This window comes from Hymenobacter ruricola, assembly GCF_015694525.1.
GTDB lineage: Bacteria > Bacteroidota > Bacteroidia > Cytophagales > Hymenobacteraceae > Hymenobacter > Hymenobacter ruricola.
Window position 1 is genome coordinate 344,629 of the sequence record NZ_JADQDM010000002.1, and the last position, 112,558, is coordinate 457,186.

Consider the following 112,558-nt stretch of genomic DNA (forward strand, 5'->3'; position numbering starts at 1 on the left):
TCGTAGCTCAGGCTGCCGGCCCGTTCGCGCAGCTCCTTCACCTCGTCAAAAAACGTGTCGCGGCGCGAGTCGGGCAGGTAGTCGGCCGGCTGCCAGCTGTCTTCCACGCTCTTGAGGAAGGTGCTCATGTTTTCTTTCAAGTAGCCCTCCATTTGCTGGAGGACTTCGCCGCGGGTTATCGAGATGGAAGTTTGCATGGGGTGGGGCGAAAAAACGTGAAGGGGTGGTGAAGAAACGCTTCTTGCGCAACAAAGGTCCGCCCGAACCGTAGGGGGCCGGGTATAAGATTATGGCATTGGGGCGGCTTGAAGCAGTAGAATGGGCGGTTTTCAGGCACTAAGGCCCTTTGACCGGCCGTACCTCGTACACTTGCAGCGTGCTATCGGAGCCAATGGCCCGCCTTGGGCGGAGTTCCGCCCGCACGTTTGCCAGCTGCCAGCGCTTGTGCAGCCAGCCGGCGGCTTCCGGACTGAGCACCCACAAGGGCCGGGACGGCGGCCCGGCACCCAGCGCCAAGCGGCGCAGGCACTCGGTCTGGTCGGAAGTGCCGCTTAGGGCTTGGCGCAGGGCCGCTTGCGAGGGGTCGTGGGAAGTCCACCCTGAGAGCTGAAGCACGGGTTTGTGCTCGTCGAGCACCGTCTGGCCGAAGGGCGAAAGGCTTTTCAGCAAGTCATTGGCCCCGGCCAGTATGAGTTGCCGGCCGCCGGCGGCTTGCTCAATGGCCCGCAGCGTTTGCAGATGGCCGGCCTGCTCCTGGCTCAAAACCTGGCGACGGTGCCAGGTTTTGGCCCCGTACAGCAGCACAGTGGCCACGGCCGCCACGGCCCCAGCGCGCAGCAGCCCGGGCGAGAAGGCCGGTCGGGTTTCCACCCCCCGCCCCTTCCCAGATTCGGTAGGCCGGAATACAAACGCCAGGTTGGCCAACAGCCAGAAATCCAGTAGCGGCAGCTCCAGCCGCGGTGGCAGTTTGAGGATGCCCGCCAGGAACACGAGCGCCCCGGCAAACCCCGCCTGCACCAGCCAAAAACTGAACTGAAACCGCGCCCGGCGCGTGGCCACCAGCCCCGTCGCAACCAGGGCCAGCAGCAACGGGAAATAGTCGCGCAGCAGCAGCCCGGCCCGCAGGCGCAGCTTGGCCGGCACCTCGTGCGTCACAAAGTCGCGGGCATTGAAGGCATAGGCGCGCTGGCAAAGTGCCTCGTTCACCAGCGCGGAGTCGCCCATCAGCCACAGGCCCACGGCGGCCGTGCCCAGGCTATCGGCCGGGGTGCGGGACTGCGGGCGGAGCTGGTCGAAATCGAGAATGCGGGCAAAATACCGGTCGCGGGCCTGGGCATGGGCCTGCTCGGGCGTTTGCCCGCCGGCGGCCAGCGCGGTGGCCAGGGCCAGCAGGACGGCCCCGCTCCCCAGCACCGGCGCGGCGCGGCGCCAGCTGCCCGCCAGCCACCCGGCGGCCGGCAGCGCCGCTGCCAGGCCCAGCACCGCCAGGCTGGGCCGCATGAGCCACGCCGCCAGCAGCGCCGCCAGCCCCACCGCCAGCGCCCCGCGCCGCCCCGGCCGCTGGGCCGCAAACAGCACGCCCGCGCCGGCCAGCAGCAGCGCCACCCGCACGTAGCTGAACCACTGCCAGTGCTCCAGCCAGGCCAGCCCAAAAAACCCCACCAGGACCAGCACCGCCAGGCCCGGGCGGCCCCGCGCCCGCAGCAGCTTGTCGAGAACGGCAAAGACCAGCACGGTGGCCGCGCTCAGCAGCGCCCCCAGCAGCAGCCCAAACCACGGCACCGCGGGCGCGGCCGCGTAGGCCGCCGCCAGCGCGTGCCCGTAGCCGTGAAAATACAGCGGCACCGAAGCCACCGGCCGCGCCGCGATTACCCCGGAAAAAAGCCAGGCCAGCGACAGGTCGTCGTTGGCTTCGCAGTAGCTGCCCAGGCCCGCCACCGTGGTCGCCACCAGCCCCAGGGGCAGCAGCACCACGCGCAGAAAAACGGCGAAACGGGAATGACTCGGCACGGCGGCAAATCGAAATGAAGCCGCTAAGAAACGCGCTGGGCCAGCATCAGGCCCGCCAAAAGCGCATTTCCAGCGACACGCGGGTGGCGTCGGGGTTGAGGTTGGCGGCGGCGCCGTGCAGCAGGTAAGGCGAAAACACCAGCACTTCGTCGGGCCCGGGGTTGGGCCGAATCAGGTGGAGCGGGCGGGCCGGGCGCAGCACGCCGGGCACCGTGTAGGGCACGCCGTGGAAGATGGCGCCGCCGGCCGTGCGCTCCACGGCGCTTTCGGGCCAGTGGTGGCTGCCCGGCACCAGCGCCAGCGCCGACTGCGCGGTGCTGCCCGCCACGGGCAAATAAATGTTGAGCGCGTGGCGGTAGCGCGGCAGCCAGGCGTCGCGGTGCAGCGGGTTCTGGTCGGCGCGGTGCGGCCGCACGATGCGCAGGTGAAACACCGCCTCGTTCACGTTGGGGTTGAACGCCCGCACCGGCTGGCCGCAGGCGGCACTCACCAGGGCTTCGAGCACGGCGGGCGGCACGGGCAGCCGCGCCAGGTCGTACACCTTGGTTTGGGCGATGACGGCCAGGTGGCGGCCGGCATCGTCGCCGATGGCGTGGTGGTACTGGCTGATGTCGAAATCCGGCGCCACCGCGCAGCCCGCGCCGCGCAAGGCCTCGCGCAGCAGCTCGGCCAGGCCGGCCTGCAGCTGCGCCTGGGCGCCGGCGGGCAGGCCCGGCACCACGGCAAAGCCCGCCGCGGCCCACGGCGCCCGGGCGCTCAGGTCCTCGTCCGACGCCAGCAGCACGGCGTCGGGGAGGCCCACCGCCGGGGCGCCTTCCACCTGGTAGGCCACCGGCTGGCCGGCCACGTGCAGCCGCCGAAGCGGAGAATCCTGGGGGGCGGGGTCGGGCTGGGTCATGACGAGTCAGGCGCAGGCCCTCGCAGTGGCAGTGAAAGTTGGAACAACAAAAGTAACAGCCCTTCTACGCAAACAGTCCGCTCCAGATGGCCAAAGCCCGCTCCGGCAGCGCCGGGCGCGTCACCTGGCGCAACAGGCTGTACAGTTCCCGCACTTCGGCGTGGCGCCGGCGCCGGGCGGCCTGGCGCAGCTCCCAGCGCACCCGCGTGGCCAGGGCGCGGCGCTCGGCGGGCGTGCGCACCAACGCCAAGGCCTTCTCGCACACCCGGATGGTGGAAGTCAGGTAGGGGTCGTGGGGCTGGTAGGCCCGGGCGCTCATGCTGCGCGGGTGCTTGCGCTTGCGGGTCGTCACGGCGTCCAGGTACAGAAACTGCCAGTCGCGGCTGGCCCGCACCCAGAAGTCGAAGTCCTCGTAGGCCAGGGTTTCGTCGTAGCCGCCCAGCGCGGCCAGGCAGGCGCGCCGCATGAGCATGGTGGGCGTGCTGATGAAGTAGCGGGCCAGCACGTCGGCCAGTACCCAGCCGCTGGCGGGGCGGGGCCGCAGCCCGCCGGCGCCGTCGGGCTGGTGGTGCCGGCCCAGCAAGTGGCCCGCCTCGTCAATCAGCTCGGCGTTGGAATACACCATGCCCACGGTGGCATCGGCAGACCGGAACGCGGCAACTTGTAGCGCCACCCGTTCGGGCAGCAGCACGTCGTCGGTGGCAAAGTCAATCACGAACTCGCCCCGGCTCTGGCGGAAAGCCTGGTTGAAGGCCCGGCAGTTGCCCACGTTTTCGGGCAGCAGCAGCAGGTGCCAGCCGGGGCAGCGAGCGGCGTACTCGCGCAGGATGGCGGGGCTGCCGTCGGTGCTGGCGTCGTCCACGAGCCACACTTCCAGCTGCGGGTAGGTTTGGGCCAGAATGGAATCCAGGGCCTCGCGCAGGAACGGGGCGTGGTTGTGGCACAGCGCCACCACCGTGACCACGGGCGCCGCCGGGTGGGCCGAAGCAGAAGAAGCAGTAGGCGCGGAAGCGGCCATGAAATGCAAATGAGAATAGGCGGCGCGGCGCAGTAATTCGTTTTTATCGGAACCGTTGCGGCAGTGGGCTCCGGCGCAGGCCGGCGGGCGGGCGTTGGCGGCTGGCCCAACCGCTTCCCCGCAAAGAAAAGCCCAAACAGCAGGATGCTGGCCCCCGGCCGCCCGGCGCCCGGCCGCGCCGGGCCGCCCCTCCGGCCGCTCATTGCCTGATTCTCGCTACATTAGCCCTCGAACCTTTTCCCAATCTATCCCAACGCATGAAACACCCCTACGCTGCCCTGGGCCGACTGGCCCTGCTGGCCCTCGCCCTCGGTGCCCGCACCGGCTTCGGGCAAGTCCCCCCCCCCCGCAACCCTAGCCATGCCGGCTAGCCTGCGCGCCCCCGCCGAACCGAACACCGCCCCCGCCCCCGTGCCATCGGTCGTTGTCGACCCTCCCCAGGACCCCAACCTCGTGCGGGTGGTGTACGACGGCGTCAACGCCGTGTGCGCCGGCGACCACCTCACCGTGACAGCCCTCGGCGGCAACGGCACCTACAGTTGGAGCACCACCGGAAACCTCAATCCGCGGCTTTCGGCCAATACAGGCGCCACGGTGGTGGTCGGGCCGCTGGTGACCACCACCTACACCGTGACGAGCACCAACCCCAGCACCGGGGCGCCCACCACGGCCACTTTCATCGTGAACGTGCTGCAAAACTGCTGCCCCAAAAACCGCAACCGCAGCTACATCAAAGAAGTCTCGGGCACGCTGTTCAACAGCAGCGCCACCAACCCTTTCATCGACCAAACCACTGGCAATCCCTTCCCGGCGGGCACCCGCTTCCGCTTCACCGACCTCAGCGCCAACCCGATTATTTTCAGTGGCCTGGCCTTCCAGCCGCCCATGGGCAGCGTGCTGATGGTGCCTGGCGGCAAAGACCTCTACCTGCAGGACGGCGCCAGCCTGAATCTGTCCGGCGTGAGCATCACCGCCGATTGCGACGACATGTGGGGCAAGCTGTGGGTGCGCAACTCGGCGGCCGGCATCAGCAGCACCTTCACGGATGGCGCCACCGCCGACCCAACCACCACCGTTCAGGCATCGGCGCCCGGCCTGACGTCGCTGCGCAACCAAGTGAGCCATAGCCTGGGCGGCATCGAATTTGAGCAGCCTTCGCCAACGGTTACCACGCCATCGGGGGCGGTGAACGTGCCCTACTGCCGGCTTACCAATACCGACTTCCTGCACAACGAGCGCAGCATTGCCCTGTACCGCAGCCAGTACGGCGAAAACATCCGACAGGGCGTCAACTATACCTATGTTACTTACTCGGCTTTTGATTCTAATCCGAGTCGGTTCAAGGCTCCCAAGCTGTTCCCGTCCGGCAACGTCAACTATCCGCATTATTCCCAATACAACGTGCTGTTTACCGGCTTCGGGGGTACCTGGGGACATAATTCGCACACCCGCACGCTTTTCGGCTTTCACTCCCCCGATGATGGTCAGATAGCCGCGTTGTTGGTCCAGGATAGTCAATTCGCGGACTGCTATCTGGCGGGCATCAACGTGAACACCTCTAATCAGGGTGGCGGCGGTGCTACCGGAGACCGGGTTATTTATTCGGAAGACAATTCGTTTTCCTTCCCAACTATACTGAGCCTGCCCACCACGCCGCAGTTTGCCAATGCCATTGCCGCCGATGTGGCCGACCAGGTAGCGGAAACGCGAGGCATATACAGCAAAAATGCCACCACCGGTATTTACCGGTCCACGTTCACCCAGGCTGTTGATTCGTACTCGGACTTCACTTTCTTCGAGCGCAGCAACAAGCAGATTGGTGTGAAGGGTGGGCACGTCGGGGTATTTTATGAAAGTCGTTGCACCCTGCTTTACACCGGGCTGGAGCTGACGGAGGTTACTTACCCAATGGTGCTGGACTACAACGTGTTCACGGCTTGCAGCCGGGGCGTCACGGCCCAAGGCCGGGGAGTCGGCCTCAAGTCAACGGGGCCGAACAGTCCATACGTCACGGTTTCGTTGAAGATGAATTGCAACACCTTTGACAGGGGAGACGGCAACAGGCCCGGCACGGCCTACGGGGTGTACCTGGGCCCGACGTCGCAGATTACATTCGACCCGCTGCCCTCAGGAAACCCGGGTCCCGCCCCGGTCCTCACCAATAAGTTCTTGGATTATAACACCGGTATTAGTGGCTTTTTTGCACTCTACAACCTTGGCGCTTCCTCCCCGCCTGTAACTTATACGACTTATGGAAACTATATCTTAAGACCCAATCCTACGCAACCCGGCATCTTATTAGGGCATAGCGACCTATCAGCGCTGTGCATTCCAGGTAATGTCACCCTACTTGCGAATGGTACTTATGACCCAAATATTGGGGCAGTATGTGGGTTCGGTAATCCAGGCTTGGAGCGTGGAGTCCGCGAACAAAGCGACCTAAAGTCAAGCAGCCCCAATCCCGCCTCTGACCACACGACATTGAACTATATCCTAGCGCCAAGTATCAGCATGGCGGAATTACAAATTCGGCGAAGCATCGATGGGAAGTTGGTATATCAAAGCACGCTTCTTCCAAACAGTAGCTCCCATGAGGTGCAGATACGCGGCTGGCAGGCTGGGTTGTATATCGCCACAATGCTCACAAATAAGATTCCAGTGAAGTCCGTTAAACTTTCCGTGCTATGAAGTTGCTACGTAAAATTCTTTATCTTTTGGCCTTTCTATGGGGGGGGCTGAGTTCTTCAATGGCTCAGCCGACCCGCGTCTGGCAACGCACTTACGTTTATCCTTATCGTGCTGGTGAAGAACTCATCCGTCTCTCACCCAAAAAGCTGTTGGGGGTGGGCTCTTCGCTAGGGGGAAGAAACGACACCATTGACCATGCGGCGTGCCTGTGGTTTTACAATAACCAAGGAGATACCGTTCGTACCGTTCGGAATCTACGCAGCCGGGAGGTTGTTTTCCAACGAATATTTCCGCCAACCTTTGCTTACGGGGCCGCTGTGCGTACCCGAAACGGAGAGTTTTTAGTTAATGGCCTACGGCGGCGGGGTACTGTAAACGGCGCGACCATTCCAGAAGCAGCCTTTATGTCCCGCGTCGATTCATTGGGCGCGATTAAGTGGACGCAGTATTATACCTTCAACGGACAGTCTGTGGGCGGGTATTTACTGGGTTTGCCCGACGATGGCGCTATTGCGGTGGGTGCCATCCTGCGGCAGGTTACGAGTTCTGTTTTCGCGTCCGTCGCGGTAACGTCGCGCTTCGATTCGCTTGGCAACGTGGGGCAGCAGCGCATCATTGGCCGAACATACTCCACTGTCAACCGCGTGGCTACGCTGCCCGACGGCACCTATGCCCTAGCCGGCTACGAAGAGCGTCAGGTACCTGGCTCTGGCACTGTGCGGGCCGACGGCTGGCTGCTGCGCCTCACCGCCAACGGCGACACGCTTGGCGGCCGTTATTTCGGTACTCCCTCCCAAACCGAATTCTGGCAGGACGTGCGCGCAGCTCCCCACAATGGTCTGCTCCTCACCGGCGGCGCCAGCCCAGGCAACAACCGCTCGCAGGGTTGGCTCATGGAACTTGACAGCCTGGGGCAGGTGCGTTGGCAACAGCGCATTCCTGCTTCTTTCGGCCCCACCACCCCAAATTATGCGCTGCAACACGGACGGCCGTTGCAAAACGGCGACGTTCTGGTTAGCGGCTACCGTCTGCTGCCTGGTTCCCTCACCCAAACGCAGGATACTTACCAAGCCGTGTACCGTCCCGATGGCGTCGGTGGGGCCACGGCCGTATGGGAGCGCATCATTCCCATTAGCGCCAACGAGCCTTACACCGGCAGCCTCGATTTGAGCGCGGCCGGTGAGGTAACCATCACGGGTCAAGTCTATCCGCCACCAAACACGGTACCGGCTAACCAGTTGTTGTCCCACCTGCGGCTGCAGCTCACCGAGCGGCCCTACGTGCCCGACCTGTGCCAGACCCCGCCGCAACTCGCGCTGGGCTTCGCCCCCACCGCCGGCGGCGACAGCCTGCGCTTCGTGGGCCTGCCCACGCCCGGCCCGCGCTACGCCCAGGTGGTGCGCTGGCGCTGGGACTTCGGCGACGGCACCTCCTTCGACGGCCCCGCGCCCCCGCCCCACCGCTACGCCCCCGGCCAGGGGGCCGGCACGGCCGTGCGCCTCACCATCACCAACAACCTGGGCTGCACCGCCTCGGCCGTGGCCTTTCCCTTCGCCCTGGCCACCGCCGCCCAGCGCGCCCTGCAGGCCGGCCTCGGCGTGTTTCCCAACCCGGCCCCCGCCGGCGGGGCGGCCGTTACGGTGCAGCTGCCGGGCCTGCACGCCCAGCCGCCCGTGGCCGCCGAGCTGTGCAACGCCCTGGGCCAGGTGGTGCGGCGCGACCATTGGGCCCCGGCTCAGCTGGCCCAGGGCGCGCCCCTGCCCCTCGGCGGCCTGGCCCCCGGCGTGTACGCCCTGCGCCTGCGCGCGGCTGAGGGCACGCTGGTCAAGCGACTGGTGGTGCAGTAAGGGCCGTGGTCATGGCGCGTGCGGTGCGGCCCCCGTCCCGTACTAATTGCGAGAAAGCCCCGGCACTACAGTGTACCGGGGCTTTTTAGTCAGAAGAAAGTTCTGGTTTTAATAGGACAGCGTGCTACGCCGCCCTGCCAAAATCAGCCCCTTCTTCCCTATCCCTTGTTCCCAATTTCCCCTTCAGCTGCACGGCCGCGCAGGCGGCCAGCACCAGCCCGTAGCGGGCAGCGTGGGCCCACACTGCCCCGGCCAGGCCCAGGCGGGGCAGCAGCAGGGCCAGCAGCCCGGCAAACACCGCCGCCGAAGCCGCCTGCACCGCGATGTAGGGCCCCGTGCGGGCCCGGGCCATGAGCTGAAAGAGGAACAGCCAGCTCAGAAACTTGGCCCAGTCGCCCAGCAGCTGCGGGGCCAGCAGCGCCTGCGCCGCCAGCAGGCGCGGGGCAAACAGCAGCGGCAGCAGCCAGCTGCGGCAGGCGAAAACCAGGCCCAGGCCGGCGGCCAGCACCGGCGCCAGCAGGGCCAGCACGCTCAGCAGGTAGCGGCGGGCCTCCCGCGGCTGCGCCGCCAGCGCCGACAGGCGCGGGTAAAACACGCTGCTCATCACCGCCCCAAATACCATGGTGTAGTTGTCCGAGAGCTTGGCCACGGCCTGCCACAGGTCGGTGCGGGCGGGGCCGTAGGTGGCCAGCAAGTGGTTGCGCAGCGCGTAGTCCACGGCCCGGCCAAACACCAGGGAGCTCACGGCCATCAGCAGGAACTGGCCCAGCCCGCGCAGCGCCGGCCGGCTGGGGGCGGCCCACCGCCAGTGGCCCAGCGCGCCCGCCCGCCGGGCCAGCCACAGCGCCGGCAGCACCGTGAGGCCCTGGGCCAGCAGGTAGCTCAGCAGCACCAGCGGCAGGGCGGCGCCCCGCAGCAGCGTGGCCGCCACGGCGGCCGTGCCCAGCGCCGCCAGCGCCACCGCCAGCCCGATGTAGGCCCGCAGGCGGCCGGCGGCCAGCAGCACGGCCCCCAGCAGGCCCTGGCCCGTGAGCAAGGCCATGCCCACCACAAACACGGGCACACCGGCCCGGCCCCCGCCCGGCAGGCCGGTGCCGGCCAGCACCGCGGCCCCGGCCAGCAGGGCCAGCGCGTTCAGGGCCAGGGCGGCGCCCAGCCAGGCGCGGTGGCGCGGGCTGCCGGGCCGCAGCGGCGCCAGGTATTTCACCAGCCCCACGTTCACCCCGTCGTTGGGCAGGGCGGTGAAGAGGGCCATCAGGTTCTGGAACTGGGCCAGCAGCGTGAGGCCGCCGGCCGGCGCGTAGGTGGCAAACAGCTTGTTGACCACCAGCGCGCCGGCGGCCCGCGCCGCCACGGCCACGCCCGTGCCCAGCGAGCCCCGCAGGAAGCTGCGAATGGGGGAAGCAGACACGGGAGCGGGTGGGGGGGCGGGCATGGGGCCACAAAGAACGCCAAACTCCTACCGTGGAAGACAATCCGGCGTTTTTCTCCCCTCCTCCCCGCTTACAGCGCCTTTTCCCAGCTCAGGCGCAGGCCGGCCACGCCGCCCAGGTGGCGCTTGAAGCGCAGCAGCGAGGCGTTGGGCCCGGTGGCGAGGGTGGAAGTGCCCAGGTCGACCAGGCCCAGGCCGCTGGCGCGGGCAAACGCGTGCAGGCCTTCGTTCAACAGCACCACCGGGCTGAGGGCGTTGCAGCGCAGCGGGCTGGCCGGGTAAAAGTTGTAGAGCACCTGCCCGCTCACCTGAATGGCCACCGTGAGGGCCGCCCATTCCCCATCGGGCTGGCGCACCGAGAACAGGAAATGCTCGCGCGGAAAGTGCCGAAACATCGCCTGCACCCGCTCCAGGGGCAAGGACAGCGCCTGTCCCCGCTCCTGCCGGCACGCCCGGATGAACTCGTAGGCCGTCGGCAGCAGGTAGGGCGGCTCCTGCTCCAGGTGCAGGCCGTGGCGGCGGCACTTGTGCAGGCGGCGGCGCTCGGAGGGGTGCAGGTGGGCTTCGTAGTCGCGGGCGGGGTCGAGGGCGTAGTTCTGCTCGGCCAGGGCCACGCGGTAGCCGCGCTGGCGCAGGGTTTCGGCCAGGGTGGCGGCGCCGGTGGGGTCGTAGGCAAAGGGGTAGCCGCGCAGGGCCAGGCGGCGCCGGCCGCGCCGGGCCAAGTCGGCTTCGGCCGCATCCAGCAGCAAGTGCAGGGCGGCGGTGCTCAGCCCGGGCGCCAGCTGCACGGCTCCAAACGGGGCCTGCGCCGGGCTGCGCGCCGTGTCGGTCTCAGCGTCGAGGCTCACGTGGAGCTGGGCCACGGTGCGGGCCGCGGCGGGGTCTTCGAGGTAGAAGCTGAGCACGGGCGCCGGGCTGGCTTGCAGGGCCTGGTGCCCGGGCCGCAGGTAGAGGAAGCTCTCAAACGCCAGCGGCAGCCGGGGCGGCGCCGGGCCGGCGGGGCCGCCGGCGGCCACCCACACGGCCAGCCCCGCCGCGCGGCCGGCGGCCGTATTTTCCCCAACCAATGAATCCGTTTGTTTCAACCGTGTGTTTCGAGTCTGCGCCGGCAAAGTACGGCACGGAATGCGTCTTGGCGGTTTTGCCGGGGGCCGGGCTCCGGCGGGGCGGCCTTTTTGCGCCGCGGGCGGCATCTTCGGGCCCGCGGCCTGCGTAGGGCCCAAGCTGCTCCGTTGATTCGTTTTTCTTTGCCGCATGACTCCTTCCAGCCCCTTCCCCAAGCCCCCGGCGGCCGCCGCGGTGCCCTCCTCGCCCGCCGACGGCATCGTGACGGACCGCGAGGCCACCCGGCAGGCCCGCGAGCAGCAGGTGGGCCAGCGCCCCGGCACCCTCACCGTGCACGAGGGCGCCTTGCCGCCGCGCCTCTTCCTGACGTCGTACGACGACAAAACCTGCCACGAACAGGAATACACCGGCCGCTACGACGAGCTCATGGACTTCCTGCGCGCCCACCCCGGCCTCAAGCACTGGGTGGACGTGCGCGGCTACAACGACCTGCCCCTGCTGGAGCGCATGATGCAGGACTTTGGCCTGCACCCCCTGCAAATGGAAGACGTGCTCAACGACTACCAGCGGGCCAAAATGGAGGTGTTCGACGAGCACCGCCTCTTCATGGTGTCGCGCATGACGGACTTCACCGCCAACCTGGAAGTCGACGACGACCAGCTCTCGCTCTTCACCGGCCCCAACTACGTCCTCTCGTTTCAGGACGACTACGACGACTGCCTCGACGCCCTGCGCCAGCGCATCCGCAGCAACTTCAGCACCCTGCGCCGCCAGCCCAGCCTCTACCTGGCCTACGCCCTCACCGACGTGGTGCTCGACCACTACTACCCCACCATGGCCGCCATCGGCGACTACATCGAGCGCCTGGAAGAAGCCATTTTTGCCGACAGCCGCCCCAAACGCCTGCTCAACCGCATCCTGCGCATCAAGAAGGACGTGGTGCGCTTCCGCCGGCTGGTGTACCCGGAGCGCGACAAGATTGCCGAAATCCTGCGCCTGCCGGAGGAAATCATGCCCGAAAGCCTGAAAATCTTCTACCGCGACGCCTACGACCACGCCATTCAGGCCCTGGACCTGGCCGAAAGCTACCGCGACAACATTTCCTCCCTCACCGACCTCTACATGTCGGACCAGGGCAACCGCATGAACGAGGTGATGAAAGTGCTGACCATGATAAGCACCATTTTCATCCCCCTGAGCTTCGTGGTGGGCCTCTACGGCATGAACTTCCAGCGCCACGACGACCACGGCCGCCTGCTGCCCCACAACATGCCCGAGCTCTACAGCCCCTGGGGCTACCCCGTGGTCATTGGCCTGATGCTGTTCGTGGTGGTGGGCCAGATTTATTATTTCTACCGCAAGGGGTGGTTGACGAATCGGTAGCTTTTCATTTGACAACTAGCAATTAACAGCCGTTCTGGCCGCGCCAGCGGTTCGTCAGAACGGCCATTAACTGCTAATTGTTAAATGACTTAGCACCTGCGCCACCCGCTCCGCCACCGTGCCCTCTACCAGCGTGTAGGGGATGCGGTAGAAGTCCAGCTGCATCAGGATGGCGCCGTGCTGGAAGCTGCGCAGCGCCTCCGGCCCGCGCCAGCCGTCCTGCTCAAACGGCACCGTGGGGGCGCACACGAAGGTGTGGGCGTAGCGCTGCCCGCACACCGCCGCCAGGGCTTGCAGGGCCGGGTCGCAGCGGTGGAAATAATAGTAGGAATACAGCGCCGTGGTGGCCGCGTTGGTGTCGCAAAACAGCACGCCGGTGGCCTGGGCCGCGGCTTCGTCCTCCAGCTCGGCATGGCGCCGGGCAATGTAGAGCAAGTCGTCGTAGTCGAGGTTGCCGTTCTTTTGCTCGTGCAGCGTGCGCCCGTATTCCGGCACCCACACCGTGCCGCAGGCTTCCGCCAGCGCCGCACACAGCGTCGACTTCCCGCTGCTTTCGGCCCCCAGAAACACCACCCGCGGCACCGGGCCGGGGGCCACCACGCCCAACTGCGCCGCCACCAGCGGGTGCAGAAACCGCGCCGCGGCGGCCGGGTTGGCCCGCACCCGCGTGCCCGACACTGGCACCTGCGCCCGCGCTTCGTCCACCGCCACGTGCGGCACGCCCAGGTGCTGCGCAAAGCCGGGCCCGTAGGCCTCGCTGCTGAACACTACATTGACCGTCAGGCCCTGCCGGGCCAGCCACTGCCGCACAAACTCCCGCTGCGTGGTGTCATCGGCGGCATCCGGCGGCACCCCGTCGCCCGCGGCTGAGAGGGCAAAAATGCGCAGCGGCGTGCGGCCAATGCAGGGCCCGTCCGCCACGTCATCGCCCCGGTAGAGGGCTCGCAGCCAGTCGGCCCGCACCGCGGCCGGGTGCGCGGCAGAGTCGGGGTTGGCGTACACCAGCACCAGCAGTTCCGCTACCTGGGCGGCGGCCGTTTCCAGCAGTAGCTGGTGGCCCCGGTGCGGCGGCCAGAACTTGCCGACCACGAGGCCGGTGCGGGTGGATGTGGGCATGGTCAGGAGTGGATTGGTGGGTTGGTGGGTTAGTGGATTAATAGAACGGTCATGCTGAGCTTGTCGAAGCATCTCGCGTGCTGTAAGTAACTTATTCGATTGGATTACTGCTGCACGCGAGATGCTTCGACAAGCTCAGCATGACCGTTCTTTCGTCAGTTCTATTCCTTACAGCTACGGCAGCGCCACCTTCAGCTCGGTGCGGCGCAGCTCGCGGCCCACGATGCGCACCAGTTGGTAGGTGGCGGTGGTGGCGTCGTAGCTTAGGGCCACGCCGGTGCCGGTGCTGGGCAGGGGCTCGCCGCCCAGCAGCGCGCCGCGCGCGTCGTAGAGGAACACCTGGCCGGGGCCGGGCTCGGTGATGGCCACGAGGCGGCGGCCGTTGCCGAAATCAAAGAACTGCACCCGCCGCTCGCCCGAGGTAACGAACCGCTGGGTGAGCAGCGGACTCGCCTGGGTGGGCAGGTACACGTCGATTTGGTTGCCGTCTTCGCGGGTCAGCACGTAGGTGCGGCCGCTGGGGTCGGGCACGAGGCGGAAGCGGGCGGTGCGGCTCCAGGTGGCCACGCGGCGCCGGCTCTGGATGTCGCCGCTCAGGTTGAAGGTCACCAGCTCGCCGTGCTGGTTCACCATGGTGAGGCGGGTGCGGGCCAGCGTGCTGCCGGGCTGCACCAGCACGTTGCCCGCCAGCCGGGCCCCCAGGCTCAGCGGGAAGCCCGGGAAGAGGCTGCCCTGCTCGTCGTAGGCGTACACGTAACCGTTTTGCAGCGGCGCCACCACCACCGTGCGCCCGCCCACGCTCAGCAGCGCCGCCCGCCCGGCCAGCGGAAAGTCGAGCCGCTTGGGCTGCCAGCCCCGGTACGCCCGGCCCCGGGCGTCGAGCAGGCGCAGTTCGTTGCCGGCCGTGTGGGCCAGCAGGCGGGCGGCCTCGCCCGCGCCGGCCGGGGCAGAGGTGAGGTCGGCCACGCGCACCGTGTCGGGCAGGTTCAGGGGGAAGGGCAGCGCGTCGGGGCCGTCGGGGGCCAGCAGGTGCAGGCGGTGCCCGGCACCCACGAGCAGCCCGCCCGGCGCCCCACCGCCGGCCGGCAGCACGGCCGCCCCCACCGCCGGCCCGGCCAGCGTGTCGGACCACACCACGGCGTTGTCGGCACTCACAAAGTGCAGCACCTGGGCCGAATCCTGCACGAGCACCGACGGAATGCGCGTGCCCAGCGCCGCCAGGGCCACGGGCTCGCCCACCAGCGCCCGCTTGAAGGCCAGCACCCGCCCGTTGGCCGCCGCGCCGCCGGGCTGCGCCGTGGCGGGCCCCAGGTTGGGCTGGTGCAGCACCAGCTGGGTGAAATACTGCGCTTCCGGGGCCGCCTCGTTGTCGGCCGGCATCAGCTGAAAAGCCATCTGGGGGAAGCGCTTGAACAGGGCCTCGTTGCGCAGCAGGCCCGCCCGGCGCTCTTCGGTGAGCACGCCCAGCAAGGCGTTCCAGCTGTTGCGCGTGTCCACGAAGATGCTCAGGCGGGCCCGGGGCAGCGTTTCCTGCAAAAACGACACCTGCGCCGGGCTTTGGGCCCAGGTGCGGCCGGCCACCACATCCGCCAGGTAGGCGTTCAGGGTCAGCTCATCAGACAGCACCAGGTAGTTGCCCATCAGCACGCCGGCCCCAGCGGTGGCTTCCACGGCATAAGGCTGGGCGGGGTCGAGCAGCGGCCCCAGCACGGCCGCCTCCGCAAAGCCCACCGGGTGCACCTGGTAGGGCCCCACGCGGGTGAAAGCGGGCGAATTGCCGTTGAGCCGGCGCAGGCGGGCCAGCCACGCGGCCGTGCGGGCCGGCGCCGGGCAGCGCACCAGCGCCAGCCGCCCTGGCCGGCTGCCCGGCGCCGTAGCGGCCAGGTAGGCCACCGCCATTTCGCCCCCAAACGTGGCCCGCAGGCTGTCGAGCGCCGAATTGATGCCCGCTGAATCGGGCGGCGCGGCGGCCGGGCGGGGCCAGGTGCGGGCCGGCTGGGCGCCCAGGTGCAGCACCAGGGCCGTGCGCGTGCTCAGAATGTCGGCCATGCCCAGGAGGGGCTGGGCCGGCTGCCCCCGCAGGCGCTGCTGCAGGGTTCCCAGGGCCGTTTCGGGGTTGGAAAAGCCTTGCAACTGCGCCCGGCTGCCCACCAGCTTCATGCCCAGAAACCCCTGCGACACCAGGCCGGCCAGCAGGTCGAACTGCCCGTGCGCCTCGCGCCGAAACAGCACGTCGAGAAACTGCGGCAGGCGCCGGTAGTTCACCAGCACGGTGGCGTCCACGCCGCGCAGCTTCAGCAGGTCCGTCGAGCCAAACGAGTCCAGCACGGTGGGCGCCTTCGGGTGGGCCAGGCGGCGTACCACGGCTTCCACCAGGCCCGCGTTGGCGCTGATGAGCAGGTGGTTGCGGTAGTTGAGCACGGTGATGCTCAGCTCGCTGCTTTGCTCGGTGAGCACGGTCATTTCCTGGTCTTCGTACGCGCGGGTGCTGAGGCGGTAGCGGGCGTCGCGGCCCAGGGTTTCGAGCAGGCTGCGCACCTGCCGGTACTCGCTCACGCGGGCCAGCGGAATCTGGTAGAGCACGTCGAACTCGCCGGGGCCCGTGACGTGCAGCGAGGTGATGACCAGCTTGCGGCCCAGCAGCGCCAGCAGGCCCGAGCGGCGCCGGGCGCTGCCGCCGTTCAGGCTGTCGGCCAGGGCCAGGTGGCCGGCCGCGTGCTGGAAGTAGCGCACGGCCGTGAGGTTGTCCCACAGGCCGGTTTCCTGCAGGTGGCGCACCAGCGTGGGGTGGTCGCGGGTGCTGAGGACGAGCACGGCGTCGTCGGGCACCAGGGCGTAGGGGTCGACGGGCACGGCGGCCAGCGTGCGCCGGTAGTACACGTAGGTGGCCAGCGCCAGCAGCAGCACCAGGGCCGTGAGCAACGCCAGAAGCTTTCGGGACATGCAGTAGGGAAGCGGATGACGGGCGACGAAAGTACGCCGGGCGCTGCGGCTGCGCACCAAAACCGGGCGTATCTTTCCCATCCGTTCCGTCCCCTGCTCTGGAAATGGCCCTGCCGCTCCGCCTTTCGTTTTTTCGTTATTCCCGGCGCCGGCGCGCAGCCGGGCTGCTCCCGCTGCTGGGCCTGCTGGCGCTGCCCGCCTGCTTTCAGCTGCGCGAGCCCGAGCCCGCGGGCACGGCCAGCGAGTGGATTCAGCCCACCCAGATTGACCTGCTGCTGTCCAATTTCACCACGGCCGTGCAAAACGTGAACGTGGCCAACTACGAGCGCACCTTCAGCGGGCCCGGCTACCGCTTCGTGCCCGACCCCAGCAGTGCGGGCTCCTCGCCGGCCCTGTTTGCCAACTGGAGCGTGCCCGACGAAACCACCTACTTCAGCAGCCTGCGCCGCCGCACGGCCTCCGGCGTGAAAAATACCCTCACCCTCACCGACCGGCGCGACCAGCTCTACACCGCCGACTCGGTGGAGGTTTCGGCCCTGTACCAGCTGCGCATCACCCAGCAGGACACGGCGTTCCACGCCGGCCTGCTGCAAGGCAACATCCGCCTCATCCTGCGCCGGCGCAACAACGAGTGGCGCATCGTGGCCTGGCGCGACCAGCGCACCTCCCCCGGCCTGTGCTGGACGGATTTGAAGAAATACTTCAGCTCGCACTGAAACGCCTCCGGCTGAATGAGGAATGAGGAAAGAAGAGTGAGGGAAGTAAGGCGGTCATGTCGAGCTTGCCGAGACATCTCGCGTGAGAGAGTATGCAATTACTGCCCCACGCGAGATGTCTCGACAAGCTCGACATGACGTACTGGCTTTCGCTTACTCTTTATTCAGCAAGCCGTATATTTCGCCTCATGAAGTCCCCGCGCCCGTCGTTTCCGGTTATTCTGCTTGCGGGCATCGGGCTGATGCTGACCGTGCCGGCCTGCAACCCGTTTGCGCCGGCCCTGGACGAGGTGCCGGCCGACCAGAACGCGCTGCTGGGCAACCCGGCCACGGTGCGCGGCTTCTTCGACCGGTTTCGGGCCGCCTACCAGCTGCGCGATTCCACGCTCTACGGCCAGCTGCTGTCGCCCGCGTTCAAGTTTACCTACCACGATTTCGTGGCCAACGTGGACCGCAGCTGGACCCGCGACGTGGACGCCAACACCACCTACCGCCTGTTCCGGGCCGCCCGCTCCACCAATTTGCAGTGGACGCAGTACTTGCCCAGCTCCGACACGCTGGCCTCCGACACGCTGGTGAACGTGGAGCGCTCCTTTTTGCTCACCATCGAGCAGCGCGACGACGAGCGGTTTTCCGGCTCTGGCACGGCCCGCCTGGTGCTGGTGCGCAACAACCGCAACGACCCCTGGCGCATGCGCAGCTGGTACGACCGCAGCGAGTTTTAAGCGTTTCTTTACGCGTCATTTTCAAGGCCTGCCTGCTACGGCGGGCCTTTTCGTTTTCTTTGACAAAATCTTCCCCAACTCGTATGACCGAACCGCAACCCGACCAGCCGCATTTTAAGCGGGCCATCAATCTTTTCGATGCCATCATGCTCGTCACGGGCAGCATGATTGGCTCGGGCATCTTCATCGTGTCGGCCGACATTGCCCGGCAGGTGGGCAGCGCCGGCTGGCTGCTGGTGGTGTGGCTGCTCACGGGCTTCATCACCATGGCCGGGGCCATCAGCTACGGCGAGCTGGCCAGCATGTTCCCGAAAGTGGGCGGGCAGTACGTGTACCTGCGCGAGGCGTTTGGGCGCCTCACGGCCTTTCTCTACGGCTGGACGCTGTTTCTCGTCATCCAAACCGGCGTGATTGCGGCCGTGGCCGTCGCCTTTGCCAAGTTCACGGGCGTGCTGGTGCCGTATTTTAGTGTGAAAAACGTGCTGTTTGAAACCACGCTCGCCGGCTGGAATTTCACGTTCTCGTCGGTGCAGCTGCTGGCCATTCTGCTCATTGTGGGCATCACGGCGCTGAATGCGCGGGGCGTGCGCACGGGCAAGCTCATCCAGAACGTGCTGGGCAGCACCAAGCTCATTGCCCTGGCCCTGCTCATTCTGTTTGGCGTGGCCCTGGGCATCAATCACGAAGCCATTGCGGCCAATTTCGCCGATTTGTGGTCGGCCACCCGCTCGGCGGCGCCGGGCGTGAGCGCGCCCACGCTTCCCATCAGCGGCAGCGCCCTGGTCATCGCCATCGGCATGGCCATGACGGGCTCGCTGTTTTCGTCGGATTCCTGGAACAACATCGGGTTTGCGGGCGAGGAAATCCAGAACCCCGAGCGGACGCTGGTGCGTAGCATGGCCATTGGCACGGCCATCGTCACGGCGCTCTACATCCTCATCAACGTGGTGTACCTGCTGGTGCTGCCGCTGCACGGCACGCCCGAAGCCGCCACGCTGGCCGGCCGCGGCATTCAGTACGCCACCGACGACCGGGTGGCCACGGCGGTGGCCGAGTCGGTACTGGGCCGGGCCGGCGCCTACGTGATGGCCGTGCTCATCATGCTCAGCACGTTCGGGGCCAACAACGGCATCATCCTGAGCGGCGCCCGTGCCTATTTTGCCATGGCCAAGGACGGCCTGTTCTTCCCCGGCCTGGCCCGGCTCAACGGGGCCGGCGTGCCCGGCCGCGCCTTGTGGGCGCAGTGCTTCTGGGCCTGCCTGCTGTGCCTGAGCGGCCGCTACGGCGACCTGCTCAACTACGTCATGTTCTCGGTGATTCTGTTTTACGTCGTCACCATCATCGGCATTTTCGTGCTGCGCCGCACCCGCCCCGAGGCGCCCCGCCCCTACCGCGCCTGGGGCTTCCCGCTGGTGCCGGGCCTCTACATTCTGCTGGCCAGCGCCTTCTGCATCATCCTGCTCATCGCACCCGACACGGCCGAGTTTTCGCGCCGCGGCCTAGGCCTGACGGCGCTGGGCCTGCCGGTGTACTTCTTATTCGGCCGCCGGTTTGGTAATTCGGCTGCCTAGCCTGGGGTAGAGACGCAACGTATTGCGTCTCGTCGTTGCACTGCGCGAGTTGAACGACGCCGTGCCAACGACACCCGAACGGCGCGAACGACGAGACGCAACGTATTGCGTCTCTACCCCGCTCCCAAACGCAAAAGGCCCGGGTTTCCAACTGGAAATCCGGGCCTTTTGCGTTTGGTGAACCTGCCATTTAGCGGCGCTTTCTGGTTTTGGCGCGGGGCGTAAGGGTCACGTTGACGGGCTGGCTGCCGCGGCTGCGCACCTCTTCGTCGTCGTAGCCGCCGTAGCCGAAAATCAGGGTGTTGTCGGTGCCGCTGGGTACTTCCAGGCTGTAGTTGCCGTTGGCGTCGGTGCTGGTGCCTTTGCTGCTGCCGCGCAACAGCACCGTGGCGCCCACCAGGGGCTTGCCCGTTTCGTCATCAATCTTGCCGGTGACCGTGAGCGTGCTCGGCGCGGCCGGGGCAGCGGGGGCAGCCTGCGCGGCGGCGGGCTCGGGGTCCGGGGCGGCCTCGGCGGCGGGCGCGGCGGCCACTGCGGCCGTCTGGGTCACGGGCGCCGACGCGGCGGCGGCCGTGGTCTTTGTGGTGCTTGCGGCCTTGGCGGTGGTTTTGGCAGTCGTCGGCTCGGCCGCGGCGGCGCTGTCGGGAGCGGCTTTGAGGCCCGCGGCGATGCTGTCGGCGGCCGTGGGGGCGGTGGCCGTCACGGCGGCATCGTCGAGCATGAACGTGGGCGTGACGGACGCCAAGCCGCTGCCGCCGCCTTTGGGCAGGGCCACGTAGCCCACCACCAGGGCCAGGATAACCGCCCCCAGAATGTAGAGCAGCTTGTTGTTGCCGCCCGAGGTCACTTCCTCGTCCTGGGCATCGAGGTTGGGGTCGTACGGTTCGTTTTCAGGCTTGGGTAAATTTTCCGGGTTCATCGCAGCTGCAGGTAAGTGGGAATGAAGAAAAGAAGAGAGGAGAATCCGCACAATGGTTAATTGCAATACCGTTGTATCAGATATATCGGGCAAGTTAAGCTTTTGCCGGGTTATCAAGCGCACAATGCACTTTTTTCTTCCCGCCCTCCCACCCCGCTTTCCCAAGGGCACAAAAAAGCCGCCTCGCCCCAACCCGCTACGGGTTGGGGCGAGGCGGCACGGCGCCTGGCAAAGGCCCGCTACTCGTCGCTGATGGTTTCGTTGTGGCCGGCCGGCGTGGGGGCGCCGGTGGCGCTTTTCTCGCCAAAGGGCTGGTCGCGGGTGCGCAGGTTGTGGTCGAGCTCGACGCTGCCCTCGGCCTCGAAGCCCGGCCCCTGGGCCTGCTCGCCGGCGTGCACGTGGTCGTTGCCGCCCTGCGGGCTGGTTTCCGAACCGCCGATGTGCAGGTTGTCGAGCTGGTCTTTCTGGTTGCTGCGCTGGGTGTAGCCGTTGGCCCCCACGTTGCGGGCGGCCGAGGGGTCGTTGCTGGCTTTGTTGTTGCTCTGGTCCTGCTGGTATTCCTTTTGACGTTCCAGCTCTTCGTTTTTCGCGAAGTTTTTACTTTCGGTGATGTCGGCGTGTTCGCCTTCGTTCGGGTCGGTGCCGTCGCCGGAGATGTTATCGGGAATCATGGGCTGAGAATTAAGTGGGAAGGTGCTGGTGGGCTTACGCAGGCCCCGGCTTTCCGTTACGCCGCGGGCCAAACCGCGGGCCCCGCCTCCCGCGTAGTTTGTCGGGCGCTTCCGGCGCGCGTATCGGAAGCCGCGGTTGGCTCCGGTGGTCGGGGCCGGGCGCCTACATTTGGCCATTCGCAGCTTTTTCTCCGTCTCATGCACCTGGTAATCGTTGGCAATGGCATCACCGGGGTTTCGTGCGCCCTCGCGGTGCGGCGCCTGCGCCCGGACGCCCGCATCACCCTGGTTTCGGCCGAAAGCGCGCACCACTATTCGCGCACCGCGCTGATGTACGTGTACATGGGCCACCTGCGTCTGTCCGACATCAAGCCCTACGAGGACTGGTTCTGGGACGAAAACCGGCTGGGCCTGGTGCACGCCACCGCCACCGCGCTCAACACCCGCGAAAACCGCCTCACGCTCGACAACGGCACCACCCTGGCCTACGACCAGTTGCTGCTGGCCACCGGCTCCCAAAGCACGCGCTACGGCTGGCCGGGCCAGCACCTGGCCGGCGTGCAAAGCCTCTACGGCCTGCCCGACCTGGCCGCCATGGCCCGCGACACCCACGCCATCACGCGGGGCGTGGTGGTGGGCGGCGGCCTCATTGGCGCCGAGCTGGCCGAGATGCTGCATTCGCGCGGCATCGAGGCGGTGGTGCTGGTGCGCGACGCCCGCTACTGGGCCTCGGTGCTGCCGCCGGAAGAAGCCAACCTGGTGGACGCGCAGTTTGAGGCCAACCAAATACAAGTACGCTACCGCACCGAGCTAGGCGAAATCCTGGGCGATGCGCAGGGCCGCGTGCGCGCCGTGCGCACCACGGCCGGCGAGGAAATACCCTGCCAGTGGGTGGGCCTGGCCACTGGCGTGGCCCCCAACCTGGCCCTGGCCAACACCGCGGACGTGGAAACCGACCGCGGCATTCTGGTGGACGAGTACCTGCGCACCAGCGTGCCCAACGTGTACGCGGCCGGCGACTGCGCCCAGCACCGCCGCCCGGCGGCGGGCGAAGTGGCCATCGAGCAACTCTGGTACACCGGCCGCATGCAGGGCGAAACCGTGGCGCACACCCTCTGCGGCCAGCCCACGCCCTACCGGCGCGGCGTCTGGTTCAACTCGGCCAAGTTCTTCAACCTCGAATACCAGACCTACGGCCAAGCGCCTGCCCAGCCGGGCGCCGAGCTCAGCAGCTTTTACTGGGAACACCCGGCCGGGCGCGCGGCGTTGCGCATCTACTTCCGGGCCGCCTCCCCGCAGGCGGTGGTGGGGTTCAATGCCCTGGGCCTGCGCCTGCGCCAAGCCGTGTGCGAAGCCTGGATACGCCAGCGCGCGCCCGTGGCCACGGTGCTGGCCCAGCTCGGGGCGGCTAATTTTGACCCGGAGTTTTTTCCGCAGCACGAACAAGCCATTGTGGCGGCGTTCAACCGGCAGTTTCCGGAGCAGCGGGTGGTGCTCCGGCAGCGCAAGGGCCTGCTGGCCCGGCTCACGTCTTAACCTAAAATTTTCCCGTGGATTTTTCCAAACTATACCGTCCTTCGGCCCTCAACAGCTTCCAGTTCATTGCCCTCACCGGCCTGCTGATGAGCGCCGGAGCGCATTTGATTCTGCATTTTTTTGTGGGGCGCACCCCGGCCGGCTTCACCTGGCTGTACGTGTGCTGGTCGGGGTTTTACGTCCTCGGCACCCTCATCAACCTCTTTGGCAAGTCTGACGGTCATCATCACCACCATCACTAGCGATAAATTGATGATGAGCAATAGCTGAATGTCATGTCGAGCTTGTCGAGACATCTCGCGTGCTATAGTAATTCTTTCAATTGAGTTACTTCAGCACGCGAGATGTCTCGACAAGCTCGACATGACGTTTTTACAAGTCTTACTCCTTATTCCATTGAAAATTAGATGACTCCAGCCTTTGCCGCCCCGCCGCTACCCGCCGCCCCTGCCGCCGAAAAACTCGCGCTGGCTGGGGTGGCGGCGGGCTTGCTGGCCCTGCTCCTGGCCCTGGCCGACGCCGACCCCACGCGCGGGCAGTGGTGGCTCTATGGAGCCCTGGCCTTGCTGACGGGCGGCACGCTGGCCTGGAGCGGGCTGCACTACGGCCGCCGGCCGGCCGGCGTGCAGCAGCACAATCTATGGCGGCGCGCCAGCACCAGCCGTGGTGCCGTGGCCTGGGTCACCAGCCTGGTGCTCACGGGGTTTTATGTGGTGCTGTACTGGTTTAGCGGCAACGACGGCCACGGCCATTTCGGGGTGCTGAACAACCTGGTGCACGCCCTCGATGCCTTCAGCCGGGCCCTGCGCGCCCGGCCCGCCGACCAGTGGTTTCTCTACGGCACCTTCTACACACTGGCCGTGCTGCTGATGGGCGGCCGGGCCCTGTGGAAATACCGCCACTCGCGCTACCAGGTCATCCGGACGGTTTCGGTGATGTTTTTTCAGCTGGGCTTTGCGTTTCTGCTGCCCGGCGTGCTGCAGTTTTTTCAGCAGCCTGAGTTCTACTTCAACTATTTCTGGCCGCTGAAGTATGACTATTTGTTTCCGGGCACGGTCACTTCCCTGCTCCAGAGTGGCGGCCTGGGCGTGTTCATGGTATTTTGGGGCGCGGTGATGTCGCTGCTGGCCACGCCGGTGCTCACCTATTTTTTTGGCAAGCGCTGGTACTGCTCGTGGGTGTGCGGCTGCGGCGGGCTGGCCGAAACCGCCGGCGACCCCTACCGCCAGCTTTCCGACAAGAGCCGCGCCGCCTGGCGCTGGGAAGTGCGCCTCATTTACCCCATCCTGGCCATCATTGTGGCCCTCACGGCGCTGCTGTGGGCACATTTTGCCACCGGCAACACCCTGCTGGGTGAGGCTGGCAACGTGGGCGCAAAGTGGTACGGCTTCGCCATCGGCTCGGTGTTTTCGGGCGTCATCGGGGTGGGGTTCTACCCCATCCTGGGCAACCGCGTGTGGTGCCGCTTCGGCTGCCCCATGGCGGCCTACCTCGGGCTGCTGCAAAAGCACTTTTCCCGCTTCCGCATCAGCACCAACGGCGGGCAGTGCATCTCGTGCGGCAACTGTTCCAACGTGTGCGAAATGGGCATCGACGTGAAGCAGTACGCCCAGCGCGGCGAGCCCATCATCCGGGCCTCGTGCGTGGGCTGCGGCCTGTGCAGCACCGCCTGCCCGCGCGGCGTGCTCAACCTGGAAAACGGGCCTCGCACGGGACGCTACCAGGCCTCGCCACTCATTCATGCGGACTCGCTGCGGATATTGGGCTAATTTTTATCGATTTGCCCTTGCTCATGCTTCGTCATTTTTGTAGCCCGCAACGCGGGCGCCGGTGGTTTCCAGGCTTTGTTGGTTGCTCAATGGTTGTGTGGCTGGTGGGCTGCTCTCGTTTTGGCTCCAGCTTTGGTCCTCCATCGGGCGCCTCCCCGGGGCTCTACAGCACTACTACCGGCCTGAAGAACCTCGACAGAGAATTTGGAGGGCCCCGTGAGCTGTTTCGCGACGACGCAGTCATCAACTACAGCAACCTCTGCGTACCCGACACTTCGTTTGTGGTGAAAAAGGAATGGCGCGAACTCAAATCGGTGCCCAAGGTGCTGCCGGTGGGCATGCCCGGCGGCATTCTGCTCACCAGAGATGGCTGGGCCATTGACGAGGCCGAGGTGCCTAACATTGAATGGAAACGCTACCAGCGGCAACTGGCCGCCGCGGGTGTGAGCGTGGCGGCTACCGAGCCGCTCGCTTCGGCCCTGCCCGTTCCCGATTATTTTACCAACGTTTTCTACGACTATTATCCGGTGGTCGGCGTGAGCTACGAGCAGGTGGTGGCCTTCTGCAAGTGGCGCGGCAAGGCCATCAGCTACATGATAAACCGCAGCAAGCCCTACTCGCCCGACAGCCTGGCCGCCGAGCACGTGGTGGTGGAAAGCCGCCTCCCCACCGAGGCCGAATGGGAGCAGGCTGCCCTCGCCAAGCGCGGCCTGCCCTTCGGCCGCAAGTGCACTGAAAGCCTGCTTGAAGTAAACCCCAAAGCCGCAACTTACTTCAAGCAACGCTCGGGCACTACCGCCTACATATCTCAAATTCAATCTGATATAAAAGCTTACAACCGCACGAAACCTTCCCGCTCGTTCATCAATTACAACCAGCCCGAGCCCTATTTTCTGCGCCTGCTTACCCCTGCTTACGTCTACGGCGGGCCCACCAACGACTACCGGCTCTACAACCTGCTGGGCAATGCCGCCGAGATGATTCAGGAGCGCGGCGTGGCCAAAGGCGGCAGCTACCGCGACCCGCTGGCGGGCTGCACCGTGACCTCGCGTAGTACTTATTCCGACCCTTCGCCCACGGTGGGCTTCCGCTGCATGATACGCGCCACCCAGCCCAACCGCAAGTAGCTCACCGCAAAAACGCCAGCAGCGCCTGGTAAAACTGCGCCGGCGCTTCTAGGTGCGGGATGTGGCCGATGCCGGGCAGCTCCACCAGCTTTGCGCCCTTGATGATGGCGGCGGTGCGGCGGCCCAGGGCGGGGTACTGGCCCATTTGCACCAGGGTTTTGGGGTCTTTGATGAGCGCCTTGCCCACCACCGTGCGGTCGGCCTGCCCGATGATGAGCAACGTGGGCACGGCCACGCGGCCAAACTCGTAGCTTACCGGCTGCTGGTATATCATGTCGAAAGTTAGGGCGTTGGCACGGGCCACCTTCGGGAAATCGGGGCTGCGCGTTTGAGCGGCCAGGGGCAGCAACCACTGGTCGTGCGCCGCGGGGTAGCCGTTGGGATAGTAGGTGGCGTGGTACTTCCGAATGCTGGCTTCGGTGCTTTTCAGCTCGCTGGCCTCGGCCTGGTCAATGGACTGAAACGGCACGCCCACGCGGTAGTCCTCCAGCCCGATGGGGTTTTCGAGCACCAGCTTTTCGGTGGTTTCGGGGTAGAGCAGGGCGAAGCGCGTGGCCAGCATGCCGCCCATGCTGTGGCCCACAATGACGGCCTTTTTCACGCCCAGCGTGTCGAGCAACCGCCTGGTATTGAGCGCCAGCTGGTGAAAAGAATAGTGAATGTCGGCCTTGTCCGACTTGCCAAAACCAAGCTGGTCGGGCACCACCACGCGGAACCCCGCCCCGGCCAGCGTCTTTATGGTTTCGCGCCAGTAGGCCCCGAAAAAGTTCTTGCCGTGCAAGAGCACCACGGTGCGGCCGTTGGGGTTGGCGGTGGCCGGCACATCCATGTAGGCCATGCGCAGGGCCTGGCCTTCCAGCCTCAGCGGCAGGTATTTCACGGGAAATGGGTAGTCGTACCCATCGAGCGTGGCGTTGAGCGGGGCGGTTTGGGCCGACGCGGAAACCGACAGCAACCAAGGCAGCAACAGTAGCAGGAAACGGGGCAACAGGCGAAAGCAGTTCATGCCCACTCTACGCAGAACCGGCCGCGGCTGCCCAATGCCCCGGCTTGAAATTTCGACTTACTCCTCCGGCCGGGGCCGGTACACGCCAAACAGCAGGTCGCTGGGGTGCGTGGCCAGAAAGTCGTCTTCCAGCCGAAACAACTCGGCCAGCAGCGCCTGGGTTTCGGCATCGTCGTCGCGCAGGAAGTGGTGGGCAATGTCCTTGAGCACCAGCGTGAGGAGGTTGCCGCCGAGGGCTGCTTCCTCCAGGGGCAGAAAGTGCCGGCGCAGGGCCGGTACTATGCGGTCGGACTCGGCCGCTTCGGACGGGTCGGCCAAGCGCATGCGCCACCGGCCGGGCCCGCTCACGCTGGTTTTGAGCTGGCGCGAGAGGTAGCGCACCCGGTAGCGCGGCGGCAGCACGGTGCGCAGCACGCGGTTGGCTTCGGCCAGTTGGGCGGCGGTCCACTGCAGGCGGGCGGGGCCCACGTAGTCGTTGAGCACCAGCAGGCCATCGGGGTGCAGGGCCCGGCGCACGCGCGCTACGATGTTTTCCACCTGCTCGAAATGGTGCAGGGCCGAATGAAACAACACCACGTCGACCGAGGCTGCCGGTAGGTCGAGGGCATTCACGTCAGCCACCTCGGTGCGAAAATTGGTCAGCCCCTCGGCCTGGGCCACGGCCGCCGCCTGGGCCAGCAGGCGCCCCGCAATGTCGACGCAGCGCACTTCGGCAAACTGCGGCAGCCGGGCAAAGGCCAGCTCGTGCGAGGCCGCCCCGCTGCCCAGCGACAGCAGGCGCAGGCCTCGCCGGCCGGCCAGGTACTTGTCGGCCACGTAGGGTTCGTAGGGCTGGTCGGGGCGGCCGGTCATGCGCTCGTTCCAGCGGCGGCGCACGGCGGGCACCTGCCACCAGTTGGCCGCCCGTAGCGCGGGGTCGTCGAAGGCCGAGCGGGTGCGGGCCAGGGCGCTCAGGCGCAACTTGGAAAGCAGAAACGGCAGCCCGCGCTGGCGCAGCTTGGCCAGGGTTTCGAGGAAGTCGTCGGAAGTGATGAGCGGCATGCAGGCGCGGGTTTCGGCCCCAAACTTACGCGGCAGCCCCGGCTTCCAGCCGAAATTCCAGCGCCTCATTGCGCGCTTGCAGGAACCGCGTCAGGTAGCTTTTCAAAAATAAGTGGTCGAACCAACGGCCGACGAAGCCCAGCGGACTGCTGAACTCAAACACATCGCGCACGCGGGTGCCGCCCGGCACGGCTTCAAAATAATGCTCGTGCCGCAGCGTGCGGAAAGCCCCGCGCACCAGCTCGTCCCGGAAATAATGGGGCGGCACGGCCGCCGTGATGCGCACCGTCAGGCGCTGCCGCACGCCGAGGCGGCGGGCCTCCCAAGTCACCACGTCGCCCAGTTGCAGTTGGCCGCTGGCGGGGCCGGCCAGCACCCGCTCGCCGGTGTGACGGGTGGAGTCGATGTGCGCCTGCGTGTTGAGGGCCAATGCGTAGCAGGCCGCGGGCGAAGCTTTCACCAGCATTTCCAGCTCAATGCGCGCCATTTGTTTTGCTAAGCCGGCAGGCCGGCCAGCACCTTTTTGGCGTTGCTCACGTGGTCCGTGGCGCCGCTGAGGGAGTTGAAGATGTACTGCACGATGCCGTTTTTGTCAATCACGAACGTGACGCGGCCGGGCAGCAGGCCCAGCAGCGCGCGGGGCACTTCGTAGAGCTTGCGCACTTTGCCATCGGTGTCGGCCAGCAATTGAAACGGCAGGCGGTGCTTCTGCGTGAATTTCTGGTGCGAGGCTTCGCTGTCGGAGCTAATGCCCACCACTTCGGCGCCTAGGTCTCTGAAATCCTCGTACTGGTCGCGGAACGAGCAGGCTTCGGCCGTGCAGCCGGGCGTGTCGTCCTTGGGGTAGAAATAAAGCACCACGTGGCGGCCGCGCTGCTCCGAGAGGCGGAAAGTCTCGCCGGAAGTGGTAGTGAGCGTGAAGTCGGGCGCGGGTTGGCCTATCTGAAGCATACGGTGGGGTTAACGGTTGGGCGCGGCGCGCGGGCCGTGCGGTGCCGCTTTGCGGCGGCGGGGGCATCTTTGTGGTGCATATAGCTCCAGCGGCCCGGTTTTGTTTGGCGGCGGCTGGTTTTCGCGTCTCTTTTTCATGGCCCCGCCCCGCATCAGCGTCATCATTCCCGCCCACAACGAAGCCGGGGCCATTGCCCTGGTGCTGGGCGAAATTCCCACGGGCCTGGCCCGGGAAGTCATCGTGGTCGACAACAACTCGACCGACGACACCGGCGCCATCGCGCGGGCCGCCGGGGCCACCGTGTTGCGCGAGCCCCGCCCCGGCTACGGCCACGCCTGCCTGGCCGGCATGGCCCACGCCTTCGGCGGGCCCCAATCCGAGTGGCCCGACATCGTCGTATTTCTCGACGGCGACCACTCCGATTACCCCGAACAAATGCCCGAACTTCTGGCCCCGCTCCTGCGCGGGGAGGCCGACCTCGTGATTGGCTCGCGGGCCCTGGGCGAACGCGAAAAAGGCGCCCTGCTGCCCCAGCAGCGGTTTGGCAACTGGCTGGCGGCGCGGCTGCTCAACCTGCGCTACCGCAGCCACGTCACCGATTTGGGCCCGTTCCGCGCCGTGCTGGCCCCCGCCCTGCTGGCCATCGGCATGGAAGACCAGACCTATGGCTGGACCGTGGAAATGCAGCTCAAGGCCCTGCGCCGGGGCCTGCGCGTGGTGGAAGTGCCCGTGCGCTACCGCCGCCGCATTGGCACCAGCAAGGTATCGGGCACGGTGCGCGGCACCCTCGGGGCGGGCTACAAGATTCTCTGGACCATTTTTCGGTATTGGTAATGGGTTTCGTAGTTTTTTGTCATCCTGAGCGCAGCGAAGAACCTTTTCACGCCCGAACAATTCGCAGTAATTTCAACGATGCGAACGTGAGAAGGTCCTTCGCTACGCTCAGGATGACAGACGTTAACATGCTGACCTCTTGCCCCACCCTTCGCTGCTGATGCCGGTTCTGCCCATTTTGCTGGTGGCGGTTTACGGCCTGTGCCTGCTGTTTATTCTGGGGTTTAGCGCAGGGCAGTGGCAGCTCACGCGGCTGGCGCTGCGGGCGTATGCCGCACCGCCGGCCCCGCTCCTGCCCGTGCCGGCGGTGTGGCCCCGCGTCACGGTGCAGCTGCCGCTCTACAACGAGCAAAACGTGGTGGAGCGCATCATCGACGCCACCGCCGCCTTGGATTACCCGCCCGAGCTGTTGCACATTCAGGTGCTGGACGACTCCACCGACGCCACCGTGGCCCTCGCGGCGGCCCGCGTGGCCCACCACGCCGGGCGGGGCCTGCGCATCAGCCACGTGCGGCGCCTTGGCCGCGACGGCTACAAAGCCGGCGCCCTCCGCCACGGCCTGGAAGAAACCGACGGTGAGTTCATCGCCATTTTCGACGCCGACTTTGTGCCGGAAGCGGATTTTCTGCGCCGCACGGTGCCATATTTTTTGCAGGATGACCGCATCGGCGTGGTGCAGACCCGCTGGGGCCACCTCAACGAGAACGAGTCCTTGCTCACCCGCCTGCAGGCTTTTGGGCTCGATGCGCACTTTCTCATCGAGCAAGTCGGCCGCACGTTCGCCGGCTTTTTCATCAACTTCAACGGCACCGGCGGGGTGTGGCGCCGCGCCTGCATCGACGACGCCGGCGGCTGGCACACCGACACCCTCACCGAAGACCTCGACCTGAGCTACCGCGCCCAGTTGCGCGGCTGGCGCTTCGTGTACCGCCCCGGCATCGTGGCGCCCGCCGAGCTGCCGGCCGTGATGGACGCCCTCAAGTCGCAGCAGTTCCGCTGGACCAAGGGCGCAGCCGAAACGGCCCACAAGCACCTCGGGCCCGTGTGGCGCTCCCGGCAGCCGCTGGCCGTGAAGCTGCAGGCCACCTTCCATTTGCTCAACAGCAGCGTCTACATCGTCATCATGCTCATGGCCTTGCTGAGCGTGCCGCTGGTGTTTGTGCGGGCGCAGTTCCACGAATACAAAGTGGTATTTCAGCTGGCATCGGTGTTTTTGGTGGGCTTCACGCCGCTCATTTACTACTACTATTCGGCCTGGCGGCTGGCCCACCCCGATAAGCCGCTGTGGCGCTACCCGGGCTTCTTTCTGTTGTTTCTGTCGGTTTCGATGGGCCTGGCGCTGCACAATGCGCGCGCCGTAATTCTGGGCTGGCTGGGCCGGCGCACGCCCTTTGTGCGCACGCCCAAGGCCGGCACGGCGCCCGTGGCCCGGCGCCGCCGCTACCGCACGGGCGGCATTGGGCCGCTGGTGGCGCTGGAAGGGTTGCTGGCAGTGTACTTTGCCTTCGGCCTCGGGGCGGGCATTTATTTCGACGATTTTGGCCTGTTGCCCTTCCATTCCTTGCTCACGGTAGGGTTTGCGGCCATTTTTTACTACTCGGTGCGCCATGCCCGCTAAGCTTCCTTCGCTTTCGCAATGCGCGGCGCTGCTGCTCTCGGGCGCGGCCTACGCGGCCCTGGCCTACGCCACGCCGCGGGTGCAGCTCGGGCAGCTGGTGGGCCTGTTTGCGGTGGCGCTGGCGGCCTATACGTGGCTGCTGCGCAGCCGGCTGCCGCTGCGCTGGGGCCTGGGTGCGGCGCTGGCGTTCCGGCTGCTGTGGCTGCCGGCCGCGCCGGCCTTGTCCGACGACGTGTACCGCTTCCGCTGGGACGGCCTGCTGGTGGCCAACGGCGTGAACCCGTTCCGCTTCCGGCCCGATGAGCTGATTGCCGACGGTGCCCGCACGGCCGTGCCCGGCGAAGCCCGCCGCGCCGCGCTGCTGCCCGAGCTGCAGCAGCTGTACCGGCAGCTCAATTCGCCGCACTACTACTCGGTGTACCCGCCGGTGTGCCAGTTTGCGTTTGGGGCCGGCGCGGGGCTGTTTCCGACTTCCAACGCGGGTTTTGCGGCCAGCTTACGCGCCGTCATCCTGCTGGCCGAAGTGGGCACGGCCTGGCTGCTGCTGGCGCTGCTGCCGGCCCTGGGCTGGCCGGCCCCCCGCGCGCTGCGCTACCTATTGCACCCGCTGGTCATCGTGGAGCTCACCGGCAACCTGCACTTTGAAGGCGTGCTGTTCGGCTTCATCCTGCTGGCCCTGTGGCTACTGAGCCGGCAAAAGTGGGCCGCTTCGGCGGTGGCGCTGGGGCTGGGCGTGGCCACCAAGCTGCTGCCGCTGCTGGTGCTGCCGCTGCTGGGGCGCCGGCTGGGCTGGCGGCGGTTTGCGGTGTATTCGCTGCTGTGTCTGGGCACGCTGCTGCTGTTGTTTGGCCCGTTTCTTTCCGTCGATTTGTTCGTCAACATCGCCCGCAGCCTCAAGCTGTATTTCCGCAGCTTCGAGTTCAACGCCAGCGTGTATTACCTGCTGCGGCCCATCGGTTACTGGCTCACTACTTACAACCAGATTGCCATCATCGGGCCGGCGCTGGCCTTGCTGAGCGGGCTGCTGGGCCTGGGCCTGGCCTGGCGGGAGCGTCGGCCCACGCTGGCTGGGCTGCCATCCACACTCCTGCTCATGCTCACGGCCTACTATGCCTTGGCCACCACCGTGCATCCCTGGTACCTCACGCTGCTGGTGGGCCTGAGCGTGCTTACCCGCTTTCGCTACGCGCTGGTGTGGGGCGGGCTGGCCATTCTTTCCTACGCGGCCTACCGCACCTCCATCTACGCCGAAAACCTCTGGCTGGTGGCTCTGGAATACGCCGGCATGTACGCCGTGCTGCTGTGGGAGCTGACCAGGAGGACGTCCGAAAGTCCTGAAATGGATTCGTTGGAATAAACGAAAGTCATTTCCCGCTGCCGGGTTTAGCCCCTTTGCGCTAATGCGCTTATTTGGGCCAATAGGCGAAGCGCCGCGTCGATTTCAGCTGCAGGTTGCGGCCGTCCCAGGTAGTTTGGCGCAGCAGCACGTTGGGGTAGGCTTTGGCAAAAACGTAGGTGTTTTGCTTGTCCGGTGCCAATTGGATGCTGACGCGCCAGGCGGCCTCCGTCAGCTCATCGGCCGGGGCGGCGGCCGTGCTCAGGTGGGCCTGGTAGTACACCGGCGGCGTCACCTTGTTGGTTTGCTGCAGGTCCATCACCGTCAAATCGAACGCCGGCAGCGACTCGAACTTCAGGCTGCGCAGGGTGTAGGGCAAGGCGTCTTCCAGAAACACGTCGCGGCGCAGGTCGCGGCTGCCCACGCCCTGCTTGTCCCAGTACGAGTCGAACGTTTCCTCGAAGTTGACGCCGTCGTCGACGATGGCTTTGAAGGTGTTGCCGCACCATTCCTGCGACGAAGTGGTCATTTTATACAGCGCCACCGGCTGGTCGCGCCGGAAAAACAGCGACGTGAGGTAGTGGTACGGGTACTCGTCGGCCCGAATCTGGCAGAACTGGTTGATTTTCATCACCGGGAATAAGTCCGGCCGCTCGTAGTCGTCGGTCTTGACGTTGAACTCCTGGTTGAACTCCTCCTTGACCGTAATCAGGGTGTATTCAAAGGCACGCTTCTTCTTGTAAATCACCCGCTCGGCGGCGTAGGTGGCCACTTCGGCCTGGCCGTCTTCCCAGAGCTTGTTCATGGCCCAGTTCTGGTCGAAAAACGGCAGCACCGCCTGCAGGGCCTGCGCCGAAGCCGGTACACGTCCTTTGGGCTGCTCCTTCACCGGCGCCTGGCAGCCGGCCAGCCCCGCCCCAAGCAGCAGCAGAAAAGCAAAACGCAGAGGCAGACGGCGTATAGAAAAGGCGGAGGTGGGCATCAAATTTTCCTGCTGACGGCTTTTTTGGAGACGGAATCGGTGCAATCAACAACAGCTTACGCGGAAAATGGGCCCCAAAGATTCAGGAAGCCCATTTTCCTGCTTAGTTGCTATTTATACACCTTATGACCACGTTTCAGCCAGGCGCCCCACAGCACCGAGTACGGATGCACGTTCGGCGTGGGGCCCTGGGCATTCACTACCGGGTAGCCTTCGTTCACCCACTCGAACAAGCCGCCGTAGAGGTTGCTTACGTGCCCGAAACCCAGGCTGCGCAGCCGCTCGCCGAGCCGCTCGCTGCGGGCGCCCACCGAGCAGTACACCACCACGGGCCGGGCGCGGTCCACGCCCGGAAACTCCTGCGTCGCCACCGAATCGTAGGGCACCAGCTGGGCGCCCTGCAGGTGGCTCACCGCGTATTCGTCGGGCGTGCGAACATCGAGCAGCAGCGGCGCGCCCGGCTGGCCCAGCTGCTGCGCCAGCGCGGCCGGCGCCACCGTGGGCACGGTGTGCTTGTAGAGCAGCTGGAGCATGCGGCGGTAAGCCGGCGAGGCGCTGGCCCCGCCGGCCTCATCGGCCGCGCAGCTGCTCAGGCCAAACAGGCCGAGGCACAGGCAGGAAGAGGCGACAAGGGCGAAGGTCATGGACGCGGAGAACGCGGCAAAACGCCGCCAGCTTACATGGACAGCTCTTTGGCCTTGTTCATCATCATGGTGGCGTGCACCAGCGTGGCCCCGCCCTTGATGGCCGCGCCCACGTGCACGGCTTCCATCATCTCGGCCTCGTCCACGCCTTTTTGCAGGGCGTCGGAGGTGTAGGCGTCGATGCAGTACGGACATTGCACCACGTGGGCCACGGCCAGCGCAATCAGGGATTTTTCGCGCTCCGTGAGGGCGCCTTCCTTGAAAACTTCGCCGTAATAATCAAAAAACTTGCGGCCCATTTCGGGCTGCCATTCGCTGATGTTGCCAAATTTGGCGAGGTCGGCGGGGTTGTAGTACGACATGTGCGAAGCGAAAAAGGGTTGGTAAAAATGAAAGATACGAAGTAAAGAAAACCGGCCCGGCGCCCGCAGGAAAAAGCCCCCGCCACCCGTCGCGAAACGGCTGTGCGGAGGCTTTTTTCAGCAAGCGACCGGCGCTTTTGCGCTAGGATTTGGAAGCAGCCGCAACCGCGCCCATGGCCTGAATGGGCATGGTGGGGCTGGCGCTGCCGCCGGCCGGCTCGATGGTGACGGCAAATGCCTGCGCGCTGGCTATTTCCTTCATTTCCTGCAGGTCGGCGCCCTCGGCGGTGGCCTGGGCTATCATGCCGGCGTCCACGGGCTTGCCGTCGGCCAGGGCCCAGAGCTGGTACTGCTTGCCGGCGGGCAGCGCGGGCATGCTTTTCACGTCCACGTACACCTTGTGGGTAGCGGGGTTGAAGAGCACCCGGGCCCGGGTCGAGGGCGCATCCTTGGTGCCCACCAGCGCCACGGCGCGGAATTCGTCGCTGCGCAGCACCTGGTTTTCCTGACGCAGCTCGCCGAGCTGGCGCTCCACCACCTGCGTGGTGGTGGCAAAGCGCGACTGCTCGTTTTGCAGCGCCACGAGGTCGGAGCTGGCGTCTTTCCAGCGCGAGTACAACAAAGCGTTGGCGCCCAGGCTCAGCAGCAGCGCCACCGACGCGGCCATGGCCCAGACGGAGCGCGAAGAGGCCGGGGCTTCCGCGGCCGGCGTGAGGGGCCGAATCACGGCCTCACCGGCAATGGGTTGGGCGGAAGCTGCAGCGGCACTTGGGTTCTGAGAAACGGCGGCGTCGAGGTCGGCCCGTAGGGCGGCGTTGGGGGTAGCAGCAGTGGCGGGGGCGGCAATCTGGGCCATTACGTTGGCCAGCACCCGCTCCCGCATGGCGGCGGGCGGCGTGACGGAATGGGCTTCGGCGTAAAAGCCCAGGGCGGCCTGCACTTGCGCTAGCTCCTCGCGGACTTCCGGGTGCCGGGCGGCTTCGGCTTCCACGGCAGCCTGCTCGGCCGGCGAAAGCTCTCCGAGAGCGTACTGCTCCAGAATGCCCGATTCTATATATGCTTGGATGTTTTCCACGATTGCGTTAGCGAATAAGTTTGCTGAGGACTTTGATGGCGGTGCGGGCGCGGGTTTTCACCGTCCCCAGGGGGAGGTTCAGCTCTTCGGCCACTTCACTTTGGGTGAAGCCTTCAAAGTAGAGAAGGTCGATTATCTGGCGCTGTTCGGGCACCAGTTTTTGGGTGATTTCCTGCAGGCCGATGTGCTCTGGGCGGAAGGTGGTGGGCGCGGCCTGGCGCTGCGCCGTCAGGCTATCGTCCAGGCCCTGTGTGCGGCTACCTACGCGGTGCTGTCGGGAGCGGATTTTGTCGATGCTCAGATTTCGGCAAATGTTCAGCACCCAAGTGAACAGGCGGCCCTTGCTGGCGTCGTAGCTGGCAAAGGCGTGCCAGATTTTGACCAGGGCTTCCTGTAGCACGTCCTCGGCCTCGTCTTCGGCTTTCACGATGCGGAAGATGACGCCGTAGAGGGCCGCCGAATACCGGTCGTAGAACAGCGTCATGGCCGATTCGTCGCGCGCCTGGAGGCGTCGGACGAGGTCCGCCTCGGCGGCGGGTGGCAGGGAAATCAGAGAGGTATCGGACACAAGCAGTGACTGAAAGTGAGAAATGAAGCCGAAATCGGCGCCATGCAAAGCGCACGAAAATACGCCGGGCGCCGCAAACCGTGCTATACGGGCTCAACCGTATACGCAACCGAACCCGCCCCGTGTAAGTTGAATAGATTTTGCGGCACGGTCCCGGCCACCCCGCCGTTTTCCGGCCGCTTCTCCCCTTTGTTGCCATGCCTATCGAATCCTTCAACCCCTACACCGGCCGCCTGCTGCGTCGCTTCAAAGCGTTTAGCTGGATGAAAACCGAGCGCATTCTGGGCCAGGCGCACCGCGCGGCGGCCGATTGGCAGGCCACCACCTGGGCACACCGGGCTGGCGTGCTGCGCCGCGCCGCCGCGCTGCTGCGCGAGCGGCAGGACGACCTGGCCCGCCTCATGGCCCTGGAAATGGGCAAGCCCGTGACCGACGGCCGCGCCGAAGCCCTGAAATGCGCCACCTGCTGCGACTTCTACGCCGAGCGCGCCGAAGGCTTCCTGGCCGATGAACTGATTGAAACCGACGCCGGCCGCAGCTTCATCAGCTACCAGCCCATTGGCGTGGTGCTGGCCATCATGCCGTGGAACTTTCCGCTGTGGCAGGTGGTGCGCTTTGCCGCCCCGGCCCTCATGGCCGGCAACGTAGGCCTGCTCAAGCACGCGTCCAACGTGCCACAGTGCGCGCTGGCGCTGGAGCAGGTGTTTCACGACGCGGGCCTGCCGCCGGCCTGCTTTCGCACGCTGCTGATTGGGTCCGACTTGGTGGAAAAGCTGCTGGCCGACGACCGGGTGCGCGCCGCCACGCTCACGGGCAGCGAGGGCGCGGGCGCGTCGGTGGCGGCCATTGCGGGCGCCCACATCAAGAAAACGGTGCTGGAATTGGGCGGCTCCGATGCCTTCATTGTGCTGGCCGATGCCGACGTGGCCCTGGCCGCCAAAACCGCCGCCCAGAGCCGCATGATAAACAGCGGCCAGAGCTGCATCGCGGCCAAGCGCTTCATCGTGGAGAAGCCGGTGCTCAAGGAATTTATCAGCCAGATGAAAACGCATTTGCTGGCCATGCGCCCCGGCGACCCGCTCGACGACGCCACCCAATACGGCCCGCTGGCCCGCCCTGATTTGGCCGACGAGCTGACCCAGCAAGTGAACGACTCGGTGGCCCGGGGCGCCAAAGTAGAGCTGCACGGCGGCCAGGCCAAGCCCGGCACCGCCCTGTTCCGGCCCATGATGCTGTCGAACGTCAAGCCCGGCCAACGGGCGTATGAGGAGGAGTTTTTTGGCCCCGTGGCGCTGGTGCTCGAAGCCAAAAACGCCGCCGATGCCGTGCGCCTAGCCAACGACTCGCGCTTCGGCCTGGGCGCGGCCGTGTGGACCGGCGACGCGAAAAAGGGCGAGGAAATGGCCCGCCAGATTGAAAGCGGCGCCGTGTTCGTCAACGGCTTGGTAAAGTCGATGCCCGAGCTGCCGTTCGGCGGGGTGAAAAAGTCCGGCTACGGGCGGGAGCTGTCGTATCTGGGCATACGGGAATTTGTGAACCAGAAGTCGATTTGGATTGGGAAGGAAATAGCAGCGGTGGCCAAAATGGAGTAGTGAAGAAAAGGTCATGTCGAGCTTGTCGAGACATCTCGCGCGTGTTGCTAACTCCATTGATTGGATTAGTGGTGGCACGCGAGATGTCTCGACAAGCTCGACATGACCGTGCTTGAATTTTGTCTATTTCCGCCCACTCTTCACAAGACCAAGCTTCTACAAATACCCCAGCACCTTATACGTCAGCCAGCCGGTCATTTCGTGAATGAGCACGCTTAGGTTTTCCAGCGCGCCGCCGTTGGGCAGCAGCCAGTAGTCGGGCGTAATGCGGCGGTCGGAGCTGCGGAACCCGGCCGGAAAGCCAATGGGCTGCAGGCCTACCTTGCGGAAGCAGCCCAGCGCGCGCCGCTGATGAAACGCCGACGTCACCAGCACCAGCGTGTCGGTGCCGGGGTAGCGGGCCAGCAGGCGCTTGGTGAACAAGGCGTTTTCGCGGGTGTTGCGGCTGCTGTCTTCCTGAATGATGTCGGCCTGAGGCACGCCGGCCAGGCGCAGCAGGGTGGCCAGGTCGGCGGCTTCGGTGTGGGCCTTGTGCAGCACCGCGCCCGAGCCGCCCGAAACGATGATGCGGCGCACCCGCCCGGCCCGGTACAGCCACAGGGCGTTGGTGAGACGGTCGGCGCCGCTGCTGAGGTACACCCGGTCGTGCGGCGACTTATCCACGTCGGTGATGCCGGTGAGCAGCACGGCGGCATCGGCGTGGGCGGGCAAGGCGGCCAGCGGCACCGGCGGCTTTTCCCAGGCCAGCATGAGTTCGTTTACGAGGGCGTTGTTGGTGCTGAGCAGGGCCAGCAGGGCGGCCGCCAGCAGCCACCGGCGCTGGCGGCGCGGCTGCCGCGCCAGCAGGGCGCCCAGCAGCAGGGCCAGCAGCCACACCGTGGGCAGGAGAACAACGTCGAGGAGTTTGGAGAGCAGAAAAAACATGCCCAAAGGTAGCCCGCCGAATGGCTGGGCCGCCTTTGGGCATGTCCATGGGGTGGCGGGGGCTTATTCGGTGTGGGGCACGAAGGCGCGCAGGCGGGCGAGTTGGGCCCGCACTTCGGCTTCGGTGGTCAGGTTGTCGCACTCCAGCATGCGGCCCTGGCAATAGCTCACGAAAAAGGGCGCTACTTTTTCCTGCATCAGCTTGCGGGCTACGGGGTTCTCGTCCGAGTCGAGACGCACGAACAGGATGGCCTCGTTGCCGGGGTCGTCGGCAAACTTGGCAAACGGTGGCGCCAAGGCCTGGCAAATGGCGCAGCCGGCGGAGGTGAACTTGGCAAACACCTTCAGGTGCTCGTGCGTGAGGCGGCGCAGGTGCTCGTCGTCAGTGTCGACCACGTGCCTGCGTTCTTCTTCGGTCATGAGAATCAGCTTTAAACCCGTCACTTAAACTCCCATTACGGCCCCAGGGTTGCCCCTGGCCTACTTCCGCAGCATCAGCTCGCGGATGCATTTCACCGGGGCGCTGCCGTAGCTCAGGAAGTTTTCGTTGAAGGATTTAAGGTCGAAGTCCGGGCCTTCCTTCCGCTTGAGTTCTTCGCGCAGGGCATAAATCTCGGTGTAGCCCGTGAAGTAGCTGCTGAGCTGCACCTGGCTCAGGGTGGCGCGCAGCCACTTGCCGCGGGCCTCCGCCTCTTCCTGGAAGCCTTCGCGGCGCAGCAGCGTCACCACGTCGTTTTCGCTCATGTTATCGGCCTGAATGGCGTGGTCGATGATGGCGTTCAGCGTCGAGCGCATGTTCCACTTGTCCCACAGCAGCCACATTTCGTCGGAGTTGTTGCCGTAGCCGCTTTCCAGCATCATGCGCTCGGCGTACACGGCCCAGCCCTCCACCATGGCACCGTTGCCGAAAATGCTTTTCACCAGCGAGGGCGAGCGGTTGGCGTACACCAGCTGCGTGTAGTGGCCCGGAATGGCTTCGTGGATGTTCAGGATTTGCAGGGTGTAGTCGTTGTATTCGCGCAGGTAGCTTTCGGCCTGGGCGGGCGTCCAGTCCGCCGGAATCGGCTCCACGTTGTAGTAGGTGTTGGCGCCTTTGTCATAAGGGCCGGGGGCCGAGACGCTGGCGCCCGCGCCGCTGCCGCGCATGTAGAGCGGCGTTTCGCGCACCACCAGCGGCTTGCTGGGGTCCTGGGTCAGCAGCTTTTTGTCGTTCACAAAGGCCACCAGCGTGGGAATCTGGCGCTTCACGGCGTCCACGAAGCCTTCGCGCGGGGCGTGCTTGAGGGTGAGCTGGTTGATGACGGTGGTGATGAGGGCCAGCGTGTCGGCCGGCGCCTTTTGGCCGGGGAAGTACTTGGGAAACAGGCGGGCGGCCCGGCGGCCCATGTCGCGCAGCAATTCGGCCTTGTGCTTCTGAGCTTCCTGGTACAGCTCGTCCGCCGAGAAGCGCGACTGAATGTCGTAGGCAAATTTTTGCTCAAACAGCTTTTTGCCGATGCGAAATGGGCGGAATTTGCCGGCCGGCAGCACGTCGCCTTCCAGGAAACCCATGTAGCCTTGCACGGCCGTGCGGGCGGCGGCCACGCGGTCCAGCATCGTCTTTTTCTCGGCCGCGCTCAGGCCGGATTTGGCCACCGAATCGGCCAATGCTTGGCCAAATACCGCGAGGCCGCCAGCATTTTGCTTGAGGGCCAGCACAGTGTGCTCCCTGGTGGGGTTGTCGATGTTGGCTTTCGCAGCCGCGTAATACTCCGCCGCGTGGCTGATTTTGTCGGAAATGTTGCGCAGGCGGCGGTCCAGCGGGTAGTGGCGGCCGTTGAGCAAGTCGCCCACCGAGGCGCCGAGGTTGTAGCTGGCGGGGTTCCACTGCCAGCTGCGGAGCGTGTCGGCGTACCAGCGCTCGGCGCGTAGCTCGTTGCGCAGCAGGCGCAGGTCAATCTGGTTGTTGGGCGAGAGGCTGTCGGGGCCGAAGCCGCCCAGCGCGGCCAGGTACTTCCGGGCAAAAGCGTCGTCGCTCCGCCGCTGGGCCTCGTTCGGAATCACCAGCAGCGAGTCGTATTTGTGGTAGCCCTGGCTGCTGGCGTAGTCGGGATTTTGCCGCCACAGCGCTTCAATGAACTGGTTTTTAAAGGTGTCGAAGCGGGCATCAGCGCTGGCGGTGGTGGCGGTTTTATCGGCGGGCGAACAGCTGGCCACAGCCAGGGCCAGCAACGGCAGGTAGCGGAGTTTCATAGGCAACAGGGGTTGAAAAGAACGTCATGCCGAGCGCAGCGCAGCATCTTTACCTCAATAGTAATTCATGCCGTTGCAACGAAGCGGTAAAGATGCTGCGCTGCGCTCGGCATGACGTTCGGGAACGCCCCAAACCCGATACGTTGCCAAGCGCCGCCGTAGGTTTGTCCCGGCATTCCGCCATTCCGTACAAGCTCCTCCCTCCCACCGAAAATTCCCGCATGACCACCTCCCGCACCGAACACGATTTCCTGGGCGAACGCCTGCTGCCCGACACCGCCTACTACGGCATCCAGACGCTGCGCGCCCTCGAAAACTTTGCCATCACGGGCATTCCCATCAGGGCCGAGCCGCTGTTTGTGCAGGCCCTGGCGTTTGTGAAAAAAGGCGCTGCCCTCGCCAACCGCGACCTTGGCGTGCTGCCCGCCCCCATTGCCGACGCCATTGCCGCCGCCTGCGACCGGGTGGCCAGCGGCGAGTTCGACCACCAGTTTCTCACCGACATGATTCAGGGCGGCGCGGGCACTTCCGTGAACATGAACGCCAACGAAGTCATCGCCAACGTGGCCCTCGAACTGATGGGCCACCAAAAGGGCGAGTACCAGTACTGCCACCCCAACAACCACGTCAACTGCTCGCAAAGCACCAACGACGCCTACCCCACCGCCTTCCGCATCGCCCTCAACAACAAGCTGGTGGGCTACCGCGAAACCCTGAACGAGCTGGCCGAGGCCTTTGCCCAAAAAGGCGAGGAATTCCGCGACATCCTCAAAATGGGCCGTACCCAGCTGCAGGACGCCGTGCCCATGAGCATGGGCGACGAGTTCCGGGCCTTCGCCACCAACCTGCGCGAAGAGCTGCTGCGCATCGACGACTCGCGCCGGCTGATTGACGAAATCAACATGGGCGCCACCGCCATCGGCTCGCGCGTGAACGCCCCCACCGGCTACCCCGAAGCCGTGACCGAGCACCTGCGCGCCATCACCGGCCTCAACCTGAGCCTGGCCGGCGACCTGTTTGAGGCCACCTACGACACGGGCGCCTACGTGCAGCTCTCCGGCGTGCTGAAGCGCACGGCCGTGAAGCTTTCCAAGATATGCAACGACCTGCGGCTGCTCTCGTCCGGGCCGCGCACGGGCCTCAACGAAATCAACCTGCCGCCCCTGCAGCCGGGCTCCAGCATCATGCCGGGCAAAGTGAACCCGGTGGTGCCCGAGGTGGTGAACCAGACCGCGTTCTACGTCATCGGGGCCGACCTGACGGTGACCATGGCGGCCGAGGCCGGCCAGCTGCAGCTCAACGTGATGGAGCCGGTGATTTCCTTCGCCCTCTTCACCAGCATCAGCTACATGACCAACGCCTGCCGCACCCTGCGCGAGAAGTGCGTGCTGGGCATCACGGCCAACAAGGCCCACGCCGAAAACCTGGTGCGCAACAGCATCGGCATCGTCACCCAGCTCAACCCCGTCATCGGCTACGAGGCCTCGGCCGAAATCGCCAAGGAAGCCCTGCGCACCGGCAAATCGGTGCACGACATCGCCGTGACCGAGCGCGGCCTGCTCACGCAGGAAAAGTGGGACGAGATTTTCACGTTTGAGAATTTGATTCGCCCGGTGTTTATTCGCTAGTATCATGCACGGGGCCGAAGCTGCTACTGCTTCGGCCCCGTAATTTTTTCTTCACTGGCTTGCCTTGTTTGGGCCCTGCCCCACTACGGCAAAGCCCCGGCAAACTGTTTTTAGAATATCCTTTTCTATGCCCCTTCGCTACCCCTGCGTTCGTTTTCTTCCGCTTTGGGCACCCTTGCTGGGACTGCTGAACCCGGCGGCCCTGCCCGCCGCCGCGCAAGCGCCGCTGGTGCAACGGCCCCGGCTGACGCCTGCCCCCTACAGCGCCACCGCCGACCTGGGGGCCTTGCTGAAAATTCCTTTCTCTCGCCCCCTGAATCCCGCTACGGTGGGAAACGTGCGCGTGCAAAGCTCGGGCGTGGGCCCGTGGTGGCCCGTGGCCGCTGGCGTGGCCGACTCGGCCGTGGTGCTGCTGCCCACGCAGCAGTTTAGTCCTGGCGCCACGGTGAGCGTGACGGTGCCGGCCACGGTGCAGAGCAGCACGGGCGCCGCGGCGAGCCCCTACTGCTATCAGTTCACCACCACGGCGCTGGGCGGCAGCGGCACGTTTACGAGGACCTCGCTGGTGGTGCCCGGCAGGCAGAGCATGCGCCTGGCCGAACCCTGCGATGCGAACAACGACCACCGGCCCGACCTGGTGGTGGTGAACGGCGACTCGATGACGGTGTGGCTGGGCCAAGCCAGCGGCGGCTACCGCCGGGTGCCGGGCGGCTTCGACGCGGGCAATAATTCCGTCGCTGCCGTGCGGGCCGCCGACCTGGACGCGGATGGCGAAACCGACCTTGCGGTGCGCCTGCCCGGCGGGGGCCTGCTGGGGTTTCACGGCAACGGCACGGGCGTGTTCACGCGCATTCAACCCAACTTGTTGGGCTTCTCTGCCGTGACGTCGAGCGACATCCTGTTGGAACTGGCCGACCTCAACTTTGACGGCTATCCGGACATCGTGGCCGGCAACAGCAACAGCAACGAAGTGACCGTGTACCGGGGCAGCGCGGCCGGCACCTTTCGGGCGGGCCCGGTTTTCACCCTTCTCTCCCAAGGCACTAACTTCATCTGTCGGGGCTTACTGGGCGATTACAACGAGGACGGCCGCTTGGACCTCGTGGTGTCGGAAGCTAATTCACTGGCCACGGTGGCCCTCAGCGACGCCTTTGGTAATTTTAACCCCGTTTTTGGCAACCTCTATCCCCGTCCGCTCAGCGTGCCCGCCTGGGGAGCGTACGGGTTGGCCGCGGCCGACTTCAATCACGATGGCCACCTCGACCTGGCCAGCACCACCCAAAGCACCACCCTGGCCGTGCTGCTGGGCAATGGCACGGGGCAGCTGGCGCACGTGCCCGGCTCGCCCTTCGCCCTGGGCCCCAACGAAAGCAAGGCCGTGGCCGTGGGCGACCTCAACGCGGATAGCCACCCCGACATTGTGGTGTGCACCAACACCGCCACCAGCAACAACACCTACCAGTTGCTGGTGCTGCTCGGGGAAGGCGACGGGCAGTTCACACCCGCACTGGGCAGTCCGCTGCCGCTGGGCGGGCTCACGGCTGACCTGCGCTTGGTAGACCTCGACAACGACGGCGACCTCGACATCCTGGCCCCAGTGGCTTTCACCGACAGCATAGCTATTTTCCACAACCAAGCGACGGCGGTTCCTACGCTGCGCACGGCCACGCCTGGCAGCGGAACTGCGGGGAGCCGCGTGAGTTTAAGCGGCGCGAACTTATCGGGCACTACGGCCGTCACCTTCAACGGCGTTCCGGCCAAGGTTTTCCGCACCAATGCCCTGGGCACATTGCTGGAAGCCACGGTGCCGGCCGGGGCCACCACGGGCCCCGTTGTTGTGACGACGCGCACGGGGGCAGCCACCCTTCCCGCGGCGTTCACGGTGCTGGCGGGGCCCACGGCTGCCCGGACTGCCAGCGCGTCCCGCCTCGTGCTTTTCCCCAACCCGGCCCGGCACAGCGCCTATCTGCAACTGCCCGCGGGCGGGTCCACGCCGCCCAGCGTGCGGGTGCTCGACGCTACCGGCCGGGTGGTGCGCACGGTGCCCCTGAAACCCGGGCAAGGCGGCGCCGAACTGCCGCTGGCCGGCTTACCCGCCGGCCTGTACCTGGTGCAGGCCGGCAACACCACGCAGCGGCTGCTGGTGGAATAACCTAAGGTCCGCTGCCACAGGTGCTTTCGGGGCTTACGCGCCGTTTGTTGCCTTTGCGCGTCAGGCAATCGCCCTTGCCGGGCCGCGGCGGTATAGGGTTATTTACCGTGTGAATTTCCTTTTTTAATACCTTCATTTCCACCGCCTATGCGCTGCCTCCTGCTGCTTGCCTGCCTGCTTTTTACCGCCACCGCCTTTGCCGCCCGGGTCGACACGCTGGCCATTCCCAGCGCGGCCATGGGCAAAACCTACCGCGCCGCCGTGGTGCTGCCCGCATCCTACGCCAAAAACAAGAAAGCCCATTACCCCGTGCTCTACCTGTTGCACGGCGCCTACGGCCACTTTTCCGACTGGCTGAAAAGCCCCGCCGACAAGCATCTGGTGCACAAGCTGGCCGACCAGTACAACCTCATCATTGTGAACCCCGAGGGCGAAACCTTTAGCTTTTACCTCGACAGCCCGGTGAAGGCCGACAGCAAGTTCGAAACCTACCTCACCCAGGAAGTCATCCCGGCCATCGACCGGGCCTACCGCACCGTGCCCGACCGCCGCGGCCGCGTCATCACCGGTCTTTCTATGGGTGGCTACGGCGCCCTCTCCCTCTCGGCCAAGCACCCGGACCTGTACTGCGCGGCCGGCAGCATGAGCGGCGCCCTGGAGCTGAGCAGCGCCAACCGCAAATTCACGCCCGAAGAAACGGCTTGGCGCAACAAGAACCTCCTCCCGATTCTCGGCGCGGAAGCTGACAACCCCACGTTTTTCAGCACCAATTCGGTGATTAACATGGCCGACCGCATCCACGGCAACGGCCTGCCCCTCATCATCGACTGCGGCGTGGACGACGGCCTGCTGGAAATCAACCGCGAAATGCACCGCCGCCTCACCTACAACCACACCCCGCACGACTACACCGAACGCCCCGGCGGCCACACCTGGGCCTATTGGCAAACGGCCCTGCCCTACCAGGTGCTGTTTCTGGCGCAGGTGCTGAAGGAAAACGGCGTGACGGTGCCGCTCCAGTAGCAAGCGGCTCAACGGAACGGCTCAGGTGCCTGCCAGCGCCGCAGTTGGCGAAGCAAAAGAGCTGAAATCGGGCCTGTAAGGGCTTTTTCTGAACAAGCCGCGGGCCGGATGCCTGCTGGCCGCTGGGTTCTTTTCCTGAACTTGCCCGCCCAATAAGCGTTTGGGAACTGAAGGCGCCCTGCCGGCGCGCTTTTTCAGCTTCGACCCAATCGCATTTCCGATGCCTACCCTGCCCGTAGACCAAGCCGCGTTCCGCAACTCCTTCGTGGACGAGCTGCGCGGCGAAGACAACCCCAACCGCGGCTCGCGCCAGGTGCCCGGCTACGCCTACTCCCGAGTGCTGCCCACGCCCGTGGCCGCCCCGCGCCTGCTGGCCTGGTCCGACGACCTGGCCGCCACCCTCGGCCTGACGCGCCCGACCGAGCGCGGCGCGGCCGTGGACGCCCTGGCCGGCAACCTCGTCACCGACACCATGAAGCCGTTTGCGGCGCGCTACGCGGGCCACCAATTCGGCAACTGGGCCGGCCAGCTCGGCGACGGCCGGGCCATCTCGCTGGGCGAGCTCATAGCCACTGATGGCAGCACCTGGGAGTTGCAGCTCAAGGGCGCCGGCCCCACGCCCTACTCGCGCCGGGCCGATGGCCGGGCCGTGCTGCGCTCCTCGCTACGCGAATTTCTGTGCAGTGAGGCCATGCATTACCTGGGTGTGCCCACCACCCGCGCCCTGAGCCTGGTGGCGACGGGCGACGACGTGGTGCGCGACATGTTCTACAACGGCAACCAGCGGCCCGAGCCCGGCGCCATTGTGGCGCGGGTGGCGCCCACGTTCGTGCGCTTCGGCAATTTCCAGATGTTTGCCGCCAGCGGCGAGCTCGAAAACCTGCGCAGCCTGGCCGATTACGTCATCCGCCACCACTACCCCGAGGTGGGCGAGCCCGGCCCGGAAGTGTATGTGCGCTGGTACGAGGAAATCTGCCGGCGCACGGCCGTGATGGTGGCCCACTGGATGAGCGTGGGCTTCGTGCACGGCGTGATGAACACGGATAACATGTCCATCCTCGGCCTCACCATCGACTACGGCCCCTACGGCTGGCTGGAGCCCTACGACCCCGACTGGACGCCCAACACCACCGATTTCGGCTACCGGCGCTACGCCTTCGGCCAGCAGCCGCAGGTGGCGCTCTGGAACCTGGCCCGGCTGGCCGAAGCCCTGGCCCTGCTGGTGCCCGAGCCCAACGCCCTGCGCGCCGGCTTCGACTGCTACACGCAAACGCTGGCCGGCACGCGCTACCGCCTGATGCTGGGCAAGCTCGGCCTCACCCAGCGGGCCCCGGAGGAAGACGAGCAATTGATAAACGACCTGCTGGAAGCGCTGGCGGAGGCCGGGGCCGACATGACGATTTTCTTTCGGCAGCTGTCGCACGTGGCGCCCGCGCTGCTGGCCACGGCGGGTGCGGAAGAAGCCCGGTTTCAGGAGTTGCTGGTGGCGGCCGCCTACACGCCCCTGCCCCACCCGGCCTACGCGCCGCTGCTGGAATGGCTGCCGCGCTACCTGGCCCGCCTGCGGCAGGAAACGGCCGCGCCGGCAGATATTAACACCCGCATGCTAGCGGCCAACCCCAAATACGTGCTGCGCAACTACCTCGCCCAAAACGCCATTCAGGCCGCTGAAAAAGGCGACCTGAGCTATCTGAACACCCTCATGCAGGTGCTGAAAACGCCCTTTGCCGAGCAGCCTGAGCACGAGGAATTTGCTGCCAAGCGCCCCGACTGGGCCTGGGACCTGCCCGGCTGCGCCACGCTCTCGTGCAGCTCGTAGCAGTAGCGACGCAACATGTTGCGTCGCCGCGTTGAACGACCGGGACCGCGCCGTTCGGGCATCGTTCACACGTCCTTGTTCAACGACGAGGCGCAACATGTTGCGTCGCTACCTGCTTTCGGCAGCTTTGAGGGGAAGCCGCATATCTTCGCCTATGCACTCCGCCACTTTTTCCATTATTGCCGCCGTTGCCCTCTTTGCCTGTTCCCAGCAGCAGCCCCAGGAAACGGCCACTTCCCAGGCTCCTCCCGCGCCCTCTGTTTCGCAGGCGCCTGCCGCCAGTGCCTTCCCCGAAACCTTTGAGGCCGGCAGCAAAGGGACGTACGACGAAGCCGACGAGCCCCTGGCCACCGGCGCCTGGCACTTCCAGGATGCCCTCGTTGGTAGCAGCCCGCAGGACCACAAGCGCGGCCAGCGCGCCGCCCGCCTCCGCAACCTGGGCCGCCTGTCCATGCGCTTTGATGCCACGGCCGGGGTGCGCCGCATCAGCATCAGCGCGGCGGCCTATGGCACCGACGGGCCCAGCACCTGGGAGCTGTGGCTAAGCCGCGACGGCGGTCGCACTTACGCCCGCACCGGCCAGCCCGTGCTCACCAGCGGGCCCCAGCTGAAAACGCACGTGTTTGCCGGCGTGGCCAACGAGCCCCTGCGCCTGGAAATCCGCAAAACCAGCGGGCCCAAAAACCGGCTCGACATCGACGACATCGTGCTCGAAACGCCCAAAGGCCCCGCCGTGGCGGTGGGCACCGGCGCGGCAGACGGCTACTTTGAAACCCGCGACAAGGCCCCAACCCCTAACGTCCAACACCCGGCGCCAACCCCGGGCACGGGCACCGGCGTGGCCCAGGACCCCAACGACAGCAACCTGGCTCTGGGCAACCCCAGCGGCGCCACTTCCGACCCCGCCAACGTCACCAACTACCTGCTCGTCCACCCCGAATTCACGGCTGGCTACAATGCCAACCGCGGCATCCCGACCTGGGTAAGCTGGCACCTCGACAAGGCCAACCTCGGCGAGGCGCCCCGCCAGAACAACTTCCGGCCCGACCCCGCCCTGCCCCGCCAGTTCTACCAGGTGACGCCCGCCAGCTACGCCCGCTCCGGCTTCGACAAAGGCCACAACTGCCCCAGCGGCGACCGCACCGCCGACCTTGACGCCAACGCGGCTACCTTCTACATGACCAACATGGTGCCCCAGGCACCGCACAACAACCAGCAAACCTGGGCCCACCTCGAAGAATACGGCCGCGCCCAGGTGCAGCGCGGCCAGGAAATTTACGTCGTCATGGGCAGCTACGGGCGCGGCGGCACCGGCGCCAACGGCTTCGCCCAAACCCTCGACCAGGGCCGCGTGACCGTGCCCGCCCGCATCTGGAAAGTCCTGGTCATCCTGCCCGACGGCGTGAACGACCTGCAGCGCCTGGCCACCGACCCCAGCGTGCGCGTGCTGGCCATCGACACGCCCAACGACAACAGCGTGAGCCCTGACTGGAAGCAGTACCTCACGTCGGTGGACAAAATCGAAGCCGCCACCGGCCTGGACCTGCTGAGCGCCCTGCCGCGCGACGCCCAGGCCCGCCTGCAACGGCTGGTGGACAGCGGCCGCGCCCAATGATGCCGCGCCTGCTCACCTACGGCATAGCCTTGGTGTGGCTGGCCAACGGCCTGCTCTGCAAAGCACTGGGGCTGGTGCCCCGCCACGCGGCCATTGTGGCGCGCATCCTGGGGCCGGCGCACGCCCCGGTGCTCACGCGCCTCATCGGGCTGGGCGAAATCGGCATTGCCCTCTGGGTGCTGAGCGGCTGGAAACCGCGCTGGTGCGCCGCCGTCCAAATCGGGCTTATCCTGTCGATGAACACGCTGGAAGCCTGGTTGGCGCCCGACCTGCTGCTGTGGGGCCGCGCCAATGCGCTGTTTGCTGCGCTGTTTTGCCTGCTCATTTACTACTTTACCTTTCGGGCGGCCCGGCCTTCTCCGCGCTAATTCTGCCGATGCTAAACTGGCTGAAAACGCACCCGTTTCCGGTGGAGGCCTTTTTTGAGTACTCGCTCGTGCTCACGTTTGCCGCGCCCGCGGCCGAGGTGCAGGCGCTGCTGCCGGCGCCGCTGGTGCCCGACACGTTTGGCGACAGCTGGGGCTTTCTGGCCGTGGCCTTGGTGCAGACGCGGCAGTTGCGGCCCAAAGGCTTCCCCGGCTGGCTGGGCCAGGACTTTTTCCTGATTGGCTACCGTGCCTTCGTGCGCTACCCCTCGCCCACGGGCCGGCGCCTGCGCGGCCTCTATATCCTGCGCTCCGAAACCGACAAAAAGCGCATGACCGCGCTGGGCAACGTCTTCACCCACTACCGCTACCACACCACCGACATCAGCCGGCAGGAAATAGCGGGTCGGGTTAGCATCCGTTCGCAGCAGTCCGGTTTCCACGTCACGCTGGCGCCCCCCGCCGCCGCAGTGCCCTTACCCGCCACCTCGCCCTTCGCCACTTGGCAAGAAGCTCGTCGTTTTGCCGGCCCCCTGCCCTTCACGTTCTCCGCCGATGCGGACTCCTCGCGCATGCTCATCGTGGAAGGCGTGCGGCAGCACTGGGAGCCGCAGCCGCTGGCCGTGGAGGACTACCGCGTCGGCTTCCTAGAAGAGCTGAACCTCAGCCAGCTGGTGCTGGCCAATGCCTTTGCCGTGCGCAACGTGCCCTACCACTGGAAAAAAGGCCGCACCGAGCAATGGAAATCGTGAGAAAACCACTCCAGGGCGTGGGCAACATCGTGCGCTTCAACTGGCATTTCTACGCCCTCGCCGCGGCCGCGGCGCTGGGACTAGGCGCCGTCTGGCTAGCGGGGCCGCCGGTGGTGCGGGACTGGGCGCCGTGGCTGCTGGCCGCGCTGCTGGTGCCGGTGGTGGTTTCGCTCGCCGTGTCGGCCTACGTCTACGACTTCTCCGGTTTGTACCGCCTCGCCTGGCTGCCTGCGGCGAAAGCTGCGTGCCCGAACATCCTGACCGTGAACGCCGGTTTCGATGAAATAAGCGCGGCCATTGAACAGAAATACGCGCCCTGCGACGTGCAGGCCGTGGATTTTTACGACCCCGCCCGGCACACTGAAGTATCCATCCGACGCGCCCGGCGGGCGTATGCGCCGTTTCCCGGCACGCGGGCCGTCGACAGCCGGGCCGCGCTGCCCTGGCCCGACAATTCCATCGACCTGGCCTTCGCCTTCCTGGCCGCCCACGAAATCCGCGACCCCGCCGAGCGCGCCGACTTTTTCCGCGAGCTCCGGCGCGTCATCAAGCCCGACGGCCAAATCATCGTGACCGAACACCTGCGCGACGCCGCCAATTTTCTGGCCTATACCGTAGGTTTTCTGCATTTCCATTCGCGGCGGGCCTGGCTGCGCACTTTCCGGAGCGCCGGGCTGGCGGTGGCGCAGGAGGTGGCCGCCACGCCGTTCATCACCACCTTCATTCTGCGGAAAAATGCTGGTGCAGCTTAAGATTATCGGGTTCTTGCTGGTGGTGCTGGCGCTGCTGCACGCCGCTTTCGCCCGCTACTTCAACTGGCGCGCAGAGTTTGCCGCCGTCAGCCTCATAAACCGGCAGATGATGTACGTGCACACGTTTTTCGTTGCCTTCACTGTCCTGCTCATTGGCCTGCTCTGCCTCACCTCCGCCCCCGAGCTGGTGGGCACGCCGCTGGGCCACCGGCTGGCCCTGGGCTGCGGGGTGTTTTGGCTGGCGCGGCTAGCCATCCAGTTTTTTGGCTATTCGACCCAGCTATGGCGCGGCAAACGGTTCGAAACCGCTATTCACGTCGTGTTTTCACTGCTTTGGACGTATTTGAGCGCCGTGTTCCTGTGGGTGGGCCTGAACTGAAGCCAGGCATATTCAGGCCCACTACCACCTTTAGAACCGGTGCGTGAGCGACAAGCCGCTGCCGCCCGCCGGGCCCGGAAACGTGACGGCCCCCACGGTGGTTTTGCGCAGCGCGGCGTTGCGGTGGCTGATGAGGTTCCAAGCGCTCAGGGCCACCGTGGCGGTGCCCAGGCCAATGTTCAGGTACGACACGGTGCGTACCGAGCTGTTGTTGGTGACCGGCGACCAGTTGATGCCCAGTTGGTCGTTGGGCAGCCGCAGGGCGCCCAGCAGCAGTTGGCCGGTGCCGCTCAGCACGCCGGCGTAGGCCGCGCCCTTGCCCACTTCGGGCCGGTTGAACTGGCTGGCGTTGGCGGCGCCCAGCATCACATTTATCCCGCCCCACATGGCCGAGCCCACCGCGTACGACTTCACATCGGCGTCGGTGGACGGCGGCGGGCCGTAGGTGGGCTGAATGAGGGCGCACTCGGCCTTGGTCAGTCCCGAAGCGGCCACCCATTCGGCCAGCGCGGGCGTGCGCATGTCCGCAATCAGGTCGTACTGGTGGGCTTGGTTAATGCTTTCAGCGGCCGGGCGGCCCGCGGTTTCGGCCACCAGGTAGCCCACGGCGCACAAGCGGCCGTCGCGGTCGATGAAGCACGGCCGCCGCTCGCCGGGAAAGTCGTAGTTGCGCGGAAACACGCCCGCCACCCAGTATTTATGCAGCAAATCGAGCAGGTGGGCGCGGCGCCGGGCCAGCGCGGGGCTCTGGGCCGGGGTGGACTGCTGGCGCAACAGCTTTTCGGCGTACGCCAGGTGGGCCTGCACGCGGGCGTCGTCGTTGGCGGTGGCGGCCGGCGCGTGACCGGTAGCGGCTACGTAGCCGGCATTGCCCACCAACACGTTCACTTGGTCAACCGCGAGGGGTTGGGCCGGCTGGTGGTTGCAGGAGTTGAGGCCGAAGCCCGTGAGCAGTAGTAAAAGCAGTTTTTTCATGGGTGCGGAAAGAGTTAAAAGCAGGAATACTCCTGTTTTCGGCCTGACCGACTTCCCACCCCAAACGTTGCACCGGGTGCATGGCCATGAGGCACCAGCCTGGTTAACGCCCCGCTCCTGGCCAGCGGACTTTCGTGCTAGCTGCGCTTCGCGGCCAGAAAGCGCGTCACTTCGCGCACGTACTTGTCGCCGTACACGGCCTCCGTCAGCCGGTAAAAGCCTTCCTGGTGCCCACCCTCGAAGCACAGCACCTGCCGCCGCTGCCGCCACGGGCGGGCGTTGCGCGCCACCAACACCGAGTCGGCCAGGGGCGTGTTTTGGTCGGCGGTGCCGCCCACCAGCAGCCAGGGGCAGTGCACGCGGCGCGCCACCAGGGCGTAGCCCGCGGCCTCGGCGGGCAGGGTCACCACCTTCTGGCTGCGCTGCAACACGGCAGCGGCCAGCCGTTGCGGGCTGGCCACGTAGCCCTCGGCAATGAAAAAGTCGCACTTGCTGGTGGCCGCCACTTCCGAGCCCATGATGGTGCCCATCGAGAAGCCGATGATGCCCGTGCGGCTGCGCGGGTAGCGCTGCCGGGCATCGGCCAGCGCGGTGCGCAGGTCGGTGCTGAACTCGGGGTAATAAAGCCGCTGCCGGTCGATGGCAAAGTCGCTGCTGTGCCCAAAGCCGCGGTAGTCGAACAGGTACACGCGGTAGCCGCCCTGGCTCAGCGCCCGGGCCTGGTGGAGGAAATACGACATGTTGTTCATGTCGCCGTAGGCCAGCACCATGGTGGTGTGCTGGTCGGGCACGTTGGCGGCCGGCTCCACTATCCAGCCGGCCAGCCGGGCGTGGTCGGGCGTGGCGAGGGCCGTGGACTGGTAGCGCAGCCCCAGCGAATCGGGCGTGGCCACCCAGTCGCGGCTGGGCTTGAGGGCCCATGCCGGCGCTGCCAGCCCCAGCAGCAAACTTAGAATCAGTACGTATTTCGCCATAGCCGCTGGCCCGCTTTTAGTGAGTCTTGCGGGAATAGACCGGCGCGGCCGGCGCAGGTTGCAGCACCCAGCACTACCAGCGCCTACTCGCGGGCGTAAAACGGCTCCGTGCTCAGCACGTAGGCCGAAAACTCATCGGTATCGGGTATCACCTGCTGCACGATGTACTGATTGCCCAACTCCTTCTGGAAAGTGCTGGCCACGTAGGCCACCTCCTGCGCAATGCCCTTGAACTCGCCTTCCAGCTGCAGGCCAATGATGAAGTGCGCGGGTTCCTCGCCCGACGCCAGCAAATACGTCAGGTAGCCGGCCTGCACCCGGGGGTGGCTGCTGAGCAGCAGCCGGATAGCCTCCACGGGAGCCGTGGGGTATTCGGCCGGCTGCCCAATCAGCACTTCGCGTTGCTCGGTGGGCGGCGATTGTTTGAACGCCCCAAAATCATCCCCGGCCAGGAGCCGCTGACAGATGGCCGCCGGCAGGTTGATGCTGGCCTCCGAGAAAGGGTTCAGACACAGGTCGCGCTGCTGCAAGGCGGCCAGCAAGTCGCGCCCTTTCACGCTGATGTGCTGATAATCAACCAGCGCCGGGTTGTCGTGCAGCCGGGCCAGCGACGTGAACAACGGCACATACCCGTCAGAGAGCTGCAGGGGCGTGAAGCCAACGTAATCGGCCTGCGTCTCGTCGCGCGCGGGCTCGTCTTCGACCAGCACGAGCAGCGGCGACAGCAGCAGGCGCCGCAAAAACTCGGGACGGTAGGCTGGGTTTTGCCCGGCCTGCGCCATCAGGTCGTCGAGGTCGGCGGCCGGGTCGAACTCGTTCGGGCCGGGCACCAGCTTGCTTTCATCAAAAATGTCCTGGCTGTCCATGGTAACGTGGGTGGGTCAAGAATGGCGTTGAAGTAGTCCGTCACCCTCAGGTTTCCGTCAGCACGGTTTTGAAGCCGGCCAGCAGGCCGTCTGCCGTGCGGCCCAGGGCGTAAGCGTCGATTTTTGGCCCCGTGCCCACCCGGTACACCTGCGTGCCGTCGAGCTCCTGCTTCAGATACATTTGCAGGGCCTTGTAGCGGTTGGCGAGGTTCACGTCGTCCAGCACGCCGTCGTCGGCGGTGTGGTTGCGCAGGAACTGGGTGAGCTCCAGGGTTTCCACTTTGGCGTCGGCCGGCTCGCCCAGCAGCTTGAGCAGCGCGGCATCGGATAAATCGCCGCCTGGCGCGGCAAAGGCCACGGCTTCGAGCGGCGCGTCCGACTCGCTCACGAAGTGCAGGCCCGCCACCAGCTTCTGCAGCTCCGGCGGCACCGCCGCGCCCGGCGAACCAGCGGCCGGGGCCTCGCTCAGGCCGCTGCCGCCATCCACTTTGGCCGCAATGGCGGTGGCCAACTCCTGCATCCGCGCCTCGGGCACTTTAATTTTAGGGCTGGTGAAGTTGATGTCGCCCACCTTGTTGAGCGGCACGAGGTGAATGTGGGCGTGCGGCACTTCCAGCCCAATCACGGCCACGCCCACGCGCTTGCACGGCACGGCGGCGCGCAGGCCCTTGGCCACGCGCTGCGCAAACACGTGCAGCGAAGCCAGCTCCTCGGCCGGCAAGTCGAAAATGTAGTCGATTTCGCGCTTGGGAATCACCAGCACGTGGCCTTCCACCAGCGGCGTAATGTCGAGAAAAGCCAGGTGGCGGCCGTCTTCGGCCACTTTATAGGCCGGCAGCTCGCCGGCAACGATGCGCGAAAAAATGGAAGGCATGTTTTTTTAGCTGTTAGCTGATGGCTGTTAGCTATTAGCTTTTTGCTAACGCTTAAGCCCGCAATTGTTCCCGGCAAGATACCGCAAACAATGACAAAAGGCCACCGCACAATGCGGTGGCCTTTCATGAAAAAGCTAACAGCTCAATAAAAGCTAGCGGCTGATTTCCAGAATCTGAAACTGCAGCTTGCCGGCGGGCACGGTGATTTCGGCCGTGTCGCCGGCCGATTTGCCCAGCAGGCCTTTGCCGATGGGCGACTTCACCGAGATTTTGCCGGCGGCCAGGTTGGCTTCTTCCTCGGCCACCAGGGTGTAGTCGAGCACCATGTTGTTTTTCAGGTTCTTGAGCTTCACCTTGCTCATGATGAGCACCTTGCTGAAGTCCATGTTCGTCTCGTCGATGACGCGGGCGTTGCCGATGACTTCTTCGAGCTTGGAAATTTTCAGCTCCAGCAGGCCCTGGGCGTCCTTGGCGGCGTCGTATTCGGCGTTCTCGCTCAGGTCGCCTTTGTCGCGGGCTTCGCGCAGGTCTTCGGCGGCCTTGGCCCGGCCCCGGATTTTGAGGTCCTGGAGCTCGTCCTTCAGTTTTTGCAGGCCTTCGGGGGTGTAATAATTGATGGTGCTGGCCATGGGAGTAGCGGCTTAACGGGTTGGCTAAAAAGCAAGGAGAACGGCTGGCACTGCCAACCGTTCTCCCTTCTTAGGTTCCCGGCAAAGATAAGCAAAACCAATCAGCTCCCCGCAGTCCGGTCTTTATCGCCGGCCCGAAATGCCCGAATCTTCTCCACCAGCACTTCGTTGATGCGGGCGTAGCTCTGGTGCGTCCAGCCGCCCACGTGCGGCGTAAGCACCACGTTGGGCGCCTGCTTCAGAAATTCAAAATGGGCCTGCTGGGCCGTGGTCAGCGCCGCCAGCTTCTCATTTTCGAGCACGTCGAGCGCCGCGCCGCGCACGCGCCCGGCTTGCAGCGCGCCTACCAGCGCCGCGTGGTCGAGCACTTCGCCCCGGGCCGTGTTCAGCAGCCAAAACGGGCGCGCAAAGCCCGCCAGCACCGCCTCGCTCACGAAGTGGTGGTTGGCCGGGGAGTACGGAATGTGCAGGCTCAGCACGTCGGCGCGGGCCTGCAGCTCGGCCAGGCCCACCAATTCGGCATTTCCATCGGCCTCAACATTCGGGTCACTATCATGCGCCAGCACCGTGCAGCCAAAGGCCCCCAGCCGCCGCGCAAACGCCCGCCCCATGTGCCCATAGCCCAGCAGGCCGATGGTTTTGCCGCCGATTTCCTCGCCGCGGTTGGCCTCGCGGCGCCACTGGTGGTGGCGCACTTCGTGGTCGGCGCGGGCAATGTGGCGAAACAAGGTCAGCAGCAGGCCCACGGCGAACTCGCCCACGGCGTCGCGGTTGCCCTCGGGCGCGTTGAGCAGCGCCACGCCCGCCGCGGCCAGTGCCGCCTCGTCGATGTTGTCGACGCCGGCGCCGGCGCGGGCCACGTAGCGCAGGTGCGGGCCCTGGGCCAGCAGCCCGGCCGTGACGCGCAGCTTGCTGCGCACCATGAGGCCTTCGTAGGGCCGGGCGGCCAGCGCGGCAGGGATTTCGGCGGCCGTCAGGTTGGGCTGGTAATCGGCAGAAACGCCGATTTCGGCCAGCCTAGGCAGCAGCGAGGGGTGCATTTCGTCGACGATGAGGCAGAGAGGCATTGCTTGTGCTTAAATTAACGCTCCGATAAGGTGCCAACTAACCCCAACACCGTTGATTGGCTGCCTTTGGAAATCTCGTTGGGATTAACGCTCCAAGCGCCGGCTACCGCCATCACGGTTTCTTCGTCGGGAAAATGCAATTTCAAGTCTTCGTTATTTTCCAAGGCGTAGATAGTTTCGGCGGTTAGCAAGTCGTCGGGTTCGCCGTGGGCGCGCGCCCCCGTATCCCGAATAACCTGCATTGCCTCGCCTAAATATGCGTATTCACGCACAATGGCTCCGGCCCGGGCTTTCGTCCAGCACTGAAATTCGGTGACGCGGTGCGTGGCAAAGAACTGGGCCTCCCCCGCTACCTGGCTGATTTCGGTGAGCAGGGCCACCACCTTTGCCCACGACGCTTCCGAATCGCCAAACGGCAAGGTATTCCCAAGCACAAGGCGCCACTCCTGAATTGGCGGAGAAATAAAAATGTCTCCACTCTGGGCCGCCGCAATGCCGTAGCGCCAATTGTAAGCCAACACGTATTTCAGCCCCAAAAGCGAAGCCAAAGCTTGCGTGTCCATGTTCCGGACCGCAAACCAACTGCATTTGTATCCAATGTCAACCGGGGAATCGGGCACCGTGCGCGGGTTATCAGAAATAGCAGAATCCATTGGTTAATTGCTGAATGGCCTGAAAATTAGTCACTCGGCCACGTCATCGTCTTCTGCGTCGGGCAGCGGAACCGCGCCTTGCAGATGCTGCCCAATGCGTTGCGTGAGCCCCACAAACTCGGCCACACCCAGCTGCTCGGCCCGTTTCTCAAAGATGGCATCGGTGGTGGCTTCCGGCGGCAGGCCAAAGGGTTTGAGGGCGTTGCGCAGCGTCTTGCGGCGCGTTTGGAAGGCCTGCTTAACCACCCGGAAAAACAGCTTCTCGTCGCAGTCCAGCCGCTCGGTGCCGTTGCGCGTCAGGCGCACCACGGCCGATTCTACTTTGGGCGGCGGAATGAAGACGTGCGCGGGCACCGAAAACAGGTATTCGATTTTATAATAGGCTTGCAGCAGCACGCTCAGGATGCCGTACGTTTTGGAGCCGGGCGGCTCGGCCAGGCGCTCGGCCACTTCCTTCTGAATCATGCCCACCACCTCGCGCACCTGCTGGCGGTTGTTGAGCACGGCGAAAAAAATCTGGCTGCTGATGTTGTAGGGGAAGTTGCCGATGATGGCCAGCGGCTGCTCGGGGAATAATTCGCCCAGGTTTTGCTTCAGAAAATCGGTGGCATAAATGCGGTTTTCCAACGCCGGATAATGCGCTTTCAGGTATGCCACCGACTCGGTGTCGATTTCGACCACACTGGTTTGGTAGGCCGGGTTTTCGAGCAGATATTGAGTCAATACGCCCATGCCGGGGCCAATTTCGAGCACCTGCCGCACGCCGTCGGGCAGCTGCAGCGCCGCCACGATGCGGCGGGCAATGTTGGGGTCGGACAGAAAATGTTGGCCGAGGTGTTTTTTGGGTCTTACCACGAAAGGCGCCACCGCGGCTAGGGGCGCGGCAGCCCCGCAAAGGTAGCAGCGGCGCCCAGCGGGCCCGGCCCTTCCGAAAATGCCGGGGCGCGTGGCCTACATGTAAGGATTGCCGTACTTTATGGCCGCTGCCGACCTTGCCCCAGCCGCTTCCCGCGTGACGCCTTCCCCAACGCCGCCCGGCGCGCCTTCGCCGCCCAATGCCCTTTTCCCGGTTTTCCTAAGGCTGGAGCACTTTCGGGTGCTGCTGGCGGGGGGCGGAACCGCGGCGCTGGACATGCTCACGGCCATTCTGCGCCACAGCCCCGGCGCTGCCGTCGCGGTGGTGGCGCCGCAGCTGTTGCCCGCATTCAGCCCAATGGCCGCCCAGCACCCAGGCGTGCAGCTCCACGCCCGCCCCTATTCCGACGACGACCTCACCGGCGCGGCGGTCGTGTTCATCGCCACCGACGACCCGGCCCTGAACCGGCGCATCAAGGCCGCGGCCGCCGCCCGCCACCTCCTCGCCACCGTGGCCGACGCGCCCGAGGAATGCGATTTTTACCTTGCCCCCGCCGCCCCGCCGGCCAATGTCGAAGCGGCCGTTTCCGGTCCCGGCGCGGGGCCCAACGTGGGCCAGCGCCTGCGCACCGCCCTGGCCGCGCCCCTCACCGTCGAGCTGGCTTACCGCCCCGCCCCCGAGTCGCCGGACACGGCTTACTGGCGGCGCATGGCCACCGGCGCGCTGGCCACGTTCGCGCTGTTTATCCTGGTCAATATTCTGTCCTATTATTTCACCCTGGGCCAGGTCACAACGCTGCTAAAAAGCTCCGGCACCTTCTACAAGTTTATCGCCGTCGGCTTTGTGGCGCAGCTGATTGACGGCCTGCTGGGCATGGGCTACGGCGTGGTATCGGCCATCAGCCTCATGTCATTGGGCCTGAGTCCGGTGTCTGTCAGCGCCAGTATTCACACCGCCGAGATGTTTGCCAGCGGCGCCTCCGGCTACCAGCACTACCGCTTCGGCAACGTGAACAAAAAGCTTTTTCGGGTGCTCCTGCTGCCCGGCGTGGCAGGTTCCGTGGGTGGGGCGCTGCTGCTTTCTTACTACGGCGAGCAGCACGCCGGCTGGATTAAATCCATTCTGGCCGTTTATCTGTTCATTCTGGGCCTGCGCATCATCAGCAAAGCCGTGCTCAGGCAGCGCGACAAACGCCGCAAGGTGAAAAACGCCGGCTGGCTGGCCGGGGCCGGCGGCTTCCTCGATTCCTTCGGCGGCGGCGGCTGGGGTCCATTGGTAACCAGCACCTTAATAACGAACGGCCGGACGCCCCGCTACGTCATCGGCACGGTGAGCTTGGTGGAATTCTTCGTGACCTTCGCCAGCGCCTTCACGTTTTTCGCCCTTAAAGGGTTGTCGCACTGGCAGATTGTGGCCGGGCTCATCGTGGGTGGCGTGGCCGCCGCGCCCATTGCGGCCCGGCTGGCGGGCCGCATTCCCACCCGCTGGATGTTCCTGGGCGTGGGCCTGATGGTGATTGTGTGGAGTTTATGGGCGCTACGCAAGCTGTTTTTGAGTTAAAAGGTGGGGGCTGAAAGGTAGAAGAACGGTTTTGCGGCTGGCGGCAACAACCCAACCCAACCCGCCGCTAACTTTTAGCTCTCGCCTTTTAACTGAACCAGCGGGCTACCTTAGCGGCCGCATAACCCCAGCTTAGCCCGCCCCATGTCCTTAGTATTAGCTCACGCAGCCAGCGCCCCCGAGCGCGCTTCGCAGGTATTTATTCTGTCCCACGGCTCCACCGAGTTGCCGGCCGCGGCCGCCGGCGACCTCTCCGCCGAAGCGCGGCAATACGTCTCCGCTTCCCTCGCCGACGACCAGAAACTCGTTCATCTCAACCACTTCAGCCACCACCACTACTTCGTGGTACTGGCCCAAAAGCCCACCCCCGGCCAGGTGGCCGAGGCCCTGCGCCGCAGTGGCCACACCCTGCACGGCCAGCTCAAAGCCGAAAAAGTAGCCGAGGTGTTCATTCACAACCTCAGCGAAAACGCCGATGCCGGCCTGCTCCTGGCCGAAGGTTTGGCGATGACGGCCTACCATTTCGAAGGCTACAAAACCGACGAAAAATCCCGCAAAGCCCCCACGCTCACCAAAGTTTCCTTGGTTGGCGAAGCTGCCTCCGAAGCCCGACTCGCTGAGCTCGAGGGGTTGCTGCAAGGCGTGTTTCTGGCCCGCGACCTCGTGAATGCACCTCTTAATAAGCTGAACGCCGTGCAGCTGGCGGAGCGCATCGCCGAAGCCGGCGACCGGGCCGGCTACACCACCGACATCCTCGACCTGCCCAAAATCGAAGCCCTGCGCATGGGCGGCCTGCTCGCCGTGAACCTCGGCTCGCCTGAGCCACCCACCTTCAGCATCCTCGAATGGAAGCCCGAAGGGGCCCGCAACGAGAAGCCCTACGTGCTGGTGGGCAAAGGCGTGGTGTTCGACACCGGCGGCCTCAGCCTCAAGCCCACGCCCAACAGCATGGACATGATGAAGTGCGACATGGCCGGCGGCGCGGCCGTGGCCGGCACGCTCTTCGCCCTGGCCAAAAACAACGTCCCGCTGCACGTCATCGGCCTCGTGCCCGCCACCGACAACCGCCCCGGCGGCCTCGCCTACGCCCCCGGCGACGTCCTCACCATGCACAGCGGCCTCACCGTTGAGGTGAAAAATACCGACGCCGAAGGCCGGCTGCTCTTGGCCGACGCCCTGAGCTTCGCCAAGAAATACGAGCCCGAGCTGGTCATCGACCTGGCCACCCTCACCGGCGCCGCCGTGCGCGCCCTGGCCACCGAAGCTTCCGCCTCCATGGGCACCGCCGAGCCCGCCACTATGCAAAAGCTCACCGAAGCGGGTTACGCCGTGCACGAGCGGCTGGTCGAGTTTCCGCTCTGGGACGAGTACGCCGACCATATCAAGTCCGACATCGCCGACCTCAGCAACCTGGGCAAAGGCGAAGCCGGCCACATCTCGGCCGCCAAATTCCTGGAACGCTTCATCGAAGGCTACCCCTGGATTCACCTGGACATCGCCGGCCCGGCTTATCTGACGGCCGCCGAAAGCTACCGCGGCAAAGGCGGCACCGGCACGGGCGTGCGCCTGCTGTATGAGTTCTTTCAAATGGTGCTTGGTGCTTAGTGCATGGTGCTTGGCTTTTCTAAGTCATGGAGAAGGAAAACAAATCCTACACTGGCCTTGAGGTGTGGCAGCTTGCGCGCAAGCTTGTCTCAGAAGTGTATAGTGCCAGCCAGGCCTTCCCAAAAGACGAGTTGTTTGGACTGACCAATCAACTTCGGCGAGCAGCAGTTTCCATTCCCTCCAATATTGCCGAAGGTTGTGGGCGACAAACTCCCCGCGACACAATTAATTTTCTATTCATGGCAAGGGGCTCGCTTTACGAGCTGGAAACCCAGGTTTATGTTGCCCTTGACCTCAATTATTTAACCACTGAAACCGCAGACGCCTTATTCATACTGGTGACAAGTTGCAAGAAGCTGCTTCACGGCTTCATCAATCATTACCGCCAGCAACTTGCCTGACGTCACAACGCCTAATGAACCAAGCACCAAGCACCAAGCACCAAGCACCAAGAATAGGCTTTTCCGTGGGCGACCTCGCCGGCATCGGCCCCGAAGTCATCTACAAAACGCTGCTCGATGAGCGCCTGCTAAAAATCTGCACGCCCGTTATTTACGGCACGGCCACCGCCCTTTTCGACGATTTCCCTACGCCCGCCGAAACGGAACACCTCACCTTTCGCCAGCTGCGCGAAGCCGCCGACATTGCCCCGGGCCGCCTCAACGCCGTGACTTGCTGGGAAGAGGATTTTGCCCTTGCGCCCGGCCAGCCCTCCGCCGCCACCGGGGCCGCCGCCCGCGAAAGCCTCCTGGCCGCCAGCCGCGACCTCAAAGCCGGCAAGCTCGACGCCCTCGTCACCGCGCCCATCAGCAAAGACAACACCCAGGCCGACAACTTCCGCTACCCCGGCCACACCGAGTTTCTGACCAGCTTTTTCGGCGCGCCCGAGAGCCTGATGTTTCTCGTGGACGAGGACGCTGGCCTGCGCATTGCCACCGTCACCGGCCACGTGCCGCTGAAGGACGTGCCGGCCAAGCTCACCGTCGAGCTTCTCAAGACTAAAATCAACCTGCTGCTCAAGTCGCTGAAGCAGGACTTTGGCATTCTGAAGCCCCGCATAGCCGTGCTCGGCCTCAACCCCCACGCCGGCGAAAACGGATTGCTGGGCAAGGAAGAGGGCGACTTGGTGGCGCCCGTCATCCAACAATTTATCCAGGACGGCCACCTCGTCATGGGCCCTTTCCCGGCCGATGGCTACTTCGGCACCCAACAGTTCCGGCAGTTCGATGCCACGCTGGCCTTGTACCACGACCAGGGCCTGATTCCCTTCAAACTCATGGCTTTTGAGCGGGGCGTGAACTTCACGGCCGGCCTGCCGGTGGTGCGCACTTCGCCCGACCACGGCACCGCTTATGGGCTGGCCGGGCAGTACAAGGCCGATGAATCGTCGTTCCGGGCGGCGGTGTACCTGGCTTGCGACATCTGGAAACAGCGCTGGGAGGCGGCCCAACCCCGCTCCGCGCGGTAGCGTAGGGAAAGGTTGCGGCAGAGAAAGTTGGCCGCGTTTTTTGGCAAAAAGGCGGATTTTCACTACTTTTGCCCCCTGCTATCCAGCCGACCGTGAAAAAAGACAGCAAATACGACCTCAATCTTGCCAAGCTGGCGCTGAAAACGCACCACTTTGAGTTCGAGTTGGGTCCCGACTTTTTCGCTTTGTTTGAAGAGCCGCTCGTAGAGCAGGGCCACCTGCACGCCGACGTAGAGCTCATCAAAACCGAGCGCCTGCTGACCCTGAATTTTCACATCACCGGCGACGTGCACCTGACCTGCGACCGCAGCCTCGACGAGTTCAACCAGCCGCTGGACATTGAGGAGCAGTTGCTGGTGCGCTTCGGCGACGAAAACAAGGAGCTGGACGACAACGTGCTGCAAATCACGCCCGACACTCAGAGCCTGCCACTGGCCCAGCATCTCTACGACTACATCGGCCTGGCCCTGCCCATGAAGAAGCTGCACCCGCGCTTCCAGAATGAGGAGGACGAGAACCCCGACGCCGAAACCAAGCTCATCTTCACGACCCGCGACGAAAACGAGGGCCCCGACGACGACGAGCCCGCCGACCCCCGCTGGGCCGCGCTCAAAAACCTGAACTGAATCCGTCAGCGCCCCGAGTCGCTCCCAAACTCCAACTCATAATTCAAAACTCATAATTCATACTTGACTCATGGCTCATCCTAAGCGCCGCACCTCTTCCGCCGTTCGCGACAAGCGTCGCACGCACTACAAGCTGACCCCTAAGGCCGTGACGTTGTGCCCCAACACGGGCGAGTTGCACCTGCGCCACAAGGCCTACGTGGTCGACGGCGACCTGTACCACAACGGCCAGCTGGCCATCAAAAACTACACGAAAACGACCGCAGCCCCGGCTGCCGACGCCACCGGCGACGACGAATAAGCGCGTTTGGTTGTTACTTCGCGGCCTCCACGGTCCGGCTTCGCTCTTTTTATAAGCCAGCGGGGCCGGACTTTTGGTAACTACTCTTTCCGCTGACCCCACCAAACACCTCGTTCATGAAAATAGCCCTCGACGCAATGGGCGGCGATTTTGCCCCCCAAGCCGCCGTGGCGGGTGCCCTGCAAGCAGCCGAACAGCTCGCCGGCCGGGCCACCATTGTCCTAATTGGTCAGGAAGACGCCGTGCGGCCCCTGCTGCAGGCCGCCGGCCCCGCGGGCGCCGCCCTGGAGTTCGTGCCCGCAACGCAGATTATTGACATGGGCGAGCACCCCGCCCGCGCCTTCCAGCAAAAGCAGGATTCCAGCATTGCGGTGGGCTACAAAATGCTGCTGGCGGGCGAAGTCGACGCCTTTTGCTCGGCGGGGAACACCGGCGCCATGCTCGTGGGCGCCATGCTCACGGTGAAAGCGGTGCCCGGCGTTATTCGCCCGGCCATTGCCAACTTCGTTCCCAAGCTGCGCCAGACTTTCGGCATCCTGCTCGACGTGGGCGCCAACGCCGAATGCAAGCCCGAAATGCTGGAGCAGTTCGGCGAGCTCGGCTCCTTATATGCACAGTACGTGTTGGGCATCGAGAACCCCAAAGTGGGCCTGGTGAACCTGGGCGAGGAAGAAGGCAAAGGCACACCCCTGACCCAGGCCGCGCACCAGCTCATGAAGGTGAACCCGCACATGCATTTTGTGGGCAATCTGGAAGGGCGCGACATGTTCAACGACAAGGCCGACGTGATTGTGTGCGACGGTTTCACGGGCAACATCCTGCTGAAAATGGCCGAATCCATCTACGAAGTGATGGAGGAAAAGCAACTGCACGACCCGTTTTTCGACAAGTTCAACTACGAGGCGGTGGGCGGCTCGCCCATCCTGGGCATCAACGACAACGCCATCATTGGGCACGGCCGCAGCACCCCGCGGGCCATTGGCAACATGCTGGTGCAGGGCTTCAACATGGCCGAGTCGGGCATTGTTGACCAAATAAAGGCTACTTTTAAAACCTGAACCTGCCCCGCGGCGGTAAAAAACCTCCGGCTCCGGCCGGATTTTTTTTAACCGCTTGCTGGCTCAGTCACCGGGCCTTGGCCGCTGGGCCGTTGCTCATTTTCGGCCCGATTTCCCTTTTCTCGCTTGCCCCGCCTACTTTTGCCCGTATGAAGATTACTGCTGCCATCACCGGCGTGGGTGCCTACGTGCCCGATTATGTGCTCACCAATGCCGAGCTGGAAAAGCTGGTCGACACCACCGACGAATGGATTATGTCGCGCACCGGCATCCGGGAGCGCCGCATTCTGAAGGGCGACAACCAGGGCACCTCCGTGATGGGCATCAAGGCCGTGCGGAACCTGCTCGACAAAACCGGCACCAACCCCGACGACATCGAGCTGCTGATTTGCGCCACCACCACGCCCGACATGCTGTTTCCGGCCACGGCCAACATCATTTCGAATAAGGTCGGCATCACCAAAGCCTTCAGCTACGACATGAACGCGGCCTGCTCCACGTTCTTGTTTGCGCTGGCCACGGGCGCGCAGTTCATTCAGGCCGGCACTTATAAGAAGGTGATTGTGGTGGGTGCCGATAAAATGTCGGCCATCGTGGACTACACCGACCGCGCCAACTGCATCCTGTTCGGCGATGGCTCGGCCGCCGTGCTGCTCGAACCCAGCACCGACGGCTTCGGCATCCTCGACCAGGTGCTGCGCACCGACGGCAGCGGCGAGGCCTACCTGCACCAGAAAGCTGGCGGCAGCCGCCGCCCGCCCACGCACGAAACCATCGACAACAAGGAGCACTACATCTACCAGGAAGGCGCCACGGTGTTCAAGTTTGCCGTGAAAAGCATGGCCGACGTGGCCGCCCAGGTGATGGAGCGCAACCACCTCAGCAAAGATGATGTGGCTTGGCTGGTGCCCCACCAGGCCAACAAGCGCATCATCGACGCCACCGCCAACCGCATGGGCGTGGGCCCGGAGAAGGTGATGCTCAACATCGACCGCTACGGCAACACCACCAACGGCACCATCCCGCTGTGCCTCGCCGACTACGAAAGCCAGTTGCGCCGCGGCGACAACCTGGTGCTCGCGGCCTTCGGCGGCGGCTTCACCTGGGGCTCCATCTACATCAAATGGGCTTACGACGGCGACAAAGTAGCCGCCCGCAAGTAAGTGAAAGCCGTTAGCTTTGTAGCTGCTAACGGCTTTTCGCATTTAAATGAATCCCGCCGCTGAAAGCTTCCGGCTTTCAACTCAAGCACAAACAGAATTCCCAACATAAAAGCTACTGGCTCCCGGCTATAGCTAAAAGCTCCAAAACCATGGCATCAACCGCCGACTTCCGCAACGGGCTCGTTCTCAACTACAACAACGAGCTGCACGTCATCACCGAGTTTCAGCACGTGAAGCCCGGCAAAGGCCCCGCCTTTGTGCGCACCAAGATGCGCAACATCAAAACCGGCCGCACCATTGACAACACCTTCAACGCCGGCGTGAAAGTGGAAACGGCCCGCGTGGAGCAGCGCCCGCACCAGTTCCTGTTCAAGGACGACTACGGCTACACCTTCATGAACAAGGACGACTTCGAGCAGGTGGTGCTGCCCGAGGAAATGGTGCCCTTCGCCGACCTGATGAAGGAAGGCCAGGACGTGACTATCCTCATGCACGCCGAAACCGAGCAGCCCCTCACCGCCGAACTGCCCACTACGGTGGACCTCATGGTGACCTATACCGAGCCCGGCCTGCGCGGCGACACCGCCACCAACACGCTGAAGCCTGCTACCGTGGAAACCGGCGCCCGCATTCAAGTGCCCCTGTTCATCGACGTGGACACTAAAATCCGCATCAAAACCAGCGACTACAGCTACGTTGAGCGCGTGAAGTAGGACTCCAGCTTTTGTTACATAGCTAGTAGCACCCACCCAACCGCCCATTGAATATGTCAAACTCGCCCAAAAAGGACGCCTCCATGAAAGCCAAAGAACTGCAAGAGCTGCTTGATTTTATCGCCAAGTCGGGCCTGAACAAGGTGAACATTGAGACCGAAGAATTCAAGATTTCGGTGCAGCGCGAGCCCAACACCAAGCACGTGATGAGCGCCGCCCCAGCCGCCGTGCACACCCCCGCGCCGGCCCCGGCCGCAGCTCCCGTAGCGGCAGCAGCTCCGGCGGCCGCCCCCGCCGCTGCCCCGGCCGAAACTGCCGGTGGCAACTACAAGCCGCTCAAGGCTCCCATGATTGGCACTTTCTACCGCAGCAGCGGCCCCGACGCGGCGCCGTTTGTGCAAGTGGGCGACATGGTGGAAAAAGGCCAGGTTATCTGCATCATCGAGGCCATGAAGCTGTTCAACGAGATTGAGGCGGAGGAAAGCGGCCGCATCGTGAAGGCGCTGGTGGAAAATGCCACGCCGGTAGAATACGACCAGCCACTGTTTTTGATTGAATAATTACTTTACTAGAGCTTAGACCTGAGAGCTTAGAGCTTAGACCTGATGACGGCACTGTTCCGTTTAACTGTCTAAACTCTAAGCTCTCAGTTCTAAGCTCTTTACTTTTCCCACCCAATGTTCAAGAAAATACTCATCGCCAACCGGGGCGAAATTGCCCTGCGCATTATCCGCACCTGCAAGGAAATGGGCATCAAAACGGTGGCCGTGTACTCAACTGCCGACCGGGAAAGCCTGCACGTGAAGTTTGCCGATGAGGCCGTGTGCATCGGGCCGCCCGCCTCCCGCGACAGCTACCTGAGCATGCCCAACCTGATTGCGGCCTGCGAAATCACCAACGCCGACGCCATTCACCCCGGCTATGGCTTCCTCTCGGAAAACGCGGAATTCTCGCGCATCTGCGCCGAAAACGGCATCAAGTTCATCGGGGCCTCGCCTGAGATGATTAACCAGATGGGCGACAAGGCCACGGCCAAAGCCACGATGATTAAGGCCGGCGTGCCGGTGGTGCCGGGCTCCGATGGCCTGCTGGAATCGGTGGAGCAGGGCAAGAAAATCGCCAACAAGATTAAGTACCCGGTCATCATCAAGGCCACGGCCGGCGGCGGCGGGCGCGGCATGCGCATCATTCACTCCGACGACGAATTCCAGAAGGCCTGGGACGACGCGCGGACGGAATCGAAGGCGGCGTTTGGCAACGACGGCATGTACCTGGAGAAGTACGTGGTGCAGCCCCGCCACATCGAGGTGCAGATTGCCGGCGACCAGTTCGGGCACGTGGCCCACCTGTCGGAGCGCGACTGCAGCATCCAGCGCCGCCACCAGAAGCTGGTGGAAGAGGCGCCTTCCCCGTTTATGACCGATGCGCTGCGCGAGAAAATGGGCAAGGCAGCCATTGCCGGCGCGGCGGCCATCGGCTACGAGGGCGTGGGCACGATTGAGTTTCTGGTGGACGCCAACCGGGATTTCTACTTCATGGAGATGAACACCCGCATCCAAGTGGAGCACCCCGTGACGGAGGAAGTTATCAACTTCGACCTCATTAAGGAGCAGATTAAAATTGCGGCGGGCATCCCGATTTCGGGCAAAAACTACTTCCCGAAAATGCACGCCATGGAGTGCCGCATCAACGCCGAAGACCCGCGCAACGGCTTCCGGCCGGCGCCGGGCCGCATCACCACGCTGCACATCCCCGGCGGCCACGGCGTGCGGGTCGACACGCACGTGTACGCCGGCTACCAGATTCCGCCAAACTACGATTCGATGATTGCCAAACTCATCACCGTGGCCCAGACCCGGGAGGAGTGCATCGTGAAAATGAAGCGCGCCCTGAGCGAGTTCGTGGTAGAAGGCGTGAAAACAACCATCCCCTTCCACCTGGCCTTGATGGACAACGAGCAGTTCCGCGAAGGGAATTTCACGACGGCTTTCCTGGAGCAGTCGTTTGATTTTTCGACTATTTAATTAAATCACCGGTGAATGGCTGGGTGGTAGGGCTATTGGTCCTGGCTGCATATGCCTGGGGGCTGTATAGCAATAGGGAATTAGGAAGTATTCAGTTATTGGTGGCTCCAATCATTTGGGTACTGCTGTTCGCACTGGTTTCGCTCACCCAAACGGCCGTTTTGGGTAACCCCATCGTGAGTGGTTACACTCATAATGATGCTTGGGTGAGCATGAACGACAACCCCCATCCAGAAAGCTGGCAATTGGAATACAAGGGCGAGAACCTGCCTCTATACCTGGCCCTTATTTCGCCCCTGTTGGGGTGGTTGCTGCTGAAGTGCATCACAGAACCAGGACCGTTACGCGTCTGGCAAATGCGTCATTTTAAAGTCCTGGGCGCATTTGTGTGGCTGGGGTTGCTGATGAATTCCTGCGACACGAGCCATCGACAAGAATATTTCAGCAAAGAGCAACTGCCACCCATTGGCACGATTAAGCCCGCAGAGTGAGCTTAAAAACGGAATTCATTCAGTCAACCATTACCCGCCGTTAACGATGTCGAGCCAACAAAAACCATGGGTCGTTTTACCGCTTGCCGCGGTAGCGTTTTTATCAGGCTGCGCCGACGAATGCACCGGCAGCATCGAAACCACGGTGCTGTATGCCAAGCCGGGGCCCGGGGGCGTGGGCCGCGCCACCTACGTGGACGTGGTGAACCAGCCCGGCCTGGGCATCAAAAAGACCTTGCTCTACGAAGGCAAGGAGTTTGGCACGTTTGAGCACGTGCTCATCATCAACGACCGCGAAAGCCGCTTTGCGAAGAACCGCAGCATTTGCTTCACCACCTACCACCAGGAGCCAGCGGCCGCGGACGGTGATTTGAACGAAACCGACATTCCAAAAATCACCATCGAGCAATAGCCGGCGGCTGGCGGCTGGCGGCTACGCCCGCCGATGCAACCCAGCCACGGGGCTGCGACTCTTCCCCGGAGTTGCGGCCCTTTTTCTTTGCTCCATGCCTGTTCGATTGCGCTTTACGGGGTTGCTCCTGCTGGCCAGCTTCCGGCTGCTGGCCCAGGACGGGGCCGCGGTGCGCCCCGTGCGCGACTCGGCCTATGCCGTGCACAACCTGTTTCGGGAGCGGCGCGGCAAAGGGTTTTCGACCACGGGCTACGGCATGGCGGGCCTGACGGGCACCGGGTTTGAAATCGCCCAGGGGCAAACCGGCGCGTCGGTGGTGCTGGGCCTCATCAGCCTGGTGCCCACGGCGCTGGGCGCGCGGCAATACTGGCGGTACAGCGCCAGCCGCGAAAACGCCGTGGTGCGGCTGTACGAGCAGGGCTGGCCCCTGCCGCCGGAGGTGCGCCGCCGGCTGCGCGCCAAGCATTTCAAGGCCCTGCCCTAACGCGGGCCAGCGCCCTCGGGGAAATTCCCCGGGCCTTCGGGGCCCGAAGCCGAACGCTCGGGGAATTTCCCCGAACCCCCGGGGCCCAATGCCGGGGACGCGGGAAATTTCCCCGACCCCTCGGGGCCCGGGGCCGAAGGGTCGGGGGAAGGCCGCGAGCCGGGAAGGAAATGCCCCGAGCCGTCGGCAGATTTCGCCGAATGGTCCGGGCCAAAAGCGGGGCGGGCCGCCGCGGAAATGCGGTGAAAATCAGTTACTATTACAGCATCTTTTTCATCCATCACCCCCTGCTCGTATGCCCGACTACATTCCCGCCGCCCTGCCCAAGTTCACCGATTGGGTGGGCCTGCAAACCCGCAAACGCCCCGACTACGCCGCGGCCCTCGGCCTGAGCCCGGCCGAGGTGACGGCCCGCGCCGCCGCCGACGCCGCCGTGCTGCAAGCCACCACCGACGCGGCCGACGCCCTGGCCACCTCCGCCGCCAAGGTGGCGGCCCGCGACCAGGCCATTCGGGCCTACCAAGCGCAGGCCCGCGCCGACATTGCCCGCGCCAAAACGGCCCCCGGCTACTCCGAGGCCATCGGCAAGGACTGCGAGTGGCTCACCACGACGGAGGCCGTCGACCCGGCCACCCTGCAGCCCAGCCTCGAAATCAGCCCTTCGGCCGAGGGCCTGGTGCTGAAATGGAGCAAAAACGGCCAGGACGGCGTGAACGTGTACCGCCGCCCCGCCGGCACCCAGGACTGGGGACTGGGGCCGCAACCTGGCCTTCGACTCCCGCTCGCCCTACATCGACACCGAAACCGGCCTCAGCGGCCCCTTCGAATACTACGTGCAACTCATGAAGGACGACCGCCCCGTGGGCCAGCCCTCGGACATCGTGACGGGGATGCACGGCGGGTGGTAGAGGAATCAGGAATAAAACTGTAAATTGGCTCCAAATCGTGCAGTTAGAAAAAGAGGTCGTTTCGGGAATCATTCAAGGCGTTTTCACACTTGTCGCAGCCATAATCACTACTGTAGCTGGCATTGCGGCAGCATACTATTTAACTTTTAAGAACGATAGTGAACGCCACCGTTTAGAAAAAGCACAAGCATTTCGAGAACTCTTCAACAATTTCAACGAACGGTTTGACAAACTCAACAAAAGGCTCAATAAAGTAGTGGAAATATCTGCACGCTACGACAAAACATCAGCAGCAGAAGCTTTTAATAGCTTAAGTCGCAAGCAAAAGGCAGCTGTCCAAGACTATCTGAACTTGTGCACTGAGGAATATTACTGGAGTCGCAAGGAAGGTAACATCATCGATTCAATTGTTTGGGAAGCCTGGGAAGCTGGAATAAAAGACTACCTAAATGCAGTTGCTATATGGTATTATTTCAAAGACCAGCGAGAGCATTCCATTTCTTCATACTACGGTTTTTTCAGTGTCAACTGGGTTATTGAAAAACTTAATTCTTAGAGAACCAACCGCCCTCCCGCTGCCCCGTGCGGCGGGGGCGGTTTGCTTCTCAGATTGCCACTGTTCCTGCCGTCGTCTTACTCTTCCCTCTGTGCCCAGGCCATGTCTTGGGTATCTTACCCGACCGATGCAACTGAAAAGCCTTGCATCAGGCTCTTTCAGGCAGAGAAAATCCTTGCTTGTGCCTGTATGAAAAAGCATTTGCTGTTTTGCTTGTTTGCGGGCCTGGCCCTGCCCGGTTTTGGCCAGGGCCGCGACACGGTTTTCGCTGTGCACAAGCTATTCCGCGAGAAACGGGGCAGCGGCGAAAGCTGGACGGCCACCGGACTCACCGCTACTGCGGGCACGGCCAGCGGCAATCCGCTCTACGCCTCACCGAAGCCGAATGGCGGCGACGTGGCAGCGGCGGCCGTGGCGGGCGGGGTGCCCCTGGCCGTGGGCCTGCTACAGATGGGCCGCTACAGTGAGGCCCGCGAAGCGGAAGCACTCAAACTATACGCCGAGGGCTGGGGGTTGCCGCCGGACATCCGCAGCAAGCTGAAACGGCGCCATTTCAAAGTAAAAGCGACCGACGTCCGGCACCAAAGCCGGCCGTAGCGGCTGGTCAGCAGCGGCCGGCCCAGTGTCTCATTGCCTTCCCAAACGCCCCCGACGCACGATGCGTCGGGGGCGTTCAGCTTTTGGGCTACCTTTGTCCCACCTAACTCCCACCCCACCCTAATTCCCAAAATACCCCTCCTTACCTATGGCACGAGTGGAAATGACGATGCCCAAGATGGGCGAAAGCATCATGGAAGGCACCGTCCTGAAATGGCTCAAGCAAGTCGGCGACACGATTGAGCAGGACGAATCCGTATTGGAAGTAGCCACCGACAAGGTGGACACCGAAGTGCCGGCCATTTACGCGGGCGTGTTGCAGGAAATCCTGGTGCAGGAAGGCCAGGTAGTGGCCGTGGGCGCGCCCATCGCCGTGATGGAAACCGATGCGGCCGCAGCCGGTGCCAGTGCTCCTGCGGCGGCCCCCGCCGCGGCCGCGCCGTCCAGCAACGGCCAGAATGGCGTGCGCTCCGATGCCGGCGTGGCCGAAGTGCCCTACCTGCCCGAAGCCAGCGCCCCGCAAGCCGCCCAAACGGCCGCTTTGAACGGCGCCGTGCACCAGCCCGGCCGCTTCCTCTCGCCCTTGGTGCTGAGCATCGCCAGGGAGGAAGGCGTGAGCATGACCGACCTCGAATACCTGCCCGGCACCGGCAAGGAAGGCCGCGTGACCAAAAAAGACATCCTCGACTACGTGGCCAACGGCAAGCCGGCCCTGATGGGCGGCGCGGCGACGGCGGCTGCCCCGGCTGCTCAGGCACCGGCCGCCCAGCCGCAAGCTGCCGCGCCGCAGACCGCACCGGCTACCGAAAGCCAAGCCCCCAAGTCCCCAAGTCCGCAAGTCCCTGCCAACAAGCCCGCGCCCAGCGTGAGCGGCGGCCAGGAACTGATTGAGATGGACCGCATGCGCAAGATGATTGCCCAGCGCATGGTGGACTCGAAGCGCATTTCGCCCCACGTCACCAGCTTCGTGGAAGCCGACGTGACCGACATCGTGAACTGGCGCAACAAGCACAAGGACGCCTACAAGAAGCGCGAAGGCGAAAACCTCACCTTTACGCCCATCTTCGTGCAGGCCGTGGCCCGCGCCATTCAGGATTTCCCGATGATTAACGTCTCCATCGACGGCGACTACATCATCAAGAAGCGCGACATCAACATCGGCGTGGCAGTGGCCCTGCCCAGCGGCAACCTCATTGTGCCCGTCATTCACAATGCTGACCAGCTGAACCTGAACGGCCTGACCAAGAAGGTAAACGACCTGGCCAACCGCGCCCGCATCAACAAGCTGAAGCCCGAGGACCTCGAAGGCGGCACCTACACGCTGAGCAACGTGGGCTCGTTCGGCAACGTGATGGGCACGCCCATCATCATGCAGCCGCAGGTGGCCATCATGGCCGTGGGCGCCATCAAGAAAAAGCCGGCCGTGATTGAAACGCCGCAGGGCGACCTCATTGGCGTGCGCCACTTCATGTTCTTGAGCCACAGCTACGACCACCGCGTGGTGGACGGTTCGCTGGGCGGCATGTTCGTGCGCAAAGTGGCCGATTACCTGGAGCAGTTCGACCCGAATACGACGATTTAGCGTGTTTTTATAGCGCATTGTAGGTACGTCATGCCGAGCGTCAGCGAAGCCGCTTTATCGCAGCAGTAACTCTGATTAGTTGCGCGGTAAAGCGGCTTCGCTGACGCCCGGCATGACGTTCTTTTTCTTTTCTTCTACTTATGAAAAACATCCTGACCATCGCAGCACTCGTGATAGCGCTCGGGCTCATTGGCTACCTTTACCAGCAACTCAGCGCGACCCAAGAAGCTTTGAAGCAGTCGGAACAACGCTTCGCTGATTGCCAGAAGGTGACGTTTCAATTGCAAAACCAACTGGCGCCGCTGCAGAAAAAACAGCCGGGCGGCATCCCGCAGTAATTATAGCCAGTCCTCATTTGCTGACTTAATTCAAACGCAGCCACCATTTTAAAGTCTGCAACTTGTCTTTTTCCATTTCAGTCAACTCCAGTTCGGCAAATGCCACTTTCAGTTCGTTAATGCCATAGTTGTTCCTCAACCAAAAAGGGAATTGCTCAACACTTTTATCCCAACCTTTTAAGACCCGTTGCAGCACTTCCTTCAAGTCTTTTTGTGATTTTGGCTGGACAATTTCTAAAACTCGGCCAGCAAGTTCTTGCTGCGAGAAAGTATCTGCATTACTTCTTCGCTCCAAAATCCGAATTACGCCTTCCACAATTATTTCGGGGTTTGCCTTCTGCAGAACACGGGTTAGCTGCCCGATTCTAAGGCCCTGATGTTGTCCATATTTATTGACAGAATTTAAAATTTCGTTTTCTACATCCTCTGCGGTTCTTGGAAACTTCATGGTAATGGCAACTGCTCATGTGTCATAACAAATGTCGCTAGTTTAATTTCAGCCGTTTCTGAGAAACAAAAAGCCGCTCCTAAGCATCAGGAGCGGCTTTTTGTTTCTCAAAGAGTCTAACAGCTAAACACTACAGGCTTTTCAGCGCCTGTTCCAGGGCCGTAATTTTGGTTTCGGCGTCGGCCAGCTTTTGGCGCTCCTTTTCCAGCACCTCGGGCTTGGCATTCTGGGCAAACTTTTCATTGCCCAGCTTCTTCTGCACCGACTCGCGGAAGCCCCGGGCGTATTCCAGTTCCTTTTCGAGGCGGGTGCGCTCGGCGGCCATATCAATGTGGCCTTCGAGCGGGATGAAAAATTCGCTGCCGCCCAGCACAAAGCTCACCGAGGCGGCCGGGCCGGCGTCGGCCAGGGTCACTTCCGAAATGCTGCCCAGCTTGCGAATGATGCCGTCGTAATCGGTCAGCAACTGTGGTTCGTCGGTTTTGGCCACCAGCGCCAGCGGCTTGTTGGGGCCGATGTTTTTCTGGTTGCGCACCGAGCGGATGCCGGCCACGATGGCCAGGGCCTTGTCCATGTTGGCCAGGGTTTCGGCGCTATCGGCGGGCACGGCGGCGCGGGGCCAGGCGGCCACGGTCACGTAGTCGCGGGGGCCGCGCTCGGCCAGCTCGTGCCACAGCTCTTCGGTGATAAAGGGCATGAAGGGGTGCAGCAGCTTGAGCAGGGTTTCGAGGTAGGCCGTGGTGTGGCGCAGCGTTTCGGCGTCGATGGGCTGCTGGTAGGCCGGCTTCACCATTTCCAGGTATTGCGAGCAGAAATCGTCCCACACCAGCTTGTACACCGTCATCAGCGCGTCGCTCATGCGGAACTTCTCGAAATGGTCGTCGAGCTCTACAATGGCCGCTTGCAGCTTGGCGTTGAACCAGGCCACGGCCTTTTCGTTGGCGAAGGGCAACGTGGCGTCCGATTCCCAGCCCTTCACGAGGCGGAAGGCGTTCCAAAGCTTGTTGGAAAAGTTGCGGCCCTGCTCCACCAGCTTGACGTCGAACAGCAAGTCATTGCCGGCCGGGGCCGAGAACAGCATGCCGGTGCGCACGCCGTCGGCGCCGTACTGGGCGATGAGTTCCAGCGGGTCGGGCGAGTTGCCGAGCTGCTTGCTCATCTTGCGACCCTGCGCGTCGCGCACGATGCCGGTGAGGTACACGTTCCTGAACGGCACTTCCTGGCGGTATTCCAGGCCGGCCATAATCATGCGGGCCACCCAGAAAAACAGGATGTCCGGGCCCGTCACCAGGTCGTTGGTGGGGTAGAAATAGTTGATGTCGGCGTTGTCCGGGTCCTTGAAGCCGTCGAACACCGAAATCGGCCACAGCCACGATGAAAACCAGGTGTCAAGCACGTCCTCGTCCTGGCGCAGGTCGCTCAGCTGCAAATCTGCATTACCACTTTGGGCGCGGGCTTGCACCAGCGCGTTTTCGGCGTTAAGGGCCACCACGAAAGTACCATCGGGCAGGTAGTAGGCCGGAATCTGCTGGCCCCACCAGAGCTGGCGCGAGATGCACCAGTCGTGCACGTTCTCCATCCAGGCCCGGTACATGTTCTTGAACTTGGGCGGGTGCAGCTTGACGGTGTCGTTTTCGACCACTTCCAGCGCGGGCTTGGCCAGGTGCTCCATTTTCAGGAACCACTGCAGGCTGAGCTTGGGCTCAATCACGGCCTTGGTGCGCTCCGAGGTCTGCACGATGCTGGCGTACTCCTCGATTTTCTGGAGCAAGCCGGCTTCCTGCAAGTCCTTGGCAATCTGCTTGCGCGCGGCAAACCGGTCCTGCCCTACATAGAGCACGGCTTTCTCGTTCAGCGTGCCGTTATCAGCCAGAATGTCGATGACCGGCAGGTTGTGCTTCACGCCCAGCTCGTAGTCGTTCAGGTCGTGGGCGGGCGTCACCTTCAGCGCCCCCGTGCCGAAATCCATCGACACGTACTCGTCGAAAATCACCGGGATTTCGCGGTCCAGTAGCGGAATGCGTACTTTCTGGCCGGCCAGGTGCGCAAAGCGCGGGTCGTTCGGGTTCACGGCCACGGCCACGTCGGCCATGATGGTTTCGGGCCGCGACGTGGCCACGGTCAGAAACTGTCCTTCCTGCCCCACCACGGCGTAGTTGAGGTAGTACATTTTGGCCTGCACGTCCTTGGCAATCACCTCCTCGTCGGAGATGGCGGTGCGGCCTTCGGGGTCCCAGTTCACCATGCGCACGCCGCGGTAAATCAGGCCTTTATTGTACAGGTCCACGAATACGCGCAGCACGGCCTCGGTCAGGTCGGGCTCCATGGTGAAGCGCGTGCGGTCCCAGTCGCAGGAGGCGCCGAGCTGCTTGAGCTGCTCCAGAATGATGCCGCCGTACTTCTCCTTCCACTCGAAGGCGTGGGCTAAGAATTGCTCGCGGGTGAGGTCGGTTTTGTTGATGCCCTGCTCTTTGAGCAAGGCTACCACTTTGGCTTCGGTGGCGATGCTGGCGTGGTCGGTACCGGGCACCCAGCAGGCTTCCTTGCCTTGCATGCGGGCGCGGCGCACCAGCACGTCCTGAATGGTATTGTTCATCATGTGCCCCATGTGGAGCACGCCCGTCACGTTGGGCGGCGGGATGACCACGGTGTAGGGGACCTTTTTGGGGTTCGGCGAAGCCTTGAAGAAGCCTTGCTCCTGCCAGCGTTGGTACCATTTGGCTTCAACGTCGGTGGGCGAATAAGTGGTGGCGAGCGACATATTGAAAGATGCAGTGAGCAGAAAGAGCAAAAATAGGCATTAGAACCGGGGCCGGGGCCGCGGCCCCGGTTCTAATGACTGCCGCTTCGGAAAGGCCCCACTCGCCACCGGGCTGGCGCCCTCCGCAATAAATCGTGGGGTCCGGCTCTTCGTTTTTCAATAACTTTCCCGCAGGAGCTTATCGCCTTGCCAGCAAGCCTGGAGCCAACTCAGCCTCAATTAATTACTAATTATCCGCTTTTAACTTTCTTTTAATCTCGGTCTTCCAATGGCTTTTTATCTTTGCGCAGCGACATAAATGGAGCGTCGAAGTTTAATCCGGACTTTGTACCTTACTGATGTTTCCGTGTTTTTCTCGTAAGTTGACCCGTTATGGCCGCGCTTTTTTCTTTTCGTAAATCCGTTCCGGTCGTTGCTGCCGAGCCCGAACCGCCCGCGTCATTGGGCACGGTGCGCGTGGGCATGGGCCAACTGCTGGTCGAAGGCGGCGAGCCGGCCCGCAACCTGGCCCGCGCGGTGGAGCAGATAGCCCAGGCCGCCGCCCAAAAGTGCGACCTCGTGCTGCTGCCCGAAACCCTCGACTTTGCCTGGACGCACCCCAGCGCCCTCTACGAAGCCCAGCCCATTCCGGGCCCGTTCAGCAACGTGCTGTGCCGGGCCGCGGCCGAGCACGGCCTCTACGTGTGCGCGGGCCTCACCGAGCGCGCCGCCGATGGCCGCAACTACAACGCCGCCATCCTCATCGACCCGCAGGGCGAAATCATCGTCAAATACCACAAAATAAACCTGCTGGCGGTGGAGCAGCCGTTCTACGCCGTGGGCCAAACCCTGAACGTGGTGGACACGCCGCTGGGCAAAATCGGGGTGAACGTGTGCGCCGACAACTACCTCGACGGGCTGCCCATCGGCCACACGCTGGCCCGGATGGGTGCCGAATTCATCATCGCGCCGGCTTCCTGGACGGTCGATTACTCCATCACCGAAGAGCACGACCCCTACCAGGAAAAATGGGTGAAGCCGTTTTCCATTCTCGCCAAGCTGTACAACGTGGTGGTGGTGAGCACCACGTCGGTGGGTTACATCGTGGGCGGGCCCTACGAGGGCAAGAAAAGCGTGGGCTGCTCCCTGGCCGTGGACGCTACCGGCGTGCGGGCGCAGGGCACGTTCAACGAGTTTGCCGGCGAGCTGGTGGTGGCCGACCTGGCCCGCCCCCATCGGCCTGAGCGCGGCACCGACATCGGCCTGATGTTGCAGCGCAAAGGCTACAAGTTCGACCAACTCCCCTGATTTCTACGTATTGGCGCCGCCCCTCTTCGCTTCTATCCTTTTCTACTCGATTTTCCTTTCCTGACTTATCTTCTATGGGCTGCCCATCCTGCCTTTTCGCGGCCCCCACCTCACTTTTCCTCCTTTGGTAACTCAATTACAGTCTGCCGAACATTCGGTTTCGGCCCCTCTTCCGGCCGGCCAGCAGCGATGCACGCGGTGCGTGATGGACACCACCGTGCCCGGCATCACCTTTAACGAAGCCGGCACCTGCTCTTTTTGCGACGTGCACGACCGCATGGAGCACGCGTTCCCGCTGGGCGAAGCGGGCCTGCGCACCGTGCACCGCCTGGCCGACGACATGCGCCGCGCCGGCCGGGGCGGGCGCTACGACTGCGTGCTGGGCGTGAGCGGCGGCCGCGACAGCACCTACACGCTCTGGTACTGCGTCACGCAGCTCAAGCTGCGCCCGCTGGCCGTGCATTTCAACGACGGCTTTGGCAACCCCGTGGCGGGCGAAAACATGGTGCGCGCCTGCCAGCGCCTGGGCGTGGAGCTGCGCACCATCACCTCCGACTGGCGCGAATCGAAAGACTTGAAAATTGCTTTCCTGAAGGCTTCGGTGCCCGACATGGAAGAGGGCACCGACCTGGGCATTGCCACAGCGCTCTACGGCGTGGCGGCCAAGGAAGGCGTGCGGCACCTCGTCATCGGCCAGTCGTTCCGCACCGAGGGCATTGCCCCACTGAGCTGGAACTTCCTGGACGGCAAGTACCTGCGCGCCGTGCACAAGCAGTTCGGCTCGGTGCCGCTGCGGCCCTGGCAGCCCGCCGACCCAGGCTTTAATTTGGGCGTGAAGGAGATGTTTTACTACGCCTTTGTGCGGCGCATCAAAACCGTGACCCTGCTCTACCACCTCGACTACGTGCGCACCGAAGTGGATGAAGTCATCACCAACGAGCTGGGCTGGAAAAGCCCCGGCGCCCACTACGCCGACGACCTCTATCAAAGCCTGATTTACTACCTCAACCGCGTCAAGTTCAACATTGACCGGCGGCTGTTCAACTACTCGGCGCTGGTGCGCTCGGGCCAGATGAGCCGCGAGGTGGCCTTAGACCGCATTTCACGCGTTAATTCCATCGAGGACGAAGCTGTTATTGCCTTGTGCATCAAACGCCTGGGGCTGACGCGGGCCGAATTTGAGGAAATTGTGGCGGCGCCGCCCAAAACGTTTCACGACTACCCCAACAGCTACGCGCTGCTGAAGCTGCTGCGCGGCCCCATCAAGCTGCTCAGCCGCATGAACCTGATTCCGGAATCGGCCTACGACAAATACTTCAACTGCGGCACCTGAGCCGAGCGGGCCAACCTGAACCGGCGCCCACCGGTAAAGAATTGCAAAACAGGCATTGGCTGCGCATGGGCTACCTTTTTGCGCAATAAACCCCGCGAAAGTGTCAACCGGAAATGGGCCCGCGCCGTATCTTCGCGGCCACCTCAGGCACAATTTCTCACCTCAACATTTTACCGCCCCGGCCATGATTGATGACGACGACCTGGACGACGACTTGCTCGACGACGACGATTCTCTGGACTCCTACGCCGCCAAAGGTGGCGCCGCCGCCCTTGGCAACACCGAAGACCGCCTTTCGGCCAAATACGCCGACTACCTGATGTGGACGGACACGGGCTCGTCGCACGACGAAGCACTAGACCTGGCCAACATGACCGAGGAGGAATTTGTGGAAGCCGAGCGGGCCGAAAACGCCGACCGCGGCGGTTTCACCAGCCTCGACGACGATGACGACGACCTCGGCGACGATGATGACGACGACGATGACGAGGGCTACAGCAGCGGGCGCGGCAGCCGCCGCGGCAGCAGCTTCGACAACGACGACTACTAAGCTGCGCAGCTGGCCGCAGCACATTCATGAAAGCAAAAAAGCCCCGGCTGGATATCCAGCCGGGGCTTTTTTTGAAGTAAGCAGCCGATTTATTTCCGGCCGAACACGGACTTGAGGATGTCGGAAGTGCGGGCGGCGGGGTTCTTGCGAATCTTGGCTTCCTCGTTGGCCAGCAGGATGAACAGGCCATCCACGGCCTTCTGGGTGGTGTAGTCGGCCAGGCTCATGTTGACGGGCGTCATCAGCGGAATCTTGTTGTATTTGTCGGTGATGGTGGCGTAGGCGCGGCCGGCGCCCACCTGGTCGATGGCGGCTTCGATGTCGGGGTGAAACGCCGAAATGAGCTGCGCCTGCGTGGACTTGCGCAAAAACTGCGTGGCCGCGTCGGTCGAGCTGCTCGTCACCAGCGACAGGGCGTCGGTGATGCTGATGTTGGCCAGGGCGTTGAGGAAGATGTCTTTGGCTTTGGGTGCGGCGGCTTCGGCGGCGCGGTTGAGCTGGGTTTCGAACTGCGTGAACACCGTGGTCATGCCCGGCAGGCGGCCAACCGTCGACTTCACCACTTCCAAATCGGGCGGCACCGGGATGTGAATGTCGTCGTTGAGGTTGAAGCCGTCGGGCTCCGAGGCAAACTCCACGGCTTTCACGATGCCCTTGTTCAGGGCCTCCTTGATGCCGGCGCTGGCCTGCGACTCGGTGAGCGGCGCGGGCGGTGGCGTGGCGGGGGTAGCCGCGGCGGCTTTGGCGGCGGCCGCTTTGGTGGCAGCCGCAGCTTTGGCGGCCGCGGCGGCCTTGTCGGCGGCGGCTTTTTTGGCGGCAGCGGTTTTCGCAGCGGCGGCTTTGGCGGCGGCGGCTTTTTTGGCGGCAGTGGTTTGGGCGTGGGCGGCGGGTGCGGCGGTGGCCAGCAGGCCGGCTACCAGCAGGGCGCTGGCAAGGCGAGTAAACATGGAATAAACTGACGCGCCGGGAAAACCGGAAAGCCCCTATGGCTGTCCTTGGACCGACGCTTGTGCAAATTGAAGACAATTTTGCGGCCAAACCTATTTTCTCGACCAACTCATGCCCTCCCCCGACCAGTTCCCGCCCGCTTTTGCTGCCGCCCCCACCCCGGCCGCGCCGCCCGATGTGGAAATCATGACCATTGGCGATGAGCTGCTTTACGGTCAGGTCATCGACACCAATTCGGCCTTCATGGGCCAGGAGCTGGCCAAAATCGGCCTGCGCGTGCGGCAAATTTCGTCGGTGTCGGACCGGGCCGATGAGATAGTGGCCGCCCTGGACCAGGCCCGGCAGCGGGCGCGGGTGGTGCTCATCACCGGCGGCCTGGGGCCTACTAAGGACGACCTCACCAAGCACGTGCTGGCCCGCTATTTCGGCTCGGAGCTGGTGCTGCACGAGCCCACCCTGCGCCACGTGGAGGAAATTTTCCGGCGCTTTCAGCGGCCTATGCTCGACGTGAACCGCCAGCAGGCGCTGGTGCCGGCCAACTGCGAGGTGCTGCACAACGCCGTGGGCACGGCGCCCGGCATGTGGTTCGCGGACCAGGGCACCGTGTTCGTGAGCATGCCCGGCGTCCCCTTCGAGATGAAGCGCCTGATGACCGACCACGTGCTGCCGCGCCTGCAGGCCCAGTTCCACCTCGCCCCCATCGAGCACGTCGTCGTCATGACGGCCGGCCTCGGCGAGAGCTTCCTGGCCGAGAAAATAGCCGATTGGGAAGACGCCCTGCCCGCCAACTTCAAGCTGGCCTACCTGCCCAGCTTCGGGGCCGTGCGCCTGCGTCTGACGGGCTCCGATGACGGCCAGCCCGACCTGCGCGGGCGCATGCTGGCCCTGCTGCCGGCCCTGCGCGAGCGCATCGGCGAGTACATTTTTGCCGAGGAAGAAACCACTATTGAGGCCGCCATCAGCAAATTGCTGCTGGCCAAAGGCCTCACCGTGGGCACGGCCGAAAGCTGCACCGGCGGCCTGGTGGCCCAGCGCCTCACCAGCGTGCCGGGCAGCTCGGGCTACTTCCGCGGCGGCATCGTGGCCTACCACAACGACACCAAGCAGGAAGAATTAGGCGTGCGCCCCGAAACGCTGGCCCAGTACGGCGCCGTGAGCGAGGCCACCGTGCGCGAAATGGCCGAGGGCGCCCGCCGCCGCCTGGGCGTGGACGTGGCCGTGGCCACCAGCGGCATCGCCGGCCCCGGCGGTGCTACCGCCACCAAGCAAGTGGGCACCGTGTGCCTGGCCTACGCCGACGCCACCCAAACCATTAGCCGCGAATACGTGCTGGACCGCGGCCGGGCGCTGAACACGGAATACGCGGCGCAGTCGCTGCTGACGATGCTGCGGCAGCAATTGGCGCAGGAGTTGGTGCGGCCATTGCAGGTATAGCGCTGCAATCCGCGCTGGCCCACGTTGGCCCACGTTGGCGCGCGTCTCCGGGGCGCTGCCGACTGGGTTCGAGCCTCCGGCTTGGGTGCGAACGACTGGCGCCTGCATTTTCCCAACCGGACCCGATGCCCGAGCCACAGGCTCGCGGCCCAGCGGCAGCGCGGCGCAGACGCGCGCCAGCAGGACCACGCGAACTGCAGAGTTCGCGCTACTCCTCCGATTTCGGCTTCTTCGCTTTGCCCCCGCCCGAGTTCAGCAGCGCGCGGGCGGCTTTGTAGCGCTTGAACAGCTCCGGGTTCACCGTTTCGAAGATGCCCATGGCCTTGTCGAGCTCGTAAATCTGGGTCATCTGGGCCTCGTGCACTTCCTCGTAGGTGGCGTTGGCGTTTTGGCGGGCGTCGAGCAGCGACTGCGTATCGGGCAGGCCCTGCTGGAAGGCATCGGCCAGGGTGCGGGCCTCGGCCAGAAAGTCGGCGTCGATGGCGTGGTCGGCCAATTCGGAGGCGTGGGCGGTGGCTTTGGCCAGCACCTGCTGCCCCACCCCGGCTTGCAATTCGGGGCGCAGCTTCTGGAACGCGCTGCGCCCGATGGTGACCAGGCCCAACATCTCCATATCGTTGGCGGCGGTGGCCACCATCTGCAAGGGCCCAAGCATCGAGAGAATCCGGGTTTCGAAGGCCTCCCGCTGCTGGGTGCGGCGCTCGGTTACCTTTTTGGTTTGGGTGGCCGTGAGGCCCGCTTTGGCCTGCACGGCGGGCAAGCCGGCCAGCACGTCGGCGGCTTCTTTGGCGGCCACCTTGCTTTTGGCGATGGCAGGCATATTGGCGGTGAGCCAGGGCGCGAGGACGCCCATCATTCGGAATTGGTCGGCACGGAACGAATGCATGCGAAACGAGGGGGTTAGGTAAGGTTGAGGCCTGCCAATGTAGCGGTTTCTTTCCGGCTTTTGCCGCCGCCCCGGCCGTGCGCAGGGCCGGCCCGCGCGGTTTCGGGCCTTGCCGGGGCCGTGCGCGTCGTTGCCGGGCCCTTGTAATGCCTTGCCGGGCGCCCGGCAGGGCTTGCCGCGTCCTTGTAAGCACTTGCCGAGCCCGTGTAAGCAGTTGCCGGACCTGTGCAAGGGCTTGCCGCGCCTTCGCAACCACTTGCCGGGCCTCTGCCACGACTTGCCGGGCCTGGGTAAGCACTTGCCGGGGCTTTGTAACGACTTGTTGCCAGCCCGCGGCGGGCCGCCGGCTTTGGGCCGGCCGTCTGCTGCCAAAGCTGCCTTGACAACTAAAAAAGCCGCTTCAGCGCAGTGCTGAAGCGGCTTTTTAGGACAACCCTCCCCCGTGCTCAGAACAGAAACGGCGAAAAGCTTTCGGCCACGCCCGAATTGTAGATGCGCATTTGATAGAAGTTGAGCACCGTCAGCAGCACCAGGAGCGTGTAGAGCACGTAGCTTTTGCGCTGCCGCCGGAAATACTGCACCACGCAGGCCAGCGGCAGCGCCAGCACCGGGTAGCTCTGCACCAGCGCGCGGGTGGAATAGCTGCCGCCGTAGCGCCAGTCCGACCACGCAATGACCACCCAGATGTTGAGCAGGCAGAACGTGAGCACGGCTTTGCGGAACGGGTAGTCCTTCATCAGCCACCAGCCGGCCACCATCATGATGCTCACGGGCGTGTACAAAAACCAGCCCTTTTCCGGCCCCACCAGCACCCGGAACCAGGGGTTGAGGAAGTACCATTTGCTGCCCACGTCGTGCACCAGGTGCCCGGTGGTGTACTGCCAGTAGGCCAGCTGCGGGGCCACGCCCAGCAGGCCCCCGAGGCAGCAGAGCCAGATGTGCTGCCGGTGCTGCCTGACAAACGCCCAGTGCCCGGGCCCGGCCGCCCACAGCAGCGGAATAATGATGATGAGCAGCTCGGTGGGGCGGGAAATGACGGCCAGCCCGCACACCAGCCCAATGCCGAAAGCCAGCCCCAGGCGCGGCAGTTCGTACCACCGGATGGTGAGCCAGAGCACCACCGCGTACAGCGTGAAAATGTACCCGTGGCTCTGCGCCGCATCAATGGACACGTACTGTATCCAGTTGCTGCACAGGCCCAGAAAAAGCAGCGCCAGTGCCGTGGTTTTGTCATCGAAAAAGCGCAGCAGCACCTTCCGCAAAAACCACAGCCCCAGCAAGGCCCAGAGAATGGCCCCAAACATCAGCGCGTACTGGTACGGCGGCGAAAACCCGTCCATGGGAGCGCCCAGCGCAGCTGCGGCCGCGTGCCCGGCCAGAAAAAACGGCAGCTGCATGAGGGCCACGCCGCCCAGGTATTTGTTGGTGTAGGTGCCGCTTTCCAGGCGCATGGCCTGGTAAAACAGGCCGCCCGACAGCTCGTATTTCGCATCGATTGGCGGCTCCCATTTCAGCTCCTTCACGTCATGATAGATGAGGACGCTGGGCAGGTACATGTAGTAGCCAAAGGCGTCCCAGGTGGTCACTTTATGCGCGCTCCGGGGCTGGGTTTGCAGGTTGTAGCACCGCACGGCCAGGAAGCAGCATCCGAGAAGCAGGATTGCCAGCAGAGAGAGTTTTTGCTTCATTATCGGAGGGTAAGAACGGGAAAGAAAGCGAAACGCACCAGGCAGTAAACGGGGTGCTAAAACGGCAAAGGTAGAACCGCGCTGTAGTCAGTGGCCGCGAGGGCGGCCAACTCAGCCGTCGGAACGCAAAAACGCGGCCCCGGGGCGGCGGCCGGAGCTCCAGCCGCCGCCCCGGGGCCGCGTATAGGTTGTGGGGCCGCGCGGGGTCGCCGCTTCCGGCGCCACTTACGCCGGGTGGCGGAAGGCCAGCGGCGTGCTGCCGGTGTGCTGCTTGAAAAACCGGGCGAAGTAGGTGGCGTAGCCGAACCCGAGCCGGTCGGCGATGTCGGCCACGGGCCAGTCGGTGTGTTGCAGGAGCATTTTGGCTTCGTTCACGAGGCGCTCGGCAATGTGGGCGGTGGTGGGCTTGCCCGTGACCTCCTTCACGGCCCGGTTCAGGCTGTTGACGTGCACGGCGAGGCGGTCGGCGTAGTCCTGCGCGTTTTTCAGCAGGGGCTCATCCGACGGCGCCGTGACGGGAAACTGCACGTCCAGCAACGTCAGAAACAGGTTGGTGATGCGCTCGGCCGCGGTGGTGGGCACGGCGGGGTAGCTGCGGGCCGGCGGCAGCTGGGCCGCTTCGTGAATGAGGAGCGAAAGCTGGCTGCGCAGCAGGTCGTGCTTGTGCGGGTAGTCGGAATCCTGGTCCCGCAGCATGCGCACGAATACTTCCGTGAGGTAGCGCCGCTGCTCGTCGTTCAGAAAATACACCGGGTTGCCGTCGACCTTGTACAGCACCGACTCCTTCAGGCTCACGCCACGCATGGCCGAATGCAAAAAGCTTTCGGTGAAGCCGCAGACGTAGCCCTGCTGCTCGGCGCCGCCCTCCACCAGCTCCCAGGAGTAGGGCACCAGCCGGTTGGTAAACACCAGGGCGGGCCGGTCCACGGCGTAGCTGCGGGTGGCGTAGTGCAGTTCGTTGGCGCCTTCCAGCACCAGCACCACCTTGAAATGGTCGCGCCGGCTAAAGGCGCCCATCACCCGCCGCACGTCTTCCATGGTCGCCACGCAGATTTCGCCGGTGAGGAGGGGGTGAGCAGAAGGCGGGGCAAGAAGTAGCTGGGGCTGCGGCATCGGGTTCGACAGCGCCAGCGTGAGGCGGCGCTGCCAGTGTAAACTCCGAAAGGAGGCCAGGGGTTGGGATTTCATGAGGAGGGCTACCGCAGCCCACTACTTATAGCTGTTGTACTCCTGGTCCGTCACCGGTTGCAACCAGGTCACCACGCCTTTTTCGGTGTGCACGTTGAGCGCAATGTGGCTCAGGGCCTGCCGGGGCGAGGCGCCGTGCCAGTGCTTCACCCCCGGCTGGGCCCTGATGACGTCGCCCTTGCGCAGCAGGCGCACCGGCTGGCCGGCTTCCTGGTAGTAGCCCAGGCCGTCGGTCACCAGCAGAATCTGGCCGGCCGGGTGCGTGTGCCAGTGCGAGCGCGCGCCCGGCTCGAAGCTGACGCTGCTCACGCAGTTGAAGGTGGCGTTGTCCTTCACCAGCGGGTGCACGTACACAGCGCCCGTGAAGTTGGCGGCCGGGGCCCGCTCTTCCTTCGGGAAAACGGGGCCTTGCGTTGAAGCATCCGTTGCCAGGGCGGACGCTTTGGGGCGGGTTTGTGCCTGGCCAGGGAGGCGGAAAGCGAGCAAGGCCGCCGCCGCAAGGAGAGCGGTTAGGTTCATGAAGAATGTTCTAAAAAGTGTGCTGCGGAATCCGGTTCAAAGCGGATTACAAGGACTTGACCACCTTGGCCGGAATGCCGGCCACCACCGCGTTGGCCGGCACGTCGCGGCTCACGACGGCCCCGGCCGCGACCACCGCGTTTTCTCCAATTGTCACGCCCGGCAGAATGGTGGCCCCCGCCCCTATCCAGGCGTTGCGCTTAATCACAATGGGGTCGAGCAAAAGCGTAGTCCGGTCGCGAGGGTCCAGGGCGTGGTTTTCGGAGGTGAGGTTGACCCGCGGGCCAATCATCATATTGTCTTCAATGGTGATGCCGCCAATGTCGAGAAAAGAGCAGGCGTGGTTGATAAATACGTTCTTACCCAGCCGAATAAAGCGGCCGAAGTTGGTGTGAAACGGCGGGAAAATCGTGGTGGAGGCATCCACTTCCGTCCCAATAATGTCGCCCAACCGGCGGCGCACCTCGTCTAAGTCAGCCGCAACCGCATTCATCTCGCTGCAAAGCCGGATGGTGCGCCCCACCGCCGCCGAAAATTGCGCGTACTCGGGGTCGTCTTTGCGCAGCGGCTCGCCGGCGCGCAGCCGCTCCAAAAGGCCTGCGCTATGCATGGGCCGCCTGGTATTCCTCGTCCGTCACGGGCGCGCCCCAGTCGGCAAGGCCCCAGCTGGCGTTCGGGTTGATGGCGTAGTGCGTGAACAGGCTGGTGGCCGTGGCCCCGTGCCAGTGCACCACGCCGGGGGCAATGCTCACGGCATCGCCGGGGCGCAGCAGCCGGGCGGGCTGGCCCTTTTCCTGGTAGTAGCCGGCGCCGTTCGTGACCACCAGAATCTGGCCCGCCGGGTGCGAATGCCAGTGGTTGCGGGCGCCGGGCTCGAAGGTGACATCGCCCACCACGCAATCGGTGGGGCCGCCGGACGCCACCACCAAGGTGGCAAATGCCACGCCGGTGAAGTTCTCGGCCGCGCCGCGCCTGGCCTCGGCTGGGGCGGAGTGGTTGGGGTGCTCGCTCATAAGAGAAGACGCTTAGGGTGAAGCAGTAGTGCGGGTTGCAATACGCTGTGCAAAGGTCCCCCGGCCATTTTTTCGCGAAGAACAGGAATCAAACAGCTTTTGACAGTAATCAAACAAAAAGCCCCTTTGCTCCGAATCTGGCAGAGCAAAGGGGCTAACGGGCACCCCGGGCGGGGCGCAATCTCGGGCGCGACGACCTTAGGCGGCGGGCTTTTCGGCCGGCGCGGCGCGCATGATGTCGTGGCCCAATTTGTCGCGCTTGGTGGTGAGGTAGGCCTCGTTGTGCGGGTTGGCATTGATTTCGATGGGCAGCGTGTCCACGATTTTCAGGCCGTAGCCGATGAGGCCCGTGCGCTTGCGCGGGTTATTGGTGAGCAGGCGCATCTCCGTGATGCCCAGGTCGCGCAGGATGCTGGCGCCCACGCCGTAGTCACGCTCGTCGCTGCGGAAGCCCAGGTCCTCGTTGGCCTGCACGGTGTCGCGGCCCTGCTCCTGCAGCTTGTAGGCTTTCAGCTTGTTGAGCAGGCCAATGCCGCGCCCCTCCTGGTTCATGTACACAATCACGCCGCGGCCTTCGCGCTCAATCTGGCGCATGGCCTGGCGCAGCTGCGGGCCGCAGTCGCAGCGGCACGAGCCGAAGATGTCGCCCGTCACGCAGGAGCTGTGCACGCGCACCAGCACCGGCTCGGGGCCCGAGATGTCGCCTTTCACCAGCGCCAGGTGCTTGGCCCCGTTCGAGTTTTGGGTGAAAGCATACAGGTCGAAATCGCCGTTTTCGGTGGGCATCTTCACCGAGATTTCGCGGGTAATCAGGCTTTCGTGCGCCAGGCGGTACTTGATGAGGTCCTGCACCGACACCAGCTTCAGGTCCCACTTTTTGGCCACGAGCTCCAGGTCGGGCAGCCGGGCCATCTCGCCGTCTTCTTTCAGGATTTCGACCAGCACGCCGGCCGGCTCGAACCCGGCCAGGCGGGCCAGGTCCACGGCCGCTTCGGTGTGGCCGGCGCGGCGCAGCACGCCTTCCTTGCGGGCCTTGAGGGGGAAAATGTGGCCGGGCTTGCCCAACTCCTCGGGCTTGGTGGTGGGGTCGATGAGGGCCAGGATGGTCTTGCTGCGGTCCGAAGCCGAGATGCCGGTGGTCACGCCGTTTTTCAGCAGGTCGACCGACACGGTGAAGGGCGTGGCGTGCAGGGCCGTGTTGTGGCCCACCATCAGGTCGAGGCCCAACTCTTCGCAGCGCTGCTCGGGCAGGGAGGCGCACACCAGGCCGCGCCCGTGGGTGGCCATGAAGTTGATGATTTCGGGCGTGGCGCACTGGGCGGCGCAAATGAAGTCGCCCTCGTTTTCACGGTCTTCGTCGTCGACAACGATGACAACTTTGCCAGCGCGAATGTCTTCGATGGCGGATTCGATGGTATCAAGCATGGGATGGGGTATTTCGGGCCATAACAGCGGCAGCGCCTGCAAAGTTAGCCCGCGCCGGTAGCGCCACCCAGTAGCGCGGACTTTGTAGTCCGCGTCCCCGGCGGAACCCCAAACGATTTGCGGACTGCGCGGGGACGCGAACTACAAAGTTCGCGCTACCAGCAGGGCTTCGAGCTGCGCCGTGGCCCCGGCCCAGGTGTAGCGCGCCTTCACAAACGCCTGCCCCCGCGCGGCCAGCGCCTCGGCGGCCGCGGCATCATCGAGCAGGCCAATGATGGCTCTCGCCAACTCCGGCGCCGAGTCCGCGACGCGCAATTCCTGTCCATCGGTGCCTCCCAGGGCGTTATTCGCCAGCGGGGTGGTCACGCAGGGCAGGTGCATGGCCATAGCTTCGAGCAGCTTGTTTTGCAGGCCCGTACCCACCCGCATGGGCGCCACAAATACCCGCGCCGAAGCATAGGCCGCCCGGATGTCGGGCACCCAGCCGCTCACGGTTACGTGTTCAGAAGCCAGAGCCAGCACGCGCGGCGCCGGCGTGGTGCCGGCCACCAGCAGGCGCGCTTCGGGGTGCCGAGCGCGCACCAGCGGCAGAATTTCCTCGGCCAGAAAGGCGGCGGCGTCCACGTTGGGGTGGTAGCTCATGTTGCCGCAAAACAGCACCTCGTATTCCTGGGCCACCTCCGGCATGGGCCGGAAATTGTCGGCATCAATGCCATTGAGCACCACGCGGATTTCGTGGCGGCGCGGGTGCTGAATGAGTTGCCGGTCCTGGTCGCTGATGATGGTGTGATGCCGAAACCAGTCAAACGCGTCGGCTTCGTAGGCCGTTAGCCGTTTCGCTTCCAGGGCAAACACCGGCCGCTGCCACCGCGGCGCCTGGCTGGCCCGCCGCGCCATGCCCGCCGAAAAAACGTCCATGTAGTCCAGCGTCATGGGCACCTTCCCGGCGTGCGGCCGCAGGTATTCGGCCATGCGAATGAGCTGGCAGTACACGTGCTCGGGCCGAAAGGTGCGCAGCAGCTCATCAACCTTCCGCTGGGCCTGGGCATCGTAGAAGTAGCCGACTTGCAGCGGCCGGCCGGTGGCCAGCGCCCGGGTCATGTTGGCCGCAATGCCCGGCTTGTACAGCCGATGCACAGTAAGGCCGCCGCGGCACAGGGGCCGCACGGCGGCGTCCATTTCGGCGGTCAACGCTTCGTCGCTGAGGGCGAAGAGGCAGATTTCGTGGCGCTCGGCCAGGTAGCGCAGTTGGTGGTAGGCGCGCAGCTTGTCGCCCTTGTCGAGCGGGAACGGGAAGCGCGAAAGGAGCACGAGCAGCTTCATGCGGGCGGCGAATGGGCAGGCGTGCCGGCCGGCGCGAGCAGCAGTAGGCGCTCGTACAAGTCAATAAAGCGCTGCACCACGCGGCCGTTGTCGTAGACCTCGGTGGCCGTGCGGGCGGCCTCGGCGCCGATTTTGCGCACGTCGATTTCGCCGCGGTGCCAGGCGCGCAGGGCCTCCAGCCAGGCGGCGGCGCCGTCGCGCACCAGCAGGTTGTGGCCGTCGCGGGCCGCAATGCCCTCGGCTCCCAGGCCGGAGCTGAGAATGGCTTTGCCCAGGGCCATGCCTTCCACAATTTTTACCCGCATGCCGCCGCCGCTCAGCAGCGGCACCAGCATCAGCTCGTACTGCTGCATGAAGCGGGCGGCCGACTCCACGAAGCCGTGCATGAACACGTTGTCGGACTTCAAATTCAGCAGGTGGGCCGGGGCGTTGCGGCCGGCAATGTGCAGTTCCACGTCGGGCATTTCGGCGTGCACGGTGGGCCACACTTCGCGCAGCAGCCACTCCACGCTTTCCTGGTTGGGCAGCCAGTCGAGGGAGCCAATCAGGAACAGGGTGCGCGGTTTGGGCGGCAGGGCGGCGTCGGGGCGCACGCGGCTCAGGTCCACGCCGGCCGGAATGAACACCACCGGCTCGGGGCAGTGCAGGGCGCGCAGGCGCTGGGCGTCGTCTTCGGTGATGGCGGCCACGGCGTCGAACTGGCGCAGGTAGCGGCGCTCAAATTTCTCCAGCCGCTGGGCAATGGTGCCCAGAAATACGCGCTTGAGCAGGTTGGTTTCGCGCTTGGCCAGCATCTGCCAGATGGTGTACTCCACGTTGTGGGCGCGCAGCACCAGCGGCGGCACCCGGAAATCGGCGCGGTGCTGGCGGCCCAGCAGCTCGGCGTACCAGGCCACAAAGGTGCCTTCCATCTGCACGATGTCAACCTTCTCGCTCCGCAGAATTTCCAGCAGCTTCTCCCCCACCGCCGGGCTGATGAACCGCTCCACATTATAAGGCTGGCGGCTGAACAGGAAGTTTTTCAGCGCTTTGGGCGCGGAGATGTCGGTGTCGACGTCCACCAGCACCAGCCGCAGGTTGGGCCCGAGATGCGCCAGCGCGTCGGCCGGCTGCCGGTGCTTGGGCGTATTAATGGCCAGCAGCGTGACGCGGTGCCCGGCCCGGACGAGCCCCGCCGCTACGTCGTACATGGCAATGGCGCCGCCATCATGAGGCGGAAACGGCACGCGCGGACAAAGTTGCAGAATGTGCATAGAGCCGGCAAAGGTAAACGCGGAGCTTAATGAGGTGCTGTCATTGCGAGCGCAGCGCAGCAATCCGTCCTGTTCTCAGTGCTGAGCCTTCTACTGTGACAAAGCCCCGACACTGCGCAATGCCAGGGCTTTCTGGTGAAAGAAAATGTCTGGTATTGATAGGACGGATTGCTGCGCTGCGCTCGCAATGACAATTCCTCACAGTTGCCGGAAGCGCACCTCGAAGGTTTCAATTTGCTCTTCGCTGCCCAGCAGCAGCAGCACGTCGCCGGGCGCGGGCACGTAGTCCACGGGCGGGCTCACGAGGAGCGAGCCGGCGGCCTGGCGCAGGCCGATGATGGTGGCGCCCGTGACGGAGCGCACGTCGAGCTCGCGGATGCTGCGGCCCCGCAAATCGCGCCGCAACTGCTCAAAGGTCATTTCTTCCAGCCGCAGCTTGTCGGCGCTGAGGCCGGAAATCAGGTCGAGGAAGCGGATGACTTCGGGGCGCACCACGAGGTTGGCCATGTGCGAGCCGCCGATTTCGTCGGGCATCACCACCGAGTCGGCCCCGGCCGAGAGCAGCTTGCTTTCCGAGGTTTTGAGCGAGGCCCGGGCGATGATGCGCAGGCGCGGGTTGAGGGCGCGGGCCGAGAGGGCCACGAACACGTTGTCGGCATCCTTGGGCAGCGTGGTGATGAGCGAGGACGCCCGCTCCACGCCGGCCTGCTGGAGCACAATGTCGGCCGTGGCGTCGCCGAACACGGTGAAGATGCTGCCGCCGGCCACGCCGTCGCCGTCGTAGTCTTCGCCGGTCTGGCCTTCGCTGTGGCGCTTCATCAGCTCCTGGTTCATCTCGATGACGACTACGCGCACGCCGTTGGCGCGCAGTTCCTGGTAGGCCCGCCGGCCGTTGCGCCCGAAGCCGCACACGATGACGTGCCCGCTAAAGCGCTTGATTTCGTGGTCGGTTCGTATCATTTTATAAATCTTGCGCAGCTCGCCGTCAAAAATAAACGAGGACATGACCGACACGAGGTAGGCCACCACCACGAGGTTGTAGAGGATATAAAAGGAGACGAACAGCCGCCCGGCCAGCGAAAACGGATGGATTTCGCCGAAGCCCACCGTGGCGATGGTCGTCACGGTCATGTAAAAGGCATCAATCGGGTGGTAGTGCTCGATGCCCATGAAGCCCGCCATGCCAAAAATCAGGCTCAGCCCGGTGAGGATGATGGCGAGGATGAGCCGGTTGATGTTGAGCTGGCGGAGCATTTAGGGCAGGAAGCAGAGCAGACGCAACAAAGAACGTCATGCCGAGCGCAGCGAAGCATCTTTACCGCAGTAGTAAATCCTGTCGATTGGATTACTCTCGCGGTAAAGATGCTTCGCTGCGCTCGGCATGACGTTCTTTCTGTTCAGGCAAGCACTTACGCGGTGCGGCCCACCACGGTGCCCAGCAGCCCGGCCAGCTCGTTGTCGAGCTCCTTGAGGCGCTTGATGTCGCCGAGTATTTCGAACATTTCCACGTCTTCGAGCGGGTGGCGCAGCTTTTCAAGGCACTGGTCGAGCTCGCGCTGCACGTGCACTTTGTTGAGGCGCAGCACGGCGTTGTCGCAGGCCAGCTTGGGCAGGTCCACTTCGTTGAAGACGTAGATTTCCTTGGTGCGCCAGTTGGGGCTGATTTCGTAGCGCTCGGTGGCCAGGTCGGTGATGAGCTGGCGGATGTCTTCGCGCTCGTTCTGGGCCAGCAAGCGGGCGTCGGGGAAGCGGCCGGCCAGCAGCTCCTGGCGGCAGATTTCCCACATTTCGGCGTAGAGCGGCTTTTGCAGCGGGTATTCGCCGAGCTGGCCCATGAGGTAGCCGGCCACGCTCATTTCCTCTTCCACCTCGCGGCCGGCGTAGAGCACCAGCAGGCGCAGCACCTCGCGCTCGCACACCTGCAGCATGTCGGGGATGTCGTCGTCGGCTTCGGGTTTCGCGGAGCTGGGCTGGAAGGCGGTGCCCAAGGTTTCGGCGGCTTCGGCCCCGCCGTACATCAGCATCTCGGCTTCTTCCTCGTCCGTCATCGGGCGGGCGGCGGGCGCCGAGCGCGGGTTGTTGCTGGGCGGGTAGCCGGTGTTGGCGCTGCCGGCGCCCTGGCCGTAGCTGCCGGAGTTGCCGCCGCTGGTGCGGCCGTCGGGCGCTTTTTGCGAAGGCGCTTTCACCAGCTTGTTGTATTCGGTGATGAGCACCTGCTCGTCGATGCCGAAAGTGGCCGAGGTCTGCTGCAAAAACACCTGGCGCTTGATGGCGTCGGGCACTTTGGCGATGCTGTGCAGCACGTCGCGGATGGCCTCGGCCTTCTTCACGGGGTCGTTGCTGGCCTCGCGGGCCACGAGCGTGGTTTTGAAGCTGATAAAATCCTGGCTCTTGGTTTCGATGTACTCGGTGAAGCGCTGGTCGCCCACTTTGCGGATGTAGGAGTCCGGGTCGTCGCCGTCGGGAAACAGCACCACGCGCACGTTCAGGCCGCCTTCAAGCAGCAAGTCCGTTCCACGCAAACTGGCTTTGATGCCGGCCGCGTCGCCGTCGTACAGCACCGTCACATTATCCGAATACCGTTTGATAAGCCGGATTTGGCCCTCCGTGAGCGAAGTACCCGATGAAGCCACCACGTTTTTGATGCCGCCCTGGTAGAGCGACAACACGTCCAGATAGCCTTCGACCAGGTAGCAAACTTCCTGCGTCCGAATGGCCTGCCGGGCCTGGAACAGGCCGTACAGCACGTCCGACTTGTGGTAGATTTCCGACTCCGGCGAGTTGAGGTACTTTGCCATCCTGTCGTCGCGCTTCAGGGTGCGCGCCCCGAAGCCCACCACCCGGCCGCTGATGTTGTGAATCGGGAACATCACACGGCCCCGGAACCGGTCGTAACGGCGGCCGGTGTCCTTGCCCTGGTCGTCGGTTCTGATGACCGTGAGGCCGGTTTTCTCCAGGTATTTCTTGTCGTAGCCGGCGGCTTCGGCGGCCTTCATCAGGTCGTCCCAGCTGTCGAGGGAGTAGCCGAGTTCGAAGGTCTGGATGGTGTTCAGGTTGAGGCCCCGCTCCTTGAGGTAGCCGTAGCCGATGCTCATGCCTTCTTCGGAGTTGAGCAGCAGGCGGTGGTAGTGGTTTTTGGCGAAGTCCGAAACGATGAACTGGGAGTCCCGCTCGTTCTGCTCCAGCTGCTGCTGGGGCGTCTTTTCCTCCTCCTGAATCTCGATGGCGTACTTCTTGGCCAGGTATTTCAGGGCCTCCACGTAGCTGGTGCCCTCCACGTCCATCACAAACTGCACCACGCCGCCGGCCTTGCCGCAGCCGAAGCACTTGTACAGACTTTTGGCCGGGTTGACGGAAAAGGACGGCGACTTTTCGTTGTGGAAGGGGCACGGGGCCCACAGGTTCTGGCCCTTGCGCTTGAGCTGCACGAAGTCGCCGACCACCTCCACGATGTCGGCGGTTTGGATGATGTGGTCAACCAGTTCTTTCGGGATTCTAGCCATGGAAGCGGGGCAGTCTCAGATATATTCGTTTGATTTGGCGAGCCGACGGGAGCAGGTGCGGGCGGCGCAAACGACGGCGCGGGCCGCCCCTCCGCAACCGGTGCCACCAATCGGAAGCCCCAGGCACTCATTCGCCGGCCGACTACAAAACTACGGCCGGCGCCCCCGCCGCGTCTCCACTCCTTACGCAGTTTCGCCATGAGCCTGTTGTCTTTTTTTGCTGACCAGCGCCGCCGCTGGTTCAACCAGCTGGCCGACTACTCGGCCGAATACTTTGCCGGCGCCTGGGCCGCCCTGCAGCAAGCCGAAACCGCTTTTATGAGCACGCCCCTCGGCAACGCCCACCTGGAGGCCCAGGCCGCGCGGCTCAAAGTGCAGGACACGGAACACCGCCTGTCCAACGCCCAGAAGCAGATTGAGCAGCTCCGCCAGCAGCTCGCCAGCGCCACGCCCCACATCCTGGCGGCCCGGCAAGGCGAGAAAGACGCCAACCGCGCCGCCCAGCACGACCGCCGCCAAGTGGCCCTCACCCGCCGGGCCCTGCTGCGCCTCAACGACGTGGCGGCCCGCGACGAGTTCGAGCCCGAAGTGCGCCTGGCCTACATCCAGAACCTGATTTGCTCGCATCTGGCCCTGCTGCGCGACGAAAACCCCGACGTGCCGCGCCACCCCTAGCCAGGAGTAGCGCAAAGTAGCGCGGACTTTGCAGTCCGCGTCCCCGGAGGATATCCGACCGACCGCCCCCGGCGCGGGGACGCGGACTGCAAAGTCCGCGCTACTTCGTGCTACTTTCTCCTACGTCCTACCTTTGCCGGGAATAAACTCCGCGCAAGATGCCCGCATACCGCCCCGAAGAAATCGAAAAGAAGTGGCAGGCCCACTGGAAGCAGCACCGCACGTTCCAGGCCCAGAACCACTCCGACAAGCCCAAGTACTACGTGCTCGATATGTTCCCCTACCCCTCCGGGGCGGGCCTGCACGTGGGCCACCCGCTGGGCTACATCGCCTCCGATATCGTGACGCGCTACAAGCGCCTGCAGGGCTTCAACGTGCTGCACCCCATGGGTTTCGATTCCTTCGGCCTGCCCGCCGAGCAGTACGCCATCCAGACCGGCCAACACCCGGCCGTGACCACGGAACAGAACATCAATACCTACATCCAGCAGCTCAGCAGCCTGGGCTTCAGCTACGACTGGAGCCGCGAGGTACGCACTTCCGACCCCAGCTACTACAAGTGGACGCAGTGGATTTTTCTCAAGCTGTTCAACTCCTGGTACAACCTCGACACCGACCGCGCCGAGCCCCTCACCGAGCTCACCGCCCGCTTTGCCGCGAGCGGCAGCCAGGGCATCCGGGCCGCCGGCGATGATGAGGAGCGCCACGATTTCACGGCCGGGCAGTGGCAGATGATGAGCGAAAAGCAGAAGCTGGCCGCTGTGCTTCCCTACCGCCTCGCCTACCAGCAGGACACCTACGTGAACTGGTGCCCCGGCCTGGGCACGGTGCTCTCGAATGATGAAGTGAAGGACGGCCTGAGCGAGCGCGGCGGCTTCCCCGTCGAGCGCCGCCTCATGCCGCAGTGGAGCCTGCGCATCACCGCCTACGCCGACCGCCTGCTGCAAGGCCTCGACCAGCTCGACTGGCCCGACGCCGTGAAGGAGATGCAGCGCAACTGGATTGGCAAGAGCATCGGGGCCGAAGTGACCTTCCCCGTCCTCCGCGCGGAACCCACTGCCGGCCCCGCGGAATCGACCTCCGGGCCTGCGGAACACCCTTCCGGACCCGCGGAACGCCTCTCCGGAAGCGCGGAAGCGGCCACCGGGCCCGCGGAAGCCTCCGCCGGTAGCGCGGAACGCCCCGCCGGGGCCGCGGAAGCGCCCGCCGAGAGCGCGGAACCGGTTGCCGGGCCCGCCGTCAAGGTCTACACCACCCGCGTCGACACCATTTACGGGGCCACGTTCCTGGTGCTGGCCCCGGAGCATGAGCTGGTGGACGTGATAACGACGCCCGCCCAGCGCGCGGCGGTGGACGAGTACATCGCCGCCACCAAGCGCCGCTCGGAGCGCGACCGCATGGCCGACGCCAAAACCGTGTCGGGCGTGTTTACGGGTGCGTATGCCCGGAACCCGGTGAACGGCGCGCCCGTGCCCATCTGGCTGGCCGACTACGTGCTGGCCGGCTATGGCACCGGCGCCGTGATGGCCGTGCCCAGCGGCGACCAGCGCGACTGGCTATTTGCCACGCATTTTGGCCTGCCCATCCCGGCTATCTCCGATGCCCAAAAGGACATTGATAAGCAGGCCGACCCCACCAAGGAAGGCCGCTACATCAACTCCGGCATCATCAACGGCCTCACCTACCAGGAGGCCACGCAGCAGCTCATCGCCTTCCTTGAAGCGAAGGGCCTGGGCAAAGGCAAGGTGAATTTCCGCCAGCGCGACGCCATTTTCGGCCGTCAGCGCTACTGGGGCGAGCCCATCCCGATTTACTACAAGGACGGCACCGCCTACGGCATCGCCGAAAGCGACCTGCCGCTGGTGCTGCCCGAAATCGACGAATACAAGCCCACCGAAACCGGCGAGCCGCCCCTCGGCCGCGCCCAAAACTGGCTCTACCGTGGCCAGTACCCCTACGAGCTGAGCACCATGCCCGGCTGGGCGGGCTCCTCCTGGTACTACCTCCGCTACATGGACCCGCACAACGAAGCCCGCTTCGTGAGCGAAGAAGCCGAGCAGTATTGGAGCAGCGTGGACCTCTACATGGGCGGGGCCGAGCACGCCACCGGCCACCTGCTCTACGCCCGCTTCTGGTACCTGTTCCTCAAGGACCTGGGCCTCGTCAGCAGCAACGAGCCCTTCCAGAAACTGATTAACCAGGGGATGATTCTGGGCCGGTCGAGCCTAGTTTACCGTCTTTGGCATAGATGGGCAACAAATAACCCATATAGTGACGAACACCAAGCCCTTCTGCCTGATATCTATGTCTCTAAAGGCATCCGTGATGCACTTCAAGACTACTCGGTAAACAGAAATGATATTCCTCTCATAGCTGAATTCAACAAGCAGTTAGATGAAATCGAGAAGTTGGCTCAGCAGAAGTACCCTGAATTCGATGCGCGCCTTGAGATTCACGATGTGAACGGTGATAACAAAGCCACTTTTTCTTCTTGGAATGTTGATGTCAACATAGTTAACAACGACGTATTGGATATCGACAAGCTCCGTGAATCGAGGGATGACTACAAGCTTGCAGAGTTTGTAAAAGAAAATGGACGTTATATCTGCGGTTGGGAAATCGAGAAGATGTCTAAATCAAAATTAAACTCAGTCCTTCCTGACCATTTAATTAAACAATACGGCGCGGACGCCCTGCGTCTCTACGAAATGTTCCTCGGCCCGCTGGAGCAGTACAAGCCCTGGAACACCAACGGCATCAGCGGCGTGGGCGGCTTCCTCAAGAAGTTCTGGCGCCTCTTCCACCCCGAAGACGGTGCCCTCGCCATCACCGACGAGCCCGCCACCCCAGCCGAGCTGAAGGTGTTGCACCGCGCCATCCAGAAGGCCCAGGAAGACATCGAGAAGTTCAGCTTCAACACCTCCGTCAGCCTGTTCATGATTACCGTGAACGAGCTCACGGCCCTCAAGTGCCACAAGCGCGCCATCCTGGAGCCGCTGGTGCTGCTGGTGTCCCCCTTCGCCCCGCACCTGGCCGAGGAACTGTGGCAGGAGCTGGGCCACGAGGCCGGCAGCATCTCCACGGCCCGCTACCCCGAATTCCGCGAGGAATATCTGGTAGAGGAAAGCGTGACCTACCCGCTGGCCATCAACGGCAAGGTGCGCGAGCAGATGCAGTTTGCCGCCGCCGCCACCGCCGCCGAGATTGAAGCCGCCGTCTTAGCCTCCGATTTCCTGGCCAAGCACGGCGAAGGCAAGGCTGCCAAGAAAGTGATTGTGGTGCCCGGCCGCATGGTGAACGTGGTGGTGTAGTGCGGTAAGCTTTCGCTTGCCATCATGCCTCCGCAACAATAGTCCGGCAAGCGAAAGCTTACCGCACAAAAAGGCCCGCTGCACGTGCAACGGGCCTTTTTCATTTCAAAGCAACCCATTCTCCCGGAGCAAATCGTCGCGTTCCTGGTCGGTGATGGAATCCTGTTCCGACTTGTCGTAAATGGTGAGCAGGTAGATTTTCTCGCCCACAATTTTCACGCAGGTAACGACGCGGGCACCGCCACTTTTGCCGGTTCTCTTCGAGTCAATTCGCATTCGCACTTTGTAACAGTCGCGGCCCAAAGCATTTCCGCTGGTCGGATTTGCTTTTAATTCGGTTATGAGAGCTACAAAATCCTCCGGGATGGAATAATATTTCCGTTGCAACCGGTTGATGAGGCGATTAAATCTTTTCGATGCGATTACGACGAAGCTCATCTAGTAATTCTTCAGCGGTTTGCAGTTGAATCTTGCCCTGCTGATGCAGCTCCACTTCATTGAGTGCCTCGCGGAAGTCATCAATCCACTCCTGCTGCTCGGGCGTGTACTTTTTCGGCTTCGACGGGGCCACCGCTTTGGCTTTGATGGCAAAGGGCAGGGCCTTGACCACTTTCATCAGCGGAGCAAACTGGTCGTCGGGAACGGTGAGAATAACTTGGCGCATGATGCAAGATACGTGGTTTGAGAAGTAACCGCTGAAGGTTCGTTGTTGGTTCGGTTGTGGCGAAGCGCCTCTGGAATACGGGCGCTGCCGAGACGAAACCGCCGCGCGCCGCTTGCATCTTTGCGCACAGCATTCATCTATCAACGCGCCGCTTGATGCGTACTTCCGTTCTTTTCGCCAGCCTGCGGGCCAGTAGCTGCTGGCTGCTGTTGCTCAGCCTCACCGGCCGCGCCCAAACCACCGATGCCACCGGCCCGCTGCTCACGCCCGACCAGTTTCTGGGCTACAAGCTCGGCTCCCAATTCACGCCCCACGCCGAGATGCTGCGCTACGTGGCCCACGTGGTGGCGCACTCGCCGGGCCGCATGAAACTGGTGCGCTACGGCAAAACCTACGAAAACCGCCCGCTGGAAGTGGTGCAGGTGGCCAGCGCCGGGACCTTCGGCCAGTTAGACGATGTGCGCCACAACAACCTGCGGCTGGCCGGGCTGGAAAGCGGCCCCGCCCAGCGCCAGCAGCCGGCCGTGTGCTGGCTGAGCTACAACGTGCACGGCAACGAGGCCGTGAGCTCCGAAGCCGTGATGCAGGTGCTCTACGACCTGGCCAACCCACAGGACCAGCAAATGCAGGACTGGCTGAAAAACACCGTCGTCATCGTGGACCCCTGCATCAACCCCGACGGCCACGACCGGTACGTGAACTGGTACAACCGCGTGCGCAACCTCTCGCCCAACGCCGAGCCCGACGCCTGGGAGCACCGCGAGCCCTGGCCCGGCGGCCGCTCCAACCACTACTACTTCGACCTGAACCGGGACTGGGCCTGGCAAACCCAGCAGGAAACCCGTCAGCGCATCGCCCTCTACAGCCAGTGGCTGCCCGAGGTGCACGCCGATTTCCACGAGATGGGGCCGAACAACACCTACTACTTCTCCCCCGCCGCCAAGCCCTACCACGCCGACATCACCCCCTGGCAGCGCCAGTTTCAGGGCATCCTGGGCGACTACAACAAGGTGGCTTTTGATAAGAACAACTGGCTGTATTTCACCCGCGAAATCTACGACCTCTACGCCCCCACCTACGGCGACACCTGGCCCAGCTTCAACGGCGCCATCGGCATGACGTATGAGCAGGGCGGCGGGGGCGCCGGCGGCCTGGCCTACGCCCGCCTCGACGGCGACACCCTGACGCTGGCCCAGCGCATTGCCCACCACCACGCCGCCAGCCGCGCCACCATTCAGGCCACGGCCGAGCGGCACGACGACCTGCTGCGCGAGTTTCAGCGCTACTTCGCCACGGCCCGGACCAAGCCGCAGGGCGAATACAAAACTTACGTGCTGGCGGCCGGCAACGACCCCGGCCAACTCCGCACCTTCACGCAGTACCTCGACCGCAACCAGATTCAGTACGGTTTCGCCAGCAAGCGCACCAAAACCAGGGGCTACAACTACACCACCGGCAAAACCGACAATGTGCAAATTGAGCCGCGCGACGTGGTTATCAGCATGTACCAGCCCAAATCCACGCTGGTGAAGGTGCTGTTCGAGCCCAAGCCGCAGCTCGAAGACTCGCTCACCTACGACATTACTTCCTGGGCCCTGCCCTACGCCTTCAACCTGCGGGCCTACGCCCTGCCCGGCCGCCTCGACGCCTCCGGCAACGCCCCGACCCAGGCCATGGTGAAAGGCAGCGCCGCCACCGCCGACCGCCCCTACGCCTACCTGGCCCGCTGGAACAGCCTGCAGGACATCCGTTTCCTGAGCCGCCTACTGCAACAAAAGGTGAAGGTGCGCTACGCCGAAAAAGCGTTTGAGTCGGAAGGCCAGCCGTACGCGCCGGGCACGCTCATCATCACGCGCGCCAGCAACGAAGGGCTAGGCGCCCGCTTCGACCAGCTGGTACGGGCGCAGGCCGACTCGGCCGGCACCGTGGTAACGGCCGTCAAGTCCGGTTTCTCGGCCACCGGGCGCGATTTGGGCTCCGGCACGGTGCACTTCGTGAAGCAGCCTAATGTGGCCGTGGTGGCCGGCCCCGGCGTCGACGCCACCGCATTCGGCGAGGTGTGGCACTTTTTTGAGCAGCAGCTCGGCTACCCGCTCACGGTGCTGGGCACCGACTACCTCAGCCGCGTTTCGATGCAGAAATACGACGTGCTGATTCTGCCCAACGGCAGCTACGGCGACATTTACACCGACCGCAACCTCGAAAGCCTCAAGGCCTGGGTGCGCGACGGCGGCCGCCTCATTGCCCTGGAAGGCGCCGCCCGGTTTCTGGCCAACAAGAAGGACTTTCTGCTCAAAACCAAAGCCGCCGATTCGGTCGCCATCCGCAAGGCCAACCAGCAAAACCCCTACCGCCTGCTGCGCCGCTACGCCGACTCGGAGCGCGAAGAAGCCGAAGAAGCCGTGCAAGGCAGCGTCTACCGCGTGCAGCTCGACAACACCCACCCGCTGGCTTTCGGCTACGGCAGCACCTACTTCGCCCTCATCCGCAACCCGCTCGGCTTCCGCTTCCTCGACAAAGGCGGCTGGAACGTGGGCGTCATTAAAAAAGACAGCTACTCGGCCGGTTTCGCCGGCAGCAAGGCCCGCAAGGAGCTCACCGACACGTTCGTAGTAGGCGCCCAGGACTTGGGCCGCGGCTCGGTCGTCTACCTCGGCGACAACCCGCTGTTCCGCGCCTTCTGGCAGGGCGGCAAGCTGATGTTTGGCAACGCCGTTTTTCTGGTGGGGCAATGAGCCCACGTAGCTTGGGCACTGCGCGTCCAAGCGGCGAGCAAAGCGAGCATCCCGCGTCTGGATTCGCCCGGTTCCGGATGCTCGCTGCACTCGCGGCTCGGACTCGCAGAGTCCAAGCTACACTTCCAACGTTGCCTTCACGGCCTTCGGCAGCGAGGCCCGCACCAGCTCATACGAGTGGTCAATCAGCTCGCGCAACTGGCCTTCCGGCGCGCCCGTGCCGATGAGCACCGTGTTCCAGTGCTTCTTGTTCATGTGGTAGCCGGGCAGCACGTAGTCGTGGGCATCGCGCAACTCCGCGGCGCGCTCGGGGTCGCACTTCAGGTTGATGCTGCCGAAGGTGTCGATGTCGGTGAGGGCAAACACTTTGCCGCCGACTTTGAACACCAGCGTTTCGGGGCCAAACGGGGTTTCTTCGGTCACGCCGGCTTTGAGCAAGCAGTAATCGCGGAAATCTTCGATGTTCATTAGCGGGTCAGGGCGGGCAGAATGTAGCGCACGAACATCACCACCAGGCAGACCAGAAACATCGCCAAGCTGAGCTTATTGATGAAGTGCATGGTCCTGAGGTTGAAGTTGGTTTTGCGGCTGGGGTCGTTTTTGCGGAAGTAATAACCGAGGACGGGGCCGAAGTTGAAGAGGTTTTTACCGTTCATGGCGGGGCGGGTTTGGGTCTGGAAAGGTAACACCGGCCGGCGCAGAAAGATTGATGTAAAACTGTATTTATTCGTTTAACCAGCCGATGCGAAGGCGGTTATATTGGCCGGCCGCTGGCGTTCTATCTTTGGTTGCCGCCTCTCCTTTTCAGCAATTATTAGCCCATGCTTCCCTCCACCTCCTGGCTTGTTGCGATTCTTTCGCTCTCGCTGCCAGCCGAATTTCATTTGGCGGCCAGCACTTCGGAACAAGTGCCCATGCGCGGGCTGCCGGGCAGTTCGGCGCACGAAGAGTTTCGGCGGTGGGAAGCGCCGGGTGAGCGGGCGCTGCACCTGTTCTACTGGCAGCCCATGGCCCCGCGCGACGGCGGCCCCATGCACGCCGTGGCCGAGTGGCCGGCCGTGGTGGCAGGCCAAGCCGTGAAAGTGTACGAAACCGACTCGTTCATGGGCGCCCGCCGCCGGGTGCTGGTCACGTACCTGCGCTTCGCCGCGCCGCAGCCCGAGGCTCAGGCGATGCTGTACGCCTCCGGCCTGAGCCGCGCCGAATTCACCGCCGTGCTGGCGCAGGTCCGGCTGCGCGACGGGCACGCCCGCTGAGTTGCCCTTTGCCTGCTGGGTTATTCAACGCCTGAGCTGAAGCGTTGCAGCCGCTCGCGCCAGTGCAAGCCTGCCGGTAGCTCCACCGAGGAAAATTCCAGGTGAATGACGCGCCGCGGGCGGCGGCTGGTGCTGCGGTTGGATGCATGCAGCAGCAAGGGCCGCATGAGCATGGCCCCGCCCGCGGGCACCGCGCACCCGGTGGCACCGGCGGTGCGGGCGGCGATGTCGGCCGCGAAGAGCACCCCGTGGCGGTGGGAGCCCGGCACCACTTTCAGGGCGCCATTGCTGGCGTCGCAGTCGTCGAGGTGCAGGCGGATGGTGCACACGTTTTCCAGCACGGCCACGGGCGGCTGCACCGAAACGCCTTCGGCTTTGCTGGTCCAGGGGCCGAAACCGGGCGAGTCCACCCGCTGGCTCACGTTCACCATCAGGTCCTGGTGCCAGGCCACCAGCCAGTTCGAGCCAGCCGGCTTGTCGAAGTAGATGGCTTTCACCAAGTGGCAGCCCGCCGGGAAAAGGCGGCCCAGCAGCTGCTGCAGCGCATCGGTGGCCAACAGGGGCCACAGCTACGGCACTTCGCCGAGCAAGTTCCGGATGGCAAACACCTCCTGGCTGCGCCGGAAATTGGGCCCGCTCGCGGGCGCCTGCTCGATGCAGCGCAGCAGCGCCGCCACCTGACCCACGGAATAGAGGCCGGGCAACACCGCGAAGCCTTCGTTGGCAAATTGCCCGGCCGCTGCGTCCTCGAATGCGAACGTTTTCATACGGCGACAAAGCTACGCTGGCCCGTTCATCTGGCGGTGCAACCTGCGCGCCGCCCTCACGCCTATATTCCGGAAACTCCCGCTTCTATGCCTCAACTAGTTACTTCCCTCCTGCTGGCCGGCCTGCTCGTAGCGCCCGCGCTGGCCGCCAAAGCCCAAAAAGCGCCTGCCGAAACTGAAGCGGTGAAGCAAACCGTCACCGCCTTTTTCGACGGCATGCGGCGCGGCGACAGCACCCTCATACGCCGCACGCTGGCGCCGGGAGCCGTTTTCCACGGCATTGGGGGCCGGCCCGGCCAGCCGCCCGCGCTGCAAACCGAAAACATCAACGGTTTCCTGAAAGCCGTGGCCACGCCGCACCCCCAAATCCTGGACGAGCGGATAACCTTCGAGCAAATCCTAATCGACGCCAACCTGGCCAGCGTGTGGGCGCCATACGAGTTTTACATCGGCAGCAAATTCAGCCACTGCGGCTACGACTCGTTCCAGCTGGTGAAGCTGGCCGACGGCTGGAAAATTGCGCACGTCATCGACACGCGGCGCAAGGAGAAGTGTAAGTAGCCCGCTGTATTTTTGGGCGAACCCAGTGCCGCGAAAGAATGGAGCCCAAGCGTTATCCTCGTCAACTTTCCCGCGGGGCCAACAATGCGGCCATTGCGCTTTCCGAAACGGAAGTCGGCAAATTATTCAACGACGATACCCGCTCCGACATTGGCTCTGAAGCCGAGAAAATGCGCTTTGCCAACCAAATAAACGGTCTGGTAGTAAAATTTCTTCGGCTGGAAAGAAACGAAGCGCTGGGCACCGATATGCTGGTGATGGAGCGCATTTATCCCATCGACTTCCGCGCCTACGAAGTGGAAATGCGCGAAATCTGGTTCGACGTATTCACTGATGAATTACAAGCGCTGCACGCGGCGGGCTTTGTGCACCGCGACTTGCTGCGCCCTTCCAACCTGCCCGGCAACCGGTACGACAACATCCTGCTCACGCAGCAAGGCCTCCGCCTGATTGACGTGGGCATTTCGGTATTACAGCCACAAGTCGGCGAGTCGTTTTTTCGGGCTTACGTGCAGCGGGAGTTGGAGGAATTAGTGCTGTTCCGGGAGTTCTTGTTGGGACGGTAAACCCATTCGGATGCCGCAGGGTCCACGCGTTGGCTGAAGGTAATACAGGATGAAACCAAATGATATTAAATCTCGCGGACAAACATTTTTTTACAGTTGATACGCAAGCTACCTAAGTGGTCAATATCAAGAACAAAGCATAGCCCATCTTCACCTGGCAACAAATCGCAATAGGTTAAACTATCTATCCTAAAGCTCAGATTACTACGCTGCTCTTTCTGCAAAATACGCTGAATGCATTGGTCGAAACGCACCACTTTTTTCGCGTTCCGAATTCCTGAAAATATTAGCTCAATATTAAAAGCGAGTTGGTCATCAATTGCGTATTTTGAAATACTTACAATTAGCCGGGCTGCGTCCGGAACATAAGTAAATTTTTCTATGGCCGCATCATGCAGATTAGGCAAAGGCAGCTTCCGCATGGTATAAGGCTAAGTGGCCAATTAGTTTACGCCCCCACCGGCTCTTCCACTACTTCCTTCTCAATCCACCTTCCGTCCTCGCGCATGAGCTCAATGAGCTCGTCCACGGCGGCTTCTTCGGGCACCGATTTCTTGATGACTTCCTGGCCGCGGTAGAGGGAGATTTTGCCTTTGCCCACGCCCACGTAGCCGTAGTCGGCGTCGGCCATTTCGCCGGGGCCGTTCACGATGCAGCCCATGATGCCGATTTTGATGCCCTTGAGGTGGTCGGTGCGCTTGCGAATCATGGCCGTGGTTTCCTGCAGGTCGAACAAGGTGCGGCCGCAGCTGGGGCAGCTGATGTATTCGGTCTTGCTCATGCGCGTGCGGGCCGCCTGCAGAATGCCGAACGACAGCTGGTTCAGCCCTTCGATGGTCGTGAGCCATTCGTCTTTGCCGCGCTCGGGCAGCAGCTCGGTGCTCAGCACCAGGCCGTCGCCGAGGCCGTCGAGCAGCAGCCCACCGCCGTCGGTGGCCGCGTAGAGCTGGGTTTCCTCCGGGCTGAGGGCCGGAAACTGGCGGTTGATAATCACTGGGCAGGTCACGCCGGCATTCATCAGCTCAAAGAAAGCGCGCCGGATTTCTGGCATGGCGTGGGCGTTGTCGGTGTGAAGCACCACCACGGCCGTAAGGTCTTCCCGCAGCTGGTCGAGCACGGGCGCCGTGAGCGAGGCCAGGTTTTGGAACACGAAATTCAGCTCCGGGTGGCGGGTGGCCGCCACCGCGTATTCGGCGGACGTGAACACCGGGAAATGGTCCGGGCGCTGGCCGGCGTCGCGCCAGGCGGTGTAATCCACGATTTCCTTCAGGCCGTTGGGCAGCATAAACGGCGCCGGGCGCTGGCCGGTGTACACGTAGTCGGCGCCCAAATCGGACATCTGAAACTTGTCGAGAAACGACGAATACAGATGCCCCGCCGCGCGCAAATCGGCATATTCCAGCTGGGGCAGGCGCGACAAGTCCGTGATGACGCGCGGCACGTTCTGCCCGCCCAGGTTGGCCACCTCACGGGTCACGCGGCGGAAATACTGGAAGGGGCTGATGGGCTCCTCGCCCGCCAGCGGCGCAATGGGCTGCGCCAGCGCGGCGCGGTTGGTGTAGCGGTCAATCAGGGCTTTGGCCACCGGCGCCTCGGCTTCGGGCGCCTCGGTGAGGCTCACGCGCACGGTGTCGCCCAGGCCGTCTTCCAGCAGCGTGCCAATGCCCACGGCGCTTTTGATGCGGCCGTCTTCGGCCTCGCCGGCTTCGGTCACGCCCAGGTGCAGCGGGTAGGGCTGCAGGCCTTCCTCGTCGAGCTTCTGCACCAGCAGGCGGTAGGCCTGCACCATCACCTGCGTGTTGCTGGCCTTCATGCTCAAGACCACGTCGTAGTAGTTTTCTTCCTCGCACAAGCGCAGAAACTCCAGCGCCGACTCCACCATGCCCAGCGGCGTGTCGCCGTAGCGGCTCAGAATCCGGTCGCTCAGCGAGCCGTGGTTGGTGCCGATGCGCATGGCCGTGCCGTACTGCTTGCAAATCTTCACCAGCGGCCGAAACCGCTCGCGGATGCGCTCCACCTCGGCCGCGTAGGTGGCGTCGGTGTACTCAATTTCCTCAAACTTCTTTTTATCGGCGTAGTTGCCGGGGTTCACGCGCACTTTTTCCACGATGCGGGCGGCCAGCTCGGCGGCGTTGGGCGTGAAGTGGATGTCGGCGATGAGCGGCACGTTGCAGCCGCGGGCGCGCAGCTCTTTCTTGATTTCCAGCAGGTTCTGGGCCTCCTTCATGCTGGGCGCGGTGATGCGCACGTACTCGCAGCCGGCCGCTACCATGCGCAGCGTCTGCTCCACCGAGCCCAGGGTGTCCATCGTGTCCACGGTGGTCATGCTTTGCACGCGGATGGGAAAGTCGCCGCCCATGGGCAAGCCGCCGATGTTGACTACCCGCGAAACGCGGCGCTTGTACTCGGTGAGGCTGGGGCAATACGTTTTGTTCATGGAGCAAAAACTACGGGCTGAGGGCGAAAGTTGCGCCGTAGCGCAAAGGTAAAGCCGGCCGGGCGCCTTGGGCAGCCGCAACTTCGCGCCGGGGTTTGCTGTCTATCCATCAACCAGAGAAATCATTACACTTCAAATCGACTTTGAAAACCCTTTTCCTCGCTTTTGGGCTGCTCACCGCAGGGCCGGGCTTCGCCCAGCAAGTGGCCGTCATCAAGTTTCCCGAGCTGCAAAAGCGGCTGGCGCGGCCCACGGATACGACCTATGTGGTCAATTTCTGGGCTACCTGGTGCGCGCCCTGCGTGAAGGAGTTGCCTAATTTTGAGCAGCTTCGCACCGCCAATGCGGGCCAAAAAGTGAAGGTGCTGCTCGTGAGCATGGACTACGCCTCGCAGCTTGGCAAGAAGGTGAAGCCCTTCGTGAAGCAGCGCGGGCTCAAGTCGGAAGTAGTGCTGCTCAACGAATCAGACCCCAACAATTTCATTGACAAGGTAGACCCGAAATGGTCGGGCGCGCTGCCGTTCACGCTCATTTTCAACAACAAGAATAAGCAGCGCCTTACATTTGAGAAAGAGCTTTCCCGGGCCGAACTCGACGCGGCGTTGCAGAAAGTTCGCAAATAGCTATTTTCAATTCTTCACTTTTACCTGTTCAACCGCCATGAAAAAGCTCCTGCCATTCCTCACGCTTTGCTTCGCGCTGGTGCTAAGCGGCTTTGTGGGCCGCCCCACCGCCGACGGCTACCAGGTGGGCGACAAAGCCACCGACTTCAAGCTGAAAAACGTCGACGGCAACATGGTGTCGCTGGCCGACAACAAGGCCGCCAAAGGCTACATCGTGGTGTTCACCTGCAACACCTGCCCTTTTGCCAAAGCCTACGAAAGCCGCATTATTGCCTTGAACACCAAGTATGCGCCGTTGGGCTACCCGGTGGTAGCCATCAACCCTAACGACCCCGCCGTGGCCCCCGGCGATTCCTACGCCGACATGCAGAAAAAGAAATACGCCTTCCCCTACCTCGTGGACGAGTCGCAGCAGGTGGCCAAAACCTACGGCGCCACCCGCACGCCGCACCTCTACGTCCTCACCCGCAAAGGAACGGATTTTGTGGTGAGCTACATCGGCGCCATCGACGACAATTCTGAAGACCCCAAGCTGGTGAAAACCAAATACGTGGAAAACGCCATGACCGAAATCCTGGCCGGCAAGCCCGCCACCACCAATTCTACCAAAGCCATCGGCTGCACCATCAAGTGGAAGCGGGCCTAAAATCGTAATCCGACAGAAGCAAAAGACGGCAGCCCGTCATGCAGAGCGCCAGCGAAGCATCTTTACTGCAGCAGTAAATCTGATTACTTGCGCGGTAAAGATGCTTCGCTGGCGCTCTGCATGACGGGCTATCTATTATGTGCGTTCCACTTCCAGCACGATTTTTCCAATGTGCGCGCTGCTTTCCATCAGTCGGTGAGCGTCGGCAGCTTCGGCCAGCGGAAAAGTATAGTGAATGACGGGCCGAAACCTGCCGGCCGCAATCAGCGGCCACACATGTTGCTCGACGGCGGCGGCCAGCGCGGCTTTGAACTCGGCCGAACGGGGCCGCAAGGTGCTGCCGCTGATAGTCAGGCGGCGGCGCATCACCTCCAGCGCGTTGAATTCGCCCTTGCTCCCTTGCATGGCGTTGATGAAAACCAGTCGGCCGTCGTCGCGCAGCAAACGCAGGTTTTTGGCAATGTACTCCCCGCCTATCATGTCCAGAACCACGTCCACGCCTTCGTCATTCAACACCTGTTCAAAGTCTTCGGCTCGGTAATTAATGGCCCAGTCGGCGCCCAGCTCGCGGCAGGCGCTGCACTTGGCCTCATCGCCGGCGGTGGCGGCCACGTGGCTGCCCAGCGCCCGCGCCAGCTGAATGGCCGTGGTGCCAATGCCGCTGCTGCCGCCGTGCACCAGCAGGGTTTCGCCGGGCTGCAACTGGCCGCGCTGAAACACGTTGTGCCACACTGTGAACACGGTTTCGGGCAGCGCGGCGGCTTCCGTCATGCTTAGGCCGGTGGGCACGGGCAGGCAGTGCCGGGCGTCCACGGCGGCGTATTTGGCGTAGCCGCCGGCGGGCAGCAGCGCGCACACGGCATCGCCGGGCTGCCAGCGGGTGGCTTCGGCGCCGCAGGATTCGACCACGCCGGCTATTTCCAGGCCGGGCACGAGGCCCGTAACGTCGCCGCTGCCGGCGTATTTGCCCTGACGCATCAGCACGTCGGGCCGATTGACGCCGGCGGCGTGCACGCGGACCAATACTTCGTGGGCGGCCGGCTGCGGCGTGGGTTGCTGCTGAAGGCGGAGGACTTCGGGGCCGCCGGGCTGCTGAATCACAATGGCATTCATCAGAAAGTAGAGAAAGGTATGCCCGGAAAGGTATGCCCGCTAATAACGCAAAACGGCTCCGAAGAGCCGTTTTAGTGGTGTTCAAACTTGCGCCAGCTTAGCTTTTGCCCAACTGCTGCTTCAAAGATTGCACTTCCCGCTCCAGGTCCAGGGTGCGGAACATCACCTTGGCTTCGAGGTCGGAATACGCGGCTTCCAGCTGCTCGCGCATCTGCCGCTGCTCCTGAATGTCAGTGCAGGTGCCAAACCAGGCGATGATTGCGCCGTCCTCGCCGCGCCGCGGCAGGGCCTGGCCCAGAAACCAGCGGTACGAGCCGTCTTTGGCCCTGAAGCGGTACTCGATTTTGTACGCATCGCCGGTGGCCAGCGAGTGGCCCCATACCTGGCGGGCATTGGCGCGGTCGTCGGGGTGCAGCAGGTTGTTCCACATGTCCGGCCCCACGCTGTCGGCCAGGTCGTAGCCCGTGAAGTCAATCCACCGCTGGTTGAAGTAGGTGTGAAAACCGGTGTTGTCGGTAATCCAGACCAGCTGCGGAATCATGTCGGCCAGGAACGTGAACTGTTCGGGACCAACCAAGCCATGAACGGCGGAATCGGAGGTGGGGACAGTGGCAGGCGAAGTACTCACAGAGACAGAGAATGAGGGTTCGAAAACAAAGGCGCTCAGGCGCGGTCGAGCTGCATTTCCATGCCCGACGAGAAATACAGGTTTAGTTGGCTGCGCAGGCCATCGGCCGAGCGGCGCAGGCGTGTGACCAGGGCGCGGGTGGCTTCATCGGGCAGCTCAAAGCTGAGGTAGGGCCGGTTGAGGATTTCGTCGCGCATCACGGCCCATTGGCCGGTTTGCGGCTCGCCGGGCGGCACCGGTTGGGCTTCGAGCTGGCCCGGGGCCAACACCAGGCGCACCGCCTGCGCCAGGGGGCTGCCGGGGTCGTTTTGGTTCAGCACGCGGTTGGCAACCTGCCATTCGCCCCCGAAATAGTCGTCGGGCAGTTGTTGTAAGTTTATATCCAGCAGCAAATCAGACATACAGAGGAAAAACGCGGCCCGCAGGCGCAATCTAACAAGCAACGGGCGTTGGAGTTTCAAATTCGGCCGTGAAAAACCAAAATCACTACGCCCAACACACTTTTGCTTACTGCGCGGCTTAACCCCAATTTCCCGGGCTGCGTTCCGCCCGCGAGAAACTATTCTGCACCGGCCCCGTTCCGCTCTCAACCATGAAAACACCCCGCTTTCTGCCGACGCTGCTCGGCGCCGCCCGTTTCACCGGCCTGGCGGCCTGGCAAACCGGCCGCCTGTTTCGCCAGCTCGCCGCCCGCGCCCTCGACAGCGTGCAGGACGTGCTGCGCGCCGAAGTAGAAAAAGGCAACCTCAAGCTGGTGGCCGATTTCCTGGCCGACAAGGCCCTACCCGCCGCCCGCGTGCTGCTCGTGGAGCAAATGACCGTGCGCCTGCTGGTGCGTCTGGGCCTGCGCGGCGCCCTGGCTTCCAACGTGGTGGGCTGGGTGCTCCCGTTTGTGATTGAGAAATTGATTGCCGTAGGCCGCAGCAGCGGCCTGTTCGACAAGCTCATGGCCAACGCCACCGTCAGCGAGTCGTTGGAGAAACTTGATGAGCTGCGCCGCGCCACCTGGAAAATGCTGGTGCCCGACCCCGGCAGCAGCGCCGAGGTGCTGGACGAAGCGCCCGACGCGCACACGCCCCGCCTGCCCCTGCTGCTGGCGGCCCCCGCCGACCAGCCCAAAGCGGCCAAATCAGCCCGCAGACCCATTATCA

The 112,558-nt window shown here is 64.0% G+C and carries 110 protein-coding genes and 1 pseudogene (2 of these 111 running past the window's edge); 56 read left to right on the forward strand and 55 right to left on the reverse strand.

The features are described from left to right. The 4 genes from I2H31_RS05490 to I2H31_RS05505 all read right to left on the reverse strand — a co-directional run. Positions 1–197 carry the start of an acyl-ACP desaturase gene (locus I2H31_RS05490; RefSeq protein WP_196291998.1) on the reverse strand. 784 nt of this gene lie to the left of the window's left edge, so only the first 197 of its 981 coding nucleotides appear in the window; it begins with the start codon at positions 195–197; its stop codon lies beyond the left edge, outside the window. Positions 198–336: 139 nt separating this feature from the next. Then, entirely contained in the window at positions 337–2,010 is a 1,674-nt protein-coding gene (locus I2H31_RS05495; RefSeq protein ID WP_196291999.1) for a hypothetical protein, read from the reverse strand. A 46-nt stretch (positions 2,011–2,056) separates the two neighbouring features. After that, the gene (locus I2H31_RS05500; RefSeq protein WP_196292000.1) at positions 2,057–2,908 is read right to left on the reverse strand and encodes a phytanoyl-CoA dioxygenase family protein; all 852 of its coding nucleotides are present in this window, start codon (positions 2,906–2,908) and stop codon (positions 2,057–2,059) included. A 64-nt stretch (positions 2,909–2,972) separates the two neighbouring features. Further along, positions 2,973–3,926: a glycosyltransferase family 2 protein gene (locus I2H31_RS05505; RefSeq protein WP_196292001.1), complete on the reverse strand. Its 954-nt coding sequence runs from the start codon at positions 3,924–3,926 to the stop codon at positions 2,973–2,975. 360 nt (positions 3,927–4,286) lie between these two features. Between I2H31_RS05505 and I2H31_RS05510 the strand changes: the two genes are divergently transcribed. Both I2H31_RS05510 and I2H31_RS05515 read left to right on the forward strand, forming a co-directional pair. Beyond that, positions 4,287–6,614: a T9SS type A sorting domain-containing protein gene (locus I2H31_RS05510; protein ID WP_196292002.1), complete on the forward strand. Its 2,328-nt coding sequence runs from the start codon at positions 4,287–4,289 to the stop codon at positions 6,612–6,614. A 404-nt stretch (positions 6,615–7,018) separates the two neighbouring features. Beyond that, positions 7,019–8,461: a T9SS type A sorting domain-containing protein gene (locus I2H31_RS05515; RefSeq protein ID WP_196292003.1), complete on the forward strand. Its 1,443-nt coding sequence runs from the start codon at positions 7,019–7,021 to the stop codon at positions 8,459–8,461. A 124-nt stretch (positions 8,462–8,585) separates the two neighbouring features. On the opposite strand, the gene I2H31_RS05520 is transcribed toward I2H31_RS05515, so the two are convergent. Next, positions 8,586–9,872, reverse strand: a complete 1,287-nt coding sequence (locus I2H31_RS05520) for an MATE family efflux transporter (protein ID WP_196292004.1) — start codon at positions 9,870–9,872, stop codon at positions 8,586–8,588. Positions 9,873–9,964: 92 nt separating this feature from the next. Next, positions 9,965–10,960, reverse strand: coding sequence for a hypothetical protein (locus I2H31_RS05525; protein WP_196292005.1), 996 nt, complete (start codon positions 10,958–10,960; stop codon positions 9,965–9,967). A 187-nt stretch (positions 10,961–11,147) separates the two neighbouring features. Here I2H31_RS05525 and corA point away from each other — a divergent pair, with 187 nt between their 5' ends. Next, entirely contained in the window at positions 11,148–12,341 is a 1,194-nt protein-coding gene (gene corA / locus I2H31_RS05530) for a magnesium/cobalt transporter CorA (protein WP_196292006.1), read from the forward strand. Positions 12,342–12,407: 66 nt separating this feature from the next. Here corA and I2H31_RS05535 read toward each other — a convergent pair whose 3' ends face one another. Both I2H31_RS05535 and I2H31_RS05540 read right to left on the reverse strand, forming a co-directional pair. Then, complete coding sequence (locus tag I2H31_RS05535; protein WP_196292007.1) at positions 12,408–13,457, reverse strand: AAA family ATPase; 1,050 nt, start codon at positions 13,455–13,457, stop codon at positions 12,408–12,410. 174 nt (positions 13,458–13,631) lie between these two features. Then, positions 13,632–16,400 (reverse strand): hypothetical protein, encoded by a 2,769-nt coding sequence (locus tag I2H31_RS05540; RefSeq protein WP_196292008.1) that lies wholly within the window; start codon positions 16,398–16,400, stop codon positions 13,632–13,634. 104 nt (positions 16,401–16,504) lie between these two features. Here I2H31_RS05540 and I2H31_RS05545 point away from each other — a divergent pair, with 104 nt between their 5' ends. From I2H31_RS05545 to I2H31_RS05555, 3 genes are all read left to right on the forward strand, one after another. Further along, positions 16,505–17,116 carry a hypothetical protein gene (locus I2H31_RS05545; protein WP_196292009.1) on the forward strand — a complete coding sequence of 204 codons (612 nt, stop codon included), beginning with the start codon at positions 16,505–16,507 and terminating at the stop codon, positions 17,114–17,116. A gap of 188 nt (positions 17,117–17,304) precedes the next feature. Next, complete coding sequence (locus tag I2H31_RS05550) at positions 17,305–17,841, forward strand: hypothetical protein (RefSeq protein ID WP_196292010.1); 537 nt, start codon at positions 17,305–17,307, stop codon at positions 17,839–17,841. 83 nt (positions 17,842–17,924) lie between these two features. Next, positions 17,925–19,412 (forward strand): APC family permease, encoded by a 1,488-nt coding sequence (locus I2H31_RS05555; protein ID WP_196292011.1) that lies wholly within the window; start codon positions 17,925–17,927, stop codon positions 19,410–19,412. 190 nt (positions 19,413–19,602) lie between these two features. Here the strand turns inward: I2H31_RS05555 and I2H31_RS05560 are convergent, their stop codons facing one another. After that, a complete protein-coding gene (locus I2H31_RS05560; protein WP_230687490.1) occupies positions 19,603–20,331 on the reverse strand; it encodes a carboxypeptidase-like regulatory domain-containing protein in 729 nt (242 codons plus the stop codon). 239 nt (positions 20,332–20,570) lie between these two features. Further along, positions 20,571–21,002: a hypothetical protein gene (locus I2H31_RS05565; protein ID WP_230687491.1), complete on the reverse strand. Its 432-nt coding sequence runs from the start codon at positions 21,000–21,002 to the stop codon at positions 20,571–20,573. 198 nt (positions 21,003–21,200) lie between these two features. Between I2H31_RS05565 and I2H31_RS05570 the strand changes: the two genes are divergently transcribed. The 4 genes from I2H31_RS05570 (at position 21,201) to I2H31_RS05585 (ending at position 25,434) form a co-directional block, all read left to right on the forward strand. Then, positions 21,201–22,538 (forward strand): NAD(P)/FAD-dependent oxidoreductase, encoded by a 1,338-nt coding sequence (locus I2H31_RS05570; RefSeq protein ID WP_196292012.1) that lies wholly within the window; start codon positions 21,201–21,203, stop codon positions 22,536–22,538. Between the two features lie 14 nt (positions 22,539–22,552). Beyond that, positions 22,553–22,780: a hypothetical protein gene (locus I2H31_RS05575; protein WP_196292013.1), complete on the forward strand. Its 228-nt coding sequence runs from the start codon at positions 22,553–22,555 to the stop codon at positions 22,778–22,780. 165 nt (positions 22,781–22,945) lie between these two features. Next, positions 22,946–24,307: a 4Fe-4S binding protein gene (locus tag I2H31_RS05580; RefSeq protein WP_196292014.1), complete on the forward strand. Its 1,362-nt coding sequence runs from the start codon at positions 22,946–22,948 to the stop codon at positions 24,305–24,307. Positions 24,308–24,396: 89 nt separating this feature from the next. After that, entirely contained in the window at positions 24,397–25,434 is a 1,038-nt protein-coding gene (locus tag I2H31_RS05585; protein WP_196292015.1) for a formylglycine-generating enzyme family protein, read from the forward strand. A 1-nt stretch (position 25,435) separates the two neighbouring features. On the opposite strand, the gene I2H31_RS05590 is transcribed toward I2H31_RS05585, so the two are convergent. The 4 genes from I2H31_RS05590 to I2H31_RS05605 all read right to left on the reverse strand — a co-directional run bounded on the left by I2H31_RS05590 (position 25,436) and on the right by I2H31_RS05605 (position 28,432). Next, positions 25,436–26,401, reverse strand: coding sequence for an alpha/beta fold hydrolase (locus tag I2H31_RS05590; protein ID WP_230687492.1), 966 nt, complete (start codon positions 26,399–26,401; stop codon positions 25,436–25,438). A 96-nt stretch (positions 26,402–26,497) separates the two neighbouring features. After that, positions 26,498–27,481 (reverse strand): class I SAM-dependent methyltransferase, encoded by a 984-nt coding sequence (locus I2H31_RS05595; protein ID WP_196292017.1) that lies wholly within the window; start codon positions 27,479–27,481, stop codon positions 26,498–26,500. Between the two features lie 25 nt (positions 27,482–27,506). After that, the gene (locus tag I2H31_RS05600) at positions 27,507–27,968 is read right to left on the reverse strand and encodes an SRPBCC family protein (protein ID WP_196292018.1); all 462 of its coding nucleotides are present in this window, start codon (positions 27,966–27,968) and stop codon (positions 27,507–27,509) included. A gap of 8 nt (positions 27,969–27,976) precedes the next feature. Further along, entirely contained in the window at positions 27,977–28,432 is a 456-nt protein-coding gene (locus tag I2H31_RS05605; RefSeq protein ID WP_196292019.1) for a peroxiredoxin, read from the reverse strand. A gap of 136 nt (positions 28,433–28,568) precedes the next feature. Between I2H31_RS05605 and I2H31_RS05610 the strand changes: the two genes are divergently transcribed. From I2H31_RS05610 to I2H31_RS05620, 3 genes are all read left to right on the forward strand, one after another. Then, positions 28,569–29,267 (forward strand): glycosyltransferase family 2 protein, encoded by a 699-nt coding sequence (locus tag I2H31_RS05610; RefSeq protein ID WP_196292020.1) that lies wholly within the window; start codon positions 28,569–28,571, stop codon positions 29,265–29,267. Positions 29,268–29,406: 139 nt separating this feature from the next. Then, positions 29,407–30,885, forward strand: coding sequence for a cellulose synthase family protein (locus I2H31_RS05615; protein ID WP_230687493.1), 1,479 nt, complete (start codon positions 29,407–29,409; stop codon positions 30,883–30,885). Then, positions 30,875–32,242: a hypothetical protein gene (locus I2H31_RS05620; protein ID WP_196292021.1), complete on the forward strand. Its 1,368-nt coding sequence runs from the start codon at positions 30,875–30,877 to the stop codon at positions 32,240–32,242. Before I2H31_RS05615 ends, I2H31_RS05620 begins: the two co-directional genes overlap by 11 nt. Before the next feature lie 49 nt (positions 32,243–32,291). On the opposite strand, the gene I2H31_RS05625 is transcribed toward I2H31_RS05620, so the two are convergent. From I2H31_RS05625 to I2H31_RS05645, 5 genes are all read right to left on the reverse strand, one after another. Continuing rightward, positions 32,292–33,203 carry a hypothetical protein gene (locus I2H31_RS05625; protein ID WP_196292022.1) on the reverse strand — a complete coding sequence of 304 codons (912 nt, stop codon included), beginning with the start codon at positions 33,201–33,203 and terminating at the stop codon, positions 32,292–32,294. Between the two features lie 110 nt (positions 33,204–33,313). After that, entirely contained in the window at positions 33,314–33,847 is a 534-nt protein-coding gene (locus tag I2H31_RS05630; protein ID WP_196292023.1) for a rhodanese-like domain-containing protein, read from the reverse strand. 32 nt (positions 33,848–33,879) lie between these two features. Continuing rightward, the gene (locus I2H31_RS05635; RefSeq protein WP_196292024.1) at positions 33,880–34,209 is read right to left on the reverse strand and encodes an arsenosugar biosynthesis-associated peroxidase-like protein; all 330 of its coding nucleotides are present in this window, start codon (positions 34,207–34,209) and stop codon (positions 33,880–33,882) included. 142 nt (positions 34,210–34,351) lie between these two features. Continuing rightward, entirely contained in the window at positions 34,352–35,284 is a 933-nt protein-coding gene (locus I2H31_RS05640; protein WP_196292025.1) for an anti-sigma factor, read from the reverse strand. 7 nt (positions 35,285–35,291) lie between these two features. Further along, a complete protein-coding gene (locus I2H31_RS05645; RefSeq protein ID WP_317192183.1) occupies positions 35,292–35,852 on the reverse strand; it encodes an RNA polymerase sigma factor in 561 nt (186 codons plus the stop codon). A gap of 197 nt (positions 35,853–36,049) precedes the next feature. Between I2H31_RS05645 and I2H31_RS05650 the strand changes: the two genes are divergently transcribed. Further along, complete coding sequence (locus tag I2H31_RS05650; RefSeq protein ID WP_196292026.1) at positions 36,050–37,444, forward strand: NAD-dependent succinate-semialdehyde dehydrogenase; 1,395 nt, start codon at positions 36,050–36,052, stop codon at positions 37,442–37,444. Between the two features lie 156 nt (positions 37,445–37,600). Here I2H31_RS05650 and I2H31_RS05655 read toward each other — a convergent pair whose 3' ends face one another. The 3 genes from I2H31_RS05655 to I2H31_RS05665 form a co-directional block, all read right to left on the reverse strand. Further along, positions 37,601–38,368: a YdcF family protein gene (locus I2H31_RS05655; RefSeq protein WP_196292027.1), complete on the reverse strand. Its 768-nt coding sequence runs from the start codon at positions 38,366–38,368 to the stop codon at positions 37,601–37,603. Between the two features lie 63 nt (positions 38,369–38,431). Beyond that, positions 38,432–38,788 (reverse strand): thioredoxin family protein, encoded by a 357-nt coding sequence (locus I2H31_RS05660; RefSeq protein ID WP_196292028.1) that lies wholly within the window; start codon positions 38,786–38,788, stop codon positions 38,432–38,434. Between the two features lie 60 nt (positions 38,789–38,848). Further along, positions 38,849–40,600: a DUF885 domain-containing protein gene (locus I2H31_RS05665; RefSeq protein ID WP_196292029.1), complete on the reverse strand. Its 1,752-nt coding sequence runs from the start codon at positions 40,598–40,600 to the stop codon at positions 38,849–38,851. 221 nt (positions 40,601–40,821) lie between these two features. On the opposite strand from I2H31_RS05665, the gene aspA reads away from it, so the two are divergent. The 9 genes from aspA to I2H31_RS05710 all read left to right on the forward strand — a co-directional run bounded on the left by aspA (position 40,822) and on the right by I2H31_RS05710 (position 51,085). After that, positions 40,822–42,228 (forward strand): aspartate ammonia-lyase, encoded by a 1,407-nt coding sequence (gene aspA, locus I2H31_RS05670; RefSeq protein WP_196292030.1) that lies wholly within the window; start codon positions 40,822–40,824, stop codon positions 42,226–42,228. A 127-nt stretch (positions 42,229–42,355) separates the two neighbouring features. Continuing rightward, on the forward strand, positions 42,356–44,380 hold the full coding sequence (locus tag I2H31_RS05675) for an FG-GAP-like repeat-containing protein (RefSeq protein WP_196292031.1): 2,025 nt from the start codon (positions 42,356–42,358) through the stop codon (positions 44,378–44,380). A gap of 147 nt (positions 44,381–44,527) precedes the next feature. Continuing rightward, positions 44,528–45,403, forward strand: coding sequence for an alpha/beta hydrolase (locus I2H31_RS05680; protein WP_196292032.1), 876 nt, complete (start codon positions 44,528–44,530; stop codon positions 45,401–45,403). A 220-nt stretch (positions 45,404–45,623) separates the two neighbouring features. Next, a complete protein-coding gene (locus I2H31_RS05685) occupies positions 45,624–47,222 on the forward strand; it encodes a protein adenylyltransferase SelO (protein ID WP_196292033.1) in 1,599 nt (532 codons plus the stop codon). A 154-nt stretch (positions 47,223–47,376) separates the two neighbouring features. Next, the gene (locus I2H31_RS05690; RefSeq protein WP_196292034.1) at positions 47,377–48,837 is read left to right on the forward strand and encodes a DNA/RNA non-specific endonuclease; all 1,461 of its coding nucleotides are present in this window, start codon (positions 47,377–47,379) and stop codon (positions 48,835–48,837) included. Beyond that, positions 48,834–49,205 (forward strand): DoxX-like family protein, encoded by a 372-nt coding sequence (locus tag I2H31_RS05695; protein WP_196292035.1) that lies wholly within the window; start codon positions 48,834–48,836, stop codon positions 49,203–49,205. The genes I2H31_RS05690 and I2H31_RS05695 overlap by 4 nt, the downstream gene beginning before the upstream one ends. 8 nt (positions 49,206–49,213) lie before the next feature. After that, complete coding sequence (locus I2H31_RS05700; protein WP_196292036.1) at positions 49,214–49,954, forward strand: DUF2071 domain-containing protein; 741 nt, start codon at positions 49,214–49,216, stop codon at positions 49,952–49,954. Continuing rightward, positions 49,951–50,706, forward strand: a complete 756-nt coding sequence (locus I2H31_RS05705; RefSeq protein WP_394368953.1) for a class I SAM-dependent methyltransferase — start codon at positions 49,951–49,953, stop codon at positions 50,704–50,706. The genes I2H31_RS05700 and I2H31_RS05705 overlap by 4 nt, the downstream gene beginning before the upstream one ends. Beyond that, on the forward strand, positions 50,690–51,085 hold the full coding sequence (locus I2H31_RS05710; protein WP_196292038.1) for a hypothetical protein: 396 nt from the start codon (positions 50,690–50,692) through the stop codon (positions 51,083–51,085). Before I2H31_RS05705 ends, I2H31_RS05710 begins: the two co-directional genes overlap by 17 nt. Positions 51,086–51,115: 30 nt before the next feature. Here the strand turns inward: I2H31_RS05710 and I2H31_RS05715 are convergent, their stop codons facing one another. The 8 genes from I2H31_RS05715 to rsmA form a co-directional block, all read right to left on the reverse strand. Next, on the reverse strand, positions 51,116–52,060 hold the full coding sequence (locus tag I2H31_RS05715) for a hypothetical protein (RefSeq protein WP_196292039.1): 945 nt from the start codon (positions 52,058–52,060) through the stop codon (positions 51,116–51,118). 137 nt (positions 52,061–52,197) lie between these two features. After that, positions 52,198–53,034 carry an alpha/beta hydrolase gene (locus I2H31_RS05720; RefSeq protein WP_196292040.1) on the reverse strand — a complete coding sequence of 279 codons (837 nt, stop codon included), beginning with the start codon at positions 53,032–53,034 and terminating at the stop codon, positions 52,198–52,200. Between the two features lie 83 nt (positions 53,035–53,117). Then, positions 53,118–53,900, reverse strand: a complete 783-nt coding sequence (locus I2H31_RS05725; protein ID WP_196292041.1) for an enhanced serine sensitivity protein SseB C-terminal domain-containing protein — start codon at positions 53,898–53,900, stop codon at positions 53,118–53,120. Positions 53,901–53,946: 46 nt separating this feature from the next. After that, positions 53,947–54,774, reverse strand: a complete 828-nt coding sequence (locus I2H31_RS25615; RefSeq protein WP_196292042.1) for a nuclease A inhibitor family protein — start codon at positions 54,772–54,774, stop codon at positions 53,947–53,949. Positions 54,775–54,927: 153 nt separating this feature from the next. After that, positions 54,928–55,404 carry a transcription elongation factor GreA gene (gene greA, locus I2H31_RS05735; RefSeq protein WP_196292043.1) on the reverse strand — a complete coding sequence of 159 codons (477 nt, stop codon included), beginning with the start codon at positions 55,402–55,404 and terminating at the stop codon, positions 54,928–54,930. Positions 55,405–55,505: 101 nt separating this feature from the next. Beyond that, on the reverse strand, positions 55,506–56,471 hold the full coding sequence (locus I2H31_RS05740; RefSeq protein ID WP_196292044.1) for an NAD(P)-dependent oxidoreductase: 966 nt from the start codon (positions 56,469–56,471) through the stop codon (positions 55,506–55,508). A 14-nt stretch (positions 56,472–56,485) separates the two neighbouring features. Further along, positions 56,486–57,124: a hypothetical protein gene (locus tag I2H31_RS05745; protein ID WP_196292045.1), complete on the reverse strand. Its 639-nt coding sequence runs from the start codon at positions 57,122–57,124 to the stop codon at positions 56,486–56,488. Positions 57,125–57,154: 30 nt separating this feature from the next. After that, positions 57,155–57,979 carry a 16S rRNA (adenine(1518)-N(6)/adenine(1519)-N(6))-dimethyltransferase RsmA gene (gene rsmA, locus I2H31_RS05750; RefSeq protein WP_196292046.1) on the reverse strand — a complete coding sequence of 275 codons (825 nt, stop codon included), beginning with the start codon at positions 57,977–57,979 and terminating at the stop codon, positions 57,155–57,157. A 157-nt stretch (positions 57,980–58,136) separates the two neighbouring features. Between rsmA and I2H31_RS05755 the strand changes: the two genes are divergently transcribed. The 19 genes from I2H31_RS05755 to I2H31_RS05845 all read left to right on the forward strand — a co-directional run bounded on the left by I2H31_RS05755 (position 58,137) and on the right by I2H31_RS05845 (position 73,866). Further along, positions 58,137–59,540 carry a TSUP family transporter gene (locus tag I2H31_RS05755; protein ID WP_196292047.1) on the forward strand — a complete coding sequence of 468 codons (1,404 nt, stop codon included), beginning with the start codon at positions 58,137–58,139 and terminating at the stop codon, positions 59,538–59,540. Between the two features lie 144 nt (positions 59,541–59,684). Further along, positions 59,685–61,145 carry a leucyl aminopeptidase family protein gene (locus tag I2H31_RS05760; RefSeq protein WP_196292048.1) on the forward strand — a complete coding sequence of 487 codons (1,461 nt, stop codon included), beginning with the start codon at positions 59,685–59,687 and terminating at the stop codon, positions 61,143–61,145. A 26-nt stretch (positions 61,146–61,171) separates the two neighbouring features. Further along, entirely contained in the window at positions 61,172–61,546 is a 375-nt protein-coding gene (locus I2H31_RS05765; RefSeq protein WP_196292049.1) for a four helix bundle protein, read from the forward strand. A gap of 14 nt (positions 61,547–61,560) precedes the next feature. After that, complete coding sequence (pdxA, locus tag I2H31_RS05770) at positions 61,561–62,613, forward strand: 4-hydroxythreonine-4-phosphate dehydrogenase PdxA (RefSeq protein ID WP_196292050.1); 1,053 nt, start codon at positions 61,561–61,563, stop codon at positions 62,611–62,613. A 92-nt stretch (positions 62,614–62,705) separates the two neighbouring features. Further along, positions 62,706–63,239: a YceD family protein gene (locus I2H31_RS05775; RefSeq protein WP_196292051.1), complete on the forward strand. Its 534-nt coding sequence runs from the start codon at positions 62,706–62,708 to the stop codon at positions 63,237–63,239. Positions 63,240–63,309: 70 nt separating this feature from the next. Continuing rightward, complete coding sequence (gene rpmF, locus I2H31_RS05780) at positions 63,310–63,540, forward strand: 50S ribosomal protein L32 (protein ID WP_190922265.1); 231 nt, start codon at positions 63,310–63,312, stop codon at positions 63,538–63,540. Positions 63,541–63,656: 116 nt separating this feature from the next. Continuing rightward, on the forward strand, positions 63,657–64,598 hold the full coding sequence (gene plsX, locus I2H31_RS05785) for a phosphate acyltransferase PlsX (RefSeq protein ID WP_196292052.1): 942 nt from the start codon (positions 63,657–63,659) through the stop codon (positions 64,596–64,598). A gap of 149 nt (positions 64,599–64,747) precedes the next feature. Continuing rightward, on the forward strand, positions 64,748–65,761 hold the full coding sequence (locus I2H31_RS05790) for a beta-ketoacyl-ACP synthase III (RefSeq protein WP_196292053.1): 1,014 nt from the start codon (positions 64,748–64,750) through the stop codon (positions 65,759–65,761). A gap of 149 nt (positions 65,762–65,910) precedes the next feature. Continuing rightward, entirely contained in the window at positions 65,911–66,474 is a 564-nt protein-coding gene (gene efp, locus I2H31_RS05795; protein ID WP_196292054.1) for an elongation factor P, read from the forward strand. 83 nt (positions 66,475–66,557) lie between these two features. Further along, complete coding sequence (gene accB, locus I2H31_RS05800; protein ID WP_196292500.1) at positions 66,558–67,034, forward strand: acetyl-CoA carboxylase biotin carboxyl carrier protein; 477 nt, start codon at positions 66,558–66,560, stop codon at positions 67,032–67,034. A gap of 117 nt (positions 67,035–67,151) precedes the next feature. Then, positions 67,152–68,498, forward strand: coding sequence for an acetyl-CoA carboxylase biotin carboxylase subunit (gene accC, locus I2H31_RS05805; RefSeq protein ID WP_196292055.1), 1,347 nt, complete (start codon positions 67,152–67,154; stop codon positions 68,496–68,498). Positions 68,499–68,599: 101 nt separating this feature from the next. Beyond that, a complete protein-coding gene (locus tag I2H31_RS05810; protein WP_196292056.1) occupies positions 68,600–68,989 on the forward strand; it encodes a hypothetical protein in 390 nt (129 codons plus the stop codon). A gap of 46 nt (positions 68,990–69,035) precedes the next feature. Beyond that, positions 69,036–69,401, forward strand: coding sequence for a hypothetical protein (locus tag I2H31_RS05815; RefSeq protein WP_196292057.1), 366 nt, complete (start codon positions 69,036–69,038; stop codon positions 69,399–69,401). Positions 69,402–69,495: 94 nt separating this feature from the next. Beyond that, positions 69,496–69,885, forward strand: a complete 390-nt coding sequence (locus I2H31_RS05820) for a hypothetical protein (protein ID WP_196292058.1) — start codon at positions 69,496–69,498, stop codon at positions 69,883–69,885. Positions 69,886–70,180: 295 nt separating this feature from the next. Continuing rightward, the gene (locus I2H31_RS05825; RefSeq protein ID WP_196292059.1) at positions 70,181–70,816 is read left to right on the forward strand and encodes a hypothetical protein; all 636 of its coding nucleotides are present in this window, start codon (positions 70,181–70,183) and stop codon (positions 70,814–70,816) included. Between the two features lie 14 nt (positions 70,817–70,830). Then, positions 70,831–71,349 carry a hypothetical protein gene (locus tag I2H31_RS05830; protein WP_196292060.1) on the forward strand — a complete coding sequence of 173 codons (519 nt, stop codon included), beginning with the start codon at positions 70,831–70,833 and terminating at the stop codon, positions 71,347–71,349. A 189-nt stretch (positions 71,350–71,538) separates the two neighbouring features. Then, the gene (locus I2H31_RS05835; protein WP_196292061.1) at positions 71,539–71,946 is read left to right on the forward strand and encodes a hypothetical protein; all 408 of its coding nucleotides are present in this window, start codon (positions 71,539–71,541) and stop codon (positions 71,944–71,946) included. Positions 71,947–72,094: 148 nt separating this feature from the next. Next, positions 72,095–73,528 carry a dihydrolipoamide acetyltransferase family protein gene (locus I2H31_RS05840; protein WP_196292062.1) on the forward strand — a complete coding sequence of 478 codons (1,434 nt, stop codon included), beginning with the start codon at positions 72,095–72,097 and terminating at the stop codon, positions 73,526–73,528. A gap of 140 nt (positions 73,529–73,668) precedes the next feature. Continuing rightward, positions 73,669–73,866 carry a hypothetical protein gene (locus I2H31_RS05845; RefSeq protein WP_196292063.1) on the forward strand — a complete coding sequence of 66 codons (198 nt, stop codon included), beginning with the start codon at positions 73,669–73,671 and terminating at the stop codon, positions 73,864–73,866. Between the two features lie 25 nt (positions 73,867–73,891). Here the strand turns inward: I2H31_RS05845 and I2H31_RS05850 are convergent, their stop codons facing one another. Further along, positions 73,892–74,314: a hypothetical protein gene (locus tag I2H31_RS05850; protein WP_196292064.1), complete on the reverse strand. Its 423-nt coding sequence runs from the start codon at positions 74,312–74,314 to the stop codon at positions 73,892–73,894. Between the two features lie 130 nt (positions 74,315–74,444). Then, entirely contained in the window at positions 74,445–77,075 is a 2,631-nt protein-coding gene (locus I2H31_RS05855; protein ID WP_196292065.1) for a valine--tRNA ligase, read from the reverse strand. A 372-nt stretch (positions 77,076–77,447) separates the two neighbouring features. Here I2H31_RS05855 and I2H31_RS05860 point away from each other — a divergent pair, with 372 nt between their 5' ends. The 3 genes from I2H31_RS05860 (at position 77,448) to I2H31_RS05870 (ending at position 80,245) form a co-directional block, all read left to right on the forward strand. Beyond that, the gene (locus I2H31_RS05860; protein ID WP_196292066.1) at positions 77,448–78,362 is read left to right on the forward strand and encodes a carbon-nitrogen hydrolase family protein; all 915 of its coding nucleotides are present in this window, start codon (positions 77,448–77,450) and stop codon (positions 78,360–78,362) included. A gap of 124 nt (positions 78,363–78,486) precedes the next feature. Further along, positions 78,487–79,695 (forward strand): N-acetyl sugar amidotransferase, encoded by a 1,209-nt coding sequence (locus I2H31_RS05865; RefSeq protein WP_262895758.1) that lies wholly within the window; start codon positions 78,487–78,489, stop codon positions 79,693–79,695. Positions 79,696–79,879: 184 nt separating this feature from the next. Further along, positions 79,880–80,245, forward strand: coding sequence for a hypothetical protein (locus I2H31_RS05870; protein WP_196292068.1), 366 nt, complete (start codon positions 79,880–79,882; stop codon positions 80,243–80,245). A gap of 89 nt (positions 80,246–80,334) precedes the next feature. On the opposite strand, the gene I2H31_RS05875 is transcribed toward I2H31_RS05870, so the two are convergent. Then, positions 80,335–81,192, reverse strand: coding sequence for a DUF4197 domain-containing protein (locus tag I2H31_RS05875; RefSeq protein WP_196292069.1), 858 nt, complete (start codon positions 81,190–81,192; stop codon positions 80,335–80,337). A 112-nt stretch (positions 81,193–81,304) separates the two neighbouring features. On the opposite strand from I2H31_RS05875, the gene I2H31_RS05880 reads away from it, so the two are divergent. Next, positions 81,305–82,627 (forward strand): competence/damage-inducible protein A, encoded by a 1,323-nt coding sequence (locus I2H31_RS05880; protein ID WP_196292070.1) that lies wholly within the window; start codon positions 81,305–81,307, stop codon positions 82,625–82,627. 208 nt (positions 82,628–82,835) lie between these two features. Here the strand turns inward: I2H31_RS05880 and I2H31_RS05885 are convergent, their stop codons facing one another. From I2H31_RS05885 to dnaG, 11 genes are all read right to left on the reverse strand, one after another. Next, positions 82,836–83,513 carry a hypothetical protein gene (locus I2H31_RS05885; RefSeq protein ID WP_196292071.1) on the reverse strand — a complete coding sequence of 226 codons (678 nt, stop codon included), beginning with the start codon at positions 83,511–83,513 and terminating at the stop codon, positions 82,836–82,838. Between the two features lie 446 nt (positions 83,514–83,959). Further along, complete coding sequence (locus tag I2H31_RS05890; RefSeq protein WP_196292072.1) at positions 83,960–85,201, reverse strand: glycosyltransferase family 39 protein; 1,242 nt, start codon at positions 85,199–85,201, stop codon at positions 83,960–83,962. 225 nt (positions 85,202–85,426) lie between these two features. After that, the gene (locus I2H31_RS05895) at positions 85,427–86,389 is read right to left on the reverse strand and encodes a helix-turn-helix domain-containing protein (protein WP_230687497.1); all 963 of its coding nucleotides are present in this window, start codon (positions 86,387–86,389) and stop codon (positions 85,427–85,429) included. Between the two features lie 21 nt (positions 86,390–86,410). Next, entirely contained in the window at positions 86,411–86,908 is a 498-nt protein-coding gene (locus I2H31_RS05900) for a (R)-mandelonitrile lyase (protein ID WP_196292073.1), read from the reverse strand. A 46-nt stretch (positions 86,909–86,954) separates the two neighbouring features. Further along, positions 86,955–87,518: a DapH/DapD/GlmU-related protein gene (locus I2H31_RS05905; protein WP_196292074.1), complete on the reverse strand. Its 564-nt coding sequence runs from the start codon at positions 87,516–87,518 to the stop codon at positions 86,955–86,957. Beyond that, the gene (locus I2H31_RS05910; RefSeq protein WP_196292075.1) at positions 87,511–87,921 is read right to left on the reverse strand and encodes a cupin domain-containing protein; all 411 of its coding nucleotides are present in this window, start codon (positions 87,919–87,921) and stop codon (positions 87,511–87,513) included. Before I2H31_RS05910 ends, I2H31_RS05905 begins: the two co-directional genes overlap by 8 nt. Before the next feature lie 198 nt (positions 87,922–88,119). Then, positions 88,120–89,346, reverse strand: coding sequence for a bifunctional 3,4-dihydroxy-2-butanone-4-phosphate synthase/GTP cyclohydrolase II (locus tag I2H31_RS05915; protein WP_196292076.1), 1,227 nt, complete (start codon positions 89,344–89,346; stop codon positions 88,120–88,122). Positions 89,347–89,487: 141 nt separating this feature from the next. Continuing rightward, a complete protein-coding gene (locus tag I2H31_RS05920; protein WP_196292077.1) occupies positions 89,488–90,669 on the reverse strand; it encodes a glycosyltransferase in 1,182 nt (393 codons plus the stop codon). After that, the gene (locus tag I2H31_RS05925) at positions 90,666–91,922 is read right to left on the reverse strand and encodes a glycosyltransferase family 4 protein (RefSeq protein ID WP_196292078.1); all 1,257 of its coding nucleotides are present in this window, start codon (positions 91,920–91,922) and stop codon (positions 90,666–90,668) included. The genes I2H31_RS05920 and I2H31_RS05925 overlap by 4 nt, the downstream gene beginning before the upstream one ends. A gap of 198 nt (positions 91,923–92,120) precedes the next feature. Continuing rightward, positions 92,121–93,176 (reverse strand): potassium channel family protein, encoded by a 1,056-nt coding sequence (locus I2H31_RS05930; RefSeq protein WP_230687499.1) that lies wholly within the window; start codon positions 93,174–93,176, stop codon positions 92,121–92,123. Between the two features lie 155 nt (positions 93,177–93,331). Next, positions 93,332–95,425, reverse strand: a complete 2,094-nt coding sequence (gene dnaG / locus I2H31_RS05935; protein ID WP_196292079.1) for a DNA primase — start codon at positions 95,423–95,425, stop codon at positions 93,332–93,334. A gap of 198 nt (positions 95,426–95,623) precedes the next feature. Between dnaG and I2H31_RS05940 the strand changes: the two genes are divergently transcribed. The 3 genes and pseudogenes from I2H31_RS05940 to I2H31_RS25790 all read left to right on the forward strand — a co-directional run bounded on the left by I2H31_RS05940 (position 95,624) and on the right by I2H31_RS25790 (position 99,411). Continuing rightward, a complete protein-coding gene (locus I2H31_RS05940) occupies positions 95,624–96,100 on the forward strand; it encodes a hypothetical protein (RefSeq protein ID WP_196292080.1) in 477 nt (158 codons plus the stop codon). Positions 96,101–96,258: 158 nt separating this feature from the next. Continuing rightward, positions 96,259–97,152: pseudogene (locus I2H31_RS25785) on the forward strand (class I tRNA ligase family protein); the annotation flags it as partial. Positions 97,153–97,389: 237 nt separating this feature from the next. Beyond that, complete coding sequence (locus I2H31_RS25790; protein ID WP_394368956.1) at positions 97,390–99,411, forward strand: class I tRNA ligase family protein; 2,022 nt, start codon at positions 97,390–97,392, stop codon at positions 99,409–99,411. A 105-nt stretch (positions 99,412–99,516) separates the two neighbouring features. On the opposite strand, the gene I2H31_RS05950 is transcribed toward I2H31_RS25790, so the two are convergent. Both I2H31_RS05950 and I2H31_RS05955 read right to left on the reverse strand, forming a co-directional pair. Further along, positions 99,517–99,849 (reverse strand): type II toxin-antitoxin system RelE/ParE family toxin, encoded by a 333-nt coding sequence (locus I2H31_RS05950; RefSeq protein ID WP_196292082.1) that lies wholly within the window; start codon positions 99,847–99,849, stop codon positions 99,517–99,519. Beyond that, positions 99,815–100,075, reverse strand: coding sequence for a hypothetical protein (locus I2H31_RS05955; RefSeq protein WP_196292083.1), 261 nt, complete (start codon positions 100,073–100,075; stop codon positions 99,815–99,817). The genes I2H31_RS05950 and I2H31_RS05955 overlap by 35 nt, the downstream gene beginning before the upstream one ends. 155 nt (positions 100,076–100,230) lie before the next feature. Between I2H31_RS05955 and I2H31_RS05960 the strand changes: the two genes are divergently transcribed. After that, a complete protein-coding gene (locus tag I2H31_RS05960; RefSeq protein ID WP_196292084.1) occupies positions 100,231–102,810 on the forward strand; it encodes a M14 family metallopeptidase in 2,580 nt (859 codons plus the stop codon). 117 nt (positions 102,811–102,927) lie between these two features. On the opposite strand, the gene I2H31_RS05965 is transcribed toward I2H31_RS05960, so the two are convergent. After that, positions 102,928–103,278: an MmcQ/YjbR family DNA-binding protein gene (locus I2H31_RS05965; protein WP_196292085.1), complete on the reverse strand. Its 351-nt coding sequence runs from the start codon at positions 103,276–103,278 to the stop codon at positions 102,928–102,930. Then, positions 103,278–103,466 (reverse strand): DUF6728 family protein, encoded by a 189-nt coding sequence (locus I2H31_RS05970; RefSeq protein ID WP_196292086.1) that lies wholly within the window; start codon positions 103,464–103,466, stop codon positions 103,278–103,280. Before I2H31_RS05970 ends, I2H31_RS05965 begins: the two co-directional genes overlap by 1 nt. 165 nt (positions 103,467–103,631) lie before the next feature. Here I2H31_RS05970 and I2H31_RS05975 point away from each other — a divergent pair, with 165 nt between their 5' ends. After that, complete coding sequence (locus I2H31_RS05975) at positions 103,632–104,066, forward strand: hypothetical protein (protein ID WP_196292087.1); 435 nt, start codon at positions 103,632–103,634, stop codon at positions 104,064–104,066. A gap of 20 nt (positions 104,067–104,086) precedes the next feature. Here the strand turns inward: I2H31_RS05975 and I2H31_RS05980 are convergent, their stop codons facing one another. Together I2H31_RS05980 and I2H31_RS05985 are read right to left on the reverse strand one after the other, a co-directional pair. Further along, positions 104,087–104,623: a phytanoyl-CoA dioxygenase family protein gene (locus tag I2H31_RS05980; protein WP_196292088.1), complete on the reverse strand. Its 537-nt coding sequence runs from the start codon at positions 104,621–104,623 to the stop codon at positions 104,087–104,089. 12 nt (positions 104,624–104,635) lie between these two features. Then, a complete protein-coding gene (locus tag I2H31_RS05985) occupies positions 104,636–104,833 on the reverse strand; it encodes a hypothetical protein (RefSeq protein WP_196292089.1) in 198 nt (65 codons plus the stop codon). 87 nt (positions 104,834–104,920) lie between these two features. Here I2H31_RS05985 and I2H31_RS05990 point away from each other — a divergent pair, with 87 nt between their 5' ends. Continuing rightward, positions 104,921–105,394 (forward strand): nuclear transport factor 2 family protein, encoded by a 474-nt coding sequence (locus I2H31_RS05990; RefSeq protein WP_196292090.1) that lies wholly within the window; start codon positions 104,921–104,923, stop codon positions 105,392–105,394. 38 nt (positions 105,395–105,432) lie between these two features. Beyond that, entirely contained in the window at positions 105,433–105,960 is a 528-nt protein-coding gene (locus I2H31_RS05995; RefSeq protein ID WP_196292091.1) for a hypothetical protein, read from the forward strand. 65 nt (positions 105,961–106,025) lie between these two features. Here I2H31_RS05995 and I2H31_RS06000 read toward each other — a convergent pair whose 3' ends face one another. Next, the gene (locus I2H31_RS06000) at positions 106,026–106,382 is read right to left on the reverse strand and encodes a hypothetical protein (RefSeq protein ID WP_196292092.1); all 357 of its coding nucleotides are present in this window, start codon (positions 106,380–106,382) and stop codon (positions 106,026–106,028) included. 26 nt (positions 106,383–106,408) lie between these two features. Then, a complete protein-coding gene (gene ispG / locus I2H31_RS06005) occupies positions 106,409–108,397 on the reverse strand; it encodes a (E)-4-hydroxy-3-methylbut-2-enyl-diphosphate synthase (RefSeq protein ID WP_196292093.1) in 1,989 nt (662 codons plus the stop codon). Between the two features lie 143 nt (positions 108,398–108,540). On the opposite strand from ispG, the gene I2H31_RS06010 reads away from it, so the two are divergent. After that, positions 108,541–109,020 carry a TlpA disulfide reductase family protein gene (locus I2H31_RS06010; protein ID WP_196292094.1) on the forward strand — a complete coding sequence of 160 codons (480 nt, stop codon included), beginning with the start codon at positions 108,541–108,543 and terminating at the stop codon, positions 109,018–109,020. Positions 109,021–109,057: 37 nt separating this feature from the next. Next, entirely contained in the window at positions 109,058–109,666 is a 609-nt protein-coding gene (locus tag I2H31_RS06015) for a thioredoxin family protein (protein WP_196292095.1), read from the forward strand. Between the two features lie 135 nt (positions 109,667–109,801). Here the strand turns inward: I2H31_RS06015 and I2H31_RS06020 are convergent, their stop codons facing one another. The 3 genes from I2H31_RS06020 to I2H31_RS06030 all read right to left on the reverse strand — a co-directional run bounded on the left by I2H31_RS06020 (position 109,802) and on the right by I2H31_RS06030 (position 111,808). Continuing rightward, on the reverse strand, positions 109,802–110,779 hold the full coding sequence (locus I2H31_RS06020; protein ID WP_196292096.1) for an NAD(P)H-quinone oxidoreductase: 978 nt from the start codon (positions 110,777–110,779) through the stop codon (positions 109,802–109,804). 97 nt (positions 110,780–110,876) lie between these two features. Beyond that, positions 110,877–111,407 carry a PAS domain-containing protein gene (locus tag I2H31_RS06025; RefSeq protein WP_196292097.1) on the reverse strand — a complete coding sequence of 177 codons (531 nt, stop codon included), beginning with the start codon at positions 111,405–111,407 and terminating at the stop codon, positions 110,877–110,879. A 35-nt stretch (positions 111,408–111,442) separates the two neighbouring features. Further along, positions 111,443–111,808 (reverse strand): hypothetical protein, encoded by a 366-nt coding sequence (locus I2H31_RS06030; protein ID WP_196292098.1) that lies wholly within the window; start codon positions 111,806–111,808, stop codon positions 111,443–111,445. Between the two features lie 191 nt (positions 111,809–111,999). On the opposite strand from I2H31_RS06030, the gene I2H31_RS06035 reads away from it, so the two are divergent. Then, positions 112,000–112,558, forward strand: the 5' portion of a protein-coding gene (locus tag I2H31_RS06035) for a hypothetical protein (RefSeq protein WP_196292099.1). It continues 20 nt past the right edge of the window; 559 of the gene's 579 nt are visible here — the first part of the coding sequence; it begins with the start codon at positions 112,000–112,002; its stop codon lies beyond the right edge, outside the window.

Bases quoted from the DNA above. Each gene is read 5' to 3' on its own strand.
- I2H31_RS05555 (WP_196292011.1), top strand. From the start codon at position 17,925: ATGACCGAACCGCAACCCGACCAGCCGCATTTTAAGCGGGCCATCAAT.
- rpmF (WP_190922265.1), top strand. From the start codon at position 63,310: ATGGCTCATCCTAAGCGCCGCACCTCTTCCGCCGTTCGCGACAAGCGT.
- I2H31_RS05895 (WP_230687497.1), bottom strand. From the start codon at position 86,389: ATGAAATCCCAACCCCTGGCCTCCTTTCGGAGTTTACACTGGCAGCGC.
- I2H31_RS05540 (WP_196292008.1), bottom strand. From the start codon at position 16,400: ATGTCCCGAAAGCTTCTGGCGTTGCTCACGGCCCTGGTGCTGCTGCTG.
- ispG (WP_196292093.1), bottom strand. From the start codon at position 108,397: ATGAACAAAACGTATTGCCCCAGCCTCACCGAGTACAAGCGCCGCGTT.
- I2H31_RS05920 (WP_196292077.1), bottom strand. From the start codon at position 90,669: ATGAAGCTGCTCGTGCTCCTTTCGCGCTTCCCGTTCCCGCTCGACAAG.
- I2H31_RS05715 (WP_196292039.1), bottom strand. From the start codon at position 52,060: ATGAAAAAACTGCTTTTACTACTGCTCACGGGCTTCGGCCTCAACTCC.
- I2H31_RS05815 (WP_196292057.1), top strand. From the start codon at position 69,036: ATGTCGAGCCAACAAAAACCATGGGTCGTTTTACCGCTTGCCGCGGTA.
- I2H31_RS05970 (WP_196292086.1), bottom strand. From the start codon at position 103,466: ATGAACGGTAAAAACCTCTTCAACTTCGGCCCCGTCCTCGGTTATTAC.
- I2H31_RS05725 (WP_196292041.1), bottom strand. From the start codon at position 53,900: ATGGACAGCCAGGACATTTTTGATGAAAGCAAGCTGGTGCCCGGCCCG.
- I2H31_RS05565 (WP_230687491.1), bottom strand. From the start codon at position 21,002: ATGATTCCCGATAACATCTCCGGCGACGGCACCGACCCGAACGAAGGC.
- I2H31_RS05760 (WP_196292048.1), top strand. From the start codon at position 59,685: ATGTCCTTAGTATTAGCTCACGCAGCCAGCGCCCCCGAGCGCGCTTCG.
- I2H31_RS05910 (WP_196292075.1), bottom strand. From the start codon at position 87,921: ATGAGCGAGCACCCCAACCACTCCGCCCCAGCCGAGGCCAGGCGCGGC.
- I2H31_RS05875 (WP_196292069.1), bottom strand. From the start codon at position 81,192: ATGTTTACTCGCCTTGCCAGCGCCCTGCTGGTAGCCGGCCTGCTGGCC.
- I2H31_RS05740 (WP_196292044.1), bottom strand. From the start codon at position 56,471: ATGCCTCTCTGCCTCATCGTCGACGAAATGCACCCCTCGCTGCTGCCT.
- I2H31_RS05820 (WP_196292058.1), top strand. From the start codon at position 69,496: ATGCCTGTTCGATTGCGCTTTACGGGGTTGCTCCTGCTGGCCAGCTTC.
- I2H31_RS05985 (WP_196292089.1), bottom strand. From the start codon at position 104,833: ATGAAAACGTTCGCATTCGAGGACGCAGCGGCCGGGCAATTTGCCAAC.
- I2H31_RS05890 (WP_196292072.1), bottom strand. From the start codon at position 85,201: ATGAAGCAAAAACTCTCTCTGCTGGCAATCCTGCTTCTCGGATGCTGC.
- efp (WP_196292054.1), top strand. From the start codon at position 65,911: ATGGCATCAACCGCCGACTTCCGCAACGGGCTCGTTCTCAACTACAAC.
- dnaG (WP_196292079.1), bottom strand. From the start codon at position 95,425: ATGGCTAGAATCCCGAAAGAACTGGTTGACCACATCATCCAAACCGCC.
- I2H31_RS05665 (WP_196292029.1), bottom strand. From the start codon at position 40,600: ATGAAACTCCGCTACCTGCCGTTGCTGGCCCTGGCTGTGGCCAGCTGT.
- I2H31_RS05500 (WP_196292000.1), bottom strand. From the start codon at position 2,908: ATGACCCAGCCCGACCCCGCCCCCCAGGATTCTCCGCTTCGGCGGCTG.
- I2H31_RS05965 (WP_196292085.1), bottom strand. From the start codon at position 103,278: ATGAACATCGAAGATTTCCGCGATTACTGCTTGCTCAAAGCCGGCGTG.
- I2H31_RS05885 (WP_196292071.1), bottom strand. From the start codon at position 83,513: ATGCATTCGTTCCGTGCCGACCAATTCCGAATGATGGGCGTCCTCGCG.
- I2H31_RS05535 (WP_196292007.1), bottom strand. From the start codon at position 13,457: ATGCCCACATCCACCCGCACCGGCCTCGTGGTCGGCAAGTTCTGGCCG.
- I2H31_RS05955 (WP_196292083.1), bottom strand. From the start codon at position 100,075: ATGCGCCAAGTTATTCTCACCGTTCCCGACGACCAGTTTGCTCCGCTG.
- I2H31_RS05605 (WP_196292019.1), bottom strand. From the start codon at position 28,432: ATGCTTCAGATAGGCCAACCCGCGCCCGACTTCACGCTCACTACCACT.
- I2H31_RS05610 (WP_196292020.1), top strand. From the start codon at position 28,569: ATGGCCCCGCCCCGCATCAGCGTCATCATTCCCGCCCACAACGAAGCC.
- I2H31_RS05835 (WP_196292061.1), top strand. From the start codon at position 71,539: ATGAAAAAGCATTTGCTGTTTTGCTTGTTTGCGGGCCTGGCCCTGCCC.
- I2H31_RS05745 (WP_196292045.1), bottom strand. From the start codon at position 57,124: ATGGATTCTGCTATTTCTGATAACCCGCGCACGGTGCCCGATTCCCCG.
- I2H31_RS05975 (WP_196292087.1), top strand. From the start codon at position 103,632: ATGCTTCCCTCCACCTCCTGGCTTGTTGCGATTCTTTCGCTCTCGCTG.
- I2H31_RS05765 (WP_196292049.1), top strand. From the start codon at position 61,172: ATGGAGAAGGAAAACAAATCCTACACTGGCCTTGAGGTGTGGCAGCTT.
- I2H31_RS05580 (WP_196292014.1), top strand. From the start codon at position 22,946: ATGACTCCAGCCTTTGCCGCCCCGCCGCTACCCGCCGCCCCTGCCGCC.
- I2H31_RS05880 (WP_196292070.1), top strand. From the start codon at position 81,305: ATGCCCTCCCCCGACCAGTTCCCGCCCGCTTTTGCTGCCGCCCCCACC.
- I2H31_RS05650 (WP_196292026.1), top strand. From the start codon at position 36,050: ATGCCTATCGAATCCTTCAACCCCTACACCGGCCGCCTGCTGCGTCGC.
- aspA (WP_196292030.1), top strand. From the start codon at position 40,822: ATGACCACCTCCCGCACCGAACACGATTTCCTGGGCGAACGCCTGCTG.
- plsX (WP_196292052.1), top strand. From the start codon at position 63,657: ATGAAAATAGCCCTCGACGCAATGGGCGGCGATTTTGCCCCCCAAGCC.
- I2H31_RS05855 (WP_196292065.1), bottom strand. From the start codon at position 77,075: ATGTCGCTCGCCACCACTTATTCGCCCACCGACGTTGAAGCCAAATGG.
- I2H31_RS05925 (WP_196292078.1), bottom strand. From the start codon at position 91,922: ATGCACATTCTGCAACTTTGTCCGCGCGTGCCGTTTCCGCCTCATGAT.
- I2H31_RS05940 (WP_196292080.1), top strand. From the start codon at position 95,624: ATGAGCCTGTTGTCTTTTTTTGCTGACCAGCGCCGCCGCTGGTTCAAC.
- I2H31_RS05560 (WP_230687490.1), bottom strand. From the start codon at position 20,331: ATGAACCCGGAAAATTTACCCAAGCCTGAAAACGAACCGTACGACCCC.
- I2H31_RS05550 (WP_196292010.1), top strand. From the start codon at position 17,305: ATGAAGTCCCCGCGCCCGTCGTTTCCGGTTATTCTGCTTGCGGGCATC.
- I2H31_RS06000 (WP_196292092.1), bottom strand. From the start codon at position 106,382: ATGCGGAAGCTGCCTTTGCCTAATCTGCATGATGCGGCCATAGAAAAA.
- I2H31_RS05595 (WP_196292017.1), bottom strand. From the start codon at position 27,481: ATGCCGCTCATCACTTCCGACGACTTCCTCGAAACCCTGGCCAAGCTG.
- I2H31_RS05900 (WP_196292073.1), bottom strand. From the start codon at position 86,908: ATGAACCTAACCGCTCTCCTTGCGGCGGCGGCCTTGCTCGCTTTCCGC.
- I2H31_RS05845 (WP_196292063.1), top strand. From the start codon at position 73,669: ATGAAAAACATCCTGACCATCGCAGCACTCGTGATAGCGCTCGGGCTC.
- corA (WP_196292006.1), top strand. From the start codon at position 11,148: ATGACTCCTTCCAGCCCCTTCCCCAAGCCCCCGGCGGCCGCCGCGGTG.
- I2H31_RS05570 (WP_196292012.1), top strand. From the start codon at position 21,201: ATGCACCTGGTAATCGTTGGCAATGGCATCACCGGGGTTTCGTGCGCC.
- I2H31_RS05710 (WP_196292038.1), top strand. From the start codon at position 50,690: ATGCTGGTGCAGCTTAAGATTATCGGGTTCTTGCTGGTGGTGCTGGCG.
- accC (WP_196292055.1), top strand. From the start codon at position 67,152: ATGTTCAAGAAAATACTCATCGCCAACCGGGGCGAAATTGCCCTGCGC.
- I2H31_RS05790 (WP_196292053.1), top strand. From the start codon at position 64,748: ATGAAGATTACTGCTGCCATCACCGGCGTGGGTGCCTACGTGCCCGAT.
- I2H31_RS05850 (WP_196292064.1), bottom strand. From the start codon at position 74,314: ATGAAGTTTCCAAGAACCGCAGAGGATGTAGAAAACGAAATTTTAAAT.
- I2H31_RS05505 (WP_196292001.1), bottom strand. From the start codon at position 3,926: ATGGCCGCTTCCGCGCCTACTGCTTCTTCTGCTTCGGCCCACCCGGCG.
- I2H31_RS05960 (WP_196292084.1), top strand. From the start codon at position 100,231: ATGCGTACTTCCGTTCTTTTCGCCAGCCTGCGGGCCAGTAGCTGCTGG.
- I2H31_RS05655 (WP_196292027.1), bottom strand. From the start codon at position 38,368: ATGTTTTTTCTGCTCTCCAAACTCCTCGACGTTGTTCTCCTGCCCACG.
- I2H31_RS05585 (WP_196292015.1), top strand. From the start codon at position 24,397: ATGGTTGTGTGGCTGGTGGGCTGCTCTCGTTTTGGCTCCAGCTTTGGT.
- accB (WP_196292500.1), top strand. From the start codon at position 66,558: ATGAAAGCCAAAGAACTGCAAGAGCTGCTTGATTTTATCGCCAAGTCG.
- I2H31_RS05915 (WP_196292076.1), bottom strand. From the start codon at position 89,346: ATGCTTGATACCATCGAATCCGCCATCGAAGACATTCGCGCTGGCAAA.
- I2H31_RS05680 (WP_196292032.1), top strand. From the start codon at position 44,528: ATGCGCTGCCTCCTGCTGCTTGCCTGCCTGCTTTTTACCGCCACCGCC.
- I2H31_RS05620 (WP_196292021.1), top strand. From the start codon at position 30,875: ATGCCCGCTAAGCTTCCTTCGCTTTCGCAATGCGCGGCGCTGCTGCTC.
- I2H31_RS05685 (WP_196292033.1), top strand. From the start codon at position 45,624: ATGCCTACCCTGCCCGTAGACCAAGCCGCGTTCCGCAACTCCTTCGTG.
- I2H31_RS05950 (WP_196292082.1), bottom strand. From the start codon at position 99,849: ATGAGCTTCGTCGTAATCGCATCGAAAAGATTTAATCGCCTCATCAAC.
- I2H31_RS05870 (WP_196292068.1), top strand. From the start codon at position 79,880: ATGATTGATGACGACGACCTGGACGACGACTTGCTCGACGACGACGAT.
- I2H31_RS06030 (WP_196292098.1), bottom strand. From the start codon at position 111,808: ATGTCTGATTTGCTGCTGGATATAAACTTACAACAACTGCCCGACGAC.
- I2H31_RS05515 (WP_196292003.1), top strand. From the start codon at position 7,019: ATGTCCCGCGTCGATTCATTGGGCGCGATTAAGTGGACGCAGTATTAT.
- I2H31_RS05930 (WP_230687499.1), bottom strand. From the start codon at position 93,176: ATGCTCCGCCAGCTCAACATCAACCGGCTCATCCTCGCCATCATCCTC.
- pdxA (WP_196292050.1), top strand. From the start codon at position 61,561: ATGAACCAAGCACCAAGCACCAAGCACCAAGCACCAAGAATAGGCTTT.
- I2H31_RS05545 (WP_196292009.1), top strand. From the start codon at position 16,505: ATGGCCCTGCCGCTCCGCCTTTCGTTTTTTCGTTATTCCCGGCGCCGG.
- I2H31_RS05995 (WP_196292091.1), top strand. From the start codon at position 105,433: ATGGAGCCCAAGCGTTATCCTCGTCAACTTTCCCGCGGGGCCAACAAT.
- I2H31_RS05825 (WP_196292059.1), top strand. From the start codon at position 70,181: ATGCCCGACTACATTCCCGCCGCCCTGCCCAAGTTCACCGATTGGGTG.
- I2H31_RS05990 (WP_196292090.1), top strand. From the start codon at position 104,921: ATGCCTCAACTAGTTACTTCCCTCCTGCTGGCCGGCCTGCTCGTAGCG.
- I2H31_RS06020 (WP_196292096.1), bottom strand. From the start codon at position 110,779: ATGAATGCCATTGTGATTCAGCAGCCCGGCGGCCCCGAAGTCCTCCGC.
- I2H31_RS05660 (WP_196292028.1), bottom strand. From the start codon at position 38,788: ATGACCGAAGAAGAACGCAGGCACGTGGTCGACACTGACGACGAGCAC.
- I2H31_RS05675 (WP_196292031.1), top strand. From the start codon at position 42,356: ATGCCCCTTCGCTACCCCTGCGTTCGTTTTCTTCCGCTTTGGGCACCC.
- I2H31_RS05625 (WP_196292022.1), bottom strand. From the start codon at position 33,203: ATGCCCACCTCCGCCTTTTCTATACGCCGTCTGCCTCTGCGTTTTGCT.
- I2H31_RS06015 (WP_196292095.1), top strand. From the start codon at position 109,058: ATGAAAAAGCTCCTGCCATTCCTCACGCTTTGCTTCGCGCTGGTGCTA.
- I2H31_RS05600 (WP_196292018.1), bottom strand. From the start codon at position 27,968: ATGGCGCGCATTGAGCTGGAAATGCTGGTGAAAGCTTCGCCCGCGGCC.
- I2H31_RS05720 (WP_196292040.1), bottom strand. From the start codon at position 53,034: ATGGCGAAATACGTACTGATTCTAAGTTTGCTGCTGGGGCTGGCAGCG.
- I2H31_RS05510 (WP_196292002.1), top strand. From the start codon at position 4,287: ATGCCGGCTAGCCTGCGCGCCCCCGCCGAACCGAACACCGCCCCCGCC.
- I2H31_RS05860 (WP_196292066.1), top strand. From the start codon at position 77,448: ATGGCCGCGCTTTTTTCTTTTCGTAAATCCGTTCCGGTCGTTGCTGCC.
- I2H31_RS05840 (WP_196292062.1), top strand. From the start codon at position 72,095: ATGGCACGAGTGGAAATGACGATGCCCAAGATGGGCGAAAGCATCATG.
- I2H31_RS05700 (WP_196292036.1), top strand. From the start codon at position 49,214: ATGCTAAACTGGCTGAAAACGCACCCGTTTCCGGTGGAGGCCTTTTTT.
- I2H31_RS05905 (WP_196292074.1), bottom strand. From the start codon at position 87,518: ATGCATAGCGCAGGCCTTTTGGAGCGGCTGCGCGCCGGCGAGCCGCTG.
- I2H31_RS05635 (WP_196292024.1), bottom strand. From the start codon at position 34,209: ATGTCGTACTACAACCCCGCCGACCTCGCCAAATTTGGCAACATCAGC.
- I2H31_RS05695 (WP_196292035.1), top strand. From the start codon at position 48,834: ATGATGCCGCGCCTGCTCACCTACGGCATAGCCTTGGTGTGGCTGGCC.
- greA (WP_196292043.1), bottom strand. From the start codon at position 55,404: ATGGCCAGCACCATCAATTATTACACCCCCGAAGGCCTGCAAAAACTG.
- I2H31_RS05690 (WP_196292034.1), top strand. From the start codon at position 47,377: ATGCACTCCGCCACTTTTTCCATTATTGCCGCCGTTGCCCTCTTTGCC.
- I2H31_RS25615 (WP_196292042.1), bottom strand. From the start codon at position 54,774: ATGCCTTCCATTTTTTCGCGCATCGTTGCCGGCGAGCTGCCGGCCTAT.
- I2H31_RS05630 (WP_196292023.1), bottom strand. From the start codon at position 33,847: ATGACCTTCGCCCTTGTCGCCTCTTCCTGCCTGTGCCTCGGCCTGTTT.